General features: G+C 72.4%; 95 protein-coding genes and 1 pseudogene (1 of these 96 only partly in view). 47 read left to right on the top strand and 49 right to left on the bottom strand.

Translation table 11 applies throughout. The features are described 5' to 3' along the window. Window positions 1-8, top strand: the final stretch of a protein-coding gene (gene aceE, locus ACIQU6_RS11675) for a pyruvate dehydrogenase (acetyl-transferring), homodimeric type (RefSeq protein WP_403481439.1). Its footprint begins 2668 nt before the window's first position; the window shows 8 of its 2676 coding nt (coding positions 2669-2676); its start codon lies off the left edge, out of view; the stop codon is at window positions 6-8. Window positions 9-230: 222 nt separating this feature from the next. Further along, window positions 231-1352, top strand: a complete 1122-nt coding sequence (locus ACIQU6_RS11670) for a helix-turn-helix transcriptional regulator (RefSeq protein ID WP_403481438.1) — start codon at window positions 231-233, stop codon at window positions 1350-1352. On the opposite strand, the gene ACIQU6_RS11665 is transcribed toward ACIQU6_RS11670, so the two are convergent. Together ACIQU6_RS11665 and ACIQU6_RS11660 are read right to left on the bottom strand one after the other, a co-directional pair. After that, a complete protein-coding gene (locus ACIQU6_RS11665; RefSeq protein ID WP_403481473.1) occupies window positions 1349-2248 on the bottom strand; it encodes an SDR family oxidoreductase in 900 nt (299 codons plus the stop codon). The genes ACIQU6_RS11670 and ACIQU6_RS11665 overlap by 4 nt on opposite strands. Window positions 2249-2489: 241 nt before the next feature. After that, window positions 2490-4394, bottom strand: coding sequence for a hypothetical protein (locus ACIQU6_RS11660; RefSeq protein ID WP_403481472.1), 1905 nt, complete (start codon window positions 4392-4394; stop codon window positions 2490-2492). A gap of 175 nt (window positions 4395-4569) precedes the next feature. On the opposite strand from ACIQU6_RS11660, the gene ACIQU6_RS11655 reads away from it, so the two are divergent. The 3 genes from ACIQU6_RS11655 to ACIQU6_RS11645 all read left to right on the top strand — a co-directional run bounded on the left by ACIQU6_RS11655 (window position 4570) and on the right by ACIQU6_RS11645 (window position 7505). Beyond that, entirely contained in the window at window positions 4570-5088 is a 519-nt protein-coding gene (locus ACIQU6_RS11655) for a DUF4240 domain-containing protein (RefSeq protein ID WP_403481437.1), read from the top strand. Between the two features lie 77 nt (window positions 5089-5165). After that, window positions 5166-6059: a TIGR01777 family oxidoreductase gene (locus ACIQU6_RS11650; protein WP_403481436.1), complete on the top strand. Its 894-nt coding sequence runs from the start codon at window positions 5166-5168 to the stop codon at window positions 6057-6059. Window positions 6060-6233: 174 nt separating this feature from the next. Beyond that, window positions 6234-7505, top strand: coding sequence for an FAD-dependent oxidoreductase (locus ACIQU6_RS11645; RefSeq protein ID WP_403481435.1), 1272 nt, complete (start codon window positions 6234-6236; stop codon window positions 7503-7505). Between the two features lie 24 nt (window positions 7506-7529). On the opposite strand, the gene ACIQU6_RS11640 is transcribed toward ACIQU6_RS11645, so the two are convergent. Next, on the bottom strand, window positions 7530-8981 hold the full coding sequence (locus ACIQU6_RS11640) for a regulator (RefSeq protein ID WP_403481434.1): 1452 nt from the start codon (window positions 8979-8981) through the stop codon (window positions 7530-7532). Between the two features lie 312 nt (window positions 8982-9293). Here ACIQU6_RS11640 and lipB point away from each other — a divergent pair, with 312 nt between their 5' ends. From lipB to ACIQU6_RS11620, 4 genes are all read left to right on the top strand, one after another. Further along, on the top strand, window positions 9294-10109 hold the full coding sequence (gene lipB, locus ACIQU6_RS11635) for a lipoyl(octanoyl) transferase LipB (RefSeq protein ID WP_403481433.1): 816 nt from the start codon (window positions 9294-9296) through the stop codon (window positions 10107-10109). A 142-nt stretch (window positions 10110-10251) separates the two neighbouring features. Then, window positions 10252-11202 (top strand): lipoyl synthase, encoded by a 951-nt coding sequence (lipA, locus tag ACIQU6_RS11630; RefSeq protein ID WP_403481432.1) that lies wholly within the window; start codon window positions 10252-10254, stop codon window positions 11200-11202. 223 nt (window positions 11203-11425) lie between these two features. Beyond that, entirely contained in the window at window positions 11426-11641 is a 216-nt protein-coding gene (locus tag ACIQU6_RS11625; RefSeq protein ID WP_403481431.1) for a hypothetical protein, read from the top strand. A gap of 10 nt (window positions 11642-11651) precedes the next feature. Continuing rightward, a complete protein-coding gene (locus tag ACIQU6_RS11620; protein WP_403481430.1) occupies window positions 11652-12362 on the top strand; it encodes a DUF4191 domain-containing protein in 711 nt (236 codons plus the stop codon). Window positions 12363-12599: 237 nt separating this feature from the next. Here the strand turns inward: ACIQU6_RS11620 and ACIQU6_RS11615 are convergent, their stop codons facing one another. Further along, the gene (locus tag ACIQU6_RS11615; protein ID WP_403481429.1) at window positions 12600-13067 is read right to left on the bottom strand and encodes an RDD family protein; all 468 of its coding nucleotides are present in this window, start codon (window positions 13065-13067) and stop codon (window positions 12600-12602) included. Between the two features lie 396 nt (window positions 13068-13463). Here ACIQU6_RS11615 and glnA (ACIQU6_RS11610) point away from each other — a divergent pair, with 396 nt between their 5' ends. The 3 genes from glnA (ACIQU6_RS11610) (at window position 13464) to ACIQU6_RS11600 (ending at window position 17307) form a co-directional block, all read left to right on the top strand. After that, window positions 13464-14873, top strand: a complete 1410-nt coding sequence (gene glnA, locus ACIQU6_RS11610; protein ID WP_403481428.1) for a type I glutamate--ammonia ligase — start codon at window positions 13464-13466, stop codon at window positions 14871-14873. Window positions 14874-15329: 456 nt separating this feature from the next. After that, window positions 15330-16829 carry an RNA-directed DNA polymerase gene (locus ACIQU6_RS11605; RefSeq protein WP_403481427.1) on the top strand — a complete coding sequence of 500 codons (1500 nt, stop codon included), beginning with the start codon at window positions 15330-15332 and terminating at the stop codon, window positions 16827-16829. Beyond that, complete coding sequence (locus ACIQU6_RS11600) at window positions 16816-17307, top strand: SLATT domain-containing protein (protein WP_403481426.1); 492 nt, start codon at window positions 16816-16818, stop codon at window positions 17305-17307. The genes ACIQU6_RS11605 and ACIQU6_RS11600 overlap by 14 nt, the downstream gene beginning before the upstream one ends. Window positions 17308-17402: 95 nt before the next feature. Here the strand turns inward: ACIQU6_RS11600 and ACIQU6_RS11595 are convergent, their stop codons facing one another. Beyond that, window positions 17403-17936, bottom strand: coding sequence for an NUDIX domain-containing protein (locus ACIQU6_RS11595; RefSeq protein ID WP_403481425.1), 534 nt, complete (start codon window positions 17934-17936; stop codon window positions 17403-17405). Window position 17937: 1 nt separating this feature from the next. Continuing rightward, window positions 17938-19293, bottom strand: coding sequence for a tetratricopeptide repeat protein (locus tag ACIQU6_RS11590; protein WP_403481424.1), 1356 nt, complete (start codon window positions 19291-19293; stop codon window positions 17938-17940). 233 nt (window positions 19294-19526) lie between these two features. On the opposite strand from ACIQU6_RS11590, the gene ACIQU6_RS11585 reads away from it, so the two are divergent. The 4 genes from ACIQU6_RS11585 to ACIQU6_RS11570 all read left to right on the top strand — a co-directional run bounded on the left by ACIQU6_RS11585 (window position 19527) and on the right by ACIQU6_RS11570 (window position 22567). Continuing rightward, window positions 19527-20276 (top strand): hypothetical protein, encoded by a 750-nt coding sequence (locus tag ACIQU6_RS11585; protein ID WP_403481471.1) that lies wholly within the window; start codon window positions 19527-19529, stop codon window positions 20274-20276. A 79-nt stretch (window positions 20277-20355) separates the two neighbouring features. Beyond that, the gene (locus ACIQU6_RS11580; protein ID WP_403481423.1) at window positions 20356-21267 is read left to right on the top strand and encodes an aminoglycoside phosphotransferase family protein; all 912 of its coding nucleotides are present in this window, start codon (window positions 20356-20358) and stop codon (window positions 21265-21267) included. Next, the gene (locus ACIQU6_RS11575) at window positions 21268-21960 is read left to right on the top strand and encodes a methyltransferase domain-containing protein (RefSeq protein WP_403481422.1); all 693 of its coding nucleotides are present in this window, start codon (window positions 21268-21270) and stop codon (window positions 21958-21960) included. Window positions 21961-21988: 28 nt separating this feature from the next. After that, a complete protein-coding gene (locus tag ACIQU6_RS11570) occupies window positions 21989-22567 on the top strand; it encodes an HAD domain-containing protein (protein WP_403481421.1) in 579 nt (192 codons plus the stop codon). Window positions 22568-22654: 87 nt separating this feature from the next. Here ACIQU6_RS11570 and ACIQU6_RS11565 read toward each other — a convergent pair whose 3' ends face one another. From ACIQU6_RS11565 to ACIQU6_RS11550, 4 genes are all read right to left on the bottom strand, one after another. Continuing rightward, window positions 22655-24331, bottom strand: coding sequence for a relaxase/mobilization nuclease domain-containing protein (locus tag ACIQU6_RS11565; RefSeq protein WP_403481420.1), 1677 nt, complete (start codon window positions 24329-24331; stop codon window positions 22655-22657). After that, window positions 24321-24731 (bottom strand): plasmid mobilization relaxosome protein MobC, encoded by a 411-nt coding sequence (mobC, locus tag ACIQU6_RS11560; RefSeq protein WP_403481419.1) that lies wholly within the window; start codon window positions 24729-24731, stop codon window positions 24321-24323. Before mobC ends, ACIQU6_RS11565 begins: the two co-directional genes overlap by 11 nt. Before the next feature lie 507 nt (window positions 24732-25238). Continuing rightward, window positions 25239-26447, bottom strand: coding sequence for a DUF3631 domain-containing protein (locus tag ACIQU6_RS11555; protein WP_403481418.1), 1209 nt, complete (start codon window positions 26445-26447; stop codon window positions 25239-25241). 604 nt (window positions 26448-27051) lie between these two features. Further along, a complete protein-coding gene (locus ACIQU6_RS11550) occupies window positions 27052-27282 on the bottom strand; it encodes a helix-turn-helix domain-containing protein (protein ID WP_403481417.1) in 231 nt (76 codons plus the stop codon). A gap of 421 nt (window positions 27283-27703) precedes the next feature. On the opposite strand from ACIQU6_RS11550, the gene ACIQU6_RS11545 reads away from it, so the two are divergent. The 3 genes from ACIQU6_RS11545 to ACIQU6_RS11535 are packed head-to-tail and all read left to right on the top strand — an operon-like array spanning window position 27704 to window position 29240. Then, window positions 27704-27970, top strand: coding sequence for a helix-turn-helix domain-containing protein (locus ACIQU6_RS11545; protein WP_403481416.1), 267 nt, complete (start codon window positions 27704-27706; stop codon window positions 27968-27970). Next, entirely contained in the window at window positions 27963-29033 is a 1071-nt protein-coding gene (locus ACIQU6_RS11540; protein ID WP_403481415.1) for a tyrosine-type recombinase/integrase, read from the top strand. Before ACIQU6_RS11545 ends, ACIQU6_RS11540 begins: the two co-directional genes overlap by 8 nt. A gap of 18 nt (window positions 29034-29051) precedes the next feature. Beyond that, window positions 29052-29240 carry a tyrosine-type recombinase/integrase gene (locus tag ACIQU6_RS11535; RefSeq protein ID WP_403481414.1) on the top strand — a complete coding sequence of 63 codons (189 nt, stop codon included), beginning with the start codon at window positions 29052-29054 and terminating at the stop codon, window positions 29238-29240. Between the two features lie 212 nt (window positions 29241-29452). On the opposite strand, the gene ACIQU6_RS11530 is transcribed toward ACIQU6_RS11535, so the two are convergent. Further along, window positions 29453-30175, bottom strand: a complete 723-nt coding sequence (locus tag ACIQU6_RS11530) for an NUDIX hydrolase (protein ID WP_403481413.1) — start codon at window positions 30173-30175, stop codon at window positions 29453-29455. 67 nt (window positions 30176-30242) lie between these two features. Between ACIQU6_RS11530 and ACIQU6_RS11525 the strand changes: the two genes are divergently transcribed. From ACIQU6_RS11525 to ACIQU6_RS11515, 3 genes are read left to right on the top strand one after another with little or no spacing between them, the layout of a single operon-like run. Continuing rightward, window positions 30243-32006: a hypothetical protein gene (locus ACIQU6_RS11525; protein ID WP_403481412.1), complete on the top strand. Its 1764-nt coding sequence runs from the start codon at window positions 30243-30245 to the stop codon at window positions 32004-32006. Next, a complete protein-coding gene (locus ACIQU6_RS11520; protein WP_403481411.1) occupies window positions 32003-32917 on the top strand; it encodes a hypothetical protein in 915 nt (304 codons plus the stop codon). The genes ACIQU6_RS11525 and ACIQU6_RS11520 overlap by 4 nt, the downstream gene beginning before the upstream one ends. Before the next feature lie 49 nt (window positions 32918-32966). Next, window positions 32967-33632 carry a hypothetical protein gene (locus tag ACIQU6_RS11515; protein ID WP_403481410.1) on the top strand — a complete coding sequence of 222 codons (666 nt, stop codon included), beginning with the start codon at window positions 32967-32969 and terminating at the stop codon, window positions 33630-33632. Window positions 33633-33680: 48 nt separating this feature from the next. Here ACIQU6_RS11515 and ACIQU6_RS11510 read toward each other — a convergent pair whose 3' ends face one another. Next, a complete protein-coding gene (locus ACIQU6_RS11510; RefSeq protein ID WP_403481409.1) occupies window positions 33681-33812 on the bottom strand; it encodes a hypothetical protein in 132 nt (43 codons plus the stop codon). A 981-nt stretch (window positions 33813-34793) separates the two neighbouring features. Next, window positions 34794-38066 (bottom strand): BTAD domain-containing putative transcriptional regulator, encoded by a 3273-nt coding sequence (locus tag ACIQU6_RS11505; RefSeq protein WP_403481408.1) that lies wholly within the window; start codon window positions 38064-38066, stop codon window positions 34794-34796. Between the two features lie 309 nt (window positions 38067-38375). Between ACIQU6_RS11505 and ACIQU6_RS11500 the strand changes: the two genes are divergently transcribed. Then, the gene (locus ACIQU6_RS11500; RefSeq protein WP_403481470.1) at window positions 38376-39641 is read left to right on the top strand and encodes a hypothetical protein; all 1266 of its coding nucleotides are present in this window, start codon (window positions 38376-38378) and stop codon (window positions 39639-39641) included. A 493-nt stretch (window positions 39642-40134) separates the two neighbouring features. Here the strand turns inward: ACIQU6_RS11500 and ACIQU6_RS11495 are convergent, their stop codons facing one another. The 3 genes from ACIQU6_RS11495 to ACIQU6_RS11485 form a co-directional block, all read right to left on the bottom strand. Beyond that, window positions 40135-42117 (bottom strand): ATP-binding protein, encoded by a 1983-nt coding sequence (locus tag ACIQU6_RS11495; protein WP_403481407.1) that lies wholly within the window; start codon window positions 42115-42117, stop codon window positions 40135-40137. A gap of 616 nt (window positions 42118-42733) precedes the next feature. After that, the gene (locus tag ACIQU6_RS11490) at window positions 42734-43006 is read right to left on the bottom strand and encodes a hypothetical protein (RefSeq protein WP_403481406.1); all 273 of its coding nucleotides are present in this window, start codon (window positions 43004-43006) and stop codon (window positions 42734-42736) included. 124 nt (window positions 43007-43130) lie between these two features. After that, on the bottom strand, window positions 43131-44702 hold the full coding sequence (locus tag ACIQU6_RS11485; RefSeq protein ID WP_403481405.1) for an AMP-binding protein: 1572 nt from the start codon (window positions 44700-44702) through the stop codon (window positions 43131-43133). A 386-nt stretch (window positions 44703-45088) separates the two neighbouring features. Here ACIQU6_RS11485 and glnII point away from each other — a divergent pair, with 386 nt between their 5' ends. The 3 genes from glnII (at window position 45089) to ACIQU6_RS11470 (ending at window position 48195) form a co-directional block, all read left to right on the top strand. Further along, window positions 45089-46111, top strand: coding sequence for a glutamine synthetase (gene glnII / locus ACIQU6_RS11480; RefSeq protein WP_403481404.1), 1023 nt, complete (start codon window positions 45089-45091; stop codon window positions 46109-46111). Window positions 46112-46498: 387 nt separating this feature from the next. Then, window positions 46499-47323 (top strand): rhomboid-like protein, encoded by an 825-nt coding sequence (locus ACIQU6_RS11475; RefSeq protein ID WP_403481403.1) that lies wholly within the window; start codon window positions 46499-46501, stop codon window positions 47321-47323. A gap of 245 nt (window positions 47324-47568) precedes the next feature. Then, a complete protein-coding gene (locus tag ACIQU6_RS11470; RefSeq protein WP_403481402.1) occupies window positions 47569-48195 on the top strand; it encodes a winged helix-turn-helix domain-containing protein in 627 nt (208 codons plus the stop codon). Here the strand turns inward: ACIQU6_RS11470 and ACIQU6_RS11465 are convergent. Together ACIQU6_RS11465 and ACIQU6_RS11460 are read right to left on the bottom strand one after the other, a co-directional pair. After that, the gene (locus ACIQU6_RS11465) at window positions 48171-49058 is read right to left on the bottom strand and encodes a lysophospholipid acyltransferase family protein (RefSeq protein WP_403481401.1); all 888 of its coding nucleotides are present in this window, start codon (window positions 49056-49058) and stop codon (window positions 48171-48173) included. The two genes, ACIQU6_RS11470 and ACIQU6_RS11465, sit on opposite strands and share 25 nt — an antisense overlap. Beyond that, complete coding sequence (locus tag ACIQU6_RS11460) at window positions 49055-49825, bottom strand: GNAT family N-acetyltransferase (RefSeq protein WP_403481400.1); 771 nt, start codon at window positions 49823-49825, stop codon at window positions 49055-49057. The genes ACIQU6_RS11465 and ACIQU6_RS11460 overlap by 4 nt, the downstream gene beginning before the upstream one ends. Window positions 49826-50358: 533 nt before the next feature. Here ACIQU6_RS11460 and ACIQU6_RS11455 point away from each other — a divergent pair. The 5 genes from ACIQU6_RS11455 to ACIQU6_RS11435 all read left to right on the top strand — a co-directional run bounded on the left by ACIQU6_RS11455 (window position 50359) and on the right by ACIQU6_RS11435 (window position 56370). Further along, on the top strand, window positions 50359-50592 hold the full coding sequence (locus ACIQU6_RS11455) for a DUF397 domain-containing protein (protein WP_274916029.1): 234 nt from the start codon (window positions 50359-50361) through the stop codon (window positions 50590-50592). Window positions 50593-50685: 93 nt separating this feature from the next. Further along, window positions 50686-52686 carry a hypothetical protein gene (locus tag ACIQU6_RS11450; RefSeq protein WP_403481399.1) on the top strand — a complete coding sequence of 667 codons (2001 nt, stop codon included), beginning with the start codon at window positions 50686-50688 and terminating at the stop codon, window positions 52684-52686. Between the two features lie 217 nt (window positions 52687-52903). Then, complete coding sequence (locus ACIQU6_RS11445) at window positions 52904-53827, top strand: metal-dependent hydrolase (protein WP_403481398.1); 924 nt, start codon at window positions 52904-52906, stop codon at window positions 53825-53827. A 163-nt stretch (window positions 53828-53990) separates the two neighbouring features. Then, window positions 53991-55376 (top strand): PDR/VanB family oxidoreductase, encoded by a 1386-nt coding sequence (locus ACIQU6_RS11440; protein WP_403481397.1) that lies wholly within the window; start codon window positions 53991-53993, stop codon window positions 55374-55376. Window positions 55377-55674: 298 nt separating this feature from the next. After that, the gene (locus ACIQU6_RS11435) at window positions 55675-56370 is read left to right on the top strand and encodes a TetR/AcrR family transcriptional regulator (RefSeq protein ID WP_403481396.1); all 696 of its coding nucleotides are present in this window, start codon (window positions 55675-55677) and stop codon (window positions 56368-56370) included. Between the two features lie 197 nt (window positions 56371-56567). Here the strand turns inward: ACIQU6_RS11435 and pulA are convergent. The 6 genes and pseudogenes from pulA to ACIQU6_RS11405 all read right to left on the bottom strand — a co-directional run. Continuing rightward, a pseudogene (gene pulA, locus ACIQU6_RS11430) lies at window positions 56568-59213 on the bottom strand (pullulanase-type alpha-1,6-glucosidase); the annotation flags it as partial. A gap of 292 nt (window positions 59214-59505) precedes the next feature. Further along, window positions 59506-60552, bottom strand: a complete 1047-nt coding sequence (locus tag ACIQU6_RS11425) for a LacI family DNA-binding transcriptional regulator (RefSeq protein ID WP_403481395.1) — start codon at window positions 60550-60552, stop codon at window positions 59506-59508. Continuing rightward, window positions 60540-62342 (bottom strand): glycoside hydrolase family 13 protein, encoded by a 1803-nt coding sequence (locus ACIQU6_RS11420; RefSeq protein WP_403481394.1) that lies wholly within the window; start codon window positions 62340-62342, stop codon window positions 60540-60542. Before ACIQU6_RS11420 ends, ACIQU6_RS11425 begins: the two co-directional genes overlap by 13 nt. Before the next feature lie 166 nt (window positions 62343-62508). Next, a complete protein-coding gene (locus tag ACIQU6_RS11415; RefSeq protein ID WP_403481393.1) occupies window positions 62509-63315 on the bottom strand; it encodes a sugar ABC transporter permease in 807 nt (268 codons plus the stop codon). A gap of 116 nt (window positions 63316-63431) precedes the next feature. After that, complete coding sequence (locus ACIQU6_RS11410) at window positions 63432-64367, bottom strand: carbohydrate ABC transporter permease (RefSeq protein ID WP_403481392.1); 936 nt, start codon at window positions 64365-64367, stop codon at window positions 63432-63434. Further along, complete coding sequence (locus ACIQU6_RS11405) at window positions 64364-65638, bottom strand: extracellular solute-binding protein (RefSeq protein ID WP_403481391.1); 1275 nt, start codon at window positions 65636-65638, stop codon at window positions 64364-64366. The genes ACIQU6_RS11410 and ACIQU6_RS11405 overlap by 4 nt, the downstream gene beginning before the upstream one ends. Window positions 65639-65861: 223 nt before the next feature. On the opposite strand from ACIQU6_RS11405, the gene ACIQU6_RS11400 reads away from it, so the two are divergent. The 3 genes from ACIQU6_RS11400 (at window position 65862) to ACIQU6_RS11390 (ending at window position 69627) form a co-directional block, all read left to right on the top strand. Further along, window positions 65862-67508, top strand: coding sequence for a glycoside hydrolase family 13 protein (locus ACIQU6_RS11400; RefSeq protein ID WP_403481390.1), 1647 nt, complete (start codon window positions 65862-65864; stop codon window positions 67506-67508). Window positions 67509-67533: 25 nt separating this feature from the next. Next, window positions 67534-68616, top strand: a complete 1083-nt coding sequence (locus tag ACIQU6_RS11395; RefSeq protein WP_403481389.1) for a LacI family DNA-binding transcriptional regulator — start codon at window positions 67534-67536, stop codon at window positions 68614-68616. Window positions 68617-68760: 144 nt separating this feature from the next. Beyond that, complete coding sequence (locus ACIQU6_RS11390; protein WP_403481388.1) at window positions 68761-69627, top strand: phosphatase PAP2 family protein; 867 nt, start codon at window positions 68761-68763, stop codon at window positions 69625-69627. A 127-nt stretch (window positions 69628-69754) separates the two neighbouring features. On the opposite strand, the gene ACIQU6_RS11385 is transcribed toward ACIQU6_RS11390, so the two are convergent. Both ACIQU6_RS11385 and ACIQU6_RS11380 read right to left on the bottom strand, forming a co-directional pair. Then, the gene (locus ACIQU6_RS11385; protein ID WP_403481387.1) at window positions 69755-71404 is read right to left on the bottom strand and encodes an amidohydrolase; all 1650 of its coding nucleotides are present in this window, start codon (window positions 71402-71404) and stop codon (window positions 69755-69757) included. A 49-nt stretch (window positions 71405-71453) separates the two neighbouring features. Further along, a complete protein-coding gene (locus ACIQU6_RS11380; protein WP_403481386.1) occupies window positions 71454-72989 on the bottom strand; it encodes an APC family permease in 1536 nt (511 codons plus the stop codon). Between the two features lie 182 nt (window positions 72990-73171). Here ACIQU6_RS11380 and ACIQU6_RS11375 point away from each other — a divergent pair, with 182 nt between their 5' ends. Next, the gene (locus ACIQU6_RS11375; RefSeq protein WP_403481385.1) at window positions 73172-73792 is read left to right on the top strand and encodes a TetR/AcrR family transcriptional regulator; all 621 of its coding nucleotides are present in this window, start codon (window positions 73172-73174) and stop codon (window positions 73790-73792) included. Between the two features lie 18 nt (window positions 73793-73810). Here ACIQU6_RS11375 and ACIQU6_RS11370 read toward each other — a convergent pair whose 3' ends face one another. The 4 genes from ACIQU6_RS11370 to ACIQU6_RS11355 all read right to left on the bottom strand — a co-directional run bounded on the left by ACIQU6_RS11370 (window position 73811) and on the right by ACIQU6_RS11355 (window position 80204). After that, window positions 73811-76834, bottom strand: a complete 3024-nt coding sequence (locus tag ACIQU6_RS11370; RefSeq protein WP_403481384.1) for a bifunctional [glutamine synthetase] adenylyltransferase/[glutamine synthetase]-adenylyl-L-tyrosine phosphorylase — start codon at window positions 76832-76834, stop codon at window positions 73811-73813. A 52-nt stretch (window positions 76835-76886) separates the two neighbouring features. Then, window positions 76887-78248 carry a type I glutamate--ammonia ligase gene (glnA, locus tag ACIQU6_RS11365; protein ID WP_274916014.1) on the bottom strand — a complete coding sequence of 454 codons (1362 nt, stop codon included), beginning with the start codon at window positions 78246-78248 and terminating at the stop codon, window positions 76887-76889. 310 nt (window positions 78249-78558) lie between these two features. Then, entirely contained in the window at window positions 78559-79407 is an 849-nt protein-coding gene (locus ACIQU6_RS11360; RefSeq protein WP_403481469.1) for an alpha/beta fold hydrolase, read from the bottom strand. 35 nt (window positions 79408-79442) lie between these two features. Next, window positions 79443-80204, bottom strand: a complete 762-nt coding sequence (locus tag ACIQU6_RS11355) for a DUF998 domain-containing protein (RefSeq protein WP_403481383.1) — start codon at window positions 80202-80204, stop codon at window positions 79443-79445. A gap of 467 nt (window positions 80205-80671) precedes the next feature. Between ACIQU6_RS11355 and ACIQU6_RS11350 the strand changes: the two genes are divergently transcribed. Together ACIQU6_RS11350 and ACIQU6_RS11345 are read left to right on the top strand one after the other, a co-directional pair. After that, a complete protein-coding gene (locus tag ACIQU6_RS11350; protein ID WP_403481382.1) occupies window positions 80672-82615 on the top strand; it encodes a multicopper oxidase family protein in 1944 nt (647 codons plus the stop codon). 113 nt (window positions 82616-82728) lie between these two features. After that, entirely contained in the window at window positions 82729-84483 is a 1755-nt protein-coding gene (locus tag ACIQU6_RS11345; protein WP_403481381.1) for an NAD+ synthase, read from the top strand. On the opposite strand, the gene ACIQU6_RS11340 is transcribed toward ACIQU6_RS11345, so the two are convergent. From ACIQU6_RS11340 to ACIQU6_RS11325, 4 genes are all read right to left on the bottom strand, one after another. Further along, on the bottom strand, window positions 84455-85708 hold the full coding sequence (locus ACIQU6_RS11340; RefSeq protein ID WP_403481380.1) for an MFS transporter: 1254 nt from the start codon (window positions 85706-85708) through the stop codon (window positions 84455-84457). The genes ACIQU6_RS11345 and ACIQU6_RS11340 overlap by 29 nt on opposite strands. 193 nt (window positions 85709-85901) lie before the next feature. Continuing rightward, the gene (locus ACIQU6_RS11335) at window positions 85902-86822 is read right to left on the bottom strand and encodes an endonuclease/exonuclease/phosphatase family protein (protein WP_403481468.1); all 921 of its coding nucleotides are present in this window, start codon (window positions 86820-86822) and stop codon (window positions 85902-85904) included. Window positions 86823-87150: 328 nt separating this feature from the next. After that, entirely contained in the window at window positions 87151-87816 is a 666-nt protein-coding gene (locus tag ACIQU6_RS11330; RefSeq protein WP_403481379.1) for a TetR/AcrR family transcriptional regulator, read from the bottom strand. Then, window positions 87813-89444 carry a DHA2 family efflux MFS transporter permease subunit gene (locus tag ACIQU6_RS11325; RefSeq protein ID WP_403481378.1) on the bottom strand — a complete coding sequence of 544 codons (1632 nt, stop codon included), beginning with the start codon at window positions 89442-89444 and terminating at the stop codon, window positions 87813-87815. Before ACIQU6_RS11325 ends, ACIQU6_RS11330 begins: the two co-directional genes overlap by 4 nt. Window positions 89445-89656: 212 nt before the next feature. Here ACIQU6_RS11325 and panB point away from each other — a divergent pair, with 212 nt between their 5' ends. From panB to ACIQU6_RS11310, 3 genes are all read left to right on the top strand, one after another. Continuing rightward, a complete protein-coding gene (gene panB, locus ACIQU6_RS11320; protein ID WP_403481377.1) occupies window positions 89657-90562 on the top strand; it encodes a 3-methyl-2-oxobutanoate hydroxymethyltransferase in 906 nt (301 codons plus the stop codon). Window positions 90563-90656: 94 nt separating this feature from the next. Beyond that, the gene (locus ACIQU6_RS11315) at window positions 90657-91697 is read left to right on the top strand and encodes an ATP-binding cassette domain-containing protein (protein ID WP_403481376.1); all 1041 of its coding nucleotides are present in this window, start codon (window positions 90657-90659) and stop codon (window positions 91695-91697) included. After that, window positions 91694-92524 (top strand): ABC transporter permease, encoded by an 831-nt coding sequence (locus ACIQU6_RS11310; protein ID WP_403481375.1) that lies wholly within the window; start codon window positions 91694-91696, stop codon window positions 92522-92524. Before ACIQU6_RS11315 ends, ACIQU6_RS11310 begins: the two co-directional genes overlap by 4 nt. Window positions 92525-92577: 53 nt before the next feature. On the opposite strand, the gene ACIQU6_RS11305 is transcribed toward ACIQU6_RS11310, so the two are convergent. Next, window positions 92578-95922 carry a BTAD domain-containing putative transcriptional regulator gene (locus ACIQU6_RS11305; protein WP_403481374.1) on the bottom strand — a complete coding sequence of 1115 codons (3345 nt, stop codon included), beginning with the start codon at window positions 95920-95922 and terminating at the stop codon, window positions 92578-92580. Between the two features lie 201 nt (window positions 95923-96123). Here ACIQU6_RS11305 and ACIQU6_RS11300 point away from each other — a divergent pair, with 201 nt between their 5' ends. After that, window positions 96124-96930 (top strand): site-2 protease family protein, encoded by an 807-nt coding sequence (locus tag ACIQU6_RS11300; protein ID WP_403481373.1) that lies wholly within the window; start codon window positions 96124-96126, stop codon window positions 96928-96930. Between the two features lie 13 nt (window positions 96931-96943). On the opposite strand, the gene ACIQU6_RS11295 is transcribed toward ACIQU6_RS11300, so the two are convergent. The 7 genes from ACIQU6_RS11295 to ACIQU6_RS11265 all read right to left on the bottom strand — a co-directional run bounded on the left by ACIQU6_RS11295 (window position 96944) and on the right by ACIQU6_RS11265 (window position 103115). Next, a complete protein-coding gene (locus ACIQU6_RS11295; protein ID WP_403481372.1) occupies window positions 96944-97162 on the bottom strand; it encodes a hypothetical protein in 219 nt (72 codons plus the stop codon). 110 nt (window positions 97163-97272) lie between these two features. Then, entirely contained in the window at window positions 97273-98004 is a 732-nt protein-coding gene (gene npdG / locus ACIQU6_RS11290) for an NADPH-dependent F420 reductase (protein WP_403481371.1), read from the bottom strand. A 43-nt stretch (window positions 98005-98047) separates the two neighbouring features. Then, window positions 98048-98902 (bottom strand): carbohydrate ABC transporter permease, encoded by an 855-nt coding sequence (locus ACIQU6_RS11285; RefSeq protein WP_403481370.1) that lies wholly within the window; start codon window positions 98900-98902, stop codon window positions 98048-98050. Further along, entirely contained in the window at window positions 98899-99801 is a 903-nt protein-coding gene (locus ACIQU6_RS11280; RefSeq protein WP_403481369.1) for a carbohydrate ABC transporter permease, read from the bottom strand. Before ACIQU6_RS11280 ends, ACIQU6_RS11285 begins: the two co-directional genes overlap by 4 nt. After that, entirely contained in the window at window positions 99798-101132 is a 1335-nt protein-coding gene (locus tag ACIQU6_RS11275; protein ID WP_403481368.1) for an ABC transporter substrate-binding protein, read from the bottom strand. The genes ACIQU6_RS11280 and ACIQU6_RS11275 overlap by 4 nt, the downstream gene beginning before the upstream one ends. Then, a complete protein-coding gene (locus ACIQU6_RS11270; protein ID WP_403481367.1) occupies window positions 101129-102220 on the bottom strand; it encodes an exo-alpha-sialidase in 1092 nt (363 codons plus the stop codon). Before ACIQU6_RS11270 ends, ACIQU6_RS11275 begins: the two co-directional genes overlap by 4 nt. Before the next feature lie 211 nt (window positions 102221-102431). Further along, window positions 102432-103115: a FadR/GntR family transcriptional regulator gene (locus ACIQU6_RS11265; RefSeq protein ID WP_403481366.1), complete on the bottom strand. Its 684-nt coding sequence runs from the start codon at window positions 103113-103115 to the stop codon at window positions 102432-102434. Window positions 103116-103288: 173 nt separating this feature from the next. Here ACIQU6_RS11265 and ACIQU6_RS11260 point away from each other — a divergent pair, with 173 nt between their 5' ends. Next, complete coding sequence (locus tag ACIQU6_RS11260) at window positions 103289-104248, top strand: dihydrodipicolinate synthase family protein (RefSeq protein ID WP_403481365.1); 960 nt, start codon at window positions 103289-103291, stop codon at window positions 104246-104248. A gap of 85 nt (window positions 104249-104333) precedes the next feature. Continuing rightward, entirely contained in the window at window positions 104334-105005 is a 672-nt protein-coding gene (locus tag ACIQU6_RS11255; protein WP_403481364.1) for a hypothetical protein, read from the top strand. A gap of 9 nt (window positions 105006-105014) precedes the next feature. Here ACIQU6_RS11255 and ACIQU6_RS11250 read toward each other — a convergent pair whose 3' ends face one another. Then, a complete protein-coding gene (locus ACIQU6_RS11250) occupies window positions 105015-105257 on the bottom strand; it encodes a hypothetical protein (protein WP_274915991.1) in 243 nt (80 codons plus the stop codon). Between the two features lie 67 nt (window positions 105258-105324). On the opposite strand from ACIQU6_RS11250, the gene map reads away from it, so the two are divergent. Then, on the top strand, window positions 105325-106182 hold the full coding sequence (gene map / locus ACIQU6_RS11245) for a type I methionyl aminopeptidase (protein ID WP_403481363.1): 858 nt from the start codon (window positions 105325-105327) through the stop codon (window positions 106180-106182). Between the two features lie 173 nt (window positions 106183-106355). After that, the gene (locus ACIQU6_RS11240) at window positions 106356-107036 is read left to right on the top strand and encodes a heme oxygenase (biliverdin-producing) (RefSeq protein WP_403481362.1); all 681 of its coding nucleotides are present in this window, start codon (window positions 106356-106358) and stop codon (window positions 107034-107036) included. Here the strand turns inward: ACIQU6_RS11240 and ACIQU6_RS11235 are convergent. Then, window positions 106984-107841, bottom strand: coding sequence for a PhzF family phenazine biosynthesis protein (locus tag ACIQU6_RS11235; RefSeq protein WP_403481361.1), 858 nt, complete (start codon window positions 107839-107841; stop codon window positions 106984-106986). The genes ACIQU6_RS11240 and ACIQU6_RS11235 overlap by 53 nt on opposite strands. Window positions 107842-108083: 242 nt before the next feature. Here ACIQU6_RS11235 and ACIQU6_RS11230 point away from each other — a divergent pair, with 242 nt between their 5' ends. Then, window positions 108084-109070: a hypothetical protein gene (locus ACIQU6_RS11230; RefSeq protein ID WP_403481360.1), complete on the top strand. Its 987-nt coding sequence runs from the start codon at window positions 108084-108086 to the stop codon at window positions 109068-109070. A gap of 63 nt (window positions 109071-109133) precedes the next feature. Here ACIQU6_RS11230 and ACIQU6_RS11225 read toward each other — a convergent pair whose 3' ends face one another. Together ACIQU6_RS11225 and ACIQU6_RS11220 are read right to left on the bottom strand one after the other, a co-directional pair. Continuing rightward, window positions 109134-109874 (bottom strand): bifunctional DNA primase/polymerase, encoded by a 741-nt coding sequence (locus ACIQU6_RS11225; RefSeq protein WP_403481359.1) that lies wholly within the window; start codon window positions 109872-109874, stop codon window positions 109134-109136. A gap of 149 nt (window positions 109875-110023) precedes the next feature. Continuing rightward, window positions 110024-110623 carry a TetR/AcrR family transcriptional regulator gene (locus ACIQU6_RS11220; protein WP_403481358.1) on the bottom strand — a complete coding sequence of 200 codons (600 nt, stop codon included), beginning with the start codon at window positions 110621-110623 and terminating at the stop codon, window positions 110024-110026. A gap of 178 nt (window positions 110624-110801) precedes the next feature. Here ACIQU6_RS11220 and ACIQU6_RS11215 point away from each other — a divergent pair, with 178 nt between their 5' ends. After that, window positions 110802-110975, top strand: a complete 174-nt coding sequence (locus tag ACIQU6_RS11215; RefSeq protein ID WP_403481357.1) for a DUF6243 family protein — start codon at window positions 110802-110804, stop codon at window positions 110973-110975. Between the two features lie 28 nt (window positions 110976-111003). Here the strand turns inward: ACIQU6_RS11215 and ACIQU6_RS11210 are convergent, their stop codons facing one another. From ACIQU6_RS11210 to ACIQU6_RS11200, 3 genes are all read right to left on the bottom strand, one after another. After that, window positions 111004-111957, bottom strand: coding sequence for a small ribosomal subunit Rsm22 family protein (locus tag ACIQU6_RS11210; RefSeq protein WP_403481356.1), 954 nt, complete (start codon window positions 111955-111957; stop codon window positions 111004-111006). A gap of 40 nt (window positions 111958-111997) precedes the next feature. Beyond that, window positions 111998-113050: a serine hydrolase domain-containing protein gene (locus ACIQU6_RS11205; RefSeq protein WP_403481467.1), complete on the bottom strand. Its 1053-nt coding sequence runs from the start codon at window positions 113048-113050 to the stop codon at window positions 111998-112000. A gap of 77 nt (window positions 113051-113127) precedes the next feature. Further along, the gene (locus tag ACIQU6_RS11200) at window positions 113128-114456 is read right to left on the bottom strand and encodes a Bcr/CflA family multidrug efflux MFS transporter (protein ID WP_403481355.1); all 1329 of its coding nucleotides are present in this window, start codon (window positions 114454-114456) and stop codon (window positions 113128-113130) included. Window positions 114457-114804: the final 348 nt, after the last annotated feature.

Below are 114804 nucleotides of genomic sequence, written 5' to 3'. Positions count from 1 at the left end.
GGCTCTGAGGGCCGGTCCCTCGCTGCGCATGGCCGCTCCTCCGGAGCCGCCGCGCGCGGCGAGGGCCCCTGACGCGGGCGGCCCCGGCCGACACCGGGCGCCGCCCGCCCATCCGCTCCCGTACGGAGACCACCCACCGCGCCCGGGGTCTCCGTACGGGATCTTTCCTTCCTCCCGCTTCCCGTCCCAGGTCGGCGGGGGGTGTCAGTGGTGCCGCGCATGATGGATGCATGCGTGCCGCGCGGCTGATCAGAATGGTGTTGCTGCTCCAGTCCCGACCGTCGATGACGGCCGGCGAGCTGGCGCGGGAGCTGGAGGTCTCGGAGCGCACGGTCGCCCGGGACGTGCTCTCGCTCTCGGAGGCCGGGGTGCCCGTCTACGCCGACCGCGGTCGGGCCGGGGGCTACCGCCTGATAGGCGGGTACCGCACCCGGCTGACCGGCCTCGGTCGCAGTGAGGCGGAGGCGCTCTTCCTGTCCGGAGTGCCCTCCGCGCTGCGGGAGATGGGGTTGGCCGACGTCGCCTCCGCGGCCCGGCTGAAGGTGTCCGCCGCGCTGCTGCCGGAGCTGCGGGACGCCGCGTCCGGCGCCGCCCAGCGGTTCCATCTGGACGCGCCGCGCTGGTACCACGATCCCGAGACGCCCGAGCTGCTGCCGGTGATCGCCGACGCGGTGTGGGACGACCGCCGGCTGACGGTCCGCTACCTCCGGGCGGAGGACGAGGTGGCCCGCGAGCTGGAGCCCTACGGCCTCGTACTCAAGGCCGGCGTCTGGTACTTGGCGGCCCGGGCCGCACCCGCGGGCGACGCGGCGGACGCCGGCGGCCCGCCCCGGACCGGCTTCCGGGTCTACCGCCTCGACCGCTTCACCGCGGCCGAGCCGCTCCTGCCGGCGGGCCCGAGCGGGCCGACGGCGCCCTCCGGCCCGGTGGACTCCGGCCGCTTCGTCCGCGATCCGGAGTTCGACCTGCCCGCGTTCTGGGCCGAGCGGGCCGAGCAGTTCCGGCGGTCGCTGCTGCGCGAGGAGGTGGTGCTCCGGCTCACCCCCCGCGGCGTGCGGCAACTGCCGTACGTCACCGAGCCGGCCGCGGCCCGGGCGGCCGTGGAGCGGGCGGCGGCCGACGGCGGTCCCGACGCGCGGGGGCGGCTGACGGTCACCCTCGCCGTGGAGTCCGAGGAGGTCGCCTACGCCCAGCTCCTCTCGCTCGGCCCGGAGGGCGAGGTGCTGGCGCCCTCCGGGCTGCGGGAGCGGTGCGCCGCGGCCGCCCGCCGCGCCGCCGCGCTCTACGACCCCGCACGGGAGCCCACCACCGGGCGGCCCGCCGACGACTCCCCCGCCTCCGCTCCGCCCTAGCGGTAGTCCTCCTCGGTCGCGTTCCGGCCGCCCATGACCACCTCCGCGAAGTAGCGGTCGGCGTCCGGCCGCGAGCCGTCGGCGTCGGTGAAGTCGTACTCCCTCGCCAACTGGCCGCTGGACAGCGACTGTCCGGACCAGCGGGCCCGGTCCGGGTCGGCGGCCAGCGCCCGCACCGCGCGGCCGATGAGCACAGGAGACTCGGCGATGGCGAAGTGCGGCTCCTTGGCGATCGCGTCGCGCCAGGTCGCCTCGGTGACGCCGAAGTAGTCCAGCATCTCCTCGGAGCGCAGGAAGCCCGGGGTGAGCGAGACCGCCGTGCCGCCGTACTCCTTGAGCTCGCTGGCGAGCCCGAAGGCGATCCGGTGCGGGACGTTCTTGGTGACGTCGAAGCAGAGGCTGTTGCGGTAGGTGCGGTTGAACTCCACGGTGCCGTCGGTGACTTCGATGACCAGCCCGCCGGGCCGCCGGATCAGCAGCGGCAGCGCGAAGTGGCTGGTGATGACGTGGGTGTCGATGCCGAGCCGGAACATCCGCAGCCCGTTCGCCAGGTCCAGGTCCCACACCTTGGTGTCGAACTGGATCAGCCGGTCGCCACCCCAGACGCTGTTCACCAGCAGGTCCAGCCGGCCCTGTTCGCGGTCGATGCGCTCGACCAGCGCCCTGACCTGATCCGGCTCCAGGTGGTCGGTGGGCACCGCGATCCCGGTGCCCACCGCCCGTCGCCCACCACCACCCTTGCCGGCGGCCCTACGGGCCGCCTCTCCTGCTGCGGTCACCAGCTCCGCGGTCTCCTCGATGGTCTCCGTGGGCCGGCCGACCTCGCTGGCCGAGTCCCGGGTGGTGCGCCCGGTGACGTACACCAGCGCGCCGGCGCGGCCCAGTTCGACGGCCATCGCCCGCCCCGCGCCCCGGGTCGCCCCAGCGACCAGCGCCACCTTGCCGGTCAGCTCGCCGCCGGGCTGCCGCCCGCCCGGTGCCTGCCCCGCCGTCCTGTCCTGCGTCGTCACGTGTCGCTCCTCGCTGTCGCGTGCTGTGTGGTCGTACGCGGCAACGCTGACAGCCAATCCCGACACCTTCTGTCGGGATTGGCTGGGCTGGGGGAATCCGGCGGGGACGGCCGACCGCTCCGAGCCGCTACGGCCACAGCGCCCGCAGCGGTCGGCCGTCCCGCAGCCGCCCGGTGACCCGCGCCGGGGCGTTCGACGCGGCCGGGGCCGCCAGCGCCGTCGCGTCGGCCGTGGCCCGCACCCCGCCGGTCACGTCGATCCCGGCCACGTCGCTGCTGCCCGCCGCGAGCACGTACCACTTCCCGGACTTCGCCCGCCAGTGGACGTCGCCGAGCACGTCCCGGCCGAACGGGCTGCACACCGCCGTGTCGACCTCCCGCCCGACGATCCGCCCCGGGTCGGCCGGCCCGGCGGCGGGCGGCTGGAACTGGAGCATGACCCGACCGGGGCCGCGCCAGGTGTCGGCGCGGTTGCACACCCAGCTCGCGGTGCCGCCGCCCTCGGGGAGGCCCTGCTGCGCGTAGGCCCAGTTGTTGACGGCCCGTACGCCGGTGCCGCGCAGCGACCGCAGGGTGCACGCGGTGCGGGCCCAACTGCGCAGCGCGGGGCCCCCGGTGGCCTCCCCCGGGCCGCCCGGGCCGCCGGCCGTCGACGGCCCCAGATACGTCAGGTGCACCGGCGCCAGGTCGCCGAGGTCGGTCACCAGGAAGGAGCGGCGGTCGTCGAGCCGCGGCGAGGAGCGGAACGCGGCCACCGGCCAGTGCCCGCAGGCGGCGTCGTCCGCGGGCGGCAGCGGGATCCGGTCGGTGACGCCGTCCGGGGCCAGGTGCAGCCCGCGCGACGGGGCGTCGGGGGCGAGCAGGTCCCGGGTGGCGACGTCGGCGACCCAGGGCGCGATGAGGTACCGCAGCCAGCCGTTGCCGCGGCCGATCACCAGGCCGCCGGCGGCGGCGAGGTCGGCGCCGTCGACCCGGGCGAAGTGCAGGGTGGGCGTGGCGTCGGCCGGTTCGGCGTAGCGCACCAGCCGCTCGCCGTCGTGGAAGACCACCACCATGACGTTGTCGATCAGGCCGGCGTACAGCAGCCGGGGCGGGGCGGCCGGCGGCCTGGTGGAGGTGTCCGCGGCCGCGACGATCCGGGTGCCGGGCGGCGGCGCGGCCCAGACCTGCAACGCCCGGGCCAGCAACTGCCGGTCGCCGGCCTCGCGGCCGCGCGGCGGCCAGGCGGTGAAGTCCACCCGGGAGGTGCGCGCCCACTGCTCGTTGGGCGCCCGCAGCAGGCGCCCGGAGTCCAGGGCCTGTTGGGCCGCGGTGGACACGGGCCCGCGCCCGGGCCGGCCGTCGGGCAGCGCCAGCGCGACCACCCCGGCCGCCAGTACCGCCGCCAACGCGGCCGTCGCCCGCACCCGTTGCCGGCGGCGCAGCAGGTCCGTCGGTCGGGCCTGCACCGTGCAGGGGTCGAACTCCGCCGAGTTCAGCAGCGCGGCGGCGCCGGCCCCGGTCCGCCGGTCCAGTTGGCCGGCCGCCCGCTGCGCCGCGTCCGGATCCGGCACCCCGGCCCGCGCCAGCACGGCGCGCGCCGCGTCCGCCTCCAGCCCCTCCAGGTGCCACAGCCCCATCGCGGCCCTTACGGCGGCGGGGGCGGCCGACAGCGCCTGGTCCAGGGCGAGTTCGTCGGCGCCGCCAGCCCGCGGGAAGAGCCGCAGCCCCCACACGAACGGCACCGTCGGCAGCAGCACCGCGGGCCGCTGCCGCTGCTCGTAGGCGAGCGCCAGCTCCAGGGTCCGCTGCCGCACCAGCTCGTAGCCGGAGCCGGCGGCGTGCGGGCCGCGCTGGGCCGGCAGCGCCCCGGCCCGCCGGCGCGGCACCCGCCACGGCAGCGCCCGCTGCACCAGGCCGTGCGCGGTGAGGACCTTGCGGTGGCGGCCCATCGACGGGGGCAGGACGAGGTAGGCGAGGCGGACCAGGTGCGGGTAGTGCTCGACGAGGGCCGCCTCGGCGCGTTCGACCTCGGCCCGGGTGCGTTCGTCCATGGGCATGGCGGGAGCGCCCTTCACGGAGTGGGAGTGGGAGGGGGGATTTCTGGTGGTCTGGTCTGCCGTCGTTGCATGCCACACAACGAGGGAGTCCCGGCCCGGTCACCGCCCCGCGGGCCCCGGGGGCACTCCGCGTGCGGGCCGCGGCGCCAGGACCGATGCTGGAGCGGTGATGGACGAGACGGAGTTCTGGGAGCTGATCGACGGCTCCCGCGCGGACTCCGCGGGCGACCCCGAGGAGCAGGCCGACGCGCTGGTCGACCGGCTGCTCCGCCTCGACCCGGACCGGGTGCTGGACTTCGCCCGGCACTTCGAGGCGCGCTACAACCGGGCGTACACCTGGGACCTGTGGGCGGCCGCCGCGGTGCTGCTGGACGGCGCCAGCGACGACGCCTTCGACGCCTTCCGCTGCTGGCTGATCGGCCGGGGCCGGCACGCCTTCGAGGGCGCGCTGCACGACCCGGACCACCTCGCCGCCCTGCTGCCCGACTTCGACGAGGACGCCGACGGCGACGCCGAGGACCTGGGCTACGCGGCCGACGAGGCGTACGAGCAACTGACCGGCACCGACCTGCCCGACCTCGGCCTGCCCCCACCGCCGCCCGAACCGCTCGGCCCCTACGTCGACATCGAGGACGACGCGGCCCTGGCCGAGCGCCTCCCGCGACTGTGGGACCGCTTCCGTCGCTAGGGCGCTTCCGACCCGTCAGCAGCGCCCTGGGGCCCGCCCTCCCCCGTGCCGCCCGGAGTTGCGGGCAGGATGACCCCATGCGGATCGCGATCACCGGCTCGACCGGACTCATCGGGGCACCCCTCGTCCGTAACCTGCGCGCGGACGGCCACGACGTCGTCCGGCTCGTCCGCCGGCAGCCGGCGGCCGCCGACGAGGTGGCCTGGGACCCCAAGGGGCGGCGGCTCGACCCGGCCGCGCTGGCCGGCTGCGAGGCGGTGGTCCACCTCGCCGGGGCGGGCGTCGCCGACCACCGCTGGACCGCCGCGTACAAGCAAGAGCTGCGCGACAGCCGGGTGTTGGGCACCCGGACGCTGGCCACCGCGCTGGCCGCGCTGGACGTCCCGCCGCGGGTCTTCGTCTCGGGCAGCGCGATCGGCTATTACGGCGACACCGGGGACCGGCGCACGGACGAGGACGCGCCGGCCGGCACCGGTTTCCTGCCGGAGCTCTGCGTGGCCTGGGAGGACGCCGCGACGCCCGCGCTGGACGCCGGCATCCGGACCGTCTTCGCCCGCACCGGCCTGGTCGTGGCGCGCTCCGGCGGCGCCTGGGGGCGGCTCTTCCCGCTCTTCCAGATGGGGTTGGGCGGCCGGCTCGGCAACGGCAGCCAATACTGGAGCTTCATCTCCCTGCGGGACCACCTCGCGGCGCTCCGCCACCTGTTGGCCACCGAGGAGCTGTCCGGACCGGTCAACCTCACCGCCCCGGAGCCGGTCACCAACCGGGAGGCGACGGCGGTGATGGGCCATCTGCTGCGCCGCCCGACGCTGTGCACCGTGCCGGCGCCGGTGCTGCGGCTGGTCCTCGGGGAGTTCGCGGGCGACGTGCTCGGCAGCCAACGGATCGTTCCGCGGCGGCTGTCGGACTCCGGATTCGCCTTCGCGCACCCCCGGATCACCGACGCGGTGCGCGCCGCCCTGGGGTCGTAGGGCGGCCGGGGCCGGGGCGTGGCAACGGGGCGCACCGACGCGCCCCCAGGGCGCCCCTGTCGGCCGGGCCGCGGTGCTCCTTACGGTCCTCGGACACACCACTTGGCTTCCCGGACGGCCACACCGGGCAGGAGATCCGTGCGCTGCCGCTGGGACCGACCTCGGGAGGGGCATGTGCTGCGCACCGCATCGGCCGTCGACGTCGTCATCGTGGGGGCCGGGCCAGCCGGTCTCGCTGCCGCCCGCCATCTGACCGGGGCCGGGCTCACGGTCACCGTCCTGGAGGCCGCCTCGCGGGTCGGCGGCCGGTTCGTCACCGACGAGGTGGACGGCTTCCGCCTGGATCGCTGCGGCCGCCCGCTGGCGGTCTCACCGACCGCCCTGCGCCGGACCCCGGGCCTGGCGGAGCTGACGCTGCGCCCGTTCGCGGCCGGCCTGAGCCTGCACAATGGCCAACGAACCCACCGCATCAGCCCGTTGCGGAGCACAAGGGGCGCACTCTCCGCGGCGCGCGCCCTCACGCGCGCCGACCGCCGTACCGAGCGTTCCGCCACCGCCCCGCCGCCCGACCGCCCGGTCAACGACGCGCTGGCCGGCCGCCCGGCGTTCCCGCCGCGCACCCACGACACCTTCCTGCGGCCGCTGTTGGGCGCGCTGCTGTGCGATCCCCGACTGCTCGGCTCCGGCCGGGGCGCCGCGCAGGTGCTGCGGGCCTTCGCCGAGGGCCGGTTGACGCTCCCGGCGGGCGGCGCCTGCGCCGTCCCCGAGCTGCTGGCGGCCGGCCTGCCGCCGGGCACGGTGCGGACGTCGGTGACGGTCACGGCCGTCGACACCAATGGGGTCGGCACCCGCGAGCACGGCCGGATACCGTGCCGTGCGGTGCTGGTGGCGACCGGCGCGCGGGATGCCGCCCGCCTCCTGCCGGGGCTGCGGCTGCCCGCCTTCCACCCGGTGACGGTGCTGCACCACACCGCGGCCGCCCCCGCCGGCGCCCGCGGCGGCCCCGGCCGGGACACCGCGCTGATCCTGCCCACGGACGGCCCGGTCGCCTTCAGCTACCTGGCCGGCGCGATCGACCCGTCGCGCACCCCGCCCGGCCGCCCGCTGGTCACCACGGTCGTCCTCGGCACCGCCGCGGCGCTGCCCCTGGACACCCTCGACAAGACCGTCCGGCCGCAACTCGACCGGATCTACGGGGTGCGGGGCGACGACTGGCAGTTGCTGACGGGCCATCACGACCCGTACGCGGTGCCCGCGATGGCCGTCCCGCACGACCCGCAGCGCGCGGTGCGGGTGCTGTCCGGGCTGTACGTGTGCGGCGACCACCGGGACACCAGCACGCTCCAGGGGGCGCTGCGCTCCGGCCGCCGGGCCGCCCGCGCGCTGCTCCAGGACTTCGGCCTGCCGGCCCGCCCGGAACCGGACGCGGTACGGGCGGCGGCGTGACCGGGCCGCCTCACCGCCCGCCGCTCACCCCAGGGCCGCCACCCGCTCCCGGTAGCCGCGCACCGCCGCGGCGTCCCGATACGGCTCCAGCCGGCGCTCGAAGTCCCGGACGTACTCGTGCGCCCGCACCGACCGCATCTCGGACGCCTGCAGGGCCGCCTCGGCGCCCAGGGTGCACGCCTGCTCCAGCTCGCCCAGGCCCAGCCGCGCGGTGGCCAGCACCACCCGGCAGAACAGCCGGCTGCGGGCGAACCCGGCGGCGCGCAGTTGCAGGGAACGCTCGGCGTGCTGGGAGGCGGCACGGTACTGCTGGAGATCGCGGTGGCAGTGCGCGAGTTCGTCGGCGAGCTGTGCCTCGTCGAAGAAGCGCGCCCAGTACGGGGTGTCGTCCCCGGGGCGGGCGCTCTCCAGGGCCCGTTCGGCGCGGGCCAGCGCGGCCGTGCAGGCCCGGACCTCGCCGAGGACGCCGTGGCCGCGCGCCTCGGCGGCGTGCAGCAGCGCCTGCACGGCGGGCGGGACGCCGCTGCCGACGCCCTGTTGGGCGACGCGCGCCAGTTGGACGGCCTCCCTGCCGTGCCCCAGATAGACCGCCTGCCGGCTCATCGTCACCAGGACGTAGGCACCGTACGCCCGGTCCCCGGCGGCCTGGGAGAGCCGCAGCGCCTGCACGAAGTACCGCTGCGCCAGGCCGTGCGCGGCGATGTCGTAGGAGGTCCAGCCGGCCAGCCGGGTCAGGTCGGCGGCGGCCGCGAACAGCCGGCGGCCGACCGCCTCCCCGTAGGTGCCGCGGAGCATCGGCTCGGCCTCGTGCTCCAGATAGCGCACCAGCGCCTGGCGGGCGTGGCCGCCGCCGTAGGCGTGGTCCAGGGCGCGGAACAGCTCGCCGACCGAGCGCAGCGCCGCGATGTCGCCGGAGGTGACCCGGCTGCCCTGGACGCGGTCCACCCGCTCGGTCTGCCGCTGCCGGGGCACCGCCAGCCGCCCGCCCTGGAGGGGCACCCGGTCCTCGACCGACTGGTCGCCGTGCGCGACCCGTTCGTCGGGTCGGCCGATCAGCCAGTCCCGGCTCGGCACCACCAGCCCGGCCGGGGTGAACGCGATCTTGCGGAGCTCGGCATGGCTGCCGGAGTCCTTGCGCCACAGCCCGCTGACGATGTCCACCGCCTCGGTCGGGACCGAGGCGAATTCCAGCCCCGCGTACACCGGCGCACAGGCGTCCAGGCCGAGGTCCTGGGCGGACAGCCGGCGCCCCAGCCGGCGGGTGAAGACCTCCGCGATCAGGGCGGGGGTGGTGCCTCTGGGCTGCTGCCCGCGCAGCCAACGCGTCACCGAGGTCTTGTCGTAGCGCAGGTCGAGGCCGTGCTCGATGCCCAGTTGATCAACCCGTCTGGCCAGCCCTGCGTTGGAGAAGCCCGCCTCGGCGATGAGCGCGGCGAGCTGCCGATTGGGCGTGTGGTGCGGGGGTCGTTCCGTCATCAGCTTTTCCGGTCTCCTGCCTTCCGGGCCGGGCCGCCGGGGTCGACTGACCCCGTCCGGCATGCTCTTCGCCCTTGTGGAACGGCGTGAATGTAACGGCCTTCGGCGCCGTTCTCGCCGCGTCTGAGCCGCGTTCATCCGATCGTGTGAGCACGTCACAGGCGCGTGGGCGGCCGCACGGCGCACCGGCCCCGTGCTGGGGGCGCACACGGCGGCCGTACAGTGGCATGGGCGCGAGAGGCAATCGGAAGTGCCTCGAAAGAGGCACGCGACGTCGCATGGAACTGCGACAAGGTTCGAAGGGGAGCTGCCGTGACTGCGATCTCTCGGGGGGAGACCCCCACACCCGAGGGGCTGCGCTTCGTCCGTCTGGGCTTCGGGGCGGACGCCGTCGCGTACGAACCGGCCTGGCAGGAGCAGCGCAGGATCCACGCCGCCCGCTTCGCCGACGAGATCCCCGACACCTGCCTGCTCCTGGAGCACCAGGCCGTCTACACGGCTGGGCGGCGCACCTCCGACGACGAACGGCCGCTGGACGGCACCCCGGTCGTCGACGTGGACCGCGGCGGGAAGATCACCTGGCACGGCCCCGGTCAACTGGTGGGCTACCCGATCCAGAAGCTGCCGCGCCCGGTCGACGTGGTCGCGCACGTGCGCCGGCTGGAGGAGGCCCTGATCCGGGTCTGCGCCGACTTCGGCGTCGAGGGCACCCGCGTCGAGGGCCGCAGCGGCGTGTGGGTCCTGGGCGACCCGGTCGAGCAACGGCCGGCCCTGGGCGGCCTCCAGCTCGACTTCGACCCGCGGGCCACCGACGAGCTCTTCGACCCGCGGCTGAACGGCCCCGAGTACGCGCCGTCCAACGCCGGTCAACGCCGCGAGGACCGCAAGCTGGCCGCCATCGGCATCCGCGTCGCCAAGGGCGTCACCATGCACGGCTTCGCCCTCAATGTGAATCCGGACACCACCTCGTTCGACAAGATCGTGCCCTGCGGCATCCGGGACGCCGGTGTCGCGTCGCTCTCCAGCGAGTTGGGCCGCGAGATCACCATCGCCGAGGTCCTCCCGGTCGTCGAGAAACACCTGCGTGACGTCCTGGAGAACGCCGAGCTCCTCCCCCGCGCGGTCTGAACCCCCGCCCCGCGGCCCGGCCCGCGGGAATGCCCTCCTCCCCCCGGAGGTTGGCCGAGCACGACCCGCACGCGGATCTGCGTGCGAATTGACGGGCGTACCCTGGTGTACGCCGAAGAATCGAAGTTGTTAGGGAGCCGACGTGTCCGCAGTCGCACCCGACGGACGCAAGATGCTGCGCCTGGAGGTCCGCAACAGCCAGACCCCCATCGAGCGCAAGCCCGAGTGGATCAAGACCCGGGCGAAAATGGGTCCCGAGTACAACCACCTCCAGGGCCTGGTCAAGAGCGAGGGCCTGCACACGGTCTGCCAGGAGGCGGGGTGTCCCAACATCTTCGAGTGCTGGGAGGACCGCGAGGCGACCTTCCTCATCGGCGGTGACCAGTGCACCCGCCGCTGCGACTTCTGCCAGATCGACACCGGCAAGCCGCAGGCGCTGGACCGCGACGAGCCCCGCCGGGTCGCCGAGTCCGTGCAGACCATGGGCCTGAAGTACGCCACCATCACCGGCGTCGCCCGCGACGACCTGGAGGACGGCGGCGCCTGGCTCTACGCCGAGACCGTCCGCCAGATCCACGCCGCGATGCCCGACACCGGCGTCGAGCTCCTCATCCCCGACTTCAACGCGATCCCCGAGCAGCTCGCCGAGGTCTTCTCCTCCCGCCCCGAGGTGCTGGCGCACAACGTCGAGACGGTCCCGCGGATCTTCAAGCGGATCCGCCCCGGCTTCCGCTACGAGCGGTCGCTGGACGTCATCACCCAGTCCCGCGCGGCCGGCCTGGTCACCAAGTCCAACCTGATCCTGGGCATGGGCGAGACCCGCGAGGAGATCAGCCAGGCGCTCCAGGACCTGCACGAGGCGGGCTGCGAGCTGATCACGATCACCCAGTACCTGCGCCCCTCCGTGCGCCACCACCCCATCGAGCGCTGGGTCAAGCCCCAGGAGTTCGTGGAGCTCAAGGAGGAGGCCGAGGAGATCGGCTACGCCGGCGTCATGTCCGGCCCGCTGGTCCGCTCCTCCTACCGCGCCGGCCGCCTGTACCAGCAGGCGATCGAGCGACGCGAGGTCGAGGCGTCCAGTCAGGCGGTTTGACGCGCCTGGCGCGCCAACTTGTGAAGCGTGGCACATGCTTGGGAGACGCGGCCCCGCACTCCCCTCCGGCAGGGGGGTGTGGGGGCCGCGTCAACGTTTCATAGGTGTTTGACCGGCAGGTCATCCGTTGGTAACACCCTTCGGTGACGATGGATGCACGCACCGTTCGACACCTCCCACCCGCCCCCTGTTCGCTTCCGTTCGTCCGAGGGAGACCATCACCATGGAGGCCGCGCCGCTTCGCGCCACCGCCCACCCCATCCCCTCCGTCACCGGTGCTCTGCGTGCCATTGAGGCCGTCCTGCTCCGCGGCGGCCAGCGCACCGCCCGCCGCAACGCCTGGACGTCGGTCCTGGAGGACCGCCGCCGCGCCAAGGACCGGTACGACGCCGAGTACGTCCTGGAGGCCGCGGCCACCGGCCGTCCGCACGCCACGTAAACTTCGCTGTATGGCGAGGAAGGCAAACTCAACCGGCGCTGGCGGCGCTGAGAACCCCGGGCGGCTGAAGCAGATCGCCCTGACCTACAAGATGACCCGTCGGGTCGATTCCAAGGTCGGTCTTGTCGTCGCTGGCACGGGCATCGTCGTCTTCGGCGTGCTCCTCGCCATCGGCTTCCTGATCGGCCACCCCGTCTACGCGGGCGTCCTGGGCTTCGTCCTGGCGTTCCTCGCGATGGCGATCATCTTCGGCCGGCGCGCGGAGCGGGCGGCCTTCGGGCAGATGGAGGGCCAGCCCGGCGCGGCGGCCGCCGTCCTGGAGAACGTCGGCCGCGGCTGGACGGTGACCCCCGCGGTCGCGATGAACCGCAGCCAGGACGTGGTGCACCGCGCCGTCGGCAAGGCCGGCATCGTCCTGGTCGGCGAGGGCAACCCGAACCGGCTGCGCGGCCTGCTGGCCGCCGAGAAGAAGCGGATGGCGCGCACCGTCGCGGACGCCCCGGTGCACGACGTCATCGTCGGCGACGGCGACGGCCAGGTCCCGCTCAAGAAGCTCCGCACCCACCTGCTGAAGCTCCCGCGCGTCCTCCCCGGCGCCCAGGTGACGACCGTCAACGACCGCCTGCGCGCCCTCGGCGACCTGATGAGCAACATGCCCGTGCCGAAGGGCCCGATGCCCAAGGGCATGCGGATGCCGAAGGGCGGCGGCAAGATGCGCTGACGCGCTGCCCCGTACACATACACACCTACACGTCTGCGCCCCGGGACCGATGGCCGGTCTCGGGGCGCAGACGTGTGTGTACGTATGTGTGCGGGGGAGGCGGGGCGGGTCGGCGTCCGCGCTCGTCGTCGGGGCGCTGGGCGTCTCGCCGGGTCGGCCGGACGTCGCCGGGCGCGCGGATCAGGTCCGTACCCAGCTGCCCGGACCTGGATCAGGTCCGGGCAGTAAGGCGGTGCGTCAGATCCGTACCTGGACCGAGCGGCTGAGTCGGTCGTGCAGGCCCCGGCCGTCCCGGTCCCAGATCACCGCGGGGATCACCAGCACCAGCAGCACCGTCCGCAACACCACTCGCAGCAGGCCGATCCGGCCGCCGCCCTCGGCGACCACCCGCAGCCCGAGCAGCCGCTTGCCGGGGGTGCAGCCGATGGTCCCGACGGTCAGCACGCTCAGCACCGCGAAGACCGCCAGCGCCCAGTTGCTCGTCGACTGCGCCTTGCCGCCGCTGAGCAGCCCGTACGCGATGAGCAGGCAGAGCGCCCAGTCGATGAAGAGCGCGCCGAAGCGCCGGCCGACCCGTGCGATCGAGCCCGGCCCCTCCTCCGGCAGCCCGAGCTGTTGCCCGCGGTACCCGAAGTCGACACCCATGTCCTCGGCCGCCGCCCGGGGCCCGGACATCCACGATCCGATTGCTTGCCTGTTGTCCACCCGTCCACGGTACTGCGACCGCATACGTTTCCCGGGCGGCGGGTTCCCGCACCCGACGCCGGCCGCTCCCCCGCCACTGCCCGCACCGCATCCGTCGACGGCGCACAACGCCCCACAGAGAGAGCTGTCACGGGCTGCGACTCAACTGCCGTACGAGCCACCGCAAACGCTCCTTCTCGACCCGCGAACGCCCCTTCTTGAGCTGCCGCAGCGGCCTCCCGGAGGCGCACACTGGGGGGTGAGATCGACCGCGTGCCGGTTAACCTCGGCGAAACAAATGGGTCATGCTTGGGAAATCCCGCCTGCCTATGGTCGGGCGAGCGCGCCCCGCACATGGTCGCGCTCCGAGTCGCAACCCCGCGTCCGCCGAGCGGTGACCGGGCTAGGAGGAGTTGGATGTTCCAGAACGCCGACGACGCGAAGAAGTTCATCGCGGATGAGGACGTGAAGTTCGTCGACGTCCGTTTCTGCGACCTGCCGGGCGTGATGCAGCACTTCACGATCCCCGCCGCGGCGTTCGACCCGAGCGAGGACCTGGCGTTCGACGGTTCGTCGATCCGCGGCTTCCAGGCGATCCACGAGTCCGACATGGCGCTGCGCGCGGACCTGTCGACGGCCCGTGTGGACCCGTTCCGCCAGGAGAAGCACCTCAACATCAACTTCTTCATCCACGACCCGATCACGGGCGAGCAGTACAGCCGCGACCCGCGCAACATCGCCAAGAAGGCCGAGGCGTACCTCGCCTCCACCGGCATCGCGGACACCGCGTACTTCGGTCCGGAGGCGGAGTTCTACGTCTTCGACTCGGTCCGCTTCGAGACCTCCGCGAACCAGGGCTTCTACCACATCGACTCCGAGGCCGGCGCCTGGAACACCGGTGCCCGCGAGGACAACCGCGGCTACAAGGTCCGTTACAAGGGCGGTTACTTCCCGGCCCCGCCGGTCGACCACTTCGCCGACCTGCGCGCCGAGATCTCCCTGGAGCTGGAGAAGTCCGGCCTCCAGGTCGAGCGCCAGCACCACGAGGTCGGCACCGCCGGCCAGGCGGAGATCAACTACAAGTTCAACACCCTGCTCGCCGCCGCCGACGACCTGATGCTGTTCAAGTACATCGTCAAGAACGTCGCCTGGCGCAACGGCAAGACCGCCACCTTCATGCCCAAGCCGATCTTCGGTGACAACGGCTCCGGCATGCACGTCCACCAGTCGCTGTGGCAGGGCGGCCAGCCGCTCTTCTACGACGAGCAGGGCTACGCGGGCCTGTCGGACACCGCCCGCTACTACATCGGCGGCATCCTCAAGCACGCCCCGTCGCTGCTGGCGTTCACCAACCCGACCGTGAACTCCTACCACCGCCTGGTCCCGGGCTTCGAGGCCCCGGTCAACCTGGTCTACTCGCAGCGCAACCGCTCCGCCGCCATGCGCATCCCGATCACGGGCTCCAACCCGAAGGCCAAGCGCGTCGAGTTCCGCGCCCCGGACCCGTCGTCCAACCCTTACCTCGCCTTCTCGGCCCTCCTCCTCGCCGGCCTCGACGGCGTCAAGAACAAGATCGAGCCGGCCGAGCCGATCGACAAGGACCTCTACGAGCTCGCCCCGGAGGAGCACGCGGGCGTCCCCCAGGTCCCGACCTCCCTCCCCGCGGTCCTCGACGCCCTCGAAGAGGACAACGAGTACCTCCAGCAGGGCGGCGTCTTCACCTCCGACCTGATCGAGACCTGGATCGACTACAAGCGGACCAACGAAATCGCCCCGATCCAACTCCGCCCGCACCCGCACGAGTTCGAGCTTTACTTCGACATCTAAAGGGCGGGGTCGGGTGACCTTGGCCGGAGGCCCGGAAACGTGATGTGACCTGCGGAAACACTCTCCAGTGTTTCTCATTGGTACCGTTCGTTTTCCAGGCTGTTGTGCACCGGGTGTGCACCGGCCCGACAGCTCCCTAACTGTGCGTCAGATTTAGTGGTGGGGCTGCTTCCCTGGTACCAGGGAAGCAGCCCCACCGCTTTGAAGACGTCTGCGATGGACTCACAGTATGTAGCGTTCGCCATTTGCCACCCGAGCCCAGAGACGACAACGGCGGCCATGTCCCCAGCGGGACGCCATCACAACGGCAACCGATGGGCCATGCGCTTCATCGCCCGCGCCTCCATCATCACTGCCTGGTGGGAGACCAGTCACAAGGTCTCAGACAGCAGGCCAGTTCACGCCCCGCCCGGATAGCATCCCTGGCGGGGCGACTTCATTCGACAAAGGGGGACGGTGGACCTTTCCGGCAGGCTCACCAAAGCCAAAGATCTACTGATAGCGGGAGAAAACGAATCGGAGGTGCCCGATGTCATCGGGTACCAGGACGTCCGGCACCAGTGGGAACGCGGCTACCGTGAGACGCTGGAGCAGGCCATTGAAGACGGTGCATGCGGCCCGGACAGCACCAACATCATCGACTTCCCCAAGACAGACCTGACTGTGCGGCCTCTAGCCCGTTTCTCCACCCGAGACCGGCTTATATACGACGCTCTTGTCTTCACGGTCGCCGGTGAGATCGACCGCCAGCTTCACCCCGGCGTCTCCAGTTACCGATGGAACCGCTTCAGGGGCGAGCCCATCCGATGGTGGTCCAACTGGACGTCCTACCGGGCAAAGTCGCTACGGGCCATCCGCTCCGACACTTCGCTCAGGGTCGCCTACCTCGACATCGCGGCCTTCTACGAGCATATCGACGTGGCCATCCTCGGAGACGATCTAGAAGCCCTCGGCGGCGACCATCGAGCCGCCGGTCACATCACCAACTTCCTCAGCCGGTTTCAGACCATCAATCATGCTTGGGGCCTGCCTCAAGGGCCGGACGCCTCCGGCATACTCGCCAATCTCTACCTCGCCCCTGTCGATTCCTACCTGGCCCAGAACAGCGCCCGGTTCCTGCGCTACTCCGACGACATCAAGGTCTTCCACCCCGACTGGAGCGAGCTGCGCGATCTCTTCCTCGGAGTGAACAGTCAACTGCGCTCCAGAAGACTCTCTGTCTCCTCCAGTAAGACCGTCATCCTCGACCCCCAGGACGCCCGGGAACGCGAAACCGACATCCGGCATGACTCCCTGGCCGGCGCCATCAGATATGGCCGTCCGCGGGCTCGGGAGAATCTCGTAGACTACTTCGAGAGGATCGCCAAAGAGGGAGAGTTCAACGGTAACCAGGTCCGTTTCGTCCTCGGCCAGCTCAGCAGGATCAGAGACGATCGCGCGGTCGGCTGGTGCCTGGACAATCTCACTCGCCTCCCCCACGCCATCACGCACGTGTTCAAGTACCTCAACGCGGCCAAGAGTAGAGCCCCCGAGGTCGAGAGCACCTTGGTCCAGTTTCTGCACTCCATCCAAAGCGCCGCCCACCCGTTGATCGAGCAGCGCGTCCTGCGCTACTTCATCGCCATGGGTATCAAGGATGAACGAGTGAAAGAAGCGGCGTGGACCATTCTCGGAGACCGTAACCGGGTCGACTACGCCCGCGAGTTCGCCGCCCGCTACATCGGAGAGCACGCATCCATTGCCGAGGCCCAGATGCTCCGCCACCGCTTCGAGGGGGAAACCAACGCTGCCGTCCGACGCGCCATACTCGTCGCGTTATACGAGGCGGGCTACCTCACCAACCGCTATCGCAATGAGATCAGAGCCTCCGTCCCCGGCATGGAATGGCTCTGTAACTTCCTTTCCATTAGTCCTCGCATAAGCCCGCCCCAGATTGGACCCTATGCCTACTTCTGACACGCGGTTCGAGAGCGCGAAGACCGAGCTGAAGCGCATCCAGAGCAATTGCCTCTACACCGCACAGGGCTACTTCGAAGCGGCCAAGAGCGCCGAGAAGTGGGGGCGGCTGATGGTGTTCATCCCCGCCTGCGTGACCGCAACATGCAGCCTCCTGGTCGCGGTCAAGGTCGGTCCCCAAGTGTTCTTCAGCGGGCTCGGCGCCGTCGCCGGAGCCATCGCCGCCACCGCAGCCTTCCTGGGCTCCCCCAAAAAGGCTGCTGATCATCTCGCGTCCGCCCGCGCCTACACCGCGCTCAAGCACCGCGCGGACACCGAGATCAGCCTCATGAACGAGGCATCCGACCCGACGGCCCTCGAAGCCAGAACCCGAGAGCTGAGCGCCGACTACGTACGCATCACCTCCACCGACACCCCAATGGCGAACAAGTTCTACGAGAAGGCCCGCCAGCGGATACAACAGGGCTCGGCCGAGTAACAGCGCCACGCCTCTTTGTTTGTGGCCGCGCGGTCGGTCTCAGCCATGTCCCCCCAGAGGCTTCCCTTGCCGTCGTACGCCATGGCCCACCCCTTCTAACGCCAGCCGTCGAGAGAGACCTGCGGTCCGCCGTCGAGATAGCGGTGGAGGGCACTGGCTGTGGTGTCCACGAACTCCTCGGGGATGGCATCGGCGGCGACCCAGCAGACCTGGACGTGCTTGCGCGGCTCGCGGTTCTCGGGCTCGCCGGTCCACTCGTGGGCTGCGAAGACTACGGTGAGGAAGCCATTCGGGGCTTCAACCCCCCAGGCGCCGTGGATGACATGTGCGACTTTCAGCGCCCCTGGCTTCACTGTGAGGCCGGTCTCCTCGTAGAGCTCGCGCACCGCGGTATCGGTGATCGGCTCGCCGGGTTCGCTCTTGCCGACAGGGAGATCCCACATCCCCTGGGCGAACTTGGCGTTATGGCTGCGTTGGAGGAGTACGACGCGGTTGGTGGCCCTGTCGTGGACGATGACGCCGGCGACCAGCAGGGTCATGGATTCGAGTGCGGGCTTGAGGGCTTGGGGGCGGGCGTCGGTCGTCGGCTCAGCCACGGGGTTCCCTTCGTCGGCCTGGTTGTTGGGCATGTTAGGCGAGCGCCTCGCGGGCGCGGCGGGCGAGTTCGGCGGCTCCGGGCACTTTGCGCCGCTGGTAGATCGCGAGAGTGGACCGCAGTGAGGTGATCGCCTTACGGGTGCGGTCTGAGGTCATGCCCTCCATGAGCGTCAGGGCCTGCGACCAGGCGGCGACGGCCTCGTCGGCACGGGCCTGGGCCGCGAGGCTGTCGCCCAGGTCGGCGTAGGTCAGGGCGTGGACGCGCTTGTACTTCACCGGGTCCCAGCGGACCAAGGCGTCGCGGTGCTGCTGTTCGGTGCCGACGTGGTCGGCGAGGTCGGTGAGAGTGCGGGCGGTGTGGCTGGCCACGGTGCCGGCGGCCGGGCCGCTGACGCGGGAGTAGCTGGGCTGGGGGTCGTCCTCGCGCAGCAAGGCGTCCTCGGCGGCGAGCAGGGCGCGTGCGGCGGCGGGCTTCTCGCTGGTAGCGGCGTAGGCGCGGGCGTGGGTGATGTGGAGCAGGGCCTCGGTCTGGCCGTCGACGTGACCGACTCCGCGGCTGAGGGCACCTTCTACGAGGTCAACGCAGTGGTGGGGCTGCTTGAGGCTGAGGGCTTGGTGGGCGAGGGCACGCATCATCCAGGCGGCGTGGCCGTATGGGTCGGCTTCGCAGGCGAGTTGGTAGCCGACCTGGTAGTAGCGCTGGGCGGCGCCTTCCTGGCCGAGGTCGTGGTGTTTCCAGCCGGCCAGGTAGGCGAGTTCGGCGACCGCGCCGAAAGCGGCCTGGCGTAAGGCCGCGCTGGGGAAGCGTCCGCGGAGCATGGGGGCGGCGGTGTCGGCGAGGTAGGCGGTGACGGTGGTCAGGCCGTGGCCACCGCCGAGGCGTTCGTCGGCCGCGCTGAAAGCGGCGGTGATCTGGCGTACGACGTCCACGTCCTCCGCGCCGATCGTGACGGTGCCGGTGCGTGCACGGAGCATGCGGGTGGTGGCCTCGTAGTCGTAGGCGAGCGGCATGGCGACGCCGGCGGTGGTGAAGGCGGCCACTGCGAGGAAACGGCGGCGCTCGACGTCAGCGCGGCCGAGGTCGGTGGCGGCGAGGACCGGATCGGGTTCCGCCGGCTCTTCGTCGTCGGCTGGGTGCAAGCCGATCTCGGTCTGCGTGATGGTACGGCCTGCTCGGCGGGCAAGTGCCTCTGCCAGGTACTGGCCGGTGTGGCCGGTGGGCTGGCGGGTGCCGTTCACCCAGTGGGAGATGGCCGACTTGTTGGTCTGGAGGATCTCGCCGTTCTCCGCGGCGACGCGCCGCACGTCCTTGGCCAGGGCCTCGTAGGTGCAGCCGGTCGCGTCGATGGTCTCGCGCAGGCGGGAGTTGGGTGCTCTCTGCGCTGCCACGATCGCCTCCGTTCCGGAGTTGTAAACCGCGTATACCGCTTCAACTGTCTCTCACCGTACCCACTGTGCGTGACGACGGGTTCACTATTCATCAGCCGCCCGGAACGGCGCGACCGTGATCCAGGCTCCCCCCTTGGACCGGGCGGCTTCCCGAAGTTCCGTACGCCTACACCGGTGTTGGGCACCCCTGTGCCTGAACCCGGCCGATCAGAGACGGAGACACGGTGACCACCATCGAGACGATCGACAAGACGGCCATCACGGTCGAGCTGCCCGAGGCGTTCGACGAGCGCTGGAGCCGCCTGCCCGGCATCCAGGTCGAGGGCCAGCGCATCACCATCGAACCGGCCGAGTACTTCTTCCGCTTCGAGTCGCACAGCTGGCTCGTCGCTGACTGGGAGCTGGTCAAGGCCCGGCTCCTGGACGTGGACGAGACGACCGAGAGCGCGGTCGAGCAGCTCGCTCTCGACTTCATCAAGACCCACGGACGGTCCACTGCGGATGCGGGCCTGGTCCTTCGTACCGCCTACGAGGTATACGCGTATCTGTTCCGCGACGAGCACCTCGCCGGGCTGGGGCTTCCGCAGATCGCCGCCGGGCACCTGCGGATGCTGCGCGAGGCGGCGACGCTGATGGCGCTGAACAAGGTGGAGCTGGACGGGCGCATCTCCAACGTCGGCCCGTGCTGGTTCTTCCCCGCCGCCACCTCCGTCGTCTTCGATCTGGACGACGAGATGGGCGGACTGCTCGACGAGGTCTACCACGGTGGCTGGTTCAACGAGCAGCGCCGCATCGAGTCCATCAAGGCACACGCCGCGCTCGGCGGGCGGCTGGTGCACGGTTGCCAGTCCGTGCCGGACCAGTCCGGCGGCGTCGTGGCGCCCTACGGTGCGTCGATGGCCACCTTCCGCGACGACCTCGCGGCCTTCAAGGCCCGCTGGATCGAGCAGGTCTACGCCCACCGCGTGAACCCCGCCGCGTAGTCCCTCCCGACCAGGCTCCGGGGCGGGCCGGCACCACCCGCCCGCCCCGGACGCTCCAACCCCGAACCGGAGCCCCCACATGGATGCGAACCTCAACGCCGAACTCCTGGACAACCTGCTCACCATCGCCGGCCGCCCCGGCCCCACGCGCGAGAAGGTGCGCGTGTGGTCCATGTCCGGCGTCGAGCGCCTGACCTTCCCGGACGGCACCACCGCCATCTTCAAGTACGCCAAGAAGCCGTTCGACAACGAGGACCAGGCCCTCCGCCTGGCGCACACTCGCGGCCTCCCGGTCCCGCAGGTCCACGCCTCCGCTGTCGTGGACGGCTGGCTCGGGATGCTGCTGGAAGACCTCGGTCCCGCCATCCGCGAGGCCGACGACCTCGACGGTGCCGTCGCTGCCGTGGTCCTCCACCGCACTCCTATGGCTGCCGCCCTGCCCGTCCTCGACCAGAGGCGGCTACGGACGCTGCCGAGCCGAGCCCTGGACCACCTCGACCAACTCCGCAAGGCGGAACGGTGGCAGGAGGCAGACGACATCGAGGACGCTCTCGACCGGATCGCCCGCACCGCCGAGGCCCGCTCGGTCGGGGCGACGGTGGCACCGTTCGGCTGGGTCCAGTCGGAGTTCCACCCCACCAGCCTCCACATCGGCCACAACGGCTGGCACTTGTTGGACTTCGCCCGTTCCTTCACCGGCCCTGGACTGCTCGACCTCGCCAGCTGGCATGGCACCCTCGACACCCCCGTCCCCGTGCGCCTTCGCGTCTTCCTGGAGGCGTACGTCACCGAAGGCGGCACCCCCGACGCCCTCACCGAGCGCGGCGGCCTCGCCCCCGAGAAGTGGGCACTGGGCTGGCACCGTATGTGGGCCGTCGAGTGGTTCATGGAGCAGGCCATCCGCTGGATCAACGACCCAGCCACCGACCCCGCGTACATCAAGACCGCCCGCCGCCATTTGACCGACGTCCTCCAGCTGCTGGAGGTCTAGATGCTCGCTCAGGCTTCCCCGTGGTACGTCCACGCTCTTCAGCGCACTGAGGCGGGGCTTGCCGAACCGTTGTCCGTGCCGGCCCGGATGGAGTGGACCACGCGGCCCGGCCGGGGCCCTGGTGCCGAGATATTCGGCGTGGACCTGCGCGGCAAGCGGGTGCTGGAACTCGGCTGCGGCCCCGGCCACAACGCCGCTTGTCTCGCCACCCGCCACGGAGCCCGAGTCACCGGCGTCGACCTGGTCGGCCTACAGGTCCGCAGGGCCCGCTCGCACTACGGACGGCTGAACGACCTCACTTTCGTCGCCGGCCACGCCCTGCACTACCTGCAGGCATCCGACGAACGGTTCGACGCGATCTATTCCGTCTTCGGTGCGGTCGACCTCGTCGCCCCCGAACTCCTGCTGCCCGCCATCGCCCAGCACCTCAAATCGGGCCGCACCCTGGCCTTCTCCACTCCCCACCCCCAGCGCGGCGGCAGACGACCAGCCACCGATGACCGGCCCTGCCGCGACTACGTCACCCTGCCCGACCGCACCCGGCTCCCGGTCGCCCGCTGGGACTTCGACGCCGGCCGCTGGGAGAAGCACCTCGACCGCGCGGGCCTCTGGCTCACCTCGGCCCGGGAGTTCCACGACGCCCGCACGGGCGGCTGGCCCACCACCTTGCTGATCACCGCACGCAAGCTCTGATCTCGCCCGGCTTCCTCTGGAGGAACCGATGCGCCTGCCCTACTTGCTCCTCGACATCGACGGCGTCCTCATACCGTTCCCCGACGACCATGGAAACACCCCAGCGACCCATGCCCGCCACGACGTCGTCCCCACCGGCCGCCATGCCGACGATCCGGTCACGGTCTGGCTCAACGCTGCCGACGGCCTCATGCTCATGGACGTGATCCGCACCGGGCTGGTCACGCCGGTCTGGTGCACCAGCTGGCGCCAGGACGCCACCACCCTGATCGGGCCGCTCCTCAGCCTCTCACCTCTGCCCTACGTCGATCTTCCCCGGACGAAGATCACCACCAGCCACCCCCACGGCTACCTCTGGAAACGTGACCACGTCGATGCCTGGCTCGGCGACGAACCCGCCGTCTGGATCGACGACGACTTCACCAACCTCGACCACGCCTGGGCCGCGGAACGCACCGCCCGTGGCGCGGCAACCCTCCTTCTTCAGCCCGATCCCTACGTCGGGCTGCGGGCCGAGCACTTGGGCGAGGCTCTGGAATGGGCCGGGCAGTTGCCTGTAACGCCAGCTTGTGGGTCCGATGGTTCGCGTGGAGCCGAAGCAGCCTGACGTGATCACAGAGCAGGGTGCTGGTGCCCTCGCCGCGAGGAGCGGTGAGGGCACCAGGCTCGATCAGCGGCGTCGACGAGTCTGGGGCTATCGGCGTCGCCCTCGTTCCTCGGGCCTGATGTTCACCCGTGTGGCCAGGGGCTGCGGTGCCTGCGTAGTGCGTGTGGTGCGCCAGGTGCTTGGTGTGCGTGCTGCCTGTGCGCGCCTGTTCGGCTGGGCGGTGATGCGCCAGTTGAGGACCTCGGCGGGGCGCTCGGCGGTGTCGAGTTCTCGGCGAGCGCTCACTTCGGCCAGGAGGTGGCGGGGGTTGTGGCCGGCGGATTCGGCGCGGGCCAGGGTTGTGGCAAGGGCTGGCCAGGCGGGGTCGGTGAGGATGCGGTCTGCGTGATCGGGGATGGCTTCTCGCACGGCCGCTTCGAAGCGCTGGACGGTCTGGGGGCGTGGGGCGCGGCGGGTGAGGTCCGCCAGGACGGGCTCGGCGGCCTGTTGATAGCTGGCCTGCAGGTGGTGGACGGCTTGCTCGGCTGCTGCCGCCTGCTGCTCGTGGCCGCGCTGAGCGTGCCATGTGGCGACGGCGCGGGCCAGGTGGAGGGCGGCGAAGACGAGGGCGATGGCGAGTCCTCCCGGAATGTTGGGGGCGTGGGCGAGTTCCTTGGCGGCCTGGCGCAGTTCGGTGGCGGCCTGGTGGTCGGCTCGGATCGCCGAGCGGCGTGCTCGGTTGAACGCTCGTGCTGCCGCTTGCAGTTCGGCCTGGTGGGGGCCGGGTATGGCGCGGGCCAGGTTGTGGAGGGTGTCGCCGAAGGCGTCCAGGTGGCCCTGGGCCACGGCATCATCGTCCGAGTCGAGGACCGTGTGGGCCGTGCGCACGGCGGTCTCGGTACGGCGCCACGAGTCGGCCGGGTCCGCCACCGGTTGCGGACGGTCGGTCACCTCCTGGGTGGGGAGGCGTTCGGTCAGGCGGTTGTAGGACAGGTCGGGGGCGAGTTTGGAGCCGCCGTACCAGATGGTGTCACCGGGGGCGGCCAGGCTGTAGCCGTCAACTTCGCCGGTCTTGGCGCTGACGCGCGGCTTGACCTGGATGCCGAGCGAGGTGAGGACGGTGAAGTAGTCGTCGATGCTGCGGACGGCGGCGGCGACCGCGTACGCCTGCTCGCGCAGCCACTCCCGCGCGGTCACCTCCTGGCCCTGGCGCTCGGCCTTGGCCCGTTCCGCCCCGGTGGGCGTCTTGGGCGCGGTCAGGTCACCGGACTTGAGGCGGCGCAGCCCGAACTCCTCCTCGACCTTGCGGCACTCTCGCTGAGCCCGCCAGCCGTCGCGGTTCGTCCGCGCGCGTCGGCCGTCGGCGCGGATGGTGGTGGCCAGGATGTGGATGTGGTCGTCGGCGTGGCGGACGGCGATCCACCGGCAGGCTTTCTCGTCCCCATGGGGGGCGATGCCTGTGGCGGCGACGACTCGGCGGGCAACATCGGCCCACTCAGCATCGGTCAGGTAGCGGTCACCAGGCTCGGTGCGTACAGGGCAGTGCCACACATGCTTCCGTGGCTTCTTGCCGCCCAGCTCGCGGGTGCGCAGGTCGACGTGGTGGTCGAGGCGCTTGGCGAGCTGGGTGTAGGTGGCACTCGGGTCGCGGCCGGGGTCGGGGGCGCCGGCCATGTCCCAGGCGGCCACGATGTGGGGGTCGGTGTGCTCGTCGCGCCGGCCCGGCCCGAAGAGGTAGTTGATCAGGCCGCGGGTGTCGGAGCCGGTGGAGACGTCAGGCACCATGGCTGCCGCCTTCCGCCACGAGCTCGTCCATCAGCTGGTAGCTGCGCTCGACGGCCTGGCTGACGCGGTTGAGTACAGCCTCGATCCGGTCAGGGATGGTCCCGCTGTTGATGGCCACGGTGATCTGGTTGAGGTTGGTGCCGATCCGGTTCAACGCCTTGGTGTGGGCCTCTACGGCCTCCACCAGCGGGCGGATCGGATCGTCCTCCGGACTACCCGCCATGTTCGCCTTACCGAGCGCGACCGCGAGGGCGGCATCGCCGACGAACCCAGCGAACTTCTGACCGCGCTGCTCGGCCGCCTCGTCGATAATCCGGACCGCGGTCGGGGTGAAGCGGATCTTCTTCTCCTGGTCACGGTTCTCGGTGGTGCGCTTGCGGTTCATCCGCGCGGGCAGCACCGGGGCATCGGGCTCACGCCACGAGGGCTGCTCGACAAGGGACGGACGGACGTCTGCGCGCGGTTCAGCCGGCAGCGGCTCGGCATGTGGGGCGGAGGCGTCGGCGACAGGCGCGGCGCTGGGCTCGGTCGTCCCCTTCCCCGGCTCGGGCGCCCGCTGGCGCCCGGCCTCCCCCTCCGTCACCCCTGGGGCGGGGGCAAGCGCGGACGAAGCCCCGTTAGGGGCTCGTTCGCTCCAGCTTGCTGCTGTTCGTCGGGCCAGGCCGAACCATCCCCGGCGGCGGGAAGAGGTGGGGCCGGTGTCGTTGTCAGTGTGCATGGTGGTGCTCCTGTGGCAAGGGGGGTGGGGCCGTGTCACGTCCGTTGCATCCGTCCCATGCCTGGTCAGCACAGGTACGGACACAAGCCCAGGTACGGATGAGAGCGTCCCGGCGAGAGAGTCCGTCCCCGCGCTGACCTGCGCGGGGACGGTTGCGACGCACTGCTACGGACTACGCCCCTGGTGGGATCAGAGAGTTCGCTTCGGCCCCGCGGGACCGCCTGGCGGGCCGACGGGCAGCAAACCCGCCGGGGCGGCAGGCGGCTTGCCCTGGGCCGGACGGGCAGGCGCGCCGCCGTGTGCGGGCTCGGGTGCCGCCTCGGTGAGGTGGGGGCAGTGGCGGGCCCAGGCATCCAGGAACCGGTTGCGTATGTACGCCTTGGCCTGCCTGCCGCCCGCGAAGCGGTAGTTCGCCGGGCGGATGTCGAAGTCCCGCAGCAGGAAGCTCAGGTGGTGGGCGTTCAGTCCCTTGTTGCCGTGCTCCGCCCACGGGGCATCGGCGTCCTGGATCAGCGCGGCGACCAGGTCCTGGCTGGACAGGGCCTCGGGATTGTGCGCCCGCTCGAAGATGCGGTGGATGTCGCGCAGCAGCCGCACCTTCACGTTGGTCTGCTCGTCCTGGACCGCCTCGAAGCGGGTCATGGCCACGCACGCGGCACGGGCCTGGGCGGGCCAGTGACCGCCGGCCAGGTCGGCGATGATGACCAGCGGCTCCCAGGTGTCCGCCGCCCGGTCCTCCACCGGCATCTGCGGCACCATACGGGCCGCGGTGCTCCGCAGCGGCCCCAGCCAGGCGGCCAGCCGGCCGCGCAGCGCGTTGAGTTCGGGTGCCGCGTACCGCGAGCGGAACGGGGCGACCTTCTCGCTCGGCTTGCGCTTCTGTATCCGCAGCACGACCGACCGGTCCGTGATGGTGTCGGGCAGGTCGCCGATTCCCGCGATCGCGGCCATCGCGAAGGTGGGGAACAGGGTGGGCTTGTGCTCCGGACCGGAGATCCGCCATGCGGGCCGGTTGCGCTGATGGCCCGCGTTCAGCAGACCGCGCAGGATCTCGCTGTCGCCACTGGCCTTGGGACCGAAGATGGTGTCCGCCTCGTCCACTAGCAAGGTGGGCGGGATCTTGCCGATAGTGCGGAAGATGACCGCCGGAGAGGTGTTCACCGTCATCATCGGGTCGTGGACGGTCTCGTAGAGCACATCCAGCACGCGGGACTTGCCGCACCCCTTGGTCGCGCTGATCACCGCCAAGCGGGGCGCGTGCTGCAGAGCGGCCTGGATGTGCGTGGCCGCCACCCACAGCGTGACCGCGGTCAGTGCCTCCTCGCTGGGCAGCACCACGTACTTGCCGATCGCCGCCCGCAACTCATCCAGCAGCACAGCCCCGTCCCCGGACGGCACAGCTTCGGCACCCTCACGGTCCCCAGTGCCCGATCCGTCATCGGGGACCGTGACGTCGGGATGCACGGGACCGTCGGTCCCCAACGGCACGTGGGCAGCACGGTCCCCGCTGCGGTCCCCATTGCGGTCCCCTGGTGCAACGCGCGCATCTTGGGGACCGGTCCCCGTTGTCACGCCGCTGGCCTGCGCGTTTCCAACAGGCGGGGAGATCGGGACCGTAGCTTGCGGGGACCTGGAATCGGGCACTTCGCGGGGACGGTCCCCAGCCGCCGTATCAGCGGCACGCCGGTCCCCACGCGCGGCCTCGTCGGCCGAAGGCTCAGCAGCTTTCGCTACAGGTGACGGTGAGTCCGCCTGGTTCTCGCGGCGCCAGGGGATGCCCTGGCCGGGGACGGCGGCGGTGGGCCAGATCGTGGGGGATGTGTTTTCCGTGGTGGTGGACGTAGAGTCCTCCATAGACGTTCCTCTCCGGTGAGGGGCAGGACGGGCAAGGTCCCGTCCCTCACCAGCTCGTTCGTTCAGGGATGGGCGATCGGTTGGGGAATCTGATGCCCTCGGCGACGAATCGCCGAGGGCCGCTTCTCTGCCCGCGTCAGCTGCGGGATCAGGCCGTGAGGTCGTACACGGCCTGGGCGTTCAGCCACGCGTCCACCTCCTGCCAGCGGTAGCGCAGGTGACGACCGACCTTCAGGACGTTCGGCCCGATACGGCGGTAGCGCCACTGGTAGAGGGTCTTCACCGGCACACCGAGGTAGGCCGCGACCTCCTCCGGCGTGGCCAGCGGCGCGCGGCCGGCAGCGTCCGCACGGGGTGTAGAGCGAGGGGTTCGGGGCATGGGGCTCCTTCACGGAAATGGCGGCATGGACAAGACAGCCACAGGTTGTCTGCGGTGTCCAGCGGCATTATGTGGAAATTCCACGGCCGCACCAAACGGCCCTTCGCCGAGTGGGAACAAAACCGTAGACCCGAATCCCCGGTTGCCGAAATCACGCCGGGAGGCGAGGGATCCTGGCCGACTTCTTCCCGAGTCGTTACCGCCCCACGGGACATCCCAGCCTGCACCAAAGCACCAGGCCAGAACCACCACGAGCCCCAGGTCAGGGGCCGCCAGAAGCACCCCAGCTTTCGCGGCGCGGGACCATACCATGGAAATCCGGCTTCGCTGAGCCGCCCGAATATCCAGCGTCAGCAAGTTTTCTCGGATACTTGAGTAACCCCTTGCCATGGCCGGTCTTTTCGAGTTACAGCTATCCGTCATGGCTACCCGACCAATTGAAATAGGCCCCGCCGGAATCCGAACCGCGCGCAATATCGAGCGCCTGCGCCTCGCGCGCGGCCTCTCCCAGCAGCAGCTCGCCGAGCGCTGCACCGCCCTCGGGCGACCGCTGACCAACACCGCCCTCAGCCGCACCGAACGCGCCCGCCGCCGCTGCGACGTCGACGACCTCGTCACCATCGCCACCGCCCTCGGCGTTGCCCCTGCCTCCCTGCTCCCTGTCTCCCTGGCGGCGCCGCGTGGCTGAGCCGTACGACCGCTGGCACAAGAAGCGGCCGCAGGCCGGCGAGGAGAAGTGCACCTCCCACAACAAGGTCCCCTCACGCGAACACGGACGCGGCAAAAGGTGGTTGGCCCGGTGGCGCGACCCCGAGGGCGAGCAGCAGAGCGAGAGCTTCGACCGGTACGAGGACGCCCGGCAACATCTCACCAAGATGCAGGGCAGTGTCGACGACGGCACGTACGTCGATCCCCGGAAGGGCGAGGCCCAGCTCAAGGCGGTGGCCGAGCAGTGGCTGGAGAACCAGACGTTCGACAATCCCCGGACCTACGCCCAGTACGAGTCCCGCGTCCGCAACCACATCATCAGGCCGCTGGGCTCACTCAAACTGCGCCAGATCAAGTCGTCCACCGTGCAGACCTGGATCAAGCGGCGCCTGCAGGTGCTGGACGAGACGACCGTCGGGCTGGTCTTCACGCACCTGTCGTCGATCCTGGCCATGGCCGTGGACGACGACCTGATCGCCAAGAACCCTTGTGAAACAGGGTCGGTGAAGCGCGTCAAGCCGAGGCGGTCGAAGAAGGCGGCGAAGGACGTGCCGTTGTCCTGGGAACAGACGGGCGCCGTGCGCGAGCACCTACCTGACCGCTACCAGGCCACCGTCGACTGTGGCCGAGGACTCGGTATGCGGCAGGGCGAGATCTTCGGATTCAGCCCCGAGGATGTCAACTGGCTGCAGAAGGACAAGGTCGTGCACATACGCCGCCAGATCACCCACGACCGCGGCACGCTCGTCTTCGCCCCGCCGAAGGGTGGCACGGACGACGACCCCAAAGATCGCTTGGTGCCGGTCGGCGACGAGTTGGCCGTGCGGCTGGCGGAGCACATGCGCAAGCACCCGCCGGTCGAGGTCACCCTGCCGTGGATGACCAAGGACGGTGAGCCGGTCACCGTGCGCCTGGTGTTCACCACACGGGAGCGCAAGCCGCTGAACAAGAACTACTTCAACTACCTCTGGAAGGGTGCTCTGGAGGCGATCGGCGCGATAAAGGCCCTCAACGACAGGCCCGTCGGCAAGGGCCGCAAGTGAGAAGAGTGCCGCGACAAGATGATGCACGCCCTGCGGCACCTCTTCGCCTCCGAGGCGATCAACGAAGGTGTCGACGTCTACACCCTCGCCGACCTCCTCGGCCACGAGGATCCGGCGTTCACGCTGCGCCGGTACGTGCACCGGGTAACCGACGCGGCGGAGAAGGCGAGGAAGGCAATCGGTAGGCGCTACCGAACCGCTTCGTGAGTGCTACCCGCGCAAAGTCCCCTCCCTACTGCAACACCTACGTCTGCCCCTCCCTCCCCCCCCACTCGGCTGTGGCCGTTAAGGCCGCTGGTCCCGCGTCGCCCCTCCGCCGGACCACACAGGGGGCAAGGAGCCATAGCTCCACCTGTGCACACCTCGACGCTGTCCACCCAAGCCCTCAAGTAGGCACCGACAGGGTCAAGCTAGGCGAGCTACGCGGTGTGCCCGGTGCCGCGCAGCAAAGGCGGGCTGAGCAGCCATGCGCTCCCCCGGCAATAGAGGGCGGCCGGACGTCCGGTGGGAGGCAGCCGCTGTTCCCCCGTGGACTGCACGAACCCCGCGGTGTTGAGCACTTTGCGGCGGAAGTTGCTCGGGTCCAGATACTGCCCCCAGATCACTTCATAGACCGTGCGCAGCTCGCTCAGAGTGAACGACTCCCCGCAGAAGACTGTGGCGACAGCGGTGTACTCGATCTTCCTGCGGATCTCCTCCAGGGCGTCCGCGACGATAACCGCGTGGTCGAACGCCAACTCCTCTGCGTCATTCGTGAGTTCTGACACAGGTGCCCAGTAGGCACGCTCGGCGTCGGTACCACCTACAGGAACGGGAAGATCTGGCCCCAGCGCGAGATAGGCGATGGTGACCACCCTTCCCCTCGGGTCGCGTCGAGGATCTCCGTAGGCGCCGAGCTGCTCCAGGTGCAGTCGGCCGCCGTCGATCCCGGCCTCCTCCCAGAGTTCACGCAGCGCCCCCTCCCGCAAGGTCTCGCCCTTCTGGACGTAGCCGCCAGGCAGCGCGGGTCGACCGAGGAAGGGCTCCACCCCACGCTCGACCAAGAGCACCATCAGCTGATCGCCCCTGAGGGTGAAGATCGCCAGGTCCACGGTCACCCACGACGCCTCCACCTCAGCGGAGTCTTTCAGCCAGTCATCCACCAGAACTCCCAAAGGTCACATTGACTTAAACCCGCTCGGCATTTATGGTCTCATGGACCATAACCCCATGAGGCAAGGGCAGGGCATGATCACTTCCCATGCGCTACCGGCGAAGGAGGCGGCCGGTGAACCCACCGCCGCCACCCGCCACTTATGCACTGGTGTGTACGTGGACGAACGATTTCGCGACCTCGTGATTAACGAGGTGTGCACCGCCCCGCACCGAAGGGTCGCTCCGTCCTACGGGTTCGACATCGTTCCCGTCATGCACCACGCGTGGCGGGCCGCAGCGCTGACCGCGCTCCTCCGCGTGACACTGGTGGGGGCAGTGGTTATTCCGGCCTTCACGGGCGCCCTGCCCACCACCGTTCTCATCACCTGCGGCCTCACCCTCCTCTGGCTGCTCCGTCTCGCCATGCGGCTCCGGGATCGGGAACCGCGGCCCAAACGGAAGTCCAAACGCCGCAGCCTGGGGCCGGTACAAGGCCGTCGACACCTCTTTGGACTGCTCTTCCCCCGGAGGAATTCAGAGAAGACGCGTGCACTCAGACGTATCCGTGTCGCCGCGCTCTCCCTGGCGCTGACCGGCCTGATCATCGCGCTGGCCGATCCGGGCCACGCCGAGACGGCCCTCGGCGTGACCGCGGGAATGACGCTCGCGTGCCTCGGCGTCGGAGCCTCACGTCAGCTGATGCTCAACCACATCCTTCGTGCACCAACTCTTCGGCCCGCACGCCTGTCCAGCCGGCAACGGGCGGCGGACATACAGCAGCGACATGTCTGTGCCGTATACCGTCGCCCTCGCCACCGCGAGGACGAGGATGAGGACGAGGACGACCTGACCATGTTCACACTCTTCGGGGAAGAGTCACCATTCATCGGGGCCGGTGAAATCGTCTATCAGTGGAACCCGCCGATGAGCATCCAGTTGCTGCGCCCCGGCGACGACGAAGCACCGCTCCATGAACGCGAGCACCCAGTACCTCCCTTTCAGGCGCACGAACTGGTCGACTACCTGCGCGAGGCGGTTCAACTGCTGGACACTGATAGCCAGGACGTCCGGCTTCCCGCGCAGGTCCGCGACCGCGTCTACGTGGCCGAAACCGATGTGGCGGCGGACCGTTCCCTCCTTCCGCAGGCATTCAACGAAGCCGACCTGCGCGCCATCATCAACACGCCCGGATCCAAGCAGCACCACTTCCTCGAAGTCACAACGCCCACAGAGGGATCGGAGTATGTTGCGACCGTCTTTTTGCACGTCAGCCTGCAGGGACGCACCTTGAGCATCTCCACGGCAGCGTGCGTCCTCGCTCACACCCCGAGATCCTTCCAGCGCACCGAGGAATTCGGTCACCACGGAGCCATGGCCGTCGCCTGGTCGGCATTCCACGAACTGGCCGCATTACCTTCAGAGGTCCAACGCTCATGGCGGACCATCCGCTATCTCTACGCCTTGGGCAAGGCCGCCGCACTTCCCCGCGACCTCACCTCCACGCCGATCCGCAACGTCTTGATCGGCAGTCGGGCAAGCATACGGGAGACATCGGCCCAGACATGGTCCAAGATCCAATTGGAGAAGAGCGACGTCCTGGGCCGGATGAAGACGATCGAGCAGAGGCTGCTTCGAGCCGCCAGCGACTTCCTGCTCTCCAAGGAAGTGGACATATCCGAGTTCACCGACCGCGCTCTCAAAATCATCAACAGCGGCATCTTCAACTTCGGCGACAACAACAGCTTCAGCAACAACGCAGTGGGCGACGCAGCTCAGGTCGCCGTCTCCGCAAACCAGTCGGCCGGCTCCGGCAATCCCAGCGGTGGAGGACATCAGTGACCAATCAAGGCATCATCAGCCAGGGCGACAACAACAGCTTCAGCAACAACGCCATCGGAGAGCACGCCCAAGTCTCCGTAGCCGCCTCCTCCCACGACATCGGCACTCCTACGGACGGCCGAGCCGACGACGAACGGACGACAACATGGGACATCGGAGTGGTCACGATCCTCAGCGAGGAACTGCGCTCCGTGATAGATGAGTTGAAACTGAAACGTCACAGGGAGCCCAGCGGACTGTACTTCTACCAGGGCAGCCACACCACACCAGAATCGACCATCCGTATCGTGGCCACCCAGAGCCAGGCCCAGGGGCAACGGTCGGCGATGGCTGCCCTGGAAAACCTGCGTCGCCACTACGCGCCGCGGTTGTGGGCCTTGGTCGGCGTGGGCGGCGGTATCCACGACGAGCACGCCCGCATCGGCAACGTCATCGTCTCCACCGACATCGTCTACTACGAGAATCGCAAGATCAATCCACGTGGGGACGTCCGCCGCCGCGGAGAGCACCGGCAGGCGCCGGCACCGGTCGTTCACGCGGTGAACGCCTTTTTCACCGATCACGGAACTCCGGCGCGCTTACACGGTCAGCTCTCTCCCCACGCCTCGGAGGAATTCTGGGTCTACCCAGGAGTGATCGGGTCCGGCGAAGCCGTCATCGCCGACCGCGATAACGACATCCGCAGCTACCTCACGAACTATCACGAGAAGGTCTTAGCGGTGGACATGGAAGCCGGAGGACTGAGCCAGTACTGGCAGGAGAACTCCGTCCACGGCGGAGTCAACCCCGGCTGGATCGTCATCCGGGGCGTGTCCGACAACGCCGACGAGGAAAAGGGCCACGGATATCACGAACTCGCGGCACGAAACGCCGCACACATCCTGCGGCGACTCCTGCCCTATCTCTGCTGACCACGAAGCCGAACAATCGAGATCAACCAAGCGCAGGGAGAAGGATCGCATGACGGATTTTCTGTTCGGGATACTCAGTTCTCTGGCAGCCAGCGCGATCGCGCTCGTCCTCGGCCTCCTACGCAGCTCACGCCCACTGTGGTGGCTGGTCGCCGCATGCTCCTGGTGCACCGGCACCGGGCTTAGCCGCGTGTACCGTCATCAATCGTCCGCTGAGCAGGACATCGCACGCGACCTGAGCCGGGCCCGCTGGATCAAGGTCCTGGCAGGACGTGGAAACGTGCTCACCCGTGAGGTCTTCTCCCCGCTGTGGTCGGGGGAACTGTCCCCGGAGTCCGTCCAGGTCCTGCTGCCCGACCCTCGCACCCGAGGAGACTCCTGGCTCGACCGGCGCGCGCACGACGTGTGCCGGTTCGATCCCGGCTTCACCCCAGACCTGCTCAGGGATCAGGTCCGGACGAACATGGACTACCTCGCCCATGTGGCCCGCACACAACGCAACTTCGAGCTCCGCGGATTCAACCTGCCCAACACCTGCCGGGTGATCGCAACGGACCGGGCTGCCTATCTCACCTTTTACAGCGGCTCCGCTCACGGCAGGAACTCCCCGTGCCTGTACGCCCGGGCACCCGGGCTCCTGTACTCCATCGCCCTGCAGCAGTTCGACGCAGCCTGGATGAACAGCTCACCCGCACTCCCGGCGCCCCAGCCCTGACGCCTCCCCGGCCAGCCTCCAAGCTCCCGCCTCAAGCCCTGAGCCGGGTCACTCACCGAACAGGTCCGGCCACCATTCCTGGAAGTCACTGTCGAAGTCACCCTCGCGCATGTCCCGCAGAACTGCTGCGTACCCGACTTCAATGACCGGGGCGATCATCTTCCGCACCTCGATCGACATGGCAGTGAACTCAGTCCCCGAAGCACGGGTCAGCCGCCACCTCGATGGCGGCACGGCCATCCTCAGCAGGCACTGTCGCAATGTGCAGGTCCCCAGGCGCCTCGTATCGCACAGTCGATCTCTTCCTGAGCAGGCCATGTCATGGTGGCCAGTATCGGCGCCAGACCGACTAGCGGAATCACCGCACCAGGTGTGCACCCGTCGCCCGTGCGATGTGCACCGGTTGTGCACCACACTCTCCGATCAACACGAATCTGCCCAGGTCAGAGCGTTCCTCCAGCTCTACTTCGACATCTAAGAAACACCGAGGATCCGGGCGGGTTTCTGCTCTCCTGGGCTGTTCTCAAGGCCGTCGGCCGTGTGCTTCCTGTTTCGGAAGCCGCGGCCGACGTTGCATACAGGGGCGGCGCAAGCGTCGCTCTCCGCTCGATGGCGCGCTTCGGGAACTCGCCGCGACGGGCGAGGCCGCGGACATCCGTAAGAATGTTGCGCAGGCCACCATCTCGTCGAGGGGAGAGGCTGAACGGGCGGACCGCCGGGGGTTGATCGACCTCCAGGAAGCGATCGGCCGAGCACGGTTCGACGGGGCGACCGATGAACTCTCCATGCACGCATGCCACTCATTCGAGTGACTCGACACTGGCGTGTGCGCCTAATGTCCGAATATGCGATGCGGTGCGGTCGGTCAGAGGAGGTAAGTTCTGCGCTCCAAGCGTGAGGACCAGACCTCGTGCATCCTTCTCAGTGGAAGATTCGGAAACCTTGAACGCATTGCGCGCAGTCCTAGCCGGAATTGCACTCTTCGGCCTGACGGGAATCTCCGTCGCCGCCACCACGGGTGAGGCGTACGCAGCGCCAAAGGCCGCAGCGCAACAGACGCCCGCTGCGGGCACGGTTTCTCCGCACCAGGTGATGTGGTGGACGCGGGCGGACCACAGCTGACCCGGCCGGGTTCCCGGGTCCTGGTCCATGTGGTTCGGGTCAGGGCCCGGTGTCCTTCTGGCCGGCCAGAAGGCGACGCAATTCCGTTCCTTCGACGAAGGCTCCCAGTTGGTGGTAGAGGACCAGGGCCCGCTCGGCGTAGCGGCGCGCGGCCTCGGTTTCGTGGGTGCGGAGGAGGGTTCGCGCTATTCCGGCGAGGGCGTGTGCCGCGCCGAGCGGGAACTTGTGCTTCTGGGCGATTCCCAAACCGTCCTGGTACATCTCCAGCGCGGCCGCCAACTGCCCGGCCGAGCGCAGGGTGTCGGCGATCCCGATGAGGGCACGGTGTCGCTCGTAAGGGCTGTCGATGTGCCGCGACACCTCTTCCGCCGCGTGGAAGTGCTGTAGCGCCTCATCGGTCCGGCCGGATTCCGCACAGGTGGCGCCCAGGCTGGTCAGTGCGTTCACCTCCCCCACCGCATCGCCTCGCGCGCGGTTGCTGGCGAGGGCCCGGAGGAAACATTCCCGGGCCAACTCCAATTGACCGGTCACGCGATACACGGTGCCGAGGTTAGTATCGAGAATGGCGAACTCCTGGAGCCCGCCGAAACGACGCACCAAGGCCAGGGATTGTTCGTAGTAACCACGAGCCTCCTCGTAGAGGCCCTCCGTGAAGTGGATCTCCCCTATGTTATTGAGGGCTTTAGCCTGGCCATGTGCGTCCTGGAGACCGCGGTGGATCTCCAGCATCTTCTCGAACCGGCGCATCGCCTCGGGATATTCGGCGCTGAAGATGAGCCAGGCGCCCTGCACGTTGAGACTCTCCGCTACGCCGTGGAGATCACCCACCTCCCGATAGAGCTGAAGTGCGCGCTCCACTTCTGCCAGGCACTTCTCGCCCCGGCCCGCGGCAAGGTGGGCCCGTCCGATCTCGAAGAGGGCGTCGGCGCGACCGTGGGAATCTTGGAGTTCGTCGTAGAGGAGTAGCGCCTCGGAGGCACAGCGGAGTGCCTCGGCGTGTTTCTGCTGGGCCAGTACGCTCGCGCGTTCCACCAAGGTTTGCGCGAGGGCCTGACGGTCATCTCCGCGGCGCAGCGCGGTCAGTGCGGCATCGGCGACTTCGGTGGTGATGTCGTGGGTTCCCCACAGTTTGAGCGAGTAGGCAAGTACGTGGGAGAAGTGGGCGGCGAATTCCGGGAACTCGGCGGCTGCAGTGCGGGCGACGGCCAAGAGGTTGGCGCACTCGACGGTCAGCCATACCGCTGCCGCGTCGGCGGAGTCGGAAGTGCGCGGGCCCTGAACGGTGGGCACAGCGGAGACGCAGGGGGAAGCAAGCTTCGCGTCGATGGGGCGCCTCCGGCGGCGGGGGTGAGCGAGCCGATCCGCGTGATCCGCCGCGGTGAGGTAGTAAGCCACGAGGCGGCGCAGGGCGTCGCGGCGGGCCGGGGCAGAATCCTCGCGGGAGTGGACACGACGCGCGAACGCCCGGGCGAGGTCGTGCAGTTGATAGCGCTCACGTACCGGTTCGTCGAGGAGGTGCCGGTCCAGGAGTTGATCGGCCGCGCGACGGACCGCGGCAATCGCCGTGCCGCACAGGGCGGTTGCCGCTTCGAGGGTGATGTCGGGTCCCGGATGCTGCGCGAGGTGCCGGAACAGGTGCTGTGCGGGGGCGTCGAGGTCGCCGTAGGACAGCAGGAAGGCGGCCTCGACCCGTTCATCGAACTCGTCCAATCGGTCGGCGGCGCCCGCCAGCCGGTCCGCGACGTACTCCAGGTCCCAGGTGTCCCGGTGGCGGAAGCGGCCGGCGAGCAACTGCACCGTCAGGGGGTGGCAGTTGCAGAGCTCGACCACCCGGCGGAGCGCGGCGCGGTCGGACGTGCGGTAGGCGCCGACGATCCGGGAGAAGAGGGAGGACGCCTCCGACACCGGCAGTACGTCCAGATGGACCGAGGCCGCACCGTCCAACTCGGCGAGCCGGTTGCGGCTCGCCACGATCGCACAGCAGGTGGCCGCCCCGGGAAGGAGCGGACGCACTTGTTCGGCGTCCTTGGCGTTGTCGAGGACCACAAGCACTCGGCGGTGGGCCGTCCACTCCCGCCATCTGACGACCCGCTCGTCGAGACTGTCCGGGAGCGAGCCCGAAAGGTCCGCGCTCCGCAGCAGCGACGCCAACGCCTCGGCTGGTTCGTACGGCGGCTGGTCACTGTAGGCACGGAGGTCCAGGTAGAAGCGGCCCTCCGGGTACTGCGGACGCAACCGGTGAGCGGCGTGCACGATCAGCGCCGACTTGCCCACGCCCGGCATGCCGTGCACAACGGTGAGCGGGAGTGCGGTGCCTGCACCGTGTGCCACCGCGGAGGGGCTGTTGAGCAGGTACCGCAGTTCGTAGCGGCGCCCGGTGAAGTCCTTGGTGTCGCGCGGCAGCGTGTCTCCGGTTGTCGCTCGGCCGTCCTGCACCACGCCGTCGGCGGCGGGCTCGGCGCTTCCCCCACTTGCTCCGTGCGGTGCTGCGCTCGAACGTGGCTCCTCGGTGGCGGAAGGCCGTGCCATAGTTGCCGGGCCGCGGTCACAGACCAGCGTCGCGTCCTGAGCGAGAATGCGGCGCTGAAGGTCCTGGAGTTCGGCGCCGGCGTCGATGCCCAACTCGTCCCGTAGGCGCCGTTGGGCCTTCCGGAAATGGGCCAGTGCCTCGCCGTCGCGACCGCACCGGTAGAGAGCCAGCATGAGGGCCGCCACGGTCCTTTGCGCCAGCGGGTTCTGGGTAACCATCTCCTGTAACTCGCCGATGAGTTCGGCGTGACGGCCCAGTTCGAGCTCCAGGCGGATGCGCTCCTCCCGAATGTGCCGGTGGTCCTCGGTCAGGCGAGTGCGGGCGGCGGCGGCCCAAGCTCCGGAGAACTCCACGAACGGTTCGCCACGCCACAATGCCTCGGCGGCGAGCAGTTGCCCGGCGGCGAACTCCCGGTCGCCGCGATCGGCGGCCGCGCGGGCCTCCCGGCGTAATCGCCTGAGGCGGCAGAGATCGACGTCGTTCCGGTCGATCACGCGCAGCCGATATCGGCGGGTCGGGCATCGCTCCACGCTCACTCGGTCACCGACCGCCTGGCGTAGGCGCCCACGTAATCGTGAGAGGTGGCTGTACAAGGATTCCAGGGGCGTTTCCGGTAGGTCGTCGTCCTCCCAGACCCGCGCCATCAGCGTGTCCACGGTGACCGGATCCCCTTGGGCGTACAGCAGTGAGGCCAGGACACAGCGCTCCTTCGGCGAACCGAGCCCGTGCTGCCGCCCCTCGTGCCACAGTTCCAGAGGTCCCAGCGCAAGAAGTTCCACCATCGCCCCCCCTGCGGCTCTCCTTCGTCCTGCCTCCCCCGGCAGTTCCCGTGCACCTGCACGAGCATCCGGTCTCACTGTCGCGCCGCGGTCGACCGGGTCAGAGGGGGCGGGCCGGGGCGCATCGACGCGTGAGGGGCGCATGTATCTCGGCCGATACCGCAGGAGCACTGCAAGTTGGTTGCCAGTTTTCTGCAAGCCTGACTGCAAGTGTGCCCTGGAATCTTCTTATCAGAAGCCGGGGTTCAAGGGGGCCGGATGGCCGAATCCCTGGTCTTCTCGACAACAGGTGCGGGAACGGGGGGAGTTCGCGTGAGCGTGTCGTTATGGGATGTCGATCGTCGCCATGTGCCGCTGCGGCTGGACGTCGATCGGTGGGCCACCCGGCGGGTGCGCAAGAAATTGCTGGCAGTGGTGCACACGGTGACCACAGGGCAACGGCTGCTGGAGGCGGTCCAGTTGTTGGATGCCGATCCACAGGTGCAGGTCGTCTTCACCGCCGCCCCGGATGTCTTCGGCCACGGGGTGGACGTCTTTCTCTCACAACTGAAGGGGTTGGTGGTGCCCTGGAGCCAGGCGGTAAACATCCGCTTCGATCTGGCACTGGCCGCGAGCTACAGCGGGCTGCACGAGTTGCACGCGCCTGTCATCGTGCTCCCGCACGGTGTGGGACACAACAAGTTCGTGTCCGCGCCCACGGGCGGCCGGGGCAGTGGCGCAACGCCGGCGGACCGCGGGGTCTACGGCCTGAGTCGCCAACGGCTGGTGCGGGACGGGGAGGTCGTACCCGAGGTGATCGTGCTGTCGCACGAGGAGGAGCTGGGGCGCCTCGGTCGCGAGTGTCCGGAGGCCCTGCCCTTCGCGGAGGTGGTCGGCGACCCGTGTTTCGACCGTATGGTCGCCAGCCTTCCCTCCCGGGCCCTGTACCGGGAGGCGCTGTCCACGAGTTCCCGCCAACAACTGGTGCTGGCCTGTTCCACCTGGGGGCCGGAGTCACTGCTCGGGCAGCAGTGGGACCTGTTGGACAGGCTCGTGACGGAGCTTCCCCGGGAGGAGTTCCGGATCGCCGTTCTGCTGCATCCCAACATCTGGAACACGCACAGCGAATGGCAGGTCGGTAGCTGGTTCGCCGGGCTACGTCGTTCGGGGGTGAACCTGATCAGCCAGCACGCCGACTGGTGCGGGCCCGTGGCAGCCGCCGATTTCATCGTGGGCGATCACGGCTCCGTTCTGCTGTACGGGACGATGACGGGGGCTCCCCTCCTCATGGGTGGCTCGGCGACGTTGGAACTGGCTCCGGGGTCGCCGATGGCCGAACTGCGGTCGATCGCACCCCGGATCGATGCCGACCGTCCGCTGCGCCGGCAACTGCGCCGGGCTGCCGCCGTGCACCGTGCCGAACGCTATGCGCACCTGGCGGCCCGGATCACGTCGGAACCGGGGCGCTTCGCCCGCCGGATGCGCGCGCTGATCTACCGGAAGCTGCGGCTGCGGGCGCCAGCGGTGCGGCTCACCACCGATCCGGCGCCGCTGCCGGTCACCGTGGAGCGCGGGGCGGCGGGCGGTGTCGTGTCGTGAGTGCGCTGAGGCTGACGCTGGAAGGGCCGGCGCTTCCCGTCCCATTGACCATCGCCATCCGCGAGACGCCGGTTCCCGAGGTGGCCCGCTCCGCCTGGCGCGTGGGAGTCACCCTGCGGCCCGGGTCCGGCCGATCAGTGGTGGACCGCCATCTGCGCGTTCTCCAACCGGCGCCGGCGCCTTGGCCGCTGTTGGCGGACGTGCTGACGGGGCCGGGGCCGCACAGCGGCGTGGCCGAACGCTGGGCGTCCCGGCATCCCGGGGCGGTGGTGGTCGCGGTGTACGGGGGCGCCGGGACGTGCTTGCTGCGGTTCGGTGCGTACGGCTCCGAGGGCGTCCTGCTGCCCGTGCGGGAATCGCAGTTGCGCAACGTGCCTTGGGGCGCGTGGGCGTCTCTGGCCCACGCCTGGTTGGTGGCGCGGCTCGCGCCGGCTGCGCTCGCCACGACGACGATCCGGGTGTCGGATCCGGCGGGTGACAGGCAGCCGGGGACTCAACCGGAGGGGGCATCCCGCTCAGTGACCGCGGGGCCCGCACCGTGCTCCTGTTCCGTCGGCGGCTCGCCGCCCAGACTTTCCAGTCGGTCACGTACCTTGGCCGCCGGGCCCGGTCGTTTGACCGCGGTGTAGAGGTCCAGCGACTCTCGGTAGCGGTCCTCGGCCCGTTGGGTCTGGCCCTGGTCCTCGGCGGCCTGTCCCAAGTACTCCAAGGCGCGGGCCTCTTCGTAGTGGGCGGCGATGGCACGCATCACGGTCAACGCCTCGGACAGCAGCTCTTCGGCTTCGGCGGGCGCGCCCTGCCGAAGCCGAACCTGTCCGAGCAGGGTGATGGCCCGGGCGGCGTTGTAGGTGTCGCCCGCTGCACTCAAGGTCGCGTGGGCGGCGGCCGCGTCGGAGGCGGCCGGGGTCAACTGGGCGAGCGCGAGCTCGACATCGGCCGCGTTGAGCCGGGCGAGCCCGCCGGCGCGGTGATCGCCGTGCTCGGGGAGTTCCTCGGCGGCGCGGGCAAACAACTCGGCGGCCGCGTCAAGCCGACCGAGCCGCTGGTGGGCCAGACCACGGTAGTTCAGGGTCCGGGCACGCCCCAGAGCGTCCCCGTCCTCCGCGAAGATCGCGGCCGCACTGTCGAACATGGCCAAGGCGTCTTGCGGGCAGCCCCTGCCCAGCTCACCCATGCCTCCGGACGTCAACATGCGACACTGCGCGACGCGGTCACCCAACTCCTGGGCCATGGCCAGCCCTTCGGCATGCGCGTCGTGCCAGTGGTCGTAGTGCTTGCGCCGCAGGAAGAGGGGCCACATGGCGTCGGTGAGCTGCCAGGCCAGCCACGGCAGCCCCGCAGGCCGGGCAATCCTGATCAGCGTCATGAGGTTGTCGCGCTCACGCTCCAGCCAATCCAGCGCGGTTTCCGCGTCGTTGCCCAGGTCTTCGACGACCGGTTCCTCACGCACGCCCTCAAGGTACGTGCGTTCCATCGTGCGGTGCTGCGGGTCGATGAGCTGCTCGGCTCGCGTGGCCGTAGCCAGGTAATGGGCGGCAATCCGCCGCAGCAGCGACTTCCGCTTGCTGGCGGACTCCTCTTCCTGGGCCTTGGCGGCGGCGTGCAGCCGCACGAGGTCGTGGAAGCGGTAGCGCTCCTCGCCGGTGTCGCTCAGCAGGTTCCGGTCGAGCAGTTCGTCCAGGAGGTCCGTGGCATCGGGCAGGTCGGCGTCGGAGAGCTCGGCGAGTACCGCGGTCGCCACCGACTTGCCGAACTCCGTTCCCGGGTGCAGGCCGAGCCACCGGTAGAGCCGGGCCGCATCGTCCGGCAGTTCCTGATACGAGAGATCCAACGCTCCGCGCAGGCTGTGGTCCTCGTCAACGGACAGCGCGTCCAATCTGGCGTGCTCCTCGGTGAGCGCCCGAACCATGGTGGTGATTCGCCGATTCGGCCGGGCGGCGAGCCGAGCGCCGACCAGGCGGACGGCCAACGGCAGACCTGCGCACAGACCGGCCAGCTTGCGAGCGTCGTCCGGCTGCGTCGCCACGCGGTCGTCGGAGAGCGTGTCGGCCAGCAGTTCCACTGCGGCATCCAGATTCAGCGGCTCCAGGTGCATCTGGTAGCAGCCCTCCAGCGTCAGCCCGGACAGCCACCGTCTGCTTGTCACGAGAGTGACCGCCGGTCCTCCCGGAAGCAGGGGACGCACCTGGGCAGCGGTCGCGGCGTCATCCAGCAGCACCACGATCCGGCGCTCGGCGGTGAGCGAGCGGAAGAGCGCCGCCCGCTCGGCGATCTCGGCCGGCAACGCCTGCGGTGCCACCCCGAGCCCCCTCAGGAAGTGGCCCAACACATGGGCCGGATCGGCGGGGCCGCCGGGCGCCTGGCCTCTGAGGTCCGCGTATAACTGGCCGTCCGGCAATTCGGGGCGCAGGCTGTGTAACCATCCCAGTGCGAGCGCGGTCTTGCCGACACCTCCCAGCCCGCTCAGCGCGGCCACGACGGCATGGCCGCCGCTCTCCGCCCGATTGCGGTTCCGCTCCAGCCGGTTGAGTTCTTCCGCACGGTCAACGAGACGTACCGCCGCCGGCAATTGCCACAGCCCGTGAGCTACCGCCGGAGCTTCCGTGCGGATATGGATATCGCCGTGCACGACACCGGCCTGCACGGCGGCGCCATGTACGACGCCGCTCAACTCGTTGCGACTGTTGGGTTGTTGCCCCCGCACACGTCCCCCTCCGGCGTGTCACCGGCGCCCCTCGCCATCGGCCGGCTCCTGAGGTGAGTATCTCCACCCCCACATTCGACAACGCATTCGCGCAAGTCCCCTGAGGGTGTGACCTTGGTCGCGACAGAAACGCTACGACCTATCCCTATGGCATATGCCATCCTCTTTGCCGCCGTCCATCGAGTACGGCGATGCCACTCTAATGAGTGTGCCGATAAGAAACGGGGGAAACGCTCGTTTTTGGCATCGTTCTGGCACTATTCCCCGACCTCCTTACCGGCCCGGCCAGGCTGCCGGGCCGCGAACCCTCCCCGTATGCAGGGGTCGAGCCCGGGGCGCTAAGTCCCCGGGCTCGACCCGTCGGCGGCGCTCGCCCCGCCGCGTCGCTTCAGCAGTTGTCGTAGAGGAGGGCGCGGACCAGGCGGCAGGTGGTGTCGGAGGGGTGGCGGACGCCTATGGATTGGGCGGTGGTGCGGATGGTGGGGTTGGTGGCCTGTTCGGGGCGGTAGGTGCCGGTGTCGAGGAGGGCTATGGCCAGGCGCATGGCCTTCAGGCGGCGGTTGTGGGATTCGTACCGCTCGCGGGGCCAGCCGGCGGGGAGCGGTTTCTTGGGCAGTGGGTGGGTCGGGAGGGGTTTCGTCATGGGTGCGGCAACGGCCATCCGGCGGACCTCCTGGAGCTCGGTGGACCCTCACTTTCTGGTTCCCATTTTACTGCGGGGCACTGACAAAAGCCCCTGGCCAGGGGGGATTTGGAGGGGTGGGCCCGCTGGGCGTGGGAGGGGGTCAGGGCGTGGGGTGGGGCAGGTTACGGAGGAGGTTCTTGTCGGGTTTGCCCACGGGGGTGAGGGGGATGGCGTCGAGGAGGTGGAGGGCGGCGGGGGCGTAGAGGGCGCCCTTGTGGGTGGTGATGTAGGAGCGGAGGGCGGGGAGGGTGAGGTCGTCGGTGGAGTGGCCGGGGGCGGGGACGAGGGCGATGTGGACCTCTTCGGTCTCGTCGGGGGTGCGGACGCCGTAGACGGCGGCGTGGGCGATGGCGGGGTGGGCGTGGAGGAGGTCCTCCAGTTCGGCGGGGTGGACGTGGCCGCCGACCACGATGACGACGTCCTTGAGGCGGTCGACGAGGTAGAGGCGGCCGTCGGTGTCCAGGTAGCCGACGTCCCCGGTGTGCACCCAACCGTCCCGCAGCACCTGGGCGGTGAGGTCGGGGCGCTTCCAGTAGCCGCGCATGGCGCCGGCGGAGCGTACGTGGACCTCGCCGGGCTCGCCCGGGGGCAGGTCGCGGCCCTCGGGGTCGCGGATGGCCAGGGTGACACCGGGGAGCGGGCGGCCGACGGTCATCGGGGCGTCGGGGCGGATGTCGGCGTGGTCCGCGGGGCCGGCCTCGGTGATGGCCATCGCCTCGGACTGGCCGTACCAGCCGTAGAGGACCGGGCCGAACGTCTCGGCCGCCTGGCGCATCCGGGGCGCGGAGGCGGGGCAGCCGCCGTACGTGATGCGGGTGAGGGAGCTGAGGTCGGTGGTGGGGAGGGTGGGGTCGTCGAGGAGGCGGTAGAGGAGCGGCGGCAACAGCCAGAGGTGGGTGATGCGTTCGCGGGCGACGGTGGACAGGACGGCGGCGGGGTCGAAGCCCCGGTGGAGGACGACGGTGCCGCCGGCCACCAGGGTGAGGTCGCTCATGACGCCCGCCATGTGGGCCAGCGAGGTGCAGGCCAGGAGGCGGGGCGGATCGCCGGCCGCCTCCAGGGGCGCCTGGCCGAGCAGCGCGGCGAACGGGGCGTGCGCCATCTGAACTCCCTTGGGGACGCCGGTCGTTCCGCCGGTGTGGCGGATGCACCAGTCGTCCTCGGGGCGGGCGGTCCCGGCGACGGTGGGGGTGCCGGGGAGGGCGGCACAGGCAGCCAGCAGGTCGGGGCCGAGGGGGGCCGCGTCGGCGGGGAGCGGGCCGAGGGTCATGGCCCGGGGGCGGGGGCCGGTGAAGCCGTCCAGGAGGGCGCGGGCGGTGTCGTGGAGGTCGGGGTCGACCAGGAGGAGGGCGGTGTCCGCGCTCTCGACCACCCGGGACAGCGTCTCGGCGGCCATCCCGTCGTACAGGAGCACCACCCGCGCGCCCGCGAGGTTGACGGCGTAACGGGCGGCGAGCGCGGCGGGGCGGTTGCGGCTGAGGACGGAGACCGTTCGACCGCGGCCGGTGCCGTGGGCGGCGAGGACGGCGGCCATGCGGTGGACGGTGGCGTGCAGGTCGCCGGCGGTGACGGTGTTGCCGTCGGGCGCGGTGACGGCGGGGCGGTCGGGGTCGCGGGCGAGGGCGGCGAGGAGGAGCTCGACGTAGCTGGTGAACGGCGGTTGGGACGACATGGTGGGTGCGCTCCTGGTGAAGGCGGAGGGGACTGCCGGCAGAGGTGACGTTAAGCGGCGGACGGTCGCGCCTTCCACGACCAAATACGCCATGCCGTCATGCCTTCGGGCCATGAGCAGGAGGTGGGGCCAGCCTGCGCACCGAGGTGCCCGAACTGACGGGCAGGATCAGGCACTTGGGGTTCGGGGGCCGTCGCGGGAGCATGGGCGAGTACCGTCGACAAGAGATTGCCAGGCGTTTTACGGTGAATCGTCACAGAATCAGAGGATGTCCGACTGAGTAACCTGCGGTTCACATACGGGCAACGGACGGGAAACGGCCTGTTGCGAGAGTGCAGCGGTACGCCCGCACGCGTACCCGCACCGACCCGCATTAAGAGGACCCCGTGACCATCAAGGCCGAGTACATCTGGATCGACGGCACCCAGCCGACCGCCAAGCTCCGTTCCAAGACCAAGATCCTGCAGGACGGCAGCAAGCTGCCCCGTTGGGGCTTCGACGGATCCAGCACCAACCAGGCCGAGGGCCACGCGTCGGACCTCGTGCTCGACCCGGTCTTCAGCTGCCCGGACCCGATCCGCGGCGGGGACCACCTCTTGGTGCTCTGCGAGGTGTTGCACACCGACCTCACGCCGCACCCCTCCAACACCCGGGCCCTGCTGCGCCCGGTGGCGGAGCGGTTCGCCTCCCAGGAGCCGATCTTCGGCATCGAGCAGGAGTACACCTTCCTCAAGGGCGAGCGCCCGCTGGGCTTCCCCGAGGGCGGTGGGTTCCCGGCCCCGCAGGGCGGCTACTACTGCGGCGTCGGCGCCGGCGAGATCTTCGGCCGGGAGATCGTCGAGCAGCACCTCGACCGCTGCCTGGCGGCCGGCCTGGGGATGTCCGGCATCAACGCCGAGGTGATGCCCGGCCAGTGGGAGTTCCAGGTGGGCGCGCTGGCCCCGCTGGAGGTCTCCGACCACATGTGGGTGGCGCGCTGGCTGCTGCACCGCACGGCGGAGGAGCACGGCGTCACCGCCTCCCTGGACGCCAAGCCGGCCCAGGGCGACTGGAACGGCGCGGGCGCGCACACCAACTTCTCCACCCGGGCGATGCGCGAGGGCTACGACGCGATCATCACTGCCTGCGAGGCGCTGGGCGCGGACGGCAAGCCGCTGGAGCACGTCCGCCAGTACGGCACCGGCATCGAGCAGCGGCTGACGGGTGCGCACGAGACCGCGCCCTGGGACAGCTACTCGTACGGGGCCTCGGACCGCGGCGCCTCGGTGCGCATCCCGTGGCAGGTCGAGGTCGAGAAGAAGGGCTACATCGAGGACCGCCGGCCGAACGCCAACGTGGACCCCTACGTGGTGACCCGGCTGATCGTGGACACCTGCTGCGCGGAGCTGGAGCGGCGCGCGCAGGTGTGACGCCCGGCGCGGAGCGACGCGCGGGCGAACGGGGCCGGACCGGCTGGTCCGGCCCCTTCCGCGTGCCCGGGCGACCCGCGCGGGGTCAACCGCCCGGCGGCCGGGGCCGGTTGTCAGTGGCGGGTGGCACGCTGGGGACATGCTCGCGATCCCCCTCACGACCGCGTCCGGGCCGGGCGCCTGCCGCCGGCCCGGACGAACTGGCCGGCGCCGGGCTCTCGGTGGAGGGGGACGGCGATCCGGCGAAGGTCATCGAGGTCGCCCCGCCGGGCTGGCGCAAGCGGTTGCCCTTTGGTGGGCGAGGCGGCGCGGCGGGAGGGCAGGGTGCGGCGGGGCGCGGAGGGGTACGACGCGAAGGGAACGAGGAGAACAGGCGGGGCGAAAGGCATGAACGTGAACATCATGGGGCGTTGGGGGCGGGGCGTGTCGGGGCGCCGGGCGCTGCCGTGGATGACGCCGCTGTACGTGGGGGCGCTGCAGCTCGGGGCGTACGCCACCGCCCGGCTGCCGGCGTCGCGGCGTACGGGACTGCTGCGGGCGCACTCCACCAACGTGGCCAATCTGCGCGCCGGTCGGTGGGGCACGCTGGCCACCAGCGCGGCCTTCGTGGAGCGACCGATACCGCCGGCGTACGGCGTCGCGCTGCTGGCGGCGCTCGGGACGGCCGAGGCGCGGTGGGGCGCCGGGCGCACCGCGGCGGTGTTCGCGGCCGGGCACGCGGGCGCCAGCCTGTTGGTCTACGCGGGCCTGCGGGCGCGGCCCGGGGTCCGGCCGGCGGCGGTCGCACCGCCGATACCGGGTGCGCCCGGCGGGGCCGGCGCCGCGGGCGGGGCCACCGCGCACGCCGTTGACGTCGGGGCGAGTTACGGCTTCTACGCCACGCTCGGCGCGCTGGCCGCGTCGCTGCCGCACCGGGGTGCGCGGGCGGCGGCGTCCGGCGGGCTGCTGGCGCTGGGCGCGGTGCCGGTGGTCCGCCGTGGCCGGACGTTCACCGATGCCGGACATCTGACGGCGCTGGCCCTCGGGGTGGCGATCGGGGCCGCGCGCACGGCGGCGCGGGGGCGTTTTCCGGCCACCGGGCGGGAGTCCACGGAAGCGGCCGTTTCGACAACTCCGGTGCGGCGAGCGGCAGTCGGCGCCCGCCCGTCGTCGGCGCGCGGGAGCGCGCGGCCGGCGGGCGACGGGATCGCGTCACAACGGGGGGTGGTGTGAAAGACAGATCAAGGGCCGTCTGGTTCAATAGGGCCATGGCCAGCCTTACAGACACCGCGACGGGTCGCAGCGACCTTGAGCCGTTCTGGCCGTCCCGGCAGGCGCACGCCTTCGACCGTCTGTGTTGCCGCGCGCACTGAGCGCGGGCCCGCACCCTCCTTCCCGACACCGCTGACCGGTGTCCCGGCCTAGCCCGCGCGCACGACCTCCCCGACGGTCCCCTTGCGCGAAAGAGCTGACGTTCGATGGCCAATCTCCGTACCGTTCCCGCCGATTCCCCCACGGCCGCCGTTCCCCATCCGCCCCACCAGCGCCACCGGCTGCGAGCGGTGGCACCCGACGAAGCCCCCGCCGCCCGTGGAGCCGCCCCCGAGCTCCGTCCGGCGACAGCGCCACGACACAGCGCCCAACAGGTCGCCGAGCTGCTGAACTCCGGCGCGACCTGGCTCCCGGCACCGCAGCACAGCCTGCCCGCCCTGCCCGGCCAACCGCCGATGGTCGGCTACCTCGTCCTGGTGCCGGCCGAGCAGGCCCCCGGCCCGCCGCAGCCGCCCGCCGAGCCCGCCCCCGCCGCCCGGACCGGCGACGCGACGGTGCGGATCGACCCCGAGCAGCGGTCCGTGCGCGTCCTGGACCGCCAACTGGACCTGACGTACCTGGAGTTCGAGCTGCTGGCCCATCTGGTCGCGCATCCGCACCGGGTCCACACCCGCGACCAGTTGGTGACCACGGTGTGGGGCTACGGGCACGTCGGCGACGGCCGCACCGTCGACGTCCATGTGGCCCGACTGCGGCGGAAGTTGGGCGCCGAGCACCGCGGCTCGATCGTGACCGTCCGCCGGGTCGGCTACAAGTACGTGCCGAGCGCCTGACCGGCCCGTCGGGGCACCCGGTCGCCGCCGAGCACGACGCGCTCGGCGGCGGCCGCCAGCGCGCGCCGGTCCAGGTCGCGGCCCGCCGTGGGGAGCGCCGGATGGGCGGTGACCCGTACGGCCAACCCGTGGGCGGTGAGCACCCGGTGGAGCGAGGCGGCGAAGGTGTCGGCCCCGCAGAAGGCGGCCACCGTGGTGGGGCGGTCCTGTTGGGCGTAGTCGACGGTCACCGGGCGGACCGGGGCGCCGGCGTCCAGGGCGGCCTGGAAGGTGGCCCGACGGAAGGCGCCCCGGTCCGCGGTGCACCAGGTGGTGGCCTGGGGGAAGACCGCCACCGAGCGGCCGGCGGCCAGGAGCGCGGCCAGTTCGGCGACGGTGCGCGGGAGTTGGCGCGGGCTGGCGCGGTCGATGAAGTACGTGCCGGCACGCCGGGCCAGGCCGCCGACCAGCGGCCATCGGCCGACCTCGCGCTTGGCGAGCAGGGTGGCGGGTTCGACCGCGAGCAGGGCGACGATGTCGAGCCAGGAGATGTGGTTGAGCACGATGAGGGTGCCGGGGGCGGTGGGGGCGTCGGTGGTTCCCCAGAGGGGCTCCCCCGGCGCCGTTCCCGTCACTGACAGCGGGGCCGGCCCGGCGCCTATGTTCCGGGCCTCCAACGTGACGCCCAGCGCCGCCAGGAGGGCCCGGGCGTGACTCCGTAGCCGTATCGGGTCGGTCAGGTCCGGGCCGTCCGTCAGGGCGCGGCCCACCGCGCCGCTGAACACGGCGGCGCGGCGGACGGTGCCGGAAAACGGGACGGGCGGAACGGCGTGCGCGGCACAGCTCGGGGTGCAGACCGGGCTGACGTCCCAGGGGCCGTTCACCGGTCCCCCAGGAAGAAGCGGCGGTAGCGGTCGCCGAGTTGCTCGATGTCCAGGACCGTGAAGAAGTCGGCGACCCCGAAGTCGGGGTCGTGGGCGGGTGCGCCGCACAGCCAGGCGCCGATCCGGAGGTAGCCGCGCAGCAGCGGCGGGAGTTGGGCGACGGCGGGGCGTTCGGGCAGCGGGGCGGTGGGGTGCCAGGGGCGGCGTGGGCTGACCAGGAACGCCGGCGGCGCGGCGTACCGGGTGCGGGCCAGGGCCCAGGCGTGGGCGGCGGCGGTGCCCCCGTCGGCGAGCGGTACGGAGGCGCAGCCGGCGAGGTAGCGGTGGCCGGAGAGCAGGGTGTAGCGGGCCAGGGCGGCCCACATCTGGTTGATGACGGCGCCGTTGCGGTGGTCGGGGTGGACGCAGGAACGGCCGGCCTCGATCAGTGCGGGGCGCACCGCGTCGAGGCCGGTGAGGTCGAACTCCCCGTCGGAGTAGAGGCGTTGGGTGCGTCCCGGGGGCACCAGCCGGTAGGTGCCGACGACGGTGCGGGTGGGGTGGTGGAGGACGACGAGGTGGTCGGCGAGGTCGTCGACCGGGTCGACGTCGTGGCCGGGAAGCGGGGTGTCCAGGGTGGCGCCGCACTCGTCGCCGAAGACCTGGTGGCGCAGGCGCTGGGCGGCCCGGACCAGGGCGGGGGTGTCGGCGATCAGGGCGGTGTAGTCGGGGGTGGCCGGGGCGGGAGCGGCGGGGCGGCCGGCGGACGTGGTCGGTGCCGTGCTCATCAGGGCCTCCGTGGGTGGAGCTGGGTCCGCCCCCTACGGGCGCGCGACCCAATGACCTGGGGATCTCCTACGCGGCAGACTGTTCCCGCGCCCGAGGACCGGGGGCGTGAAGCGCAGGGAGCGTACGGATGAGGGGCGGCGGAACACTGGACGGCGCGGCCTCGGGCGCGCGTGCCCTGGCGTCCCCGAGGGCGCACTGCGTCCCACCCGTCCCCTTGGACAGCAGAGGGTGCCGCTCCGCCCCCTTGGGACGGCGTACTGCGGAACTCCCGTTGCCGGGCTACGGGTTCAGCCATCGCGTTTCGGCCAATCGGCAGGACAGTCAGCCGGACCGTCGGCAGGACATGCGGCGGGCGTGCAGCGCGGCAGCCGATGGCCCGCATCCGGCCGCGCAACCGGGCTGGCCTCATGGCCCGGTACACCGCCGGCGTCGGCAACCGGCAGCGCGGGCTACCCAGTTCGCCGGTGGAAGCCGCTCCGGGCGCCGCGTACGCTGGCCGGCGCACAGCTCACGCGAGTAAGGGGAGCAGGACATGGGCACCGCAGCCGACAAGGAATGGCTCTACAGCCTCGACATCTCCGACGCCACCTGGCAGCGCCCGCCCGGCGACCCGGAAGCGGAGGCGGTGGAGATCGCCTTCCTGGAGGGCGGCGCGGTGGCGATGCGCAACTCCACCGAGCCCGATGTCGTGCTGCGCTACACCGAGGCCGAGTGGCGGGCGTTCGTCCTGGGGGCCCGGGACGGGGAGTTCGACCTTCCGGGCTGACGTCCGCCAACGGGCCCGCGCGGGGACGGTCACCCGTCCGGGGCGGGCCCGGGTCGCCGGTGACCATCACAGGATTCACTCGTTCCACGGAATGTGGAGCAGCAGCAGGCGGCAACCCCGCGCCCGGACCGCACCTCCCCCGTCGGGCACGCCGACGGGGGTGAGTCGATCGACGTCGAGCAGGCCGAGGCGGCCCTGGTCGAGCACTATCCGCGGCTGGCCAGGTTGGCCTATGTGGTGCTGCCACCGGGCCCGCACCGCGGCCGACGGGTGCTGGCCGCGCACACGGTGGTGCAGCGGGCGCTGCCGCGGCGCCCCGGTCCCGGTACCGCCCTGCCCGCCCAACGTGGCGGGGACTCGGCCGTCGATCCCGGTTACGCCCTGATGCGACTGCGCGTCCTACGGGTGGCACTGGCCGTCGGGCGGCGCCGCTGGCAGCCGCCGGCGCCGCTTCCCCAGGTCTGGGGCCTGCGACTGTTCCCGCGCTCCGGCGGCGCCGATGAACTCGCCCTGGACCAGGCCCTGTCGACGCTGTCGGCGCCGGCCCGGGCGGCGTTCGTGCTGCGCGATCTGGAGCGGCTGTCGGCCCAGGAGACGCGGCGGATCCTGGAGGCCGCGGGGGTCGCCGACGCCCGCGGGGCGCTGGCCGAGGCGGAGCGGGCGGCGCTGCCGGCCGGGAGCCGGGACCGGGCCCTGCTGGAGTCGGTGGAGTTCGATCCGTGCGCCCTCCATGCCCGGCCGACGGACCTGATCCGGCGGCGGCAGCACGGCCGGGCGGCGCTGGCGGCCGGCGCGGCGGTGGCGGTGTGCGGGGCGCTGCTGGGGCTGCCGGGCGGGGGGTGGGGGCCCGGTGGGGCCGCGGCCCCACCGTACGCCCGTAATGCCGCGGCGGAGGCGGCACTTGATCCGGGGCGGCTGGCGATGTCCTCGCCGACCGCCTGGAGGACCGCGGCGCGGCCGGACTTCTCGTCCTGGCCGGCCCGCGGCGACCGGACCGGCGACAAGGCGCTGCTCCGGCGGGCGTTGACGGTGTGGGCCCGGCCCGGCCCCCAGGTGTCGGTCACCGCGACGCCCGGCACGTCCGCGGGGCCCGCGGCCGGGCCGCCGCAACTGCTCTTCGCGGGCGTGGTGGACCGCGTCGTGGTGGTGCTGTTCCACGACGGGCTGCGGGTGGTGCGGTACGCCGAACCGACCGACGCCCAGCAGCGGGACGACGGCACCGGGACGGCGCTGGACTTCGCCCGGACGGACGGGGCGGCGGCGGACTCGGCGACCGCCCTCGTCGCGGACCGCACCTCGGGCAACGCCCGCTATCTGACGGCCCCTTGGGTGACGTCGGTGCGGACGGTGGACCTGGTGAAGCCGGACGCGGCGGGCCAACGGGTCACCGTCGGCGCCGACGGCCTGACCTCCCCCGTCCCGATTCCGCGCCCCAAGGAGAGGTGCGCCGGCTGGCCCGCCCTGAGGGTCGGCGGGCGCCTGGACGGGCAACCGGGCGGCGTACCGGGCTCGCGCCCCGGTGGCGAGTTGCTGACCGACCTGGGCGAACTGACGCCCGCCCGGCTCACGTACGGCCCGCCGGACGCCCCGGGGTCGGTGTCCGGCCCCGAGGGGCGTACGGCCTGGGCGCGGACCGCGTGCCAGTTGCCCGCGGTCCGTTCGCAGGGCGTGCGGGCGGTCAACACCTGGCGGTTCGCCCAGCAGGCGCTCCCCGGGGGCGGGGGCACCGCGTCCTGGCTGTGTACCCGGGCGGAGACCTGGCGCGGGGCGGGCAGCCGGACGATGACGCAGTTCCAGGTGCCGCCGCCGAGCGGGCAGCCGTACGCGACGGGCGCGGTGACCGCCCGCGCGGACGGCGGGACGGCCTGCGGCCCGCGGGCGCCCCGGGTGCTGTCGGGCGTGCTGTGGAAGAGCCGCATCGGCCGGTGGTGGCTGCTGGCGGCGGGCAGCGACCAGATCACGTCGATCACCGCGTCCGGTGGGGTGCGGGGGCGGGTGCCCGGCCGGCTGCTGACCGTCCTCGCGACGGCGGGCGCGCACGCCGAGCTGACGGGGACGCTGACGGGCGGCGGGACGGTGCACGGGCTGCGGTGAGGCGGGTGGGGCGTTGTGGTTGGGGAGTTGTGGTTGGAGAGTTGTGGGTGTGGCGGGTGGGAGCACGTCGTGGATCGGTGGGCACGTGGACCTCATCGGGGCCGGGGTGTTTGCCCGGGGCGGCGCGGCCACACCCCGTTCCTGACGCCCCTCTTCCCGCCGGTTTTTGGCCGTCCGAGGGGTATCGCCATTCCTTACCCGCCAGTACATTGACGCCATGTCTAATACGGCCTCGTTGCGGCCCCAGCCGGTCGCGTCCGAGCACACCCCGCTGAAGGCCCGGAACGTCGCCTTCGACTGGGCAAAGACCCCCCTGCACTGGATCCCCGGCGACCCGTCCAGCACCCACACCATCAACGTCCTGCACCTGCTGCTGCCGGCCGGCGAGCGCTGGTTCGTGCACGTCTACAAGCAGGTGCTGCCGTACATCCGCGATCCCGAACTCCGCGCGGACGTGATCGGCTTCATCGGCCAGGAGGCCATGCACTCGCAGGCGCACGACGACGTGCTGCCGCACCTGAAGGAGCAGGGGCTGGATCCGACCCCGTACACCGCGCAGGTCGACTGGCTCTTCGAGAAGCTGCTCGGCGACCGGACGCTCCCCCCGGGGCGGGCCCGCAAGTGGTGGCTCATGGAGCGGGTGGCGACGATCGCCGCCATCGAGCACTACACCGCCTTCCTGGGCGACTGGGTGCTCAACGCCGGTGCCCTGGACGCCAAGGGCGCGGATCCGACCATGCTCGACCTGCTGCGCTGGCACGGCGCGGAGGAGGTCGAGCATCGCTCGGTGGCGTTCGACCTCTTCATGCACCTGGACGGCGGCTACCGGCGGCGGGTGCGGACGTGGGCCACGGCCTTCGGTGCGCTGGTGTTCCTGTGGCAGCGCGGCATCCGGTTCTTCATGGCGAACGACCCCACGCTCCTCAACGGCAAGGCCGCCGTACGGGACTTCGTACGGGGCGGCCGGCAGGGCGTACTGCCGACCACCGGGGCGATCGTCCGCTCGGTGCCCCAGTACTTGAGCCGCGCCTACCACCCGTCGCAGCACGGCGACACCGAGCAGGCCCTCGCCTACCTCGACCGTTCACCCGCGGCAACCGCCGCCGCTGCCGCGCCCGTTGCCGCCCCCGGAGGAGCCTGAGATGTCCGCGCCTGCCCGTGTGTCCCCCACCCCGTCCCCGTCTGCCGGCCGCGGTGGCCGCTCCCGTAAGGGGGCTTCCCTTACGGGGACTTCCCCCAAGGGGACTTCCCTGGCGGGACCTTCCCTCAAGGGGCTCGCGCTGCCGTCGTCGTCCCGTATAGCCGTGTCCGCGCTCAACGGGCCGTTGCGGAACGGTGGTTCGCCGCTGCGTACCGCGTTGGTGGTCGCCGGGGCCGCCCTCCTGGTCCGGCGGGCGCTGCGCCGGCGGATCCGGCAGTCGCCGCTGTGGCCGATGCCGGCGCTGGAGCAGCCGATCTCCGGGCGGGGGCGCGAGGCGGCCCGGGCGGCGCGCGGGGGTTCGGGGCGCGCGGCGCCGTTGCGACTGCGGGTGGCGGAACGGACCGTGGCGGCCGAGGGCGTGGTGGCCCTCCGTCTGGAGGGCGGGCGGCTGCCCGACTGGGAACCGGGCGCGCACATCGACCTCGTGCTGCCCTCGGGCACCGTGCGGCAGTACTCGCTGTGCGGCGAACCGGCCGACGCCGTACGGGCGGACGGCGGTTCGTACACCGTCGCGGTCCGGCTGATCGAGGACGGGCGGGGCGGCTCCCGGGAGGCGCACGAGGCGCTCCGCGCCGGCATGACGGTCGAGGTGCGCGGGCCCCGCAACCGCTTCCGCCTGGAGGACCACCACGCCTATCTCTTCATCGCGGGCGGGATCGGCATCACCCCGATCCTCCCGATGGTGCGGCAGGCCGAGGCGGAGGGGGTGCCCTGGCGGTTGGTGTACGCGGGGCGGTCGCGGGCGTCCATGCCGTTCCTGGAGGAGGCCGAGAAGCTGGCCGGGGGCGGCGGAGGCGGCACCTTCGGGGGCGGTGGCACTGACGGTGGCGGCGATACCGGCTGTGGGTTGGGGGGATTTGGGGGGCGCGGACGGCTGACCGTGGTGGCGGAGGACGAGGACGGGCGGCCCGATCTGGCCGCGGCGCTCGCCGATGCGCCGCCGCACGCCGCCGTGTACTGCTGCGGTCCCGAGCCCCTGATGAACGCCGTGGCCGAACTGCTGCCCAACGGGCCGGAGGGCCTGACCCTGCACACGGAGCGGTTCGCCCCGGCGGGGAACGTGGCAGGGGGCGCTGCGGGTAGTGCGGTGGGGAGCGCGGGGGGTGCATCCGCTTCCGGTTCAGGGGCGGAATCAGGGTCCGCCGTGGGCGACGGGGCCGCACCGGGCGAGGGCGTGCCGGGCGGCGAGATGTCGGGCGGGGACGCCTCGTTCGAGGTGGAGTTGCGTCGCAGCGGTCGTACGGTGACGGTGCCGGCCGGCACCAGCGTGCTCCGGGCGATCCGTGAACAGGCCCTGCCCGACCTGCCGTACTCCTGCGAGCAGGGCTTCTGCGGCACCTGCCAACAGCGGGTCCTGGCGGGCGAGGTGGAGCACCGCGACGAGCTCCTGACGGACGCGGAGCGCGAGGACTCCCTGCTGATCTGCGTGTCCCGGGCGAAGCCGGGAGCGGGGCCGGGAGCGGGAGCGGGGTTGGTGCTGGATCTGTAGGGGGTGGCGTTGCTGCGCCCGGCCTCTGTTTTTCCCCGTCTTTCCCCGCCGCCCACCCCCTTCGGGGGGTGGGCGGGTGAGGAGGGTCGGAGGCGAGAGGGCACAGGGCAGCGGAAGGAGCGGCAGAGAACGCGTCGCCCTTTGGCATCGCTCTGTTGGCATCGTCCTCTCGGCATCGCCCCCTTGGCATCGCCCCTCTGGTGCCGCCTCGTGGCGTCGCCCGGCGCGGCCCGTGCCGTTGTCCACAGGCCCCGTTCGCGCGGTGGTGCCGTCGTAGGGCGGTCGTTAGGGTGGGCGCATGACGAACGGGGCACGCCGCAGGATGGGGGTCGAGGAGCGACGCGAGCAGTTGATCGCCGTCGCGCTCGGCCTCTTCAGCCACCGCTCCCCCGAAGACGTCTCGATCGACGAGATCGCCGAGGCGGCCGGCATATCAAGGCCGTTGGTCTACCACTACTTCCCGGGCAAGCAGCAGCTCTACGAGGCCGCCCTGCGGCGCGCCGCGGACGAGCTGACGGCGCGCTTCATCGAGCCCCACGAAGGGCCGCTCGGCGCCCGGCTGTTGCGCGTGATGGAGCGGTTCTTCGACTTCGTGGAGGAGCACGGGCCCGGCTTCTCGGCCCTGATGCGCGGCGGCCCGGCGATCGGTTCGACCCGCACGAGCGCGATGATCGACGGCGTTCGCCAGGCCGCGTTCACGCAGATCCTCGCCCATCTCGACGCCCAGGACCCCTCTCCGCGGCTGGAGTTGGTGGTCCGTTCCTGGGTCTCGCTCGCCGAGACCACCGCACTGCTGTGGCTGGACGGACGGCGGATACCCCGCGGCGAGCTCGAACGCCAGTTGGTGCACGACTTCGCGGCGCTGACCGCGGTCAGCGCCGCGTACGACGAGCGGATGGCGCAGGTGGTGCGCCGGATACTGGCGGACGAGCCCGCGGACGGGATGTTCGCGGACCTGGTCGGCCGGCTGCTGCAGTTGCCCCAGCCGGCCTGACGTCGCCGAGCTGCCACCGGACGCCGGTCCGGCATCGGCTCAGTGCCGGACCGGCCCGGACCCCACCTCTCCCCGACTCCGATCCGGCCCCATCCCGCCCCACCCAGCCTCTGCCCAACGCCGGTCCGAGCCTCCCGCCGATATCCAACTCCGACCCGTCACGCGCCCGTTGTGCGTCCGGGCATCGGCCCGGATGCTCACCCGCGCCGGAACACCGCGACCGTACGGGGCGGGACGGTGAAGGTGCCCGTGGTGGCGTCGTAGGTGGCGGTCGCGGTGGTGCGGTCGGCGCCGTGGGCCTGGAGGGGGTGCAGGGCGAAGGGCCGGCCGGCGAGGGCGGGGACGGTTGGGCACTGTCGTTGCGGGGTGGCGTTGAAGACGACGACGAGGTCGGCCAGGCGCATGGTGATCACGCCGGGGGTCTCGTCGGGGCCGGAGAGGGGGAAGGAGAGGGCGGACTGGACGGCGGCTGCGGTGGCCAGGCCGAAGGCCGGTTCGGTGGCGTGGATGCGCAGCAGGTCGCGGTAGGCGGCCGAGGTCGCGGTGATGGTGGCGCAGTCCGGGCGGAGGGCCGGGTCGGCCAACAGGGGCTTGGCATAGGGCCACTTGTCCTTGTTGTCGGCGGCCGGGGGCAGGCCGTGGCCGAAGCCGTTGTCGGCCGTGCCACCCCGGGGGCCGTCGGTGCAACTCCAGTGCAGGGCGTTGAACCAGTCGCCGCTGTTGAAGGAGTTGCGGTCGAGGGACTTGGAGCGCAGGAGGTCGGAGCCCGCCTGGGAGAGCGCCGGGCCCTGTGAGAGTGCGGCGGTGGCCAGGGCGACGACCTGCATCCGTGCGCGGTCGGCGGCGGAGGTGTGCCGCGGCAACTTGTAGGCGAGGGCGTCGTAGAGGGTCTCGTTGTCGTGGGCGTCGACGTAGGCGAGGGCGTCGCCCGGGGCGGCCGCGTAGCCGGCGGGGGCTCCGTCGTAGTCGACCTGGGAGCCCTTGACCCGGCGTCCCGTGGTGTCGGTGAAGGCGTAGTCGGCGAGGTTGCCGGTGAGGCCGACCTTGATGAGGTCCTGGTAGTGGAGGAGGCGGGCCCGTTGGGCGGCGGGGTCGTCCCCGTTTGGCTGCGCCCGGCCCTTGGCGTTCGCTGCGCCCTCGGAAGCGGTCCGGGGCGAGACGGCCGTGCCCGGTGCCGGGTTGGGGTCGGTGAACAGGCCCGAGGCGAAGCCCTGGGTGCGGGGGTCGGCGTCGAAGGGGCTGCCGCCGCGGACCGCGTCGCGCGCCCGGTCGCTGAAGGTGGCGATGCCGGTGCCGGCCATGTTGCGCTGGGTGGCCTGGACGAAGCGGGCGTCGTTGGCGACCTCGCCGAAGTTCCACCCCTCGCCGTAGAGGATCACGGACGTGCCGTCGATGCCGTCCCGGGCCGGGGTGAGGGCGTCCAACGCCCTGCGGACGGCGAGGATGTTGGCCTTGGGGTGGTGGCCCATGAGGTCGAAGCGGAAGCCGTCTACCTTGTACTGCTTGGCCCAGGTGACCACGGAGTCGACGACCAGCTTGCCCATCATGGTGTGCTCGGGCGCGGTGCCCGAGCAGCAGGTGGAGGTGGCGACGCTGCCGTCGTCGAGCAGCCGGTGGTAGTAGCCGGGAACGATGCGGTCGAGGACGGAGTGCGGGTCGTCCTGTCCGCTGGCGGCGGTGTGGTTGTAGACGACGTCCATGACGGTGCGCAGGCCGATGCCGTTGAGGCCCTGCACCATGCGACGGAACTCGACGTTCCGGGCGGTCCCGGAGGGGTCGGAGGCGTAGGACCCTTCCGGGACGGTGTAGTGCAGCGGGTCGTAGCCCCAGTTGTAGCCGTCCCGGTCGGCGGTCTTGGCCACGCACTCCTGTTGGCGGGCGGAGTCGGGGGGCAGGGCGGGCAGGTCGCAGTCCGGGCGCCGCTGGTCGGCGCGGCGTTCGGGGACGGAGCCGAAGTCGAAGGCCGGCAGCAGGTGGACATGGGTGGTGCCGGCCTCGGCCAGGGCCTTCAGGTGCCGCATGCCGGCGGAGCCGGTGTCGGTGAACGCGAGGTACTGGCCCGGGTGGTGGGAGGTGCGGTCCGCGATGGAGAAGTCACGGATGTGCAGCTCCTGGATGCGGGCCCGGCGCAACGGCACGGGGGCGGGCTTGCGCAGCGTCGCCCACCCCTTAGGGGCCAACTTCGGGTCGGCCAGGTCGACGACGAGGCTGCGGGCGGAGTCGGTGGTGAGGGCGGTGGCATACGGGTCGGTGACGGCGTTGGTGGCTATCCGGGCGGCGCCCGGCGCCCAGACGGTGACCAGGTAGCGGTACGGCTTCCCGGTCCAGTCCCGGCCGCCCCGTACGCTCCACACCCCGGTGGCGTCGTCCCGGTACATCGGGACCCGGCGGCCGGCCAGGTCGAGCGCGACGGTGCGGGCGGTGGGCGCCCAGACAGAGAGGGTGGGGCGGCCGGCGTGGAACACCGGCCCCAGTGGGGCGTGTTGGGCGCGGGTGCCGTAGAGGTCGTCGAGGACGCCGGGGATCTGCACCCCGGTGGTGTGCCGCCCGTCGGCGGTGTCCTGGGTGGCGGCCAGTCGCTCCCGTAGGGCGGTGGGGGCCAGGGCGCGGTCGCGGGGGTCGACGGTGAAGGCCGGGTAGCCGGTGAGGTGCGGGTAGGCGGCGCGTTCGGCGGGGGTGAGGGTGCCGGGAGTGAGTCGGAGCCGGCCCGTAGGGCGCGCGTTCGCGCCGAACTCCAGTTGGGCGGCGGTGCGTTGGGCGCCCTTCCAGACCACGGTGGTGCGGTCGATCCACTGGGCCTCGGCCTTGGCGGGGGCGCCGGAGGGGGCCGCCTGGGCGCGGGGCTGCGTCGGCAGGGCCAGCGCGGCGGCGCCGGCGCACAGGGCGAGGAGGGCGGCAAGCCGGCGGCGGGCGCGGTGCGCGGTGGAGGACATGGCCCCTGGTTCTAGCCGCGATGAACGGTTGCTGCAAGACCTTTCGCAAGAGATTGCAACGGTGTTACGTTCCCTGGCGAGCCGGTCCGGTCGGCCGGAGGCCCCGCGGTGGGTCCTACGCGCCCGGCCGACCGGACCGGCCACCAACCGAGGCCCGTACGAGGCGGGATGACCGGGCAGTCGGTAGCCGGACGGCCGGGTGTCAGGTCGCCACCGGCCCGGTGGAGCCGCGCACCACCAGCTCGGGCTGGAAGACGAACTCGGTGCGCTGGACGGGGTTTCCCTGGATCTCCTCGACCAGCGCGCCCACCGCGGCGGTCGCCATCGCCTGCACCGGTTGCCGCACCGTGGTCAACGGCGGGGCGGTGAAGGCGATCAGTGGGGAGTCGTCGAAGCCGACGACGGAGAGCCGGCCGGGGACGTCGAGGCCCCGCTGACGGGCCGCGCGCACCGCACCCAGCGCCATCAGGTCGCTGCCGCAGACGATGCCGGTGCAGCCGTCGTCCAGCAGGGCCGAGGTCGCGGCGTGGCCGCCCTCGACGCTGAACAGGGTGTGCCGGACGAGCCGTTCGACCCCCCGCCTCGACAGGCCGAACGCCTCCTCCAGGGCTGCCGTGAAGCCCTCCGCCTTGCGGCGGGAGGGCACATAGCGAGCCGGGCCGACCGCCAGCCCGATCCGCTCATGACCCAGTTCGACGAGGTGACGGACGGCCATCCGGGCCGCGGCGCGGTCGTCGGGCGAGACGCAGGGGGCGTCGACCCGCTCGTTGTAGCCGTTGATCAGGACGTAGGGCACGCCCCGGGACGTGAGCCGGGTGTAACGGGAGGGATCGGCGGCGCTGTCGGCGTGCAGGCCGGACAGGAAGACGATGCCGGTGACACCCCGCTCCTCCAACTGCTCGACGAGCTCGTCCTCGGTGGCGCCGCCCGGCATCTGGGTGCACAGCACCGGCGTGTAGCCGTGGCCGGCCAGGCACTGCTCGATGATCTGGGCGAAGGCCGGGAAGATCGGATTGATCAACTCCGGGATGACCAGGCCGACCAGGCCGGCGCTCCGCCGGCGCAGCCGGACCGGGCGTTCGTAGCCGAGGACGTCGAGCGCGGCGAGCACCCGCTGCCGGGTCCCCGCCGCCACGCCCGCGCGGCCGTTGAGGACACGGCTGGCGGTCGCCTCGCTGACGCCCGCCTGGACGGCGATATCGGAGAGCCGCGGGGCGGCTCGGGGGATCGGTCGGGTCACTCCTCCCACCAGATCGTGGTGTCAGCCGAGATTTCACGAAGTTCAGAAACTTCGGGATTTCCGGGAACTTCCAAGTCGCGGGGGGCGTTGGACGGTTGACGGGTCGGCGAGCTGGACACACCGGTCGAGCCGGACACACCGGTCGAGTCGGAGAGAAGAGAGGAGACGGGAGATGACGAGGACGAGCGGGACGAGCGGTGCGAGGGGCCCGAGGGGGGCACAGGAGAGGAGGCCGACGCCGACACCACATCCGCATCCGCATCCACATCCGCGTCCAGGCCGAACGGCACCTGCGACGACAGGAGTTGACGGACGGGCGGCAGAGACAGCCGGACGGTCTCCGCCGTGGTGTTCACGGTGCAGATCAGTCCGCCGGGGCGGCGGAAGGCCAGCACGCCATCCGGGGCGGGCAGCCACTCGATCGCCTCCCCCGCGCCGAGGCCGGGGTGGGCGCGGCGCAGGGCCAGCGCGCTGCGGTACAGCTCCAGGGTGGAGGCCGGGTCGCCGGTCTGGGCCTCGACGGTGAGCGCGGCCCAGTCGTCGGGCTGGGGCAGCCAGACCTCGCCGGCGCCGAAGTCGTACGGGGGCCGGGTGCCGCTCCAGGGAAGCGGCACGCGGCAGCCGTCGCGCAGGCCGTCCTGCCCGTTGGCGCGGAAGAAGGACGGGTCCTGGCGGGCCTCGTCGGGGAGATCGGTGACCTCCGGCAGTCCCAACTCCTCGCCCTGGTAGAGGTAGGCCGAGCCCGGCAGCGCCAGCATCAGCAGGGTGGCGGCGCGGGCGCGGTCCAGGCCACCACCGAGGCGGGTGCGGTGGCGCACCACGTCGTGGTTGGAGAGGACCCAGGTGGCCGGCGCGCCGACGGCACGCAGGGCGGTGAGGGAGGTGTCGATGGTGGTGCGGAGATCGCCGGCATCCCAAGCAGTGTTCAGGTAGTGGAAGTTGAAGCCCTGGTGCAGCTCGTCCGGGCGGACGTAGAGCGCCAGCCGCTCGACGGAGGGGGCCCAGGCTTCGGCGACGCCGATCCGCTGCCCGGGGTACTCGTCGAGGATCGCGCGCCAGGAGCGGTAGATGGCGTGCACGCCGTCCTGGTCGAAGAAGGGGAGGACCTGTGAGCCGATGAGGCGGGCCTGTTCGCCGCGGCCGATGTCGGGCAGGCCGGGCGCCTTGACCATGCCGTGGGCGACGTCGACGCGGAAGCCGTCCACGCCCAGGTCGAGCCAGAAACGGAGGATGGAGCGGAACTCGTCCTGGACGGCGGGGTGGTCCCAGTTGAGGTCCGGCTGTTCGGGAGCGAAGAGGTGGAGGTACCACTCGCCGTCGGGGAGGCGGGTCCAGGCCGGGCCGCCGAAGACGGACTCCCAGTCGTTGGGCGGGAGTTCGCCGTCGCGGCCGCGGCCCGGGTGGAAGTGGAAGCGTGCACGGTGGACCGAACCGGGGCCCTCGGCGAGGGCGCGGCGGAACCACGGGTGCTGGTCGGAGCAGTGATTGGGGACGATGTCGATGATGACGCGAAGACCGAGGCGGTGGGCCTCGTGGAGGACGGCCTCGGCGTCGGCCAGGGTGCCGAAGAGCGGGTCGATGGCCCGGTAGTCGGCGACGTCGTAGCCGGCGTCGGCCTGTGGGGAGGCGTAGAAGGGGCTCAACCAGACCGCGTCCACGCCCAGATCGCGCAGGTGGCAGAGTCGACTGCGGATGCCGGGCAGGTCTCCCATGCCGTCGCCGTTGCCGTCGGCGAAGCTGCGTGGGTAGATCTGGTAGATCACCGCGTCGCGCCACCAGTCAGTGTCCGACGGGACCATTGATTTCGGCGAAGTCGGCGAAGTCGACGAGACCAATGAAACCGATGGAGCCGACGGAGCCGGCCGACCCGGCCGCGAAGTGGCCCTGGTGGCACGGGTGTTGTTGCCCGGCTCCGGGTGCCCGGCGGGAGTGGTGTCGGGTGGGGCGATGTGCTGTCGGGTCATGTCATCCCTTGGTGGTGCCGGCGGTCAGTCCGGAGACGAGGTGACGTTGGGCGAAGGCGAAGACCAGCGCGGCCGGTACGGCGATGAGCACGGCGGCGGCGGTCATCGAACCCCAGTCGTTGGTGTACTGGTTGACGAAGGTCTGCAGCCCGCCGGCGAGGGTGAGGTTCTCCTCGCCGGTCATGAAGGCGGAGGCGTAGGCGACCTCGGCCCAGGCCGTGACGAAGGTGTAGAAGCCGGTGACGGCGAGGCCGGGACGGGCGAGCGGGAGGACCAACCGCCAGAAGGTGCCGAAGGGGTTGAGGCCGTCGACCCGGCCCGCCTCGTCGATCTCCACCGGGATGGTGTCGAAGAAGCCCTTCATCATCCAGGCGCAGAACGGCACGGCGATGGTGAGGTAGGTGAGGACGAGCCCGGCCGGCTGGTTGAGCAGGCCGAGGGAGGCGAACAGGTTGTAGAGCGGAACGATCAGCACGGCGACCGGGAACATCTGGGTGATCAGCAGCAGCCACATCAGCGGGCGCATGCCGGGGAAGCGGAAGCGGCTGACGGCGTAGCCGGTGGTGGCGGCGATGAACACCCCGAGGACGGTGGTCAGTCCGACGACGACCACGGAGTTGCCGAACCAGGTGAGGAAGGTGGTACCGGTCAGGACGTGGGTGTAGTTGGCGAGCGTGAAGTGGGAGACGAGGCCGGTGGTGAAGGCGTCGTTGGTGGGTTTGAAGGAGGTGATCAGCAGCCACACCGGCGGGAAGACCGCGACGACCGTCGCCGACAACAGCGCCAGATGCAGCCCGACGGAGGCCAACGGATGCCGCTCGGAACGAGAACGAGGACGAGAACGAGCCCCAGAACGAGAGCCAGAGCGAGAGCCAGAGCGAGAGCTGGGAGGAGAAGCGGGACGAGAGTCGGGGCGCGCCACGTTCACCACACCTCTCCCTGTTTGCGCAGCGTTCGTCGGTAGCCGACGGCGACGAGGGCGAGGAGGGCGAGGATGACCACGCCCCAGGTGGCGGAGGCGGAGAAGTTGCGGGGGCTGTCGACGAAGGAGAGCCGGTAGGCGTAGGTCACCAGGATCTCGGTGGCGTCGCCGGGTCCGCCCCTGGTGAGCAGGAAGATCACCGGGAACATGTTGAACGTCCAGATGGTGGAGAGCAGGAGCACCGTGCTGCTCACCGCGCGCAGGCCGGGCGCGGTGATGTGGCGGAAGCGCTGCCAGGCGCCGGCGCCGTCCATCTCGGCGGCCTCGTAGAGCTCGCCGGGGATCGACTGGAGCCCGCCGAGGAGGGCGACGAGCATGAAGGGCACGCCCAGCCAGACGTTGACCGCGATCACCGAGAGCTTGGCCCAGGTCGGGTCGTTGAGCCAGGGCACGCCGTCGATGCCGCCGCCGGCCAGCACCTTGTTGAGCAGACCGTTCTTCTCGTTGTAGAGCATCCGCCAGGTGAAGACGGAGACGAAGGCGGGGATGGCCCAGGGCAGGATCAGCGCCAGGCGGTAGACGGTGCGGCCGCGCAGCCGGCGGTTGAGCAGGGTGGCCAGCGCCAGGCCGATCAGGAAGGTGAGCGTGACGCAGGCGAGGGTCCAGGTCACGGTCCAGCCCAGCCGGCCCCAGAAGACGCCGTCGGTCAGCACCGCGCGGTAGTTGGCCAGACCGGTGAAGTGATAGGTGGCGGGGAGGTGGTTCATGCCGATCGAGCGCTCGACGTTGGCCTCGTTGGCGTCGGTCAGGGAGAGGTACAGGCCGCGGACGAGGGGGATCCCGATGATGACGCCGACGACGAGGACGACCGGGGCGGCCATCGTCCAGGCGTACCAGTGAGTGGCGAGCGCCCGGCGGAGGCGGGCGGTGAGCGTCACGTGTAGTCCTTGAGCAGCTTCCGGTAGGCGTCCCCGACGGACTTGGCGGCCTGCTCGGGCGTGGCGGCGCCGGTGAGGACCTTGTTCATCTGGACCTTGAGCGGCTCGAAGAGGGAGTTGCCCTCGGCGATCCAGGGGCGTTGGACGGCACCGTCGACGGCGGGCTTAAAGAAGGCGACCATCTCGTTGTGCTTGACGGACGGGGCGTTGTAGACGGACTTGCGGGTGGGCAGCAGGCTGAGCCGCTCGGTGGTCTGCTGCTGGACCTTGGCGGAGCTCATGTACTTCACGAAGGCGTAGGCGGCGTTGAGGTTCTTGCTGCCGGCGTAGACGGAGAGGTCCCAACCGCCCTGCGGGGAGCCCTTGGCGGTGGATCCGCCGGGGACGGGGGCGACGCCGAGGTTGCCCTTGTCCGCGAACGCCTTGCCGGCGCGGGCGCCCTCGATGTCCCAGGGGCCGTCGATCGCCATCGCGACGGTGCCGTCCTTGAGGGCCTTGAGCTGGTTCTCCTGGCCGTCGGTGGCGTCGGTGACGGCGGCCTTGGAGTCCACGAGTTGCTTGAGGGTGCGGAAGGCGCGGACCCCGGCGGCGTTGTCGATGGTGACCTTCTTGTGGGCCGCGTCGACCATGTCGCCGCCCTCGCCGTAGAGGTAGGGCAGGAACCAGTAGGGGTCGTCGCCACGCAGGTAGAGGGCGGTGGCGCCGGTCTTCGCCTTGATCTTCGCGGCCGCGGCGCCGAGTTCGGCGAAGGTCCTGGGAACGGGGACGCCGGCGTCGGCCAGCAGCTTCTTGTTGTAGAAGAGCGCGAGGGTGTCGATCACCTGGGGCGCGGCGTAGGTGCGGCCGCCGAACTTGGTGGAGCCGACGGCCTGCGGGAGGTAGTCGGCGGTGTCGGCCAGGGCCGGGGTGCCGTCGAGCGGGGCGAGGTAGCCGAGGTTGGCGAAGTCGGCGACCCAGGCGACGTCGGTGCGCATCACGTCGGGGGCGCCGGCGCCGCCGCCCGCGGCGTTCTTGAACTTGGCGTTGGCGTCGCCGAACGGGACGTTCACATAGGCGACGTGGACCTTGGGGTGCTCCTTCTGGAACCCTTCGGCCAGTTTCCGGTAGGTGGCCTTCTCGGCGTCGTTGGAGGTGTCCCAGAAGGTCACGGTTCCGGCCAGTTCACCGCCGGTCGTGCCGCCGCCGTCGCCCCCGCCCCCGCATCCCGTCGCCGCCAGTGCCAGGCCCGTCACCAGCGCGGTGGCGAGCGCGCCACGTATGCCACACCGCATCTGAACTCCTTAGGGGAAAGCCTCGGTTGGCGGTCTGGAACGTAACAGCGCCGCAAACAATCCGAAAGATGTTGCGAGAGTTTTCTGCAAGAATTCCGAAAGCCGCTGCAGTGCCCTGGCTGGAACCGGACGCCCCGGGGCCCCCGCGCACCGTCACCCGCCGCCCGCCCGCGCGTTGACTTCCGTGGAAGCACTTCGCCTCATGACCTGACAGGGACGGCAGATGACCCAGGAGCTCACTTCCCCCAGCCCCGCCCCCCAGGCCGCCGGACCCGACGGAGCCCGGGGGTGGTGGCGTGACGCCGTCATCTACCAGGTCTACGTCCGCTCCTTCGCCGACAGCGACGGCGACGGCATCGGCGATCTGCGCGGGGTGCGCGACCGGCTCCCCCACCTCAAGGAGCTGGGCGTGGACGCCGTCTGGCTCACCCCGTTCTACGCCTCGCCGCAGGCCGACGGCGGCTACGACGTCGCCGACTACCGCGCCGTCGACCCGTTGTTCGGCACCCTCGCGGACGCCGGCGACCTCATCGGCACCGCCCACGACCTGGGCCTGCGGGTGATCGTCGACGTGGTTCCCAACCACACCTCCGACCGGCACCCGTGGTTCACGGACCCCGAACTCGCCCGGCAGCGCTACGTCTTCCGCCCCGGCAAGGGCGCGCACGGCGAACTCCCGCCCAACGACTGGGAGTCCGTCTTCGGCGGCCCGGCCTGGACCCGCACCGACCGCGGCGACTGGTACCTGCACCTCTTCGCCCCCGAACAGCCCGACCTGGACTGGGAACGGCCCGAGGTCCACGAGGAGTTCGCCGCCATCCTGCGCTTCTGGCTGGAGCTGGGCGTGGACGGCTTCCGCGTCGACGTCGCCCACGGCATGATCAAGGCGCCCGGCCTGCCCGACATCGGCCACGGCGAACAGGCCCGCCTCATCGGCTCACAGGTCCTCCCCTTCTTCGACCAGGACGGCGTGCACGCCATCCACCGCACCTGGCGCCGGCTCCTGGACGAGCACACCGAGACCAGCGGTCGGGAGGTGATCGGGGTCGCCGAGGCATGGGCGCCCAGCGTCGAGCGGCTGGCCCTCTACGTCCGCCCGGACGAGCTCCACCAGGCGTTCAACTTCCAGTTCCTGAACACCCCGTGGGAGGTCGCGGCGCTGCGCGAGGTCATCGACTCCTCGCTGGCCGCCACCGTCGCCGTCGGCGCGCCCACCACCTGGGTGCTCTCCAACCACGACGTCGTCCGGCACACCACCCGCCTCGGCGGCCTCGCCCGGGCCCGCGCCGCCACCCTGCTGATGCTGGCGCTGCCCGGCTCCGCCTACCTCTACCAGGGCGAGGAGTTGGGACTGCCGGAGGTCGTCGACCTGCCGGCCGAGGCGCGCCAGGACCCGGCGTTCTTCCGCGGCCGGCTCGCCGGCGACGGGTCGGAGGCGGTCGGCGCCTCCGGCACCAGCGGCCAGGACGGGTTCCGGGACGGCTGCCGGGTGCCGCTCCCCTGGTCCGGCGAGCTGCCGTCGTACGGCTTCGGGCCGGGCGGGAGTTGGCTGCCGCAGCCGGCCGACTGGGGCCGGCTGAGCGTGGCGGCGCAGACCGGCGACCCGGCCTCCACGTTGGAGCTCTACCGCAGCGCGCTGGCGCTGCGCCGCCGGCTGCCGGGGCTGGGCGACGGGGAGATGGCCTGGCAGCCGGCCCCCGCAGGGGTGTTGGCGTTCCGCCGCTCCGGGATGCTGTGCGCGGTCAACACCCTCGACCGCGACGTGGAGGTGCCGGTGCCCGGTGAACTCCTGCTCGCCAGCGCGCCGGTGGCGGCCGACGGCGGCTCGGCGGTGCTGCCCGGGGACAGCTGTACCTGGTGGGCAATCTGAGATGCGCCCGGTACAGTCCAGTGCCATGACCGCGCGGCTGGCCGATATCGCAGCACAGGCGGGTGTCAGCGAGGCCACCGTCAGCCGGGTTCTCAACGGGAAGCCCGGCGTCTCCGCCACCACCCGCCAGTCGGTGCTGGCCGCCCTCGACGTGCTGGGCTACGAGCGGCCGGTGCGGCTGCGGCGGCGCAGCGCGGGCCTGGTCGGGTTGATCACCCCGGAGCTGGAGAACCCGATCTTCCCGGCCTTCGCCCAGGTCATCGGGCAGGCGCTGACCCGGCAGGGATACACCCCGGTGCTGGCCACCCAGACCCCGGGCGGCTCCACCGAGGACGAGCTGACCGAGATGCTGGTGGACCGCGGGGTGGCCGGCATCATCTTCGTCTCCGGGCTGCACGCCGACACCGACGCCGACATGGCGCGCTATGCGCGGCTGCGCGGCCAGGGCGTGCCGTTCGTCCTCATCAACGGCTTCTCCGACCAGGTGCGGGCGCCCTTCGTCTCCCCCGACGACCGGACCGCGGTGGAGCTGGCGGTGACCCATCTCACCGCGCTGGGGCACCGGCGGATCGGGCTGGCGCTCGGGCCGAAGCGGTTCGTGCCGGTCCAGCGGAAGATCGACGGGTTCCTGGCCTGCGTCGAGGAGCAGCTCGGCCTGGACCGGGCCGCGGCGGAGCCGTTCATCCAGCACTCCCTCTTCACCCTGGAGGGCGGCCAGGCCGCGGCGGGCACGCTGATCGAGCGCGGGGTGACGGCGATCGTGTGCGCCAGCGACATGATGGCGCTGGGCGCGATCCGGGCGGCCCGGCAGCGCGGGTTGGACGTGCCACGGGAGATGTCCGTGGTGGGCTTCGACGACTCCCCCCTGATCGCCTTCACCGATCCGCCGTTGACGACGATCCGGCAGCCGGTGCCGGCCATGGGGCAGGCGGCGGTGCGGGCGCTGTTGGAGGAGATCGGGGGCACCCCGGCGCCGCACACCGAGTTCGTCTTCCATCCCGAGCTGGTGGTCCGGGGCTCGACGGCGTCGGCGCCGAAGGCGGCCCCCGGGGCGAAGCCGGCACCGGGGGCGGCGAAGGTGCCCCGCCCGGCGCGGGCCTCCCGGTAGGGACGGGGCCCGCCGGACGCACGACGCTGTCCCCCGGGTCGTCCCCTAGGGGATGCCCCCTCCTCCTGAGGTGCGATACGGGGTGTTGCTGACCCCACCAGAGGCTGATCGGCCACTGATCCCTTTCTGGCAGACTGTCTGCCTATGGGTGAAGCGCACGTGAGGACTCTGGACGACCTGTCAGCCGCCCCGCCGACCAGCGGGGAGCGGGCGGATCGTCCGGCGGAGAAGGGCCGGCTGGCCCGGTTCAGAACCCCGCGCTCGCCCCGGCTCTGGTTCGAGATCCTCCTGATCGCGGTCAGTTACTGCGTCTACTCCATGATCCGCAACGCGGTCCCGGAGCAGAAGGCGCAGGCGCTGCGGAACGCCGACTGGATCTGGCGGGCCGAGCACTCCCTGGGCATCGCCGTCGAGCACACCGTCAACCACGCCGTGAATTCGGTCACCTGGCTGATCGTGTCGATGAACTACTACTACGCGACGCTGCACTTCATCATGACGATCGGGGTGCTGGTGTGGCTCTACCGCTGGCATCCCGGGCGGTACGCGGCGGCCCGGCTGGCGCTCTTCGCGACCACCGGCGTCGCGCTGATCGGTTACTACTTCTACCCGTTGGCGCCGCCCCGGCTGATGCCGGACGGCGGCTTCGTGGACACCGTCATCGAGCACGGCACCTGGGGCTCGATGGCGTCCGGGAACCTCGCGTCGATGTCCAACCAGTACGCCGCGATGCCGTCGATGCACATCGGCTGGTCGCTGTGGTGCGGCCTCACCATCGCGCTGCTGGCGAAGCCGGTGTGGGCCAGGGCGCTGGGCCTGCTGTACCCGGCCACGACGCTGACGGTGATCGTCTCCACCGCCAACCACTTCTGGCTGGACGCGTTGGGCGGGGTGCTGTGCCTGGCGTTCGGCTATGCGCTGGCGTACGCGTGGTACGGACGACTGCCGCACCGGCTGGCACGGTACGCGGGGGTGGCGAAGGTGAAGGTGCCGAGGCCGCTCAAGGCGTGAGCGGTGCGCGGGGGTGATCCCGCGCACCGGGCGGCGGCGGGCCGCGGGCGCTCCCGATTCCGGGCGCCCGCGGCCCGCCGTCGTTGGTGGGCGGACGTCGACGGTCGCGTAGTGCGGTCGCCCGTGGTCAGAGCGTGGCGCGGTGGGTGAGGTGCCCGCCGGTAACGGTCAGGCGGACGGGGGCGGTGGCCACCTCGTCGGCGGGGGCGGTGACCGGGTCGACGGCGAGCGCGGTCACGTCGGCGCGGAAGCCGGGCGCGATCCGGCCGGCCTCGGCCTCCTCGCCGGCGGCGAGCGCGGCGTGCGCGGTCAGGCCCTCCAGCGCCTGCAGTCCGGTCAGTGCCTGGCCGGGGGTGACCGGCGCGACCTCGGGGCGGCCCGCGGGGCGCCGCAGCCGGGCGGTGGCCAGCACCTGGCGGGGGTCATGGTGGGCGATCGGCCAGTCGGAGCCGAGGACCAGGACGGCGCCGGCGTCCCGCAGGTCGCGGCAGCGCCAGGCGCGTCCGGCCCGCTCGGCGCCGACCCGTCGGGACCAGGCGTCGGTGTGGTCGGCGCGGGTGTAGTGGGTGTGGGTGGGCTGCATGGAGGCGACCACGCCGAGCCGGGCGAAGCGCGGGAGTTGGGCGTCGGGGACGGTCTCGATGTGCTCGATGCGGTGGCGGTACCGGGCGCCGGGCCGGGGGTCGCCGAGCAGTTCCACCGTGTCCAGGACGTGGCGGACCGCGGCGTCGCCGATGGCGTGGGTGGCGGTGCGCACCCCGGCCCGGTCGAGGTGGTGGACGGCGTGGGTGTAGGCGGCGGGGTCGGGCCAGAACGCGTCGGTGCCCTGGCCGTGGCAGTCGGGCCGCTCCAGCCAGGCCGTGCCGCCCTCGACGGTGCCGTCCATGAAGAACTTCACCCCGCCGATCCGCCAGTGCCGGCCGGCCCGGCGCTGGAGCGCGACCAGGTGGTCCAGGCCGTCGGCGTCGATGCCGGGCATGCACCAGGGGGCGAGCCGCAGCCGGACCGGGAGGTGGCCGTCCGCCTCGATGCCGGCGAGGAGTTCCGGCGCGTCCGCGTCCTCCATGTCCATGACGTGGGCGCCGGTGAGGCCGGCCGCGGCCATCTCCCGCAGCAGGCCCAGCAGTCGGAGCCGGCGGTGGGCGGACGAGGGGCGCGGCATGGCGGGCAGCACCAGGTTCATCGCGGCGTGCTCGACGAGGTGCCCGGTGGGGCGTCCGGCGTCGTCGCAGACCACGCTGGCGCGCTGGGCGAAGTCCCGCGGCCCGGTGATCCCGGCGGCCTGCAGCGCCCGGCCGCTGGCCAGCGCCGAGTGGCCGTCGTAGAGGCGCAGGAAGGCGGGGGCGCCGCCGAGCGCGTCCTCGATCAGGTCGCGGTGGACGGGATGGTCGCCGAAGGCGTTGTGGTCCAGGCCCCAGCCGGTGAGCCAGCCGCCCCGGGGCGATTTCCGTACCGCGGCGGCGAGTTCGGCGCGCAGTCCGGCGAGGTCGCGGACGGCGGTCAGGTCGAGTCCGGTGGCCATCTCGACGCCCCACAGGGGGTGGCTGTGGCCGTCGGTGAGGCCGGGGACGAGGGTGGCACCGGCCAGGTCGATGACCTCGGTGGCGGCGCCGCGCCAGTGCCGTACGTCCGCCGCGTCGCCGACCGCGGCGATCCGCCCGTCCTTGAGGGCGACGGCCTCGGCCCGGGGGCGGGCCGGGTCCAGGGTGCGGACCCGGGCGCCGACCAGGATGGTGTCGGCGGCGGCGAGCGGGGCGCGGGACGGGCTGGGCGGCACGGTAACTCCTCGGTGCGGGGCGGATGGTGGGGCCGGGCGGGGTCGCCGGTCAGCCGCGGGCGGCGGCCTCTTCGGGCGGGGCGTCGGAGGGGTCCGGGGCGGCCGGCTCGGCCCGTTCCTCGTCGGGATCGGCGGCGAAGCCCGCGTAGACGGCGGGGCGGGTGCGGCGGACCCGGCGGGCCAGCAGCAGACCGGCGGCGAAGGCGGCCGGGACGATCAGGACGAGGACGACGTTGGTGCCGAGGTCCGCGCCGGTCAGGCTGTCGATCTTGGAGATGACCAGCCAGAGGGCACCGCACATCAGCACCGCGGCGAGCAGCGGCGCGACCTTGGTGCGCAGCGCCCCCTCCTGGTGCCGGATGCGCCGGAAGTACAGCAGCACGGCCACCGCGGTGAGCACCTGGAGCGCCATCAGGCCCAGGATCCCGGGGGTGTTCATCCACAGCAGCAGTTGGGTGTAGGGGTCGGCGCCGGCCAGCGCGAAGCCCACGATGACCAGGACGGCGAGGACGCTCTGCACCACGCCGGCGACGTACGGCGAGCGGTGCCGCGGGTGGACCCGGCCGAGGGCGGCGGGCAGCACGCCCTCCTCCGCCATGGCCAGGCCGTAGCGGTTGATGGCGTTGTGGAAGGCGAGTTGGGAGGCGACGATGCTGGTGACGATGAACAGGTGCATCAGGCCGGTGGCCCAGCTGCCGACGTAGTGGGTGGTGGCGGTGAAGAAGAGGCCCGCGGGGTCCTCCGCGGCGGCCTGGAGGATCCGGTCGGAGCCGTACGCCTGGATGATGATCCAGATGGTGAAGGCGTAGAAGACGCCGAGGAAGGCGACCGCGATGTAGGTGGCGCGCGGGATGGTGCGGCGGGGGTTGCGGGCCTCGCGGCGGTAGATGGCGGTGGACTCGAAGCCGGTGAAGGCGGCGAAGGCGAAGGCCAGCACCGCACCGGTGCCGGGGACGAGGACCGCCTCCGGGGTGAAGGAGTCCAGCGTCAGGCCGTCGGCGCCGCCCTGCAGCAGGACGCCGCCGGCGAGCAGCAGGAGGATGCCGGTCTCGGCGACCAGCAGCACGCCGAGCACCTTGGCGCCGAAGGTGATGCTGCGGTACCCGAGGTACCAGATGACCACGACGCCGACGAGCGCGATCAGCGGCCAGGGGACGTGCACGCCCCAGAACGCCTGGAGGGCCTCCTGGGTGGCGGTGGCGAGCAGGCCGTAGACGCCGATCTGCATGCCGTTGTAGGCGAGCAGGGCCACGGTGGCGGCGCCGAAGCCGGCCGGGCGGCCCAGGCCCCGGGTGATGAAGGCGTAGAAGCCGCCGCCGTTGCGCACGTGCCGGGCCATGGTGGTGAAGCCCACCGCGAACAGGGCGAGGGTGGCGCCGGCCAGGGCGTAGCCGACCGGGGCGCCGACGCCGCCGGCGCCGAGCGCGATCGGGGAGGTGCCGGCCATGACCGTGAGCGGGGCGGCGGCGGAGATGACGAAGAAGGCGATGTCGGCGACGCCGAGGGTGCCGCGGCGCAGCGTGGCACCCTCGGCGTCGGTCGGGGGTGGCGTGGCCCCGTTGTGGGACGCGGAATCTACGGCCATGGCTCGGTTGCCCTTCTGCGACCGGAGGGGAGAGGGGGAGCGGCCGTGCGCGTACGGGGTGTGACGGCGAGGTGACCGCGGAAAGAGGGAGAAACCTATAGCCTTTTGGTTTATGGACCGTACCCCGCGCCGTACGATTCCGGAAGACCCCCCAATGGGGTCTTTTGTCGGGAGGGGGCACCATGGGGCGGCCGCACAAGGCCCTGTTGGACCGGGCACGAATCGGCGAGACCGCGCTCCAACTCGTCGACGAGAAGGGCGACTTCAGCATCCCGGAGGTGGCCCGGCGGCTCGGCGCGCAGACCGCTTCGGTATACCACCACGTGGACGGCCGGGCCGGGGTGATCGAGCTGCTGCGGGAGCGGGTCGCCGAGGCGATGGACCCCGACACCCTGCGCGACGCTCCCTGGGACGAGGCGCTCGCCGCCTGGGCGCGCTCCTACCGCGCCGCGTTCGCCGCCCACCCGCGGACCATCCCGATGCTGATGACCGCGCCGGTCCGCGCACCGCGGGCGCTCGCCCAGTACGACCAGGTGGCCGGGCTGCTGCTGGACGCCGGCTTCGCACCCGGGGCGGTGCTGGCGGTGATCACCGGCCTGGACAACCTCGTGCTGGGCTCGGCGCTGGACATGGCGGCGCCGGAGCGGATGTGGGAGGCCGCCGGCGCGGCCGACGCGCCGCGGCTGGCCGCGGCCCAGGACGCCGCGGGACCGGACCGCGCCGACACCGCCTTCGAACTCACCCTCGCCGGCTACCTGGCGCACCTCCGGGCGCTGCGCGCCGACGGCACGACCGCGCCGTAGCCCCTGGGGCCTCCGGCCCTACCCCCCGTAGAACAGCTCCTCCACCACGGCGCGGGCCCGCCGGGTGGTCCGCCGGTAGTCATCGACCATGTCCCCGACGTGCCCCTCCTCGTAGCCCAAGTAGCGGCCGACGGCGGCCAGTTCACGACCGTCCGCGGGGAAGGTGTCCCCGGGCCGGCCGCGCACCAGCATCACCGCGTTGCGCACCCGGGCCGCCAAAACCCACGCCTCGTCCAGCGTCCGGGCCTCGTCGGTGCCGAGCAGCCCGGCGGCGTGCGCGGCGGCCAGCGCGTCCCGGGTCCGGGTGGTGCGCAGCCCCGGCAGCTCCCAGCCGTGCCGCAACTGCATCAGCTGGACCGTCCACTCCACATCGCTCAGGCCGCCGCGGCCCAACTTGGCGTGCGTGGTGGGGTCCGCGCCCCGGGGCAGCCGCTCGGACTCCATCCGGGCCTTGAGCCGGCGGATCTCCCGGACCGCGTCCTCGCCCAGGCCCTCGGCCGGGTAGCGCAGCGGGTCGATCAGCTCGACGAACCGCTCCCCCAGCTCCGCGTCGCCGGCCACCGGCTCGGCACGCAGCAGCGCCTGCGCCTCCCACACCAGCGCCCAGCGCCGGTAGTACGCCGCGTACGAGGCCAGCGTGCGCACCAGCGGGCCGGACTTGCCCTCCGGGCGCAGGTCCGCGTCGATCGGCAACGGCGGGTCGGTGGAGGGGAGTTGGAGCAGCCGGCGCATCTCGTTGGCGACCGCGTGGGCGGCCTTGGCGGCCTCCTGCTCGTCGGCGCCCTCGCGCGGCTCGTGGACGAAGAGCACATCGGCGTCCGAGCCGTAGCTCAGCTCGTGGCCGCCGAAGCGGCCCATGCCGATCACCGTGAACCGGGTGGGCAGGGTGTCGCCCCACTGCGCGCGGACCGCGGCCCGCAGGGCGCCGGCGAGGGTGGCGGCGTTGACGTCGGAGACCGCCGAGCCGACCGTGTCGACGGCGTGGCCGTGGTCGCTGTCGGCCGGGCTGGACTCGGTGCCGAGCGCGCCGATGACGTCCGCCGCGGCGGTGCGGAACAGCTCCCGGCGGCGCACCCCGCGGGCCGCCGCCACCGCCGCCTCGGCGCCGTCCGCGCGGCCGACCGCGGCCAGCACCTCCTGCTCCAGGGCGGCCCGGCCGCGCGGCTGGAGCCCGTCGGCGGCGCCCAGCAGGGCGACCGCCTCGGGGGCGCGCAGCAGCAGGTCCGGGGCGAGTCGGCCGGCGGACAGCACCCGGGCGAGGTTCTCCGCCGCGGCGCCCTCGTCGCGCAGCAGCCGCAGGTACCAGGGGGTCTTGCCGAGCGCGTCGGAGACCTTGCGGAAGTTCAGCAGTCCGGCGTCCGGGTCGGCGGAGTCGGCGAACCAGCCCAACAGCACCGGCAGCAGCGTCCGTTGGATGGCCGCCTTGCGGGTCACCCCGGACGCCAGCGCCTCCAGGTGTCGCAGCGCGGCGACCGGGTCGGCGTAGCCGAGGGCCTCCAGGCGGTGCCCGGCGGCCTTCGCCGACAGCCGGGCCTCGCCGACCTCCAGGTGGGCGACGGCGTCCAGCAGCGGCCGGTAGAACAGCTTCTCGTGCAGCCGGCGCACCTCGCGGGCGTGCCACTTCCACTCCCGGCGCAACGACTCCACCGGCTCGGTGCGCAGCCCCAACGACCGGGCCAGGCGCCGCAGTTCGGACTCGTCCTCCGGCATCAGGTGGGTGCGGCGCAGCCGGAACAACTGGATCCGGTGCTCCAGGGTGCGCAGGAAGCGGTAGGCGGCGTCCAGCGCGGCGGCGTCCTGGCGGCCCACGTAGCCGCCGGCAGCGAGCGCCGCCAGGGCGTCCAGGGTGGTGGCGCTGCGCAGCGTGGCATCGGTGCGGCCGTGCACCAACTGCAGGAGCTGGACGGCGAATTCGACGTCCCGCAGGCCCCCGGGGCCCAGCTTGAGCTCCCGGTCCACCTGGGCGACGGGGATGTTCGCCACCACCCGGCGGCGCATCTGGCGGACGTCGGCGACGAAGTTCTCCCGCTCGGCGACGTCCCACACCATCGGCGCCAGCGCGTCGACGTACTCCTGGCCCAGCGCCAGGTCGCCGGCCATCGGACGCGCCTTGAGCAGCGCCTGGAACTCCCAGGTCTTGGCCCATCGTTGGTAGTAGGCGAGGTGGCTGGTCAGGGTGCGCACCAGCGGGCCGTTGCGGCCCTCGGGGCGCAGGTTGGCGTCCACCGGCCAGATGGTGCCCTCGATGGTGCTGTCCGAGCACAGCCGCATCATCCGGGAGGCGAGCCGGGTCGCGGCCTGCAGCGCCTTGGCCTCCTCGGCGCCCTCCCGCGGCTCGGCGACGTAGATGACGTCCACGTCGGAGACGTAGTTGAGCTCCCGGCCGCCGCACTTGCCCATACCGATGACGGCCAGCCGGCACTGGGCGGCGTCGCCGGGCTGCTCCTCGTAGGCGATCTCCAGCGCGGCGCGGACGGTGGCGGTGGCCAGGTCGGCGAGCTCGGCCGCGGTCTCGGCGACGTCGATGGTGCCGCACACGTCGCGGGCCGCGATGCCCAACAGGCAACGGCGGTAGGCGACCCGCAGCGCGTCCGCGCGCGGCCGGTCGGCGCCCGGCCCGTCCCAGATGCCGTCCGCCAGCGCCTGCTCGAACTCCGGGGTGGTGGGGTGCAGATCGACCGATTCGTAGGTGACCAGCGACCGCCACTCCCCCGGGTGCCGGGCCAGGTGGTCGCCGAGCGCCTCGGAGGCGCCCAGCACCCCCAACAGCCGGTCGCGCAGCGGCTTGGCGGCCGCGACGGTGGTCAGCAGCTCCTGCCGCTCCCCGGGGTCGAGCGCCTCCACCAGCCGGGCCAGGCCGCGCAGCGCCAGGTCCGGGTCGCAGGTCCCGCCGAGCGCCTCCAGCAGCACCGAGTCGTCGCGTACGGGGGCGAGTTCGGGGGCGTCGAGCAGCGTCCCGGCCGCCGAGGGGTCGGTGAAACCGTGCCTCAACAGCCGGGTGAAGGTGCTGCTCCGCCGTCCCTGCGGAGCGGGTAGTGCCATGGCGCGGCCTCTCGACGGCGGGTCGGCGCGGACCCGAGGGGGTGGTCCGGCCTCAGAGCACCGGGAGCATCTTCCGCAGCTCGAAGGCGGTGACCTCCGAACGGTACTCCTCCCACTCCTGCTTCTTGTTGCGGAGGAAGAAGTCGAAGACGTGCTCCCCCAGCGTCTCGGCCACCAGCTCGCTGCGCTCCATCAACTCGATGGCCTCGCCGAGGTTCTGCGGCAGCGGCTCGATGCCCATCGCCCGGCGCTCGGAGTCGGACAGCGCCCACACGTCGTCGTCGGCGCCGGCCGGGAGCTCGTAGCCCTCCTCGATGCCCTTCAGGCCGGCCGCGAGCAGCACCGCGTACGCCAGGTACGGGTTGGCGCCGGAGTCCACGGAGCGGACCTCGACGCGGGTGGAGCCCATCTTGCCGGGCTTGTACATCGGGACGCGGATCAGCGCGGAGCGGTTGTTGTGGCCCCAGCAGATGTAGGAGGGGGCCTCGCCGCCGGCGCCCGCGGTGCGGTTGGCGCCGCCCCAGATGCGCTTGTAGGAGTTGACCCACTGGTTGGTGACGGCGGAGATCTCGGCGGCGTGCCGGAGCAGGCCGGCGATGAACGAGCGGCCCACCTTGGAGAGTTGGTACTCGGCGCCGGACTCGTGGAAGGCGTTGCGGTCGCCCTCGAAGAGCGAGAGGTGGGTGTGCATGCCCGAACCCGGGTACTCCGAGAAGGGCTTGGGCATGAAGGTGGCCTGCACGCCCTGCTCCAGCGCGACCTGCTTCATCACCAGCCGGAAGGTCATGATGTTGTCGGCGGTGGAGAGCGCGTCGGCGTAGCGCAGGTCGATCTCCTGCTGGCCGGGGGCGCCCTCGTGGTGGCTGAACTCCACCGAGATGCCCATCGATTCCAGCATGGTGATGGCCTGCCGGCGGAAGTCCATCCCGACGTTCTGCGGGGTGTGGTCGAAGTAGCCGGAGGAGTCGCCGGGGATCGGCCGGGAGCCGTCCACCGGCTTGTCCTTGAGCAGGAAGAACTCGATCTCGGGGTGGGTGTAGAAGGTGAAGCCGAGGTCGGAGGTCTTGGCCAGGATGCGCTTGAGGACGAACCGCGGGTCGGCGTACGAGGGCGAGCCGTCGGGCATCAGGATGTCGCAGAACATCCGGGCGGTGCCGGGGGCCTCGGCGCGCCAGGGCAGGATCTGGAAGGTGCCCGGGTCCGGCTTGGCGATCATGTCGGACTCGTAGACCCGGGCGAAGCCCTCGATCGCGGAGCCGTCGAAGCCGATGCCCTCGTCGAAGGCCTGCTCCAGCTCGGCCGGGGCCACCGCGACGGATTTCAGGAAGCCCAGGACGTCGGTGAACCACAGCCGGACGAAGCGGATGTCGCGCTCTTCCAGGGTCCGGAGCACAAACTCCTGCTGCTTGTCCATGGTTCACCAATCCTTGCAGGTCATTCGGCCTGTCCACGCGGGGATCATCGCGTCGTGGCCCACCAGTATCACGTCAGGGGGTTACCGTCACATTACGCACCCTTGGCCTGAATCAGAACCGTTCTCCGTCCGCCCGCGCCAGGCATCTTCCCCGTGCGAGGCCGGCTCTGCGCGGCCGACGGCCACATTCCGTGCGGCTTGATCCAGTCTTGGAGGCGGCGTGGGGGGCCGTTGACCGGGTATTGAGCGGCCCGTTCCTTGCCCTTCCGGCGGTTCTTCCGGCGGTTGTTGCGGGCGGCGGCGCGGGGCGTCAGCGATCCGGGGTCGCCGGGTCGGCGGCGAGGTCCAGTACGGCGCGGGCGATGGCCTCCGGGGCGTCGGCCATCATCAGGTGGCCGGCCGGGGCGGCGACCGTGCAGCGGCCGCCCAACAGCTCGGCGAGCGCCCGCTGGCGGGCCAACCACCGCTGGTCGCGGGCGCCGTCCCCGCCGTCGTGGGCCGCGAGGACGGCGACCGGGACGGCGGGCAGCGGGCGGTCCGTGCGCAGCGCGGCGAGGTCGGCGGCCTGGTAGGGGTAGGTGGCGTTCTCCAGGACGCAGGCGCGCACGACCCGGCTGGTGCGGTAGCCGGCGGCCTCCCACGGGTGCGGCGGGTGGCTGCCGACCGTGGTGGCGCGCCCGATCAGTCGCCGGGTGGCGGGCCCGAGGGCGCGCGGCATCCCGGCGGCCGACAGCGCCCTGGCCACCGCGCCGGCCCACGCCGTCCGCACCGCGCGCGGCAGTCGGGGCCGCGGGTCCTCCTCGACGCTGCCGTCGACGAGGACGAGCCCGGCGCAGCGGTCCGGGTGCAGCCGGGCGAACGCCTCGGCGTGGAAGCCCGCCAGCGAGTGTCCGACGACGACGGCCGGCTCCCGGTGGCCGAGCGCGTCCAACAGCCCGGCGATCCGGTCCGCCTCGTCCGCCAGGTCGGGCGGCCCGTCGGCCGGGGCGCTCAGGCCCAGGCCGGGGCGGTCGAAGCGGACGACGGTGCGGTGCGGGACGAGCAGCGCGGCGACCGCGTCCCAGTCGAACCAGGCCATGCCGAGGCCGCCGCTGAGCACGGCGACGGGGCCGCGGCCCTCGCTCAGCACGTGCAGCGGCAGCCCGCCGACGCGCACCATCCGGCCGGGGGCGGGGCGGGGTTCTGCGGGGCGGGTCACGGGGCTCGTTCTCCTTGCGGCGGGTCCGCAGGGCGCGGCGTCGGTACGGGCGGAGGTGCGGTCCGGTCCCCGGTGTCGGAGCGGGCCAGGCAGCCGGCGAGCACGGCGAGGTAGACGGCGACCAGCAGCACCTGGAGGCGCTGGCCGACGCCGAGCGCCCAGGTCGCCCGGCCCGCGGTGAGGACGGCGATCTCGGCCATCGTCCAGGCGGTGGCGGCGAGTTCGGCCAGCACCAGCACCGGGCCGAGGCGGGCGAGCGCGGGCCACTGGCCGTACCGGCGGGCGGCGACGGTGAGCAGGACCAGCGCGGCGAGCGCGCCCAGCATGGCCAGGGTGCTGCTGACCGCGTGCGCGGTGTGGGTGGCCGGGACCAGCCCGGCGGTCTCCCGGGCGGCGCAGACCGGGTCGCTGGTGGGCGGGCAGCTCAGCGGCAGCCGGGAGTCCACCGCGGTGGCGGCGCCGAACAGGGCCAGTGCGGCCAGGCCGGCGGTCGTCCAGGGCCGCCGCCGGGTCGCGGCGAGCGCGAGCAGCGCGCCAAGGAGCACCAGCAGCCCGGCGACCAGGTCGGTGGCCCGGAACAGTCCGCCCAGCGGCTGGTCCGCGGCTGCCAGTTCGCTCACGTACGCCCGCACCGGGTCCAGACCGGTGACGATCACCAGCTCCAGCACCCAGGCGGTATAGGCGAGCGCACCGAGGAACAGCACGGCGGCGGCCGCCGTACGGGCACCGGGTGCGGGGCGGGTCGGGCGCACGGACATCCTGGTGTTCGGGTGGAAACCGACGGTTCGTCCGGAATGCCGGGTTCGCCGGGGACGGGGGAAGGCCAAGAATAGGCGGACGGTCCACGGGGCGCGGCGAGCGCGGCGCGATGGGGCACCTCCGGGGCGGGTCCCGGGAGCCCGGGTGCGCCGTGCAGGTCTCCGGCCGTCGAGAGGTGCGCGATGCGTGATCACCGCAGGGCCGCCGCCCGGCCCGGTCGCCCACCGTGCGGCCGGTGGCCGATATCCCCGGCCACCGCGCCAACCAGGCCGCACCCGACCGCCGGCTGAGTGCGCCGGAGCACTTCCCGCCACCCGCACGGCCTCCCCGACGATCCCCCGACTCGGCCCCGCCCCGGCCTCTCCGTGGCGCCCCCGTCAGGCCGGGCCGGCGGATCTCGCACCTACCGGCGTCCGCGGTCGCTCTCGCTCCCCGTCCCCCGACATCGCCACGAGGTGCTCAACTCATGGACTCTCCTTCCACACACTCCAGACGCGCTCTGCTCAGCGCGGGCATCGCGGTCGCCGGCGGCGGCCTGCTGGCCTCGTCCGCCGGTACCGCCAGCGCGACCCCACGCCCGGACGCCCCGCGCGCCCACGACCCCTCACGCGGCAGCGGCTATGTCGACCCGCGCGGCCCGGAGGTCGCCGACGTCGAGCGCCGGCGCAACGACTCCGGGCGGGTGCGCCGGCTGCACGTCGAGGCCCGGAGAGCCCGGATCGACCTCGGCAGCCTGGCCGTCGACACCTGGGTGTACGGCGACGAACTGCCGGGCAAGGAGATCCGGCTCACCGCGGGCGACACCCTGTCGATGACCTTCGTCAACCACCTCCCGCAGTCGACCACGGTGCACTGGCACGGGCTCGGACTGCGCAACGACATGGACGGCGTCCCCGACATCACCCAGCGCTCCATCAGACCCGGCGACTCCTTCCACTACCGCTTCCGGGCCCCCAACCCGGGCACCTACTGGTTCCATCCGCACGTCGGCGTCCAGCAGGACCACGGGCTCTACGGCCCACTGATCATCGACGACCCCAGGGAGCCGTTGGAATACGACCACGAGTGGGTGGTCGTCCTGGACGACTGGCTCGACGGGGTGGACGGCGCCAACCCGGACACCGTGCTGAACGAGCTCAACCACGGCCGGGGCTCCATGCACGGCAACGACGACTCCGACCACGGAGGCGGGCACGGCACCATGGCCGGACACGGATCCGACCACGGGCGCACGAACGACCACGGCGCCGGGCACAGCAACAGCAGTTCCGAGCGCCACGACCACGACGGTCGCGACAGCACGGGCGGCGAGACGAGGCCCCCCGGCTGGGGACCCGCGGTCCTGCCCACCATGGACCTCGACCGGCTCGTGCCCGACGTGGACAGCTCGCGCCTGGGCGACCTGGGCCTGGGGGTGGCGAACCAGAGCCTGCACGACGTCGGCCTGGGCGACGTGCCGCTGCCCGGCACCAGCGACCGCGCGGCCGTGCGCGCCGCGCCCGTGCCCACGTCGCGGGCGAGCCGCGGAGCGCGCCGCGACGACGGTCCGGGACACGGCGGCCACTCCGGGTCCAACCGCCTCCTGAGCGACAGCAGCCACAGCACCGTGCTGAACAGCATGCCCGGCAACGTGAACTACCCGTACCACCTCATCAACGGCCGCACGAAGAGGGCGCCGGAGACCTTCCGGTGCCGGCCCGGCGACCGGATCCGGATCCGCTTCATCAACGCCGGCGGCGACACCGCCTACCGCGTGGCGCTGGGCGGGCACCGCATGACCGTGACGCACACCGACGGCCACCCCGTGGAGCACGCCCGTGCCGAGCAGTTGCTCATCGGCATGGCCGAGCGCTACGACGTCCTGGTCACCGCCAGGTCCGGGGTCTTCCCGCTGGTCGCCATCGCCGACGGCAAGGGTTCGGGCAAGAGCGCGCTGGCCGTGCTGCGCACCGCGAGCGGCCGGGCTCCGGAGGCGTCGGCCCACCCCAGGGAGTTGGAGGGGCCGCTGATGACCGCGGACCGGCTCCGGGCGGGCGAGAGCGTGCGGGCCCGGAGCCGGCGGCCGGACCGCACCATCAGCCTGCGGCTCAACGGCAACATGCGGAGCTTCAACTGGGCGATCAACGGGCGCCCGTACACCCCGTCACAGCGCTACCCGGTCCGGGAGGGAGAGCGGGTGCGGTTGGTGTTCCGCAACCGCACGAAGATGTGGCACCCGATGCACCTGCACGGCCACAGCTTCACGCTCCCCGACGGCGGGCCGCGCAAGGACACCACGATCATGCGGCCCGGTGAGCGCCTGGCCGTGGACTTCGACGCCGACAACCCCGGGCTGTGGATGCTGCACTGCCACAACATCTACCACTCGGAGTCCGGGATGATGACGGTCCTCGGCTACCGGCGGAAGTGACCGCCGGGACCGGGTTCCCCATCCCCACCGCGGCCCCCTGTGACGTCGTCGCGGGGGGCCGCGGCACGGCGTCGCACCCCCCATCGCGTCAGAAAGACGATTAGACTGGCGGGGTGCCTCAACTCCGTCTCGCCCTCAATCAGATCGATTCCTGTGTCGGCGACATCGCGCGGAACGCCGAGACGATCGTGCACTGGACCCGGCACGCCGCCGGCCAGGGCGCGCACCTCGTCGCCTTCCCCGAGATGGCGCTGACCGGCTACCCCGTCGAGGACCTCGCGCTGCGCGCCTCGTTCGTGGAGGCCAGCCGGGCCGCGCTGACCGAACTCGCCGGCCGGCTGGCCGCGGAGGGGCTGGGCGACGTCCCGGTCGTCGTCGGCTACCTCGACCGCTGCGCACAGGCACTGCCCCGCTACGGCCGGCCGGCCGGCGCGCCGCAGAACGCGGCGGCGGTGCTGCACCGCGGCGCGGTCGCGCTCTCCTTCGCCAAGCACCACCTGCCCAACTACGGCGTGTTCGACGAGTTCCGCTACTTCGTCCCCGGCGACACCCTGCCCGTGATCCGGGTCCGCGGCGTCGACGTGGCGCTGGCCATCTGCGAGGACCTGTGGCAGGAGGGCGGGCGGGTGCCGGCCGCGCGCAGCGCCGGCGCCGGGCTGCTGCTGTCCGTCAACGCCTCGCCGTACGAGCGGAACAAGGACGACACCCGGCTGGAGCTGGTCCGCAAGCGGGCCCAGGAGGCCGGCTGCACCACCGCGTACCTGGCGATGACGGGCGGTCAGGACGAGTTGGTCTTCGACGGCGACTCGATCGTCGTCGACCGGGAGGGCGGGGTGATCGCGCGGGCTCCGCAGTTCGCCGAGGGGTGCGTGCTGCTCGATCTGGAGCTGCCCGCCGGGGCGCCCGAGCCGCCGTCCGGGGTGCTGGACGACGGGCTGCGGGTGGACCATGTGGTGCTCTCTGCCCAGGAGTTGGCGCCGTACCCGCCGCAGACGGCGGGCGGGGTCGCCGAACGGCTCGGCGACCTGGAGGAGGTCTACACCGCGCTGGTGGTGGGGCTGCGCGCCTACGTCGCCAAGAACGGCTTCGGCAGCGTGGTGCTCGGGCTGTCCGGCGGGGTGGACTCCGCGCTGGTGGCCGCGCTCGCCTGCGACGCGCTGGGCGCCGGGCAGGTGCACGCGGTGGCGATGCCCTCGCGCTACTCCTCCCGGCATTCCCTGGACGACGCCGCCGAGTTGGCCCGCCGTACGGGGCTGCACTTCCGCACGGTGCCGATCGGGCCGATGTTCGACGCCTATCTGGGGGCGCTCGGGCTGACCGGGCTCGCCGAGGAGAACCTCCAGTCGCGGCTGCGCGGCACGATCCTGATGGGGATCTCCAACCAGGAGGGGCACCTGGTGCTCGCGCCGGGCAACAAGTCCGAGCTGGCGTGCGGCTATTCGACGCTCTACGGCGACTCGGTCGGTGGCTACGGCCCGATCAAGGACGTCTACAAGACCGTCGTCTACGAGCTGGCGCACTGGCGCAACCGGGCCGCCGCCGAGCGCGGCCAGACCCCGCCGATCCCGGAGCACACGCTCAGCAAGCCGCCCAGCGCCGAGCTGCGGCCCGGCCAGGTCGACACCGACTCACTGCCGGACTATCCGGTGCTGGACCGGGTCCTGGAGCTGTACGTCGACCGTGACCTGGGCCGGGCGGAGATCGTGGCGCAGGGCTTCGACGCGGCGCTGGTGACCCGGGTGCTGCGGCTGGTGGACCGCGCCGAGTACAAGCGCCGGCAGTACCCGCCCGGCACCAAGATCTCCGCCAAGGGCTTCGGGAAGGACCGGCGGCTGCCGATCACGAACCACTGGCGAGAGGGGGCGTGACGGCGTCCGCCGCCTCCCGGGCCGGAACCGCCGGCCCCGGCTCGCCCTCGCCGCCGCGCGCCACGATCTTGGTGGTCTCGGGGGCGCCGCGGTCCAGCAGGCCGGCGACCAGCGCCACCACCAGGCCGGCGGCGGCCAGCACCGCGCCGGCCAGGGTGGGCGAGGTCCAGCCCCAGCCCGCCGAGAGGACCAGGCCGCCGATCCAGGCGCCGCCGGCGTTGGCGAGGTTGAACGCCGACTGGTTGGAGGCGGCGGCCAGGGTGGGCGCGTGCTGGGCCTTGTTCATCACCAACATCTGCAGCGGCGTGGTGGTCAGGAAGCCGACCGCGCCGATGAGGACGATGCTGACCAGCGCCGCCCACTTCACCGTCGCGACGAAGTGGAAGACGGTCAGGACGACGGCGAGCGCGCCGAGGGCGGCGTAGAGGGTGGGGCGCAGCGCCCGGTCGGTGAGCGGCCCGGCGGCCAGCGCGCCCAGCGTCATGCCGATGCCGAACAGCGCCAGGACCACCGGGACGGTGCCGGCGGCGAAGCCGGTGACCTCGGTCATCATCGACGCCAGGTAGCTGTAGACGGCGAAGACCCCGGCGAAGCCGAAGACGGTGGTGAGCAGGCCGAGCAGCACCTGGCGGTTGCCGAGCGCGCGCAGCTCGCCGCCGAGGCCGGTGCGTGCCTCGGCGGGCAGCGGCGGGATCAGCCGGGCCAGGGAGGCCATCGCGACCAGGCCGATGACGGCCACGACGAGGAAGGTGGCGCGCCAGCCGAGGTGCTGGCCGAGCAGGGTGGCGGCGGGCACACCGACGATGTTGGCGATGGTCAGGCCGAGGAACATGGTCGCCACCGCGCGGGCCCGGCGGCCCTCGTGCACCATCCGCGCGGCGACCACCGCGCCGACGCCGAAGAACGCGCCGTGCGGCAGCCCGGCCAGCAGCCGGCCGGCGACCAGCAGGCCGAAGGTGGGGGCCAGGGCGGAGGCGAGGTTGCCGACCGTGAAGACCGCCATCAGCGCCACCAGCATCCGCTTGCGGGGCACGCGGGAGCCGAGGGCGGTCAGGAGCGGGGCGCCGATGACGACGCCGAGGGCGTAGGCGGAGACGAGGTAGCCGGCGGTGGGCACGGAGGTGCCCAGATCGTGCGCGACGTCGGGCAGCAGGCCCATCATCACGAACTCCGTGGTGCCGATACCGAAGGCCGAGATCGCGAGCGCGAGCAGAGCCAAGGGCATGGAGAACCTTTCGGGGTCGGGGGGTGCGCGGTGCACCGCGCGGGCGTTCTGCGCCGAACGCCTAAGTTCGAGTACGGAACAAAGTGTCCCAGGCCCAGTATTCCGACGCGAAAACGGCATGTGAAAAGCCCGCGTCGGCGGGACGTCCCGGGGGACGTCCGACCGACGCGGGCCTCTCGCCCGGCCGCGCTCCTCAGACCTTCAGGGTCGCCGCCACCGGCCGGTGGTCGCTGCCGGTCGCCGGCAGCACCCACGCCTTGACCGGGTCGATGCCCTTCACCAGGATCTGGTCGATCCGGGCCATCGGGAAGTCGGTCGGCCAGCTGAAGCCGAAGCCGTCGCCCGCCGCCCCCTGGGCGGAGCGGAGCTGGGAGGTCAGCGGGGCCAGCGAGCGGTCGTTCATGGTGCCGTTGAGGTCGCCGAGGAGCATCACCTGGCGGACCGGGTCGGCGGCGATCGCCTCGCCGAGCGCCCGGGCGCTGCCGTCCCGCTGGTTCGCGGTGAAGCCCTTGTCGACGTGGACCCGCACGGACGGCATGTGCGCGACGTAGACCGCGATCTGGCGGCCGTCGGCGGCGGTGACGGTGGCGCGCAGCGCCCGGACCCAGCCGATCTTGATGTCCACCGGGCGGGCATCGGCCAGCGGACGCTTGCTCCACAGGCCGACGGTGCCCTGCACCGTGTGGTACGGGTAGGCCGCGGCCAGGCCCGCGCGGTAGGTGGGCAGCGCCTTGCTGGTCAGCTCCTCCAGGGCCACCACGTCCGCGCCGGAGGCCACGATGTCGCGGGCGGTGCCGGCCGGGTCGGGGTTGCCGGCGTCGACGTTGTGGGTGAGCACGGTGAGGTTGCCGCCGGTGCCGGACTTGTCGGTGATCTGCCCGCCGAAGAGCGCGACCCACGCGACGGCCGGCAGCACCAGCGCCACCAGCGCCGTCGCCGAGCGGCGCAACAGCGCGCAGAGCAGCAGCAGCGGGACGCCGAGCCCCAGCCACGGCAGGAAGGTCTCCAGCAAACTGCCCAGATTTCCCACGGTGTTGGGGATCCGGGCGTGCAACACCATCGCCAGCCCGAGGGTCACCGCGAGCACCGCCAGGATGATGCCGCGGCGCCACATCCCTTCCCTGCGCCACCAGTTGCGCAGGCGCCCCGGCCGGGAGCCGGCTCGCTCGGGCCCCTGGCCCTGTCCCGCTTGCGTCACGTACGCCTGCGCCATTGTGTTGTCCTCACTGCCTTGCCGCCCTGCTCCGGTGCGCCTCACCTGTGATCATCGACCCTAGGCGATGGCGGTGAAACGCTCTCTTAGATCCGCGTGCCGCCGGACCCGCCTTGACGTTCCGTAGGGGATGACGGGCCGTCCGACGCCCCGGGTTCCGGATCGGCGCTTCGTGACGGCGGCTGTGACAGAACGGGCATGGTCCGGTCACACGCCCCCCCGCCCAGGGTCACCCGGCCTTCGCGTCCGGCGGCGCGGGACGGGGCCGGACGCCCTCCAGCACCGTGTCGACGATGGCCTCGGCGAACCCCTCGGGCAGCTCCCGCCACTCGCGCAGCAGGGCGCGGGCCAGCATCGGGCCGACGAAGAGGTCGGCGAGGGTCTCCAGGTCCTGGTCGGTACGGACCTCCCCGGTGGCCATCCCGCGCCGCAGCACCCCTATGAGTGCCTCGTGTCGGGCCCGGACCACCGTCTCGTGGTACTCCGTCCACAGCTCGGGCTGGGCCCCGACGTGGCTGACGACCGTGCGCAGCACCGCGGAGCTGCGCTTGGCCAGGCCGCGGTGGCGCCAGAACTCCAGCAGCGCCACCAGGTCCTCGCGGACCGAGCGGCCCAGCAGCGGCGGGTCGGGCGCGTCCAGGGACCGCATCACGTCGAGCAGCAGCGCGCTCTTGCCGGGCCAGCGGCGGTAGAGCGTGGCCTTGCCCACACCGGCCTCGCGGGCGATCCGCTCCATGGACAGCTCCCCTATCGGGACGCCGTCCTCGATCAGGCGGAGCACCGCCTCGACGATGGCGGAGCCGGCGGCGGCGCTGCGCGGGCGGCCCCGGCGCGCGGGGGCCGGCGCCCCCGCGCGCGCCCCGCGCACCGACCCGCCGTCTTCCGCCGCCTTCATCGCGCCGCGCCCGCCTTCCGTCCGTCCTGCGGCTCCGTCGGATGCGGGGCCGGGGCCATTTTGCCCGGCAGGAAGGTGGCGACCACCAGGGCCCCGAGCATCGAGACGCCCGCCGAGCCCAGCGCGGTGACGTGCATGGCGTGCAGGAAGGCGTCGTCGGCCCGGGCGGTCAGCGGGTGGGCGAGGGCCGGGTCCAGCCGGGCGGCGAGGCCGAGGGTGGCCTCGATGGACTCGCCGGCCGCGTCCCGCACCGGGCCGGGCAGGCCGGGCAGCGCGTCGAGGGCGCCCTGGATACCGGTGCGGTAGCTGGTGGACAGCAGCGAGCCCAGGACGGCGACGCCGAGGGTGCCGCCGACCTGCCGGAAGATGTTGTTCAGCGCCGAGCCGGAGCCGGCCTTCTCGCGCGGCAGCGACTGCATGATCGTGACGGTGACCGGCGGCATGATGTGCGCCATCCCCGTGCCCTGGAAGAAGAACAGCGCCTCCAGCACCCAGATCGGGGTGGTCCTCCCCAGCAGCAGCATCCCGGCCATGGTGACGGCCACCACCAGCATGCCGGCGGTGCACACCGCGCGGGCGCCGAACCGGTCCACCGCGAGCCGGGCCCGCGGCGCGAAGATCAACTGCGCGGCGGCCAGCGGCAGGATCAGCATCCCCGACTCCAACGGGCTGTAGCCGCGCACGCTCTGCACGTAGAAGACGATGAAGAACGTGACGCCCATGAGCGCGAAGAAGACCAGCGCGATGGCGGTGACCGCGGCCGAGAAGGCCGGCCGGCGGAAGTAGCCGATGTCGATGGAGGGGTGGTCGCTGCGCTTCTGGTGGACGACGAAGCCGGCCAGCACCACCAGGCCGGACAGGACCGTGGCCAGCACCACCGGGTCGGTGAAGTCGGCGAGTTGGCCGCCCTTGATGATCCCGTAGACCAGCAGGACCAGGCCGACCACCGAGAGCAGCACGCCGAGCGGGTCGAGCCGCCCGGGGGCGGGGTCCTTGGAGTCGGGCACCAGGACCACCATCGCGCCCAGCGCGAACAGCACGATCGGGACGTTGATCAGGAAGACCGAGCCCCACCAGTAGTGGTCGAGCAGCAGCCCGCCGGCGATCGGGCCGACGGCGATGGCCACCCCCACGCCGCCGGCCCACACGCCGATCGCCCGCGGCTGCTCATCCCGTTCGAAGACGTTCATCAGGATGGCGAGGGTGGCCGGCATGACGAAGGCGCCGCCGAGGCCCATCAGGGCGCGGAAGGCGATGAGTTGGGCTGGCGAGGAGGAGACCGCGGCGAGCACCGAGCCGGTGCCGAAGACCGCCAGGCCGAAGAGGAGCACCTTCTTCCGGCCGAGGCGGTCGCCGAGCAGGCCGGAGGTGAACAGCAGGCCGGCGAAGACCAGCGTGTAGGCGTTGATCGCCCACTCCAGCTCGCTCTGGGTGGCGCCGAGGCCGTGCGGGGCCGGGGTCGCGATGGTCTTCATCGCGATGTTGAGGATCGAGTTGTCCAGCACCACGATCAGCAGGCTGAGCATCAGGACGGTGAGGATCACCCAGCGCCGCCGATGGATGTGCTCGGAGATGCGGGGGGCCGCTGGAGCGCCGGGTGCGTCGGGTGGCGTCGGTGAGGTGGCCATGGCGCCACCATACGCCGCTTCCGATACGGAACCGTTCCGTATCGACAGGGGCGTCGGGAGGCGCCACCGGTTCGCGGGAACGCCCCCGACCTGCGGGGGGACCGGCCGCTCCGACCGCCCCCTTTTGCGCCCCGGGCGGGCCGTGCCAGCATGGACGGGAGTCCGGAGACACCGTCAGGGTGCTTCGAGATGAGGAAACAGGAGCCGTCACCATGACGCAGCTTTCGCCTGCCCGGAAACCGGCCACGGGGGCATCCCAGGAGCCCGCCGCCAAGGCCGGCAGGGAGAACCCCAAGTCCCTCTACGGGGGCACCCGTTCGCGGCGGATCACGGTCCGCGACATCGCCGCCGCCAAGGAGCGCGGCGAGAAGTGGCCGATGCTCACCGCCTACGACGCGATGACCGCCTCGGTCTTCGACGACGCCGGCATCCCGGTGCTGCTCGTCGGCGACTCGATGGGCAACTGCCACCTCGGCTACGAGTCCACCGTGCCGGTCACGCTGGACGAGATCACCGTGCTGTCCGCGGCGGTGGTCCGCGGCACCACCCGCGCCCTGGTCGTCGCCGACCTGCCGTTCGGCTCGTACCAGGAGGGCCCGGTCCAGGCACTGCGCAGCGCCACCCGGCTGGTCAAGGAGGCCGGGGTGGGCGCCGTCAAGCTGGAGGGCGGGGAGCGCTCCGCGCACCAGGTGGAGCTGCTGGTCGCGTCCGGTATCCCGGTCATGGCGCACGTCGGGCTGACCCCGCAGTCGGTACACGCCTACGGCGGCTACCCGGTCCAGGGGCGCGGCGAGGAGGCCGCCCAGCAGCTGCTGCGGGACGCCAAGGCGGTGCAGGACGCCGGGGCGTTCGCGGTGGTGCTGGAGGCGGTGCCGGCCGAGCTGGCCGCCGAGGTGACCCGCTCGCTGCACGTCCCCACCGTCGGCATCGGCGCCGGCGCCGAGTGCGACGCCCAGGTGCTGGTGTGGACGGACATGGCGGGCCTCACCGCGGGCCGGGTGCCGAAGTTCGTCAAGCAGTACCTGAACCTGCGCGAGTTGCTGGGCGGCGCGGCCAAGGAGTTCGCCGAGGACGTGGTCGGCGGCGCGTTCCCCGCCGCTGAGCACACCTTCCACTAGAGGAGTCCGGCCGACAGGCCGCCGACCGCCGTTGTCCACAGGCTGTCGGCGGCCTGTCGGTGCGTTGTCGGTGGTGCCTGGCACTGTGGGGGGCATGACGCGACAGACGAAGACCACCAGGGGCGGCAACGCCGTCGAGGTGCGCGGTCTGGTCAAGCACTTCGGCGAGGTGAAGGCCGTCGACGGGGTGGACCTGGACGTGCAGGAGGGCACCGTGCTCGGTGTGCTCGGCCCGAACGGCGCCGGTAAGACCACCCTCGTACGCTGCCTGTCCACCCTCCTGGTGCCGGACGCCGGCCGCGCCGTGGTGGCCGGCTGCGACGTGGTGCGCCAACCCCGCGCGCTGCGCCGCCGGATCGGCCTGACCGGACAGTACGCCTCGGTCGACGAGAAGCTCTCCGGTTTCGAGAACCTCTACATGATCGGCCGCCTGCTCGACCTGGGCCGCAAGGACGCCCGCGCCCGCGCCGACGAGATGCTGGAGCGGTTCTCGCTCACCGAGGCCGCCAAGCGACCGGCCGGGAAGTACTCCGGCGGCATGCGCCGCCGGCTCGACCTGGCCGCCTCGATGATCGGCCGCCCCTCGGTCCTCTACTTGGACGAGCCGACCACCGGCCTGGACCCGCGCACCCGCAACGAGGTGTGGGAGGAGGTCCAGCGGATGGTCCGCGAGGGCGCCACCGTCCTGCTGACCACCCAGTACATGGAGGAGGCCGAGCAACTCGCCCACGAGCTCGCGGTGATCGACCGCGGCCGGGTGATCGCCGAGGGCCGGGTCGAGGAGCTGAAGGCCAAGGTCGGCGGGCGGACGCTGCAGATCCGGCCGGCCGACACCGGCGAACTGGACCGGATGACGGGCGCGTTGGTCCAGGCCGGCCTGGACGGCGTCGGCGGGGCCACCGCCGACCACGCCGAGGGCGTGGTCAACGTGCCGATCCTCAGCGACGAGCAGTTGACCGCGGTGGTCGGGGTGCTCGGCGCCCACGGCTTCGCGCTGGCCGGCATCAGCACCCATCTGCCCAGCCTGGACGAGGTGTTCCTGGCCATCACCGGCCAGAAGAGCAGCGGGACCGACGAAGCGGACGACGCACAGCCGTCCGACGAGCACGAGCAGTACGCGGAGGTGGGGGCATGAGCGCCGCCACGATCACGACGGGCGCCGCCCGATCCACGACCGACGAGGGCCGGATCGGCCTGCGCAGCAATCTGCGGCACATCGGCGCGCTGGCCCGGCGCAACCTCGTGCAGATCAAGCACGACCCGGAGACGCTCTTCGACGCGCTCCTGATGCCGGTCATCTTCATCCTGCTGTTCGTCTACGTCTTCGGCGGCGCCATCGCCGGCAAGGGCAACCAGCACGAGTACGTGCAGTACCTGGTGCCCGGCATGATGGCGATGATGGGCATGAACATCGCCATGGCGGTGGGCTCCGGCGTCAACGAGGACTTCCGCAAGGGCGTGATGGACCGCTTCCGGACGATGCCCATCGCCCGGTCCTCGGTCCTGATCGCCAAGATCGTCGTCGAGGTCGGCCGGATGCTGCTGGCCACCGCGATCCTGCTGGGCATGGGCTTCGTGCTGGGCCTGGAAATACGTGGCTCGGCACTGGAGTTCGTGGCCGCGATCGCGCTGTCCACGCTCTTCGGCGCCGCCCTGATGTGGATCTTCATCCTGCTGGGGCTGAGCGTGAAGACCCCGCAGGCGGTGCAGGGCATGGCGATGTTGGTGCTGATGCCGCTCCAGTTCGGCTCGTCGATCTTCGCGCCGACGCAGTCGATGCCCGGCTGGCTGGAGGGCTTCACCAAGGTCAACCCACTGTCCAACCTCGCCGACGCGGCCCGCGCGCTGATCAACGGCCACGGCGCGGTGGCCCACCCGGCGCTGATCACACTCGGCTGGGCGGTCGCCATCACCGCCGTGACCATGCCGCTGGCCGTGCGGAAGTTCCGCACCAAGACCTGACGCAACCGCCCGCGGGGGCCTCCCGCGGGCGGTCGACGCCCGCCCGGCTCGCGTCAGATGAGGGCGGTGGCCTCGTCCAGCGAGAGCCCGCCGCCCTCGGCCAGCGCGGCCGCGTACGCCGCGTCGCCGAGCAGCGCGCGGGCGGCCGCCTCGGTGCGGGCGCGCTCGTCCCGGATGATCCGCGGCACCATGTGCGAGCGGGCCCGCCCCGCCTCGTAGGCGCCGACCAGCCGGGCCGCGTCCCACGCCGCGTCCGCGCCGCGCACCGCCAGCAGCGCCCGGGCGGCGGTCAGCAACTGCACCAGCGGCAGGTCCGGCGCGACGATCTGCGCCAGCGGGTCCCGGGTCAGCTCGATCGCCCTGCGCGCCCTGACCAGGAGGTCCGGACCGTGCTGCCCCTCGTCCACGTCCAGCGAGACCAGCGAGCCCTCCAGCACCCCCCGGAAGATGTCCGGGCCGTGCGCGGCGAACGCGTCCCGCACCAGGAGGAGTTCGCGACGGGCCTCCTTGGTGCGCCCGGCCACCTGCAACCACATGGCCAGCGTCATGCGGGTGAACGGCACCGCGTCCCGGCCGCTGTGCCGGTCCTCCGCCTCGGCCAGCACCTCCCGCAGCAGCCGCTCGCCGTCCTCGGGCCGGCCGTCCTCGATCATCACCGCGCCCAACCGGGCCCGCAGCACCAGGGTTTGGCCGTGCGCGCCCAGATCCTCGGCGTGCACCATCGCCGCCCGGTAGTCGCGCGCCGCGGCGTCGAAGTCGCCGCGCTTCTCGGCGCTCTCGCCGCGCCCCGCCAGCGCCTCCGCCGCGCCCCAGGCGTCGCCGAGCCGGAGGAAGATCCGCAGCGCCTCGTCGGCGTCCTGCACCGCCTGGTCCAGGCCGCCGGCATGGTCGTTGAGCACCTTCGAGCGCATCTGCAGGATGTAGGCCAACTCCCAGTCGTAGCCGTGGCCGCGGCACGCCTCGACGGCGACGTCGACCATCTCGGCCAGCTCCTCCCAGCGGCCGTCGATCAGCACCGCGTAGTACCACGTCACCCCGGGCACCTTGCAGGTCTGCGGCATCCCGCCCCGGTAGGCGGCGATGATCCCGGACAGCTCCTGCTGCATGTCCGGGCGGCGCAGCGCCTCCAGGTCGCTGTCCATGGCGGACAGCGCCACCAGCCGGACCTGGCGGCGGGCCTCCACCAGCAGTTCGGGGGGCATCGGCGGGGGCGCGTCGATGGGCTGCACATACAGGTCGGGGGCCGGTTCGACCGGCGCGACGAAGGGGTTGGGGCCCAGTTCGCCGGCGGCCACGGCCCAGGTGCGGGCGTCGCCCCGGTGGTCGCGCAGCGACCAGAACCACTGCAGGGAGAGCACCAGGCACAGCGCCTCCTGCTCGTCGCCCGCGGCGATGGCGCGGCGCAGCGCGGTGCGCAGGTTGTCGTGCTCCAGCTCCAGCCGGTCGATCGCGCCGCGCTGCTTCGGGCCGCGCAGCAACGGGTCGAGGGTACGGGCCAGTTCACGGTGGGCGACCAGGTGGCGGCGCTCCACGGCGGCCCGTTCGCCGGCCTCGTCCAACCGCTCGCCGGCGTACTCGGCCACCGTCTCCAGCAGCCGGTAGCGCATCTGCCCGGTGCCGTCGCCGTTCCCCGGGGCGGCGACCACCAGCGACTTGTCGATCAGCGAGCCGAGCAGCCCGGCGACCTCGTGGGCGGCGACGCCGTCGCCCGCGCAGACCTCCTCGGCGGCGGTCAGTTCGCAGCCGCCGGCGAAGACCGACAGCCGCCGCAGCACCGCCCGTTCGGGCGCGTCGGTGAGGTCCCAGGACCAGTCCACCACGGCGCGCAGGGTCTGCTGGCGCGGCAGCAGGGTGCGGCTCCCGGTGGTGAGCAGTCGGAAGCGGTCGTCGAGCCGGTCCGCGATCTGACGGGGTGTCATCATCCGGAGCCGGGCGGCGGCCAGTTCGATCGCCAGCGGCAGCCCGTCCAACCGGCGGCAGATCTCCGCGCAGGCCGCCGCGGTCTCCGCGTCGGCCGCCGCGTCGAAGCCGGGACGGGCGGCGGCCCCGCGGTCGGCCAGCAGCCGCAGCGCCACCGGGTCGGGCAGCGGCTCCACCGGCCGCACCACCTCGCCCGGTACGGCCAGCGGCTCCCGGCTGGTGGCCAGCACGGTCACGCCCGGGCAGGCGGTCAGCAGCCGCTCGACGAGCTCCGCGGCGGCGTCGATGACGTGCTCGCAGTTGTCCAGCACCAGCAACATCCGGCGGCCGGTGCAGTGTTCGGCGAGCCGGGCGTGCGGGTCCGTCACGTCGGAGGCGTGCCGCAGCCCGTCGGCGGTGGTGCCGAGGACCACCGTCTCGCGGGCGCCGAGCGCGGTCAGCACCGCCTCCGGCACCGTCCGCGGATCGTCCACCGGCGCCAGCTCGGCCAGCCAGACGCCGTGCGGCCAGGCGTCCGGCAGCGCGGCCGCGGCGGTCTCGGCGCCCTCCTGGGAGAGCCGGGTCTTGCCGGCGCCGCCCGGGCCCAGCAGCGTCACCAGCCGGTGCGCGGACAGGTCGCCGCGGAGCGCGGCCAGGTCCTGCTCCCGGCCGACGAAGGAGGTGAGACGGGCCCGGAGGTTGCCGGTCAGGGGCGCGGCGGCGGGTGACGGGGCGGGCGCGGCCGGGGGCGGCGCGGGGGCCGGGGGCGGCGCGGCGAGGTCGGGTCGCAGCAGTTCGGCGTGGAGGGCGCGCAGCTCCGGGCCGGGGTCGGCGCCCAGGCGGTCGGCGAGGCCGGTGCGTATCTCCTCGTAGGCGGCGAGCGCCTCGGCGGAGCGACCCGCGTCCCGCAGCGCGCGCAGCCGCAGCACCTGGAGCGGCTCGTCCAGCGGGCGGTCCTGGCAGAGCGCGGTCAGCGCCGGCAGCGCCGCGGCGGCCCGGCCCAGCTCCAGGTCGGCGGCGAGCCGGAGCCGCTGGGCGTCCAGCCGGCGGCTCTCGGCGCGGGCCGCCTCCATGGCCGCGTCGGGCAGGTCCACCAGGGCCGGGCCGCGCCAGAGGGCCAGGCCCTCGTCGAGCAGGGCGGCCGCCCGGGCCGGGTCGCCGGCGTCCAGCGCCCGGCCGCCCTCCGCCGTCAGCCGCTCGAAGCGGTGCAGGTCCACCGCGTCCGGCTCGGCGGACAGCAGATAGCCGCCGTCGACGGAGGCGATCGCGGACCGGCCGAGGGCGCGGCGCAGCCGGCCGACCAGCGCCTGGAGGGCGCCGGGGGCGTCGGCCGGCGGGTCCGCGCCCCAGACGTCGACGATCAGGGCGTCCGTGGGCAGCGCCCGGCCGGGGTGCAGCGCGAGCGCGGCGAGCAGCGCGCGCAGCCGGGCGCCACCGAGGACGACGGGGGTACCGTCGGCCCGGCCGGCCTGGGTGGTGCCGAGAATTCCGTAGCGCACCGGGACATTGTCGCCCGCCGCCGGAACTCCCCGCGTACCGAGCCGCGTTTTGCGGGAACCGGACGCCCTCACCGTCCCGCCCCCGGGGCGGCCGATCGCCGCGGCCCGTGCGCCGACGGCCGCACCGCGGATACGGTCGGGGACGGCCCGCCCGGCCCCTGGCCGGATCCCGCCCCCGAACGACCCTGGAGCCCCGCACCGATGACCACCGCCGTACCGCGCGCCGAACGCCGCGTCCATCCGGTCTTCCTCGCGCTCGTCGCCGTCCTCGCGGTCTCCGGATGGGCGGTGTGGAGCGGCACGCTCGCGGCCAACACCGGCTTCGCAGTCTTCCTGTTCGTGGTCGCCGGCTGGGTGGTGTCGCTGTGCCTGCACGAGTACGCGCACGCCCGCACCGCGCTGCACGGCGGCGACCTCACGGTCGGCGCGAAGGGCTATCTGACCCTCAACCCGCTGGTCTACTCGCACGCGCTGCTGAGCATCGTGCTGCCGGTGCTCTTCGTGATCATGGGCGGGATCGGGCTGCCGGGCGGCGCGGTCTTCATCGAGCGCGGCCGGATCCGGGGCCGCTGGCGGCACAGCCTGATCTCGGCCGCCGGCCCGCTGACCAACGTCCTCTTCGCGGTCGTGATCAGCGCGCCGTTCTGGCTGGGCGCCCTGGACGGCATCCCGGACCCGTTCCGCTACGCGCTGGCGTTCCTGGCGCTGCTCCAGGTGACCGCGGCGATCCTGAACTTCCTGCCGGTGCCCGGGCTGGACGGCTACGGCGTGCTCGAACCGTGGCTGTCCCGCGGACTGCGGCGCCAGGTCGAGCCGTTCGCGCCGTTCGGGATGCTGGTGGTCTTCGGGCTGCTGTGGATCCCGGAGGTCAACCAGGTCTTCTTCGATCTGGTGCACACCGTCCTGCACGGGCTGGGCGTACCGACCTGGGACACCTACTGGGGCCAGGAGTTCTTCCGCTTCTGGCAGGGCGAGCCGCAGGTGCCGCAGGTCGGTGGCGTGGGGTGAGGACCCCGGCGGGTCAGCCGGACGCCTCCGCCTGGCGGGCCCGCGCCAGCTTCGCCTTGCGCAGGTAGAACCACGCCATGTTGCTGGAGACGCCGGCCATCAGCACCCACACGATGCCCACGAAGCTGCCCCGGACGAAGGACACCACCGCCGCGGCGGCGGCGAGCAGGCACACGGCGAGGGAGAGCAGCGCGAGGCGCCGGTCCGGTCCGGGCGGGGGCAGCGAGGGCATGGGGTCGGCTCCTGTCGGTCGTACGGTCGGCACCAGTGTCCCAAATGCCCCGCGGCGCTCGCGCCGCCCCCTCCCCCGCCCGCTGCGGGCGGGGGAGCCCGGCGGACGGCTCAGACGTCGGTGACCCGCAGCCCGGCGTGCGCCTTGTAGCGGCGGTTGACCGAGATCAGGTTGGCGACCAGCGACTCGACCTGGTGGGCGTTGCGCAGCCGGCCGGCGAAGACCCCGCGCATCCCCGGAATGCGGCCGGCCAGCGCCTGCACCACGTCGGTGTCGGCCCGGCGCTCGCCCAGCACCATCACGTCGGTGTCGATCTCGGCGATCTCCGGATCCTGGAGCAGCACCGCGGAGAGGTGGTGGAACGCGGCGGTGACCCGGGACTCCGGCAGCAGCGCGGCGGCCTGCTCGGCGGCGCTGCCCTCCTCCGGCTTGAGCGCGTAGGCGCCCTTCTTGTCGAAGCCGAGCGGGTTGACGCAGTCGATCACCAACGTGCCGGCCAGCTCCTCGCGGAGCGCCTCCAACGTCTTGGCGTGGCCCTCCCAGGGCACCGCGACGATCACCACGTCGCTGCGCCGCGCGCAGTCGGCGTTGGCGGCGCCCTCCACGCCCAGGCCGCCCAACAGGGGCTCCGCGGCGGCCGCTTGGGCGCGCTCGGCGGCCCGGGAGCCGATGATCACCTTGTGGCCGGCCCGGGCGAACCGGTAGGCCAGGCCGCGGCCCTGGTCGCCGGTGCCGCCGAGGACGCCGATCACCAGGCCGGAGACGTCGGGCAGGTCCCAGGGGTCGCGGGCGGCCGGCTTCACGGCGTCGGACGGGGTCGCAGCAGCGTCAGAAGTAGTCATGACAGCGATACTGTCACGCCGCGGTCCGACCCTCGCGGCGCGGTCACGCCTTGACGCTCCCCTCGGTCAACCCCGTGCGCCAGTACCGCTGGAGGACCGTCATCAGGACCATCAGCGGCAGCACCGACAGCAGCGCGCCGCCGACCGTGTACTGGTAGAGCACCGGCTGCCGGTCGGCGTAGCCGATCCAGGTGGTCAGCCCCAGTTGGACCGGGTAGAGGTCGGAGTCGGAGAGCATCACCAGCGGCAGGAAGTAGTTGTTCCAGATGTGCACGAACTGGAACAGGAAGACGGTGATCAGCGCCGGCCCCATCAGCCGCAGTCCCAGCCCGGCGAAGATCCGGCCCTCGCCCGCCCCGTCGATCCGCGCCGCCTCCAACAGCGCGTCCGGCACCGCGGCGGCCGCGTAGATCCGGCACAGATACACCCCGAACGGGCTGACCACACTGGGGATCAGCACCGCCCCGTAGCTGTCGGCCAGCCCCAGCGCGCTGAAGAGGAAGTACAGCGGCAGCGCCAGCGCGGTGCTCGGGATCAGCACCCCGGCCAGCACCAGCCCGAAGACCGTCTCCCGGCCCCGGAACGGGAACTTGGCCAGCGCATAGCCCGCCGCGGCCGACAGCAGGGTGGCGCAGAGCGCGCCGAGCCCCGCGTACAGCAGGGAGTTGGCGAACCAGCGGAGGTAGACGCCGTGGTCGTAGGCGAGGACGTCGGTGAGGTACCGGACCGGCCGCGGGTGGGCGGAGAACCAGAAGCCGAAGGTGCCGAAGAGGTCGGCGCTGCTCTTGGTGGCCGAGACGACCAACCAGTAGACGGGCGCCAGGAAGTAGAGGGCGGCGACGGCCAACAGGGAGGCGGTGATGATCCGGTGGCGGACCGTGGCGACCTGGGTGCTCATCGGGGCTCCCGCCCGCGCCCGCCGACCAGCCGCAGGAAGCCGAACGAGGCCGCGCACGCCACCAGCGCCAGCAGCACCGCCTCGGCCGCCGCCCGGTGCGTGTTGCCGCCGACGAACGCCTCGCTGTAGGCGTGCAGGTTGGGGGTGTAGCCGGAGTCGATGGAGGAGGTCAGCGGGCGCAGCACCATCGGCTCGGCGAACAGTTGGAGGGTGCCGATGATGCTGAAGACCGTGGTGAGCACCAACGCCGGCCGGATCAGCGGGAGTTTGATGTGCCGGGCCACCTGCCAGCCGCTCGCGCCGTCGATCCGCGCCGCCTCGTACAGCTCGCCGGGGACGGACTTGAGCTGGGCGATCAGCACCAGCATGGTGTAGCCGGTGAACTGCCAGGTGACGATGTTGGCGAGGGCCCACAGCACGCCGCCCCGGGAGAGGAAGTCGACGTCCCAGCCCACCGCTTGGGCGATCCGCACCAACGGGCTGAGGCCGGGCACGTAGAGAAAGCCCCACAGGATCGAGGCGATCACCCCCGGCACCCCGTAGGGCAGGAAGAACGCGCCGCGGAAGAAGGCCACCCAACGGGCGGCGGCGCTGTCCAGGAGCAGCGCCAGGACGGTGGCCAGCGCCGTCATCAGCGGGATCTGCACGGCGCCGAAGAGCAGCACCCGGCCGAAGCCGGCCAGGAACCGGTCGTCGGCCAGCGCGTGGCCGTAGTTGGCGAGCCCGGCGAACACCTCGTGCTGCCGCCCCAGGCCGAGCGGGCCGGTGCGCACGGTGCGGTGGAGGCTGGTCCACACCGCGTAGCAGACCGGGGCGAGGTAGCACAGCGCGAAGAGGGCGAGGAACGGCAGCACGAAGCCGGCCGCGGCCCGCGCGCCCCGCCCACGGCGCCCGCTCATCCGCCGGCCTCCGCCTTCAGCCCCTTGTCCCGCAGGTCGGCGACGGTCCGCCGCTGCACCGCCGCCAGCGCCGAACGGAACGAACCGCCGTCCGCGAGCGCGTCGGTGAGGGCGTCCCCGAGGTCCTGGAAGAGCGCGTCCACGTCCGGCCCCCACTGCCAACTGGTGTCCACGTGCGCGCCCGCGTCGGCGAATACCGCGCCGTACGCCTGGCCGCCGAAGAAGTCCCGGTCGGCGTCGAGGGCGGCGGGGCGGTAGCCGGACGTGACACTGGGGAAGCCGTAACCGCCCTTGAGGAGCAGGGCGATCGACTCCGGGTCGGTGTTCAGCCAGAGGGCGAAGTCCAGGGCGTCCCTCGGGTAGCGGGCGGCGGCGAAGACGGCGGTGGTGGAGCCGCCCCAGTTGGCGAAGGCCCGCTCGCCGGGGCGCCACTGGGGCAGCGGGGCGGCCCGCCAGTTCCCCTTGGTGCCGGGCGCGTTGCCGGCCAGCAGGGCGTCGCCCCAACTGGCGCCCACCCAGGCCGGGATGGCGCCGGTCTGGAGGTCCTTGTACCAGGCGTCCCGGCGGTCCGGGATGGTCTTGACCAGCCCGCGGCGGACCAGCGCCTCCCAGAAGTCGGCGACCCTACGGGTGGGCCCGTCGTCGAGGTGCACGATCCAGGTGTCGCCCCGGGTGGCGAACCACCTGGCGCCGGCCTGCCAGGCCAGGCCGGCGAAGCGGTTCCCGTTGGTCGGCGCGAAGGTCTCGATCCAGGCGCCGTGCCGCCGGACCGCCTCGGCGGCCACCGCGTACTCCGCCCACGTCCGCGGCACTCGCACGCCCCACCGGTCGAAGAGGTCCTGCCGGACGAAGAGCCCCATCGGGCCGCTGGCCTGCGGGATGGCGTAGATGCCCGGGCCGAAGACGGACTGCCGCCACTGCCAGGCGAGGAACGCCCCGCGGTGGCGGGCGGCGCCCAGGGGCGCGAGGTCGCGCAGCCCGTTGTCCAACAGGAAGCTGGGGATCACCGGGAACTCGATCTGGCCCAGATCAGGCGGGTTGCCGGCCTTGATGGCGGCGTGCATCTTCGCGTACTGCTCGCCGTTGACCGCGGACACCTTCTCGACCCTGACCTGGACCTCGGGGTTGCGGCGGTTCCACAGGTCCACGGGCCGGTCGATGCCCGGTACCCAGGTCCAGAAGGTGAGGGTGATCCGCTGCCCCTTCCGCCGCGCTCGGGGCACGCCCGCGTCGCCGGCGCCGCAGCCGGCGAGCGCGAACCCGGCCGCGGCCGCCTGGCCCAGGACCGTGCGACGACGGACCGCGCCGCGCGGGGCGCCCGCGCCGGTCACACCAGCCCGGCCAGGGGGATGCGGCGGAAGGTGAGGGTCTCGTAGGCGCCGAAGTCGCCCGTCTCGTGCAGGAGTCCGACGGTGTCCCGGTCGAGCCGGACGAGGTCGCCGTAGCCCGCCGGCCGCCCGTCGACGGTGTGCGCCGGCCGCCAGGTCAGCCCGCCGTCCCGGCTGGCGCGGACGGTCATCAGGGCGCGGGCGTCGGGGTGCGCGGGCCCGGAGAAGAGCAGTGCGCCGCGGTCGTCGAGGTGCAGGGCGCTGCCCTGGACCCGCGGGCCGGTCAGCCCCGCCTGCGGCCGGAAGGGGGCGGCCAGGCGCTCCCCGCCGTCCGTCGAGACCGCGTCCAGGCGGCGCCAGGCGGCCGTCGCGGCGTTGCGGGCGTTGAGGTAGACGGTGCCGTCGGGGAGTTCGGCGGCGGTGGTCTCGTTGGGCGCGACGGTCGCGGCCGCCCCGAGGCCGGCGGCGCCGATCCGCCAGGTGGCGCCGTCGTCGTCGCTGAGCAGCAGGTGCCCGCCCTCGTAGCGGGACTCGGTGCCGGTGTCCCCGGGGTCCGTGGGCGGGACGGAGTGGTTGGCGGGGACGACCAGCCGCCCGGCGTACGGGCCGTGGCGCAACCGGAGGGCGTGCCCCGGCCCGGTGGCGTACCACCGCCACCCGGGCAGCTTGGTCCGGTCCGTGATCTCCCGCGGCGGGCTCCAGTTCGCGCCGTCGTCGTCGCTGTGCTGGAGCCAGACCCGGCGGCCGTCGGCGGGCCGGACCAGGCCGCGGCGGATCCGGTCCTCGGTGGCGTCGGCGGCGGCCCGGACGTGGACCAGGAGCACCCGGCCGCCGGCGAGGACCACGGGTGCGGGGTTGCCGGCCGTGGCGGTGCCGTTGCGGGCGACGCGGCGGAGCGGGCCCCAGGTGCGACCGCCGTCGGTGGAGCGCTTGAGCACGATGTCGATGTGGCCGGCGTCGCCGGCCGAGTCGACCCGCCCCTCGGCGAACGCCAGCACCGCCCCGGAGCGCGCCCGCACCACGGCCGGGATCCGGAAGCTGGCATACCCCTCGGTCCCCGCCCGGTAGGGCACGGAGCTGGCATACGTCACGGGTCACCCCCTGCACGGGCCGGACGTAGGATGTCCCTTGTCCTGCGGACCATAAAGAGCGCCCAACTACCCGTCAAGACACGGCACATGACGCGTTTCCGTGTCGGCAACGACACCACCGACGCGGGGTGAAATCCCGGTGAACGGGACGACCCTGGCATAGCGGAACCCCCGGACACCCGACCCGAAAAGGGACCACCGGGGCGCGCCCCTACGGGGCCAACCGACGCCGGATGCCGTCGAAGTGCCGGTGCATCGCCGCCACCGCCCGCTCGCCGTCCCCCGCCTCCAACGCGTCCACGATGTCCGCGTGTTGGCGGTACGTCACCTCCGGGTCCGGCCGGCCGTCGGCGAGGTCCTCGCGCACCCGGCGCAGCGCCGCCCAGAACGCGTCCAGCACCTCGCTCAACAGGTGGTTGCCGAGCGACCGGTACAGCGCGAGGTGGAACGCCCGGTCGGTGTCGCTCAACACCTCGCCGTCGCGCGCCTCCACGGCCATCCGCTCCACCAGCGCCCGGAGTCCCGCGAGGACCCGCGCCGGCAGCCCGCGCGCCACCGTGCCGATCAGCCCCGCCTCCAGCGCCTCCCGCACCTCCATCAACTCGTAGAGGCTGGGCTCTCCCTGAAGGTGGCGGACCGCGGCCCGGAAGGCCACGCCCTCCACGAACGGCTCCAGGGTGAGCGCGCCCACGTAGGTGCCGAACCCGTGCCGGATCTCCACGATCCGCATCGCCTGCAGCGCCTTGAGCGCCTCCCGCACCGAGTTGCGGCTGACGTCGAGCATGGCGACCAGACCGGCCTCGGTGGGCAGCGGATCGCCCGGCATCAGCCCGTGGTCCAGGATCAACTGCTTGATCCGCGCCTGGACGTCCTCGGACATCGTCGCTCGCGCCATCCCCATCGCCCCTCTTCCGTCTCCCACGCCTCATGTGCCGCGCGCCGCCACCCCGTTCGGCCCGCACCGGGGCCGGAATCCTTGACCGGGTACCCGCGCGCACGCCTATTGTGGCCGCGGCACGAGACATCCCAGGTCTGATGTCCCAGCTCAGAGCCGCCCTTGGAGCCCCCATGGCACTCCCCGCCCCGCTGCACGGCGTCATCCCCCCGGTGTGCACCCCGCTCGACCCGCACGGCGAGGTCGACACCGCCTCCCTCACCCGCCTGGTCTGCCACCTCCTCGACGCCGGCGTCCACGGCCTGTTCGCCCTCGGCTCCACCAGCGAGGCGGCCTATCTGACCAACCATCAACGGGCCACCGCCCTGGAGACGGTCCGCACCGCGGCCGCCGGCCGGGTACCGGTCCTCGCCGGAGTCATCGACACCACCACCGCCCGCGTCCTGGAGCACGCCCGCACCGCCGCCGCGCTCGGCGCCGACGCCCTGGTCGCCACCGCCCCCTTCTACACCCGCACCCACCCCCGCGAGACCGCCGCCCACTACCGGCACCTGCGCGCCGTCACCGGCCTGCCCCTGGTCGCCTACGACATCCCGGCGGCCGTGCACAGCAAGCTGACCCCGGCCCTGGTCCGCGAACTGGCCGAGGACGGCACCCTCGTCGGCCTCAAGGACTCCAGCGGCGACGACGGCACCCTGCGCCGGCTCCTGGTCGCGCTCGGCGGCCGCACCGCCCGCGCCACCGGCCCCGCCCCCGCCTTCGCCGTCCTCACCGGCTCCGAACTCACCGCGGACGCCGCCCTGTTGGCCGGCGCCGACGGCATCGTCCCCGGCCTCGGCAACGTCGACCCGGCCGGCTACGTCCGGCTCTACGACGCCGCCCGCGCCGGCGACTGGCCCCGGGCCGCCGCCGAACAGGAGCGCCTGGTCGCCCTCTACGACCTCACCGACACCGGCCCGGAGGCCGACATGGGCCGCAGTTCCTCCGCCCTCGGCGGCTTCAAGGCGGCGCTCCACCTGCTCGGCGTGATCGCCCACCCCGACACCGCCGTCCCGCAGATCCCGCTGAGCGCCGCCTCGATCGCGGAGGTGGGACGTCGGCTGACGGAGGCGGGGCTGCGCCCCGACGCCTGAGGAGCCACCGCCCCACCGCTCGAACGAGTGACACCCCGCCCGCCGGGCCCCCACGGGGCCCGCCCGTGCGGCAGCATGCCGCGCCATGGATGCCGTACGCGTCGCCCTGCTGCGCGAGGTCCTCGCCGGGACCGAGTGGATCGCGGCCACCCGCCGCTTCGCCGGTTCGCTGCGGAGCGCCCTCGCCCCGCACGGCGGCGGCCTGCTGCTGGTCGGCAGCGCCGGCTACGAGCCCTGGCACCTGGCCGCCCACCTCGACGACGAGGCCGCCTGGTCCGGCCTGCCGGAGCTGTCGCCGACACTCGTCCGCCACCGGGTGCCCGCCGGGGCGCCGCCGCACCTCGCGGTCGGCCCGGGACGGCTGGCGGCCGCCGGACGCGGCGCGACGCTGCTGGTGGTGACGCCCGAACGACCGGACGCCGGCCTGCTGGAGCGGGTGCACGACGCCCGCCGCAACGGCGCCACCGTGCTCGCCCTGGACTCCGGCGACCGCGACCTGCACACCCTGGCCCACGACGCCCTGACCACCGCCCCACCCCCGCCGGGGACCGCCACCCACTCCACCCCGGACGCGAACCCGGACCTGCCCCCGGGCCTGGAGGCGGTCCCCCTCCTCGACCTCGACACCGTCCAACACCTGGTCAGCGCCGCCGCCGGCGAGAACAGCCGGCCCGCCCCGCGCCACCACCGCCGGTTCCGCGACCGCCTCGCCCGGCTCGCCGAGGGCCTGTCCGCCCCGCCGCCACCGCGCTGGTGAGCCCGGCCGCTACGCGTCGTCCCCGTCGCCGCCCCGGCCGCCCTTCCCCATGTCGTGCCACTTGGGGTCGGTCTCCCACTCCAGGTTCCGCTCCCGGGCGGTCTCCATGGCGTGCGCCGCCTCCTCGCGCGTGCCGTACGGGCCGAACCGGTCGGCCGCACGACACTGCGGACCCTCCTCGACCGCCTGGTGCTTGAGGCAGTAGAACCACTCGCCGGGCTTGCCCACCGTCCGCCTCTTGAACAGCGCCATCGCCGCCTCCTGTGTGTGGCTCCCGTGCCCCCATCCTGCCCGACGGGCCGCGGATACACTCGCTGGCATGTCTGGCCAGTCGCTTCTTGTCCCCGGGGAGATCTCCCCCGCCCGCCACGTCCCCGCCTCGATCCGGCGCCCCGAATACGTCGGCAAGCCAGCGCCGACCCCGTACACCGGGCCGGAGGTGCAGGACGCCGACACCATCGAGCGGATGCGGATCGCCGGCCGGATCGCCGCCCAGGCGATGGCGGAGGCCGCCAAGCTCATCGCGCCCGGCGTGACCACCGACGAACTCGACCGGGTCGCCCACGAGTTCATGTGCGACCACGGCGCCTACCCCTCCACGCTCGGCTACCGCGGCTTCCCCAAGTCCCTGTGCTCCTCGGTCAACGAGGTCATCTGCCACGGCATCCCCGACTCGACCGTCCTGAAGGACGGCGACATCGTCAACCTCGACGTGACCGCCTACCTCAACGGCGTGCACGGCGACAACAACGCCACGTACCTGTGCGGCGACGTCGACGAGGAGTCGCGGCTGCTGGTGGAGCGCACCCAGGAGGCGCTCAACCGCGCGATCAAGGCCGTCAAGCCGGGCCGCCAGATCAACATCATCGGCCGGGTCATCGAGTCCTACGCCAAGCGCTTCGGCTACGGAGTCGTCCGCGACTTCACCGGCCACGGCATCAACTCCTCCTTCCACTCCGGCCTGATCGTTCCGCACTACGACAGCCCGCACCACACCACCGACATCAAGCCCGGCATGACCTTCACCATCGAGCCGATGCTGACGCTGGGCACGCACGAGTACGACATGTGGGAGGACGGCTGGACCGTGGTCACCAAGGACCGCAAGCGGACGGCGCAGTTCGAGCACACGCTGGTGGTCACGGAGACCGGGACGGAGATCCTCACGCTGCCGTGACGGCGCTTACGTCGGCCTGATCCGGACGGGAGTAGCGTTTTTACCGACAGGTTGTCGGGAACAGGTTGACCAGGGCCCGCCCCGCGTAGTTAGGTAACCCTAAGCTGACGCCGGCGCGCACGCATCAGCCTGTTCCCGCCTGTCCGCGCACTCCCGGCTCCCGGAGGCCCACCTTGGAAGCGTCCAGCCTGACCCCGTCCGCCGACGCCCCGTCCTTCTCGACGGCCATCCGCACGGCGTCGCACGAGCAGCACACCGAGGCCGAGGGCTCCTCGTTCATGAGCCACCTCCTGGGCGGTGAACTGGGCGTCGCCGCCTATCGCCGCTACACCGAGCAGCTCTGGTTCGTCTACCACGCGCTGGAGGACGTCCCCGAGACGCTCGCCGCCGACCCGGTCGCGGGCCCCTTCCTCCGCCCCGAACTCGCCCGCACCGCCGAGCTGGAGCGCGACCTCGCCCACCTCGGCGGCCCCCAGTGGCGCACCGCCCTGGAGCCCCTCCCCGCCACCGCCGCCTACGCCGACCGCATCGCCACCTGCGCCCGCGACTGGCCGGCCGGCTACGTCGCCCACCACTACACCCGCTACCTCGGCGACCTCTCCGGCGGCCAGATCATCCGCGGCACCGCCGAGAAGACCTGGGGCTTCGCCCGCAAGGGAGACGGCGTCCGCTTCTACGTCTTCGAGGGCATCGGCAACCCGGCCGCCTTCAAGCGCACCTACCGCGAACTCCTCGACGCCCTCCCCGTCGACGACCTCGAAAAGCACCGCGTCATAGACGAGTGCAAGCGCGCCTTCACCCTCAACACCGCCCTCTTCCACGACCTGGGCAGGGAGTTCCCCCGCACCGCCTGAGCCCCACCCCGTCGCCCCGGACGGCGCCTACCGCACCACCGGCCCCCCCGGCCCGCACCCGCCCGCCGATCTCCACCGCCCCGTCACCGCACGGCCGGGCGTGGATCCACGAGCCCACCCCCTGGCGGACCGTCAGGGGGCGGCCCAACTGGTCCGCCAGCAGCAGCGCGGCGGCCCCCGTCGCCTCGTCCTCGACGATCCCGTCACCACGCCGCGGAAACCCCCGCGCCCGCACCGTCCCCGCCGCCTCGTCCTCCCAGGCCCAGGCGTAGAGCCAGCCCTCCCCCGGCGGCGGCGCGGGCAACGCGTCCACCTCGGCGACCGAGCCGTACCGCTCGGTGCGGCGCCGGGGCACCCAACTGGCCCGGCCCCGCACCCAGGTGAGGTCGCCGTCGTACCGCACCCCCACCTCCCCCGCCGACGGCCGCAGCGCCCGCACCGGCCGCCCCGCTTCCCGCAACAACCATGCGACGCCGACGAGCGGATGCCCGGCGAAGGGCAGCCGCACGCTGGGCGTGTGGATGTCCACGTCGACGACGCCCAGGTCCCCCCGCCCCGCCCGGCCGCCACCCCGCCCGGCGGCGGCCGAATCGAGGAACACCGTCTCGCTGTACCCGAGTTCGGCGGCGAGGGCGGCGCGCTCGGCCTGCCCGGGGAGAGCGGCGCCCTCCCGCAGCACGGCGAGCGCGTTGCCACCCCGCCCGTCCGCCCCGCAGAACACCCACAGCAGATCCACGCCCGCGCCACCACCGCCCCCGTCGCCGCTTCCTCCGACGTCCGCGCTCCGCCCGCTTCGTTCGTTCATCCGCACATTGTCGGCCGCACGATCGCCCGTTGGGGAGGCGGGCGGGGGAAGGGGCGATCGAGAGCGGCGGGCGGGTGCGGGCGCCGCACGCGAGCCGGACGCGGGCGGCGGGGCGGGGTCGCACAAACGAGCCGGGCCGCCGGGACGACGGGAGGCGGGGGGCACCGGGTATGGTTGCCGCCGATCGTGCCACCCCGGCGGCTGTCCGTCCGCCTTGGTCGCCCCGAAGGAGCCCTAGCCCCATGACACGCAGGTCGCCGTTCCGGGTGCCCGCAGCAGTGACGTCGGCAGCAGCCGCGCTGGTGATGCTCAGCGGGTGCATGACGGTGCACGGCGAGCGCGAGGAGCTGCCCGCGGTGTCGCAGGCCGACGCCACCAAGGCGCTCAAGCAGTTCACCGACGGCTTCAACAAGGCCAACCGCACGCTGGATCCGAAGGTGAACACCTCGTTCGAGGACGGTGCGCTGCTCGCCATCGACCAGGCGGGGATCAAGGCCGCGCGCGGCGTCCGCCCCAACGGCAACCCGAACTTCGCCCCGCTCGCGTTCTCGGACGCGCACTTCACCGTGCCCAAGCAGAAGGGCTGGCCGAAGTTCTTCGTCGGGGACGCGCTCAGCAACCGCCGCGGTCAGAACGGTCAGAACACCCGCTGGTTCCTGGCGTTCAGCCGGGACAGCTTCAACGCGCCGTGGCGCGCGGCGTACTTGGCGACGTTCCCCGGCAACAAGGCGCCGCAGCTGAAGGTCACCGACGGCTTCGCCGAGGCGGTGCCGACGGACGGCTCGTCGGGGCTGACGGTCGATCCGGGCAAGCTGAGTCAGACGTACGCGGATTACCTCGGCACCGGCAAGGGCGACGCGTTCGCGCCGGGCCGGCAGACCGACGGGTGGCGGGCCCAGCGGGCGAAGGACGCCAACAAGCCGGGGGTCCGGATCCAGTGGGAGGACCAGGCGTCGAGCCTGCCGCCGGTGGCGCTGCGGACGACGGACGGCGGGGCGCTGGTGTTCTTCTCGACCGTCTACCACCAACAGAAGACGGTCTCCCAGGGGTGGACGATCACGGTGCCGGCGGAGGTGCGCGGCGTCATGGACAACCCGGTGAACAAGACCCAGCGGATGGCGTTCACGTCGGTGTCGGGTCAGGCCGTCACGGTGCCGGCGAAGGCCACCGGAGGCAAGGTCAAGGTGCTGTACCGGATCGAGGCGCTGGTCTCGGCGAAGGCCCAGTAGTCCGGTGACCTGGTAGCCCGGAGGCCGAGGCCCACGGTCCGGGTCCGGGTCCGGGAGGAACGGTCAGCGGCCGATGGGCCAGGCGGCCGTCTCGTGGTCCGGTTCGCGGCCGACGAACTCGGCGCAGGCGTCGGTGAGGGTCTCCAGCAGCGTCAGCGGGTCCGGCAGCGGGAGTTCGGGGCCGCGCAGCCAGCTCACGGCGGGCTGGTCGCCGGGGAGGGCGGAGGGCGGCAGCAGGACGTAGCTGCCGCGGCAGTGCCAGCGGAAGCCGGGATGCTCGTCGAGGGTCTCGGGATGGCAGTCCAGCTCGCACGGCCACCACTCGTCCTCGTCGTCGGGGGTGCCGCGGGTGGCGGTGAAGAACAGCATCCGGCCGTCGCCGAAGCCGGCGCCGCTGAGGCTGACGGGACCGACGTCGATGCCGGCGGCCTCCAGGCGGCCGAGCGCGGCGCGGCCGGCCTCGACGGGGACGTCGAGGACGTCGTGGGCCATGCCGGTGGCGGTGATGAAGTTGGCCTGCGGGAGGGTGCGGACCCAGGCGGCGACCTTGTCGCGGTCGGTGGTGGCGACGGTCTGCCAGCCGAAGGAGATGGGGTGGCGGCCGGGGGTGGGGCAGCCGATGCGCTCACAGGAACAGCCGTAGCCGGAGGGGTGGGCGGCGGGGGCGACCGGGAAGCCGGCGGCGACGGCCGCCATCAGCAGGTCCGCACGGCCGGGCGCGGCCGTTGATCCCGTGTCCGTATCGCCGCCCGTTCCGCTCCTCGGCCGGCGCAGCCACTGGGAGAACCTGCTCTTGCGTTCCATCTATCCCCTCACTTCGAGTCACTTCGAGCGGTGGTCTGGGGTCAATGCTGCCACCATCCTGGGCGCCAGGTGACCGGTGTGCGGATCCGGGGTGAACGCGGCACGGGCGAACAGGGCATTTCACGCCAACGGCGCCCGTCGCCGGGGTCTCAGCCGCGCGGGCGCAGGCCGCGGAGCACCTGGTCGACGAGGGTGTCCACGTAAGCGTGGGTGAGCTCACCGGTACGCATCAGCCAGCGCTGTGAGAAGGGACTCAGCAGCATCTCGGCGGCGATCCGGAGGTCGATGTCCGGGTCGAGCTCGCCGGCGTCCCGGGCGGCGCGGAGCCGGTCGACGTAGACGCGGGTGCCGGGTTCCATGAGGCGGCCGACGAAGGTGCGGGAGAGCTCCTCGTCGTTGGCGCCGGCGGCGGCGAGGGCGCGGTAGGGGGCCTGCCAGGCGGCGTCGTTGAACTCGTCGGCGGTGGCGCGGAGCACGGTCTTGAGGTCGGCGGCGAGGTCGCCGGTGTCGGGCAGGCCCTCGTGGTCGTACTCGTCGACGACAGAGCCGAAGGCGTCAAGGAGGACGGCGGCCTTGGAGGGCCACCAGCGGTAGATGGTCTGCTTGCCGACGCCGGCGCGGGCGGCGATGCCCTCGATGGTGAGCTTCTCGTAGCCGACCTCGCCGACGAGGGAGAGGGCGGCGTCGAAGATGGCGCGGCGGGAGCGTTCGCTGCGGCGGGTGGGGTCGGGGGCTGCTTTGTTGGCCATGGGCGGAGTGTAGCGAGAGGGAGGCGAGACGTATCGTCTTGACGAGACGGGACGTCTCACTTGAAGATGGTGGCGAGCGAGGGGCGAGACGAATCGTCTCGCACGGCGTGGGTGCTGCGTGCCCGCGACGCCCCTCCCCCATCGGACAGTTGACCCTCCACAGGAAGGAACTCCCCTCATGACCAAGGGACATGGGATGTTGGGCGTCGGCGGTACCCGGAGCAACCTCTCGCGGGGCACGCTGCGCGGCGGCGCGGGCGGCCGCGCGCAGGGGGCGTCCGGCGCGCCGGACCCGCAGGAGCGGCGGCGGGAGCTGCTACGGAAGATGCAGGAGCGGACCCGGAAGGAGTGAGCACCGCGCCCGCGCCCGACAACCGGCCTCAGTGCGGCCAGGCGTCGCCCCAGGCCGCGTCGCGGGCCTCGCGGTAGGCCGCACCGTGCCGCTTGGTGACGGTGTCGCGGCGCAGGGCGTCGTCCGCGGTGCACAGGTCCAAGAGGACCTGGCCCTTGCGGAGTTGGGGCTTGCGGACGACCCGGGCGGCGGCCGGCTCGGCCGGCAGGCGGGTGGCGGCGACGTAGGAGAACTTCTCGTCCTTGTAGGCCAGGGAGCCGCCCTTGACCTGACGGTGCAGCGAGGAGCGGCTGACCCGGGCGGAGAAGTGGCACCAGTCCTCCCCCGGGACGATCGGGCAGGCGGCGCTGTGCGGGCAGGGCGCGACGATCCGCAGGCCGGCGGCGACCAGTTGCTCGCGGGCCTCGCGGATCCGCAGGTAGCCCTCGGGGGTGCCCGGTTCGATCAGGACGACGGACCGGGCGACGGCCGCGGCGGCGACCACCGCGCGGCGGTCCTCGGGGCGCAGTTCGCCCAGGACGTAGGAGACGGTGACCAGGTCGGTGCCGTCGGGGACGGTGAGGCCGTCGCCGAGGGCCTGGCGGCGCCAGGTGACGTCCGGGAGGGTGCCGGCGGCCAGTTCGCGGCCGAGGTCGAGGGCGGGCTGCGCCCAGTCCAGGACGGTGCTGCGCGGGCCGTCCCAGGTGGCGGCGGTGGCCCAGGTGGCCGCGCCGGTGCCGCCGCCGACGTCGACGTGGGTGGCCGGGGACCAGTCGGGGACGCGGGCGGCGAAGGCGGCCAGCGCGGCGCGGACGGCCGCGAAGGTGGCCGGCATGCGGTAGGCGGCGTACGCGGCGACATCGCCGCGGTCCCGCAGGACGGGGGCGTCGGTGGGGGTGCGGCCCCGGTAGTTGGCGATCAGCCGCTCGACGGCCTGCGCGGCCTGCTTGGGGGGCAGGCCGTCGAGCAGGCCCGCCAGGGCGGCGCGCAGTTCGTCGTGCATTCGGGAGAGTTTACGGGGCCCGGGGACGGGGCCGTGCCGGTCAGGCGGCGGCCACCGCGCGGGCGAGGCGGGTGGCGGCCGCGGCGCGCGGGGCGCTGCCGCCGGTCCGGCGGCGCGGGTGGACGGTGTTGGCGAGCAGCACCAGGAAGGTGTCGGTGGCCCGGTCCAGGACGAGGCTGGTGCCGGTGAAACCGGTGTGGCCGGCGGCGCCCCGGCCGGCCAACTCGCCCATGAAGCACCGCTGGTCGACGGCGAAGCCGAGGCCGGGCGGATCGAGCAGGGCGGCGACCGCGGCCGGGCCGAGGATCCGGGTGGTGCCGTACGCGCCGCCGTTGAGCAGCGTCCGGCAGAGCACGGCCAGGTCCTGGGCGGTGGAGAACAGGCCCGCGTGGCCGGCGACGCCGCCCAGCGCCCAGGCGTTCTCGTCGTGCACCGCGCCGCGCAGCAGGCCCCGGTCGGCCTTGGCCCACGGGCGTCGCTGGTCCTCGGTGGCGGCCACGCCCTGCGGCGCGAGCGGGCCGTAGCCGGTGCTGGTCAGGCCGAGCGGGGCGGTGATGTCGTCCCGGACCAGGGCGTCCAGGCTGCGGCCGGTGCGGCGCTCCAGGAGCAGTTGGAGCGCGATGAGGTTGAGGTCGGAGTAGCGGTGCCCGCCCCGCGGGCCGCCGGTGGGGGCGGCCGCCTCGGCCCACAGCAGCGCCAGTTGGTCGGCGCGGTCGCGGTGCGCGTAGAAGGGGAGTTCGGGGGCGAGGCCGGAGGTGTGCCGGAGCAGGTCGCGGACGGTGACGCCGGGGGCGAAGGCCGGCAGGTGGGCGGCGACCGGCCCGTCGAGGGCGAGCCGGCCGCGCTCGACCTGCTGCACGGCGACGAGCGCGGTGAACAGCTTGCTGACCGAGGCGAGGTCGAAGACCGTGCCGACCCGCATCGGCTCCCACTGGTCGCGGGGCAGGTCCAGGCCCCGGTCGTGCTCGGGGTCGTAGCCGCGGTAGCGGACCGCCCAGCCGGCGGCGGCCTCGACGGCGACGACCGGGCCGCGGCCGGCCAGCACCACCGCGCCGGGACACCACGGCGGACGGCCCTCGGGCAGCGCGCACACCCCCGCCACCAGCCGCTCCGTCCAGGCGGGGTGCAGTCCCGCCTCGGCAGATGTCCCGGCCTTGAGTCTCGGTGCGTTCAGAGCCCAGTCCTCTCGCCGGCGGTGCGTCCCTTCTTACGCTGCCACGGACGACACATTCCCAGGAAGCTCACGAGCGCGAGAACGGCGCACGAAAGCTGGACGACGGCCATCGGTACGGCCGTCCGCTCGCCGGCGATGCCCACCAGCGGCGAGGCGACCGCGCCGAGCAGGAACGTCGAGGTGCCCAGCAGCGCGGAGGCGGAGCCGGCCGCGTGCGGGGTGCGCAGCAGGGCCAGGGTGTTGGTGCTGGGCATGATCAGGCCCATCGCGGACATCAGCACGAACAGCCCGGCGGCCACCGGGACCAGCCCGGCCTTCCCGAACACCCCGGAGGAGAGCAGCAACAGGGCGGTGGCGGCCAGTGTCACCACGGCCAGGCCGGTGCCCAGCACCTTGTCCAGGCCGACCCGGCCGACCAGCAGCTTGCCGTTGATCTGGCCGACCACGACCAGCCCGACGGAGTTGAGGCCGAAGAGCAGGCTGAAGGTCTGCGGGGAGGCGCCGTAGATCTCCTGGATGACGAACGGCGAGGCGGAGATGTAGGCGAAGAGCACGGCGAAGGCGAAGGCGCCGACCAGGAGGTAGCCGGAGAAGACCCGGTCGGCGAGGAGGTCGCGCATGGTGCGCAGCGCCGGACCGAGCCCGCCGAGCTGCCGGCGCTCCGGCGCCAGCGTCTCGTCCAGCCGCCACCAGACCAGGAGGGTGAGCAGCACACCGACCACGGTGAGCACCACGAAGACGCCGCGCCAGTCGGTGATCCGGAGGATCTGGCCGCCGATGAGCGGGGCGACCACCGGTGCCACCCCGGAGATCAGCATCAGCGTGGAGAAGAACCGGGCCATCGCCACGCCGTCGTAGAGGTCGCGCACCACGGCCCGGGCGATGACGATGCCGGCGGCGCCGGCCAGCCCCTGGAGCAGCCGGAAGGCGATCAGGATCTCGGCGTTGGTGGCGACCGCGCACAGGGCGGTCGCCAGGACGTAGACGACCATGCCGATCAGGAGGGGCCGGCGACGACCCCACTTGTCGCTCATCGGCCCGACGATCAACTGCCCCAGCGCCATACCGGCGAGGCAGGTGGTGAGGGTGAGCTGGACGGTGGCGGCGGGACTGTGCAGCGCGGCGGTGACCTGCGGCAGGGCCGGCAGATACATGTCCATGGAGAGCGGCGGCACCGCGGTGAGCCCGCCGAGGACGAGGGTCACGAGCAGACTGGTGCGGCGGGGCGCGGCCGCCGGTTCGGCGGGCGCGCCCCGCCCCACTATGTCGGGCCGTTCGCGGGCAACGTCCTGGCTCTCGGCGGCGGGAGCCCCGGGCTCCGTCATGAGCGTCTCCATGGGTCGGTGATGTCGCCCATGGTGACACGTACGTTGCCGTGGACGGCCCGCACGTTGTCGACGTCCCCGCCGTGAGCGTTGCGGTCTGCGCCCGCGGCGCCGATCCGCCTGCGCGGGGCGAAGCCGCTGCGCGGGGCGAAGCCGCTGCACGGGGCGAAGCCGCTGCACGGGGCGAAGCCGCTGCACGGGGCTTTTGGGGTGCGGTGACGGGCCTCCGGGGTGGGTGCGCAGGACTGCTTCGCTTTACGTCCTGCGCACCCACCCCTCCCCCCCCACCCCCCCCCGGGGTGGGGGGTAGCGTAGGTGGGTGGGACAAACAGCCGGGTGGCCAACTAC

The organism is Streptomyces sp. NPDC090442, assembly GCF_044769405.1.
Taxonomy (GTDB): Bacteria; Actinomycetota; Actinomycetes; order Streptomycetales; family Streptomycetaceae; genus Streptomyces.
The sequence above is the reverse complement of the archived record's forward strand: the minus strand, read 5'-3'. Positions and strand labels throughout refer to the sequence as shown.

Coding starts and splice junctions, on each gene's coding strand:
- ACIQU6_RS11455 (WP_274916029.1), top strand. CDS start 50,359: ATGGGCACCGCAGCCGACAAGGAATGGCTCTACAGCCTCGACATCTCC.
- map (WP_403481363.1), top strand. CDS start 105,325: ATGTCTGGCCAGTCGCTTCTTGTCCCCGGGGAGATCTCCCCCGCCCGC.
- ACIQU6_RS11665 (WP_403481473.1), bottom strand. CDS start 2,248: ATGGCCGTCGAACTGGGCCGCGCCGGCGCGCTGGTGTACGTCACCGGG.
- ACIQU6_RS11260 (WP_403481365.1), top strand. CDS start 103,289: ATGGCACTCCCCGCCCCGCTGCACGGCGTCATCCCCCCGGTGTGCACC.
- ACIQU6_RS11570 (WP_403481421.1), top strand. CDS start 21,989: ATGCGCCTGCCCTACTTGCTCCTCGACATCGACGGCGTCCTCATACCG.
- ACIQU6_RS11390 (WP_403481388.1), top strand. CDS start 68,761: ATGGGTGAAGCGCACGTGAGGACTCTGGACGACCTGTCAGCCGCCCCG.
- ACIQU6_RS11340 (WP_403481380.1), bottom strand. CDS start 85,708: ATGCCCTTGGCTCTGCTCGCGCTCGCGATCTCGGCCTTCGGTATCGGC.
- ACIQU6_RS11420 (WP_403481394.1), bottom strand. CDS start 62,342: ATGGTCCCGTCGGACACTGACTGGTGGCGCGACGCGGTGATCTACCAG.
- ACIQU6_RS11300 (WP_403481373.1), top strand. CDS start 96,124: ATGACCACCGCCGTACCGCGCGCCGAACGCCGCGTCCATCCGGTCTTC.
- ACIQU6_RS11575 (WP_403481422.1), top strand. CDS start 21,268: ATGCTCGCTCAGGCTTCCCCGTGGTACGTCCACGCTCTTCAGCGCACT.
- ACIQU6_RS11510 (WP_403481409.1), bottom strand. CDS start 33,812: ATGTCGATCGAGGTGCGGAAGATGATCGCCCCGGTCATTGAAGTCGGG.
- ACIQU6_RS11375 (WP_403481385.1), top strand. CDS start 73,172: ATGGGGCGGCCGCACAAGGCCCTGTTGGACCGGGCACGAATCGGCGAG.
- ACIQU6_RS11470 (WP_403481402.1), top strand. CDS start 47,569: ATGGCCAATCTCCGTACCGTTCCCGCCGATTCCCCCACGGCCGCCGTT.
- ACIQU6_RS11310 (WP_403481375.1), top strand. CDS start 91,694: ATGAGCGCCGCCACGATCACGACGGGCGCCGCCCGATCCACGACCGAC.
- ACIQU6_RS11400 (WP_403481390.1), top strand. CDS start 65,862: ATGACCCAGGAGCTCACTTCCCCCAGCCCCGCCCCCCAGGCCGCCGGA.
- ACIQU6_RS11670 (WP_403481438.1), top strand. CDS start 231: ATGCGTGCCGCGCGGCTGATCAGAATGGTGTTGCTGCTCCAGTCCCGA.
- ACIQU6_RS11445 (WP_403481398.1), top strand. CDS start 52,904: ATGTCTAATACGGCCTCGTTGCGGCCCCAGCCGGTCGCGTCCGAGCAC.
- glnA (WP_274916014.1), bottom strand. CDS start 78,248: ATGGACAAGCAGCAGGAGTTTGTGCTCCGGACCCTGGAAGAGCGCGAC.
- ACIQU6_RS11325 (WP_403481378.1), bottom strand. CDS start 89,444: ATGGCCACCTCACCGACGCCACCCGACGCACCCGGCGCTCCAGCGGCC.
- ACIQU6_RS11485 (WP_403481405.1), bottom strand. CDS start 44,702: ATGTCGTCCCAACCGCCGTTCACCAGCTACGTCGAGCTCCTCCTCGCC.
- glnA (WP_403481428.1), top strand. CDS start 13,464: ATGTTCCAGAACGCCGACGACGCGAAGAAGTTCATCGCGGATGAGGAC.
- ACIQU6_RS11285 (WP_403481370.1), bottom strand. CDS start 98,902: ATGAGCACCCAGGTCGCCACGGTCCGCCACCGGATCATCACCGCCTCC.
- ACIQU6_RS11210 (WP_403481356.1), bottom strand. CDS start 111,957: ATGCACGACGAACTGCGCGCCGCCCTGGCGGGCCTGCTCGACGGCCTG.
- ACIQU6_RS11595 (WP_403481425.1), bottom strand. CDS start 17,936: ATGCCCAACAACCAGGCCGACGAAGGGAACCCCGTGGCTGAGCCGACG.
- ACIQU6_RS11215 (WP_403481357.1), top strand. CDS start 110,802: ATGACCAAGGGACATGGGATGTTGGGCGTCGGCGGTACCCGGAGCAAC.
- ACIQU6_RS11525 (WP_403481412.1), top strand. CDS start 30,243: ATGAGGCAAGGGCAGGGCATGATCACTTCCCATGCGCTACCGGCGAAG.
- ACIQU6_RS11490 (WP_403481406.1), bottom strand. CDS start 43,006: ATGGCCGTTGCCGCACCCATGACGAAACCCCTCCCGACCCACCCACTG.
- ACIQU6_RS11250 (WP_274915991.1), bottom strand. CDS start 105,257: ATGGCGCTGTTCAAGAGGCGGACGGTGGGCAAGCCCGGCGAGTGGTTC.
- ACIQU6_RS11330 (WP_403481379.1), bottom strand. CDS start 87,816: ATGAAGGCGGCGGAAGACGGCGGGTCGGTGCGCGGGGCGCGCGCGGGG.
- ACIQU6_RS11255 (WP_403481364.1), top strand. CDS start 104,334: ATGGATGCCGTACGCGTCGCCCTGCTGCGCGAGGTCCTCGCCGGGACC.
- ACIQU6_RS11550 (WP_403481417.1), bottom strand. CDS start 27,282: ATGCCCCGAACCCCTCGCTCTACACCCCGTGCGGACGCTGCCGGCCGC.
- ACIQU6_RS11230 (WP_403481360.1), top strand. CDS start 108,084: ATGACACGCAGGTCGCCGTTCCGGGTGCCCGCAGCAGTGACGTCGGCA.
- ACIQU6_RS11475 (WP_403481403.1), top strand. CDS start 46,499: ATGAACGTGAACATCATGGGGCGTTGGGGGCGGGGCGTGTCGGGGCGC.
- ACIQU6_RS11580 (WP_403481423.1), top strand. CDS start 20,356: ATGGATGCGAACCTCAACGCCGAACTCCTGGACAACCTGCTCACCATC.
- ACIQU6_RS11265 (WP_403481366.1), bottom strand. CDS start 103,115: ATGGCGCGAGCGACGATGTCCGAGGACGTCCAGGCGCGGATCAAGCAG.
- ACIQU6_RS11655 (WP_403481437.1), top strand. CDS start 4,570: ATGGACGAGACGGAGTTCTGGGAGCTGATCGACGGCTCCCGCGCGGAC.
- ACIQU6_RS11200 (WP_403481355.1), bottom strand. CDS start 114,456: ATGACGGAGCCCGGGGCTCCCGCCGCCGAGAGCCAGGACGTTGCCCGC.
- ACIQU6_RS11640 (WP_403481434.1), bottom strand. CDS start 8,981: ATGACGGAACGACCCCCGCACCACACGCCCAATCGGCAGCTCGCCGCG.
- ACIQU6_RS11565 (WP_403481420.1), bottom strand. CDS start 24,331: ATGGTGCCTGACGTCTCCACCGGCTCCGACACCCGCGGCCTGATCAAC.
- ACIQU6_RS11405 (WP_403481391.1), bottom strand. CDS start 65,638: ATGCGGTGTGGCATACGTGGCGCGCTCGCCACCGCGCTGGTGACGGGC.
- ACIQU6_RS11360 (WP_403481469.1), bottom strand. CDS start 79,407: ATGGTGCGCGTCGGCGGGCTGCCGCTGCACGTGCTGAGCGAGGGCCGC.
- ACIQU6_RS11660 (WP_403481472.1), bottom strand. CDS start 4,394: ATGGACGAACGCACCCGGGCCGAGGTCGAACGCGCCGAGGCGGCCCTC.
- ACIQU6_RS11315 (WP_403481376.1), top strand. CDS start 90,657: ATGACGCGACAGACGAAGACCACCAGGGGCGGCAACGCCGTCGAGGTG.
- ACIQU6_RS11295 (WP_403481372.1), bottom strand. CDS start 97,162: ATGCCCTCGCTGCCCCCGCCCGGACCGGACCGGCGCCTCGCGCTGCTC.
- ACIQU6_RS11355 (WP_403481383.1), bottom strand. CDS start 80,204: ATGTCCGTGCGCCCGACCCGCCCCGCACCCGGTGCCCGTACGGCGGCC.
- ACIQU6_RS11600 (WP_403481426.1), top strand. CDS start 16,816: ATGCCTACTTCTGACACGCGGTTCGAGAGCGCGAAGACCGAGCTGAAG.
- ACIQU6_RS11435 (WP_403481396.1), top strand. CDS start 55,675: ATGACGAACGGGGCACGCCGCAGGATGGGGGTCGAGGAGCGACGCGAG.
- ACIQU6_RS11545 (WP_403481416.1), top strand. CDS start 27,704: ATGGCTACCCGACCAATTGAAATAGGCCCCGCCGGAATCCGAACCGCG.
- panB (WP_403481377.1), top strand. CDS start 89,657: ATGACGCAGCTTTCGCCTGCCCGGAAACCGGCCACGGGGGCATCCCAG.
- ACIQU6_RS11625 (WP_403481431.1), top strand. CDS start 11,426: ATGGAGGCCGCGCCGCTTCGCGCCACCGCCCACCCCATCCCCTCCGTC.
- ACIQU6_RS11620 (WP_403481430.1), top strand. CDS start 11,652: ATGGCGAGGAAGGCAAACTCAACCGGCGCTGGCGGCGCTGAGAACCCC.
- ACIQU6_RS11220 (WP_403481358.1), bottom strand. CDS start 110,623: ATGGCCAACAAAGCAGCCCCCGACCCCACCCGCCGCAGCGAACGCTCC.
- ACIQU6_RS11370 (WP_403481384.1), bottom strand. CDS start 76,834: ATGGCACTACCCGCTCCGCAGGGACGGCGGAGCAGCACCTTCACCCGG.
- ACIQU6_RS11535 (WP_403481414.1), top strand. CDS start 29,052: ATGATGCACGCCCTGCGGCACCTCTTCGCCTCCGAGGCGATCAACGAA.
- ACIQU6_RS11395 (WP_403481389.1), top strand. CDS start 67,534: ATGACCGCGCGGCTGGCCGATATCGCAGCACAGGCGGGTGTCAGCGAG.
- npdG (WP_403481371.1), bottom strand. CDS start 98,004: ATGACTACTTCTGACGCTGCTGCGACCCCGTCCGACGCCGTGAAGCCG.
- ACIQU6_RS11235 (WP_403481361.1), bottom strand. CDS start 107,841: ATGAACGAACGAAGCGGGCGGAGCGCGGACGTCGGAGGAAGCGGCGAC.
- ACIQU6_RS11335 (WP_403481468.1), bottom strand. CDS start 86,822: ATGTGGCGCCGCGGCATCATCCTGGCGGTGCTCGCGGTGACCCTCGGG.
- ACIQU6_RS11380 (WP_403481386.1), bottom strand. CDS start 72,989: ATGGCCGTAGATTCCGCGTCCCACAACGGGGCCACGCCACCCCCGACC.
- ACIQU6_RS11350 (WP_403481382.1), top strand. CDS start 80,672: ATGGACTCTCCTTCCACACACTCCAGACGCGCTCTGCTCAGCGCGGGC.
- ACIQU6_RS11515 (WP_403481410.1), top strand. CDS start 32,967: ATGACGGATTTTCTGTTCGGGATACTCAGTTCTCTGGCAGCCAGCGCG.
- ACIQU6_RS11280 (WP_403481369.1), bottom strand. CDS start 99,801: ATGAGCGGGCGCCGTGGGCGGGGCGCGCGGGCCGCGGCCGGCTTCGTG.
- ACIQU6_RS11225 (WP_403481359.1), bottom strand. CDS start 109,874: ATGGAACGCAAGAGCAGGTTCTCCCAGTGGCTGCGCCGGCCGAGGAGC.
- ACIQU6_RS11650 (WP_403481436.1), top strand. CDS start 5,166: ATGCGGATCGCGATCACCGGCTCGACCGGACTCATCGGGGCACCCCTC.
- ACIQU6_RS11460 (WP_403481400.1), bottom strand. CDS start 49,825: ATGAGCACGGCACCGACCACGTCCGCCGGCCGCCCCGCCGCTCCCGCC.
- ACIQU6_RS11505 (WP_403481408.1), bottom strand. CDS start 38,066: ATGGTGGAACTTCTTGCGCTGGGACCTCTGGAACTGTGGCACGAGGGG.